Annotated in this window: 115 protein-coding genes, 2 rRNA genes, 1 pseudogene and 1 riboswitch (1 of these 119 running past the window's edge); of the genes and pseudogenes, 76 read left to right on the plus strand and 42 right to left on the minus strand. The window is 40.8% G+C overall.

Going from position 1 to position 115,343, the window contains the following annotated elements; genetic code table 11:
- Nucleotides 1-121 (plus strand): 23S ribosomal RNA (locus LCM09_RS18340); the annotation flags it as partial.
- 56 nt (nt 122-177) lie between these two features.
- Nucleotides 178-294, plus strand: a 5S ribosomal RNA gene (gene rrf, locus LCM09_RS18345).
- Between the two features lie 388 nt (nt 295-682).
- Here rrf and LCM09_RS18350 read toward each other — a convergent pair.
- Nucleotides 683-1,126, minus strand: a complete 444-nt coding sequence (locus LCM09_RS18350; RefSeq protein ID WP_224884861.1) for an Hsp20/alpha crystallin family protein — start codon at nt 1,124-1,126, stop codon at nt 683-685.
- Between the two features lie 235 nt (nt 1,127-1,361).
- Between LCM09_RS18350 and LCM09_RS18355 the strand changes: the two genes are divergently transcribed.
- The 14 genes from LCM09_RS18355 to purD all read left to right on the plus strand — a co-directional run bounded on the left by LCM09_RS18355 (nt 1,362) and on the right by purD (nt 15,055).
- Complete coding sequence (locus tag LCM09_RS18355) at nt 1,362-1,889, plus strand: DUF2179 domain-containing protein (RefSeq protein WP_224884863.1); 528 nt, start codon at nt 1,362-1,364, stop codon at nt 1,887-1,889.
- Between the two features lie 3 nt (nt 1,890-1,892).
- Nucleotides 1,893-2,087 (plus strand): NETI motif-containing protein, encoded by a 195-nt coding sequence (locus LCM09_RS18360; protein ID WP_224884865.1) that lies wholly within the window; start codon nt 1,893-1,895, stop codon nt 2,085-2,087.
- Nucleotides 2,088-2,168: 81 nt separating this feature from the next.
- A riboswitch (purine riboswitch) is annotated at nt 2,169-2,270 on the plus strand.
- Nucleotides 2,271-2,414: 144 nt separating this feature from the next.
- The gene (gene purE, locus LCM09_RS18365; RefSeq protein ID WP_224884867.1) at nt 2,415-2,900 is read left to right on the plus strand and encodes a 5-(carboxyamino)imidazole ribonucleotide mutase; all 486 of its coding nucleotides are present in this window, start codon (nt 2,415-2,417) and stop codon (nt 2,898-2,900) included.
- Entirely contained in the window at nt 2,897-4,009 is a 1,113-nt protein-coding gene (gene purK / locus LCM09_RS18370) for a 5-(carboxyamino)imidazole ribonucleotide synthase (protein WP_224884869.1), read from the plus strand. Before purE ends, purK begins: the two co-directional genes overlap by 4 nt.
- Before the next feature lie 24 nt (nt 4,010-4,033).
- Nucleotides 4,034-5,326, plus strand: coding sequence for an adenylosuccinate lyase (gene purB / locus LCM09_RS18375; protein WP_224884871.1), 1,293 nt, complete (start codon nt 4,034-4,036; stop codon nt 5,324-5,326).
- 25 nt (nt 5,327-5,351) lie between these two features.
- Nucleotides 5,352-6,077 (plus strand): phosphoribosylaminoimidazolesuccinocarboxamide synthase, encoded by a 726-nt coding sequence (gene purC / locus LCM09_RS18380; RefSeq protein ID WP_224884873.1) that lies wholly within the window; start codon nt 5,352-5,354, stop codon nt 6,075-6,077.
- Entirely contained in the window at nt 6,065-6,316 is a 252-nt protein-coding gene (gene purS / locus LCM09_RS18385) for a phosphoribosylformylglycinamidine synthase subunit PurS (RefSeq protein ID WP_224884875.1), read from the plus strand. Before purC ends, purS begins: the two co-directional genes overlap by 13 nt.
- Nucleotides 6,313-6,996: a phosphoribosylformylglycinamidine synthase subunit PurQ gene (purQ, locus tag LCM09_RS18390; protein WP_224884877.1), complete on the plus strand. Its 684-nt coding sequence runs from the start codon at nt 6,313-6,315 to the stop codon at nt 6,994-6,996. Before purS ends, purQ begins: the two co-directional genes overlap by 4 nt.
- Complete coding sequence (purL, locus tag LCM09_RS18395) at nt 6,980-9,205, plus strand: phosphoribosylformylglycinamidine synthase subunit PurL (RefSeq protein ID WP_224884878.1); 2,226 nt, start codon at nt 6,980-6,982, stop codon at nt 9,203-9,205. Before purQ ends, purL begins: the two co-directional genes overlap by 17 nt.
- Nucleotides 9,181-10,593: an amidophosphoribosyltransferase gene (gene purF / locus LCM09_RS18400; RefSeq protein WP_224884879.1), complete on the plus strand. Its 1,413-nt coding sequence runs from the start codon at nt 9,181-9,183 to the stop codon at nt 10,591-10,593. Before purL ends, purF begins: the two co-directional genes overlap by 25 nt.
- A gap of 13 nt (nt 10,594-10,606) precedes the next feature.
- Nucleotides 10,607-11,644: a phosphoribosylformylglycinamidine cyclo-ligase gene (gene purM / locus LCM09_RS18405; protein ID WP_224884880.1), complete on the plus strand. Its 1,038-nt coding sequence runs from the start codon at nt 10,607-10,609 to the stop codon at nt 11,642-11,644.
- Nucleotides 11,641-12,228 carry a phosphoribosylglycinamide formyltransferase gene (purN, locus tag LCM09_RS18410; protein ID WP_224884882.1) on the plus strand — a complete coding sequence of 196 codons (588 nt, stop codon included), beginning with the start codon at nt 11,641-11,643 and terminating at the stop codon, nt 12,226-12,228. Before purM ends, purN begins: the two co-directional genes overlap by 4 nt.
- A 4-nt stretch (nt 12,229-12,232) precedes the next feature.
- Nucleotides 12,233-13,771: a bifunctional phosphoribosylaminoimidazolecarboxamide formyltransferase/IMP cyclohydrolase gene (gene purH / locus LCM09_RS18415; protein ID WP_224884884.1), complete on the plus strand. Its 1,539-nt coding sequence runs from the start codon at nt 12,233-12,235 to the stop codon at nt 13,769-13,771.
- Between the two features lie 15 nt (nt 13,772-13,786).
- Entirely contained in the window at nt 13,787-15,055 is a 1,269-nt protein-coding gene (gene purD / locus LCM09_RS18420; RefSeq protein ID WP_224884885.1) for a phosphoribosylamine--glycine ligase, read from the plus strand.
- Here purD and LCM09_RS21000 read toward each other — a convergent pair.
- Together LCM09_RS21000 and LCM09_RS18425 are read right to left on the minus strand one after the other, a co-directional pair.
- Nucleotides 15,033-15,134, minus strand: a complete 102-nt coding sequence (locus LCM09_RS21000) for an EYxxD motif small membrane protein (protein WP_333489753.1) — start codon at nt 15,132-15,134, stop codon at nt 15,033-15,035. The two genes, purD and LCM09_RS21000, sit on opposite strands and share 23 nt — an antisense overlap.
- 77 nt (nt 15,135-15,211) lie before the next feature.
- Nucleotides 15,212-15,460 carry a YgaP-like transmembrane domain gene (locus LCM09_RS18425; RefSeq protein WP_224884887.1) on the minus strand — a complete coding sequence of 83 codons (249 nt, stop codon included), beginning with the start codon at nt 15,458-15,460 and terminating at the stop codon, nt 15,212-15,214.
- Nucleotides 15,461-15,553: 93 nt separating this feature from the next.
- On the opposite strand from LCM09_RS18425, the gene LCM09_RS18430 reads away from it, so the two are divergent.
- The 7 genes from LCM09_RS18430 (at nt 15,554) to LCM09_RS18460 (ending at nt 25,257) form a co-directional block, all read left to right on the plus strand.
- Nucleotides 15,554-17,293 carry an adenine deaminase C-terminal domain-containing protein gene (locus LCM09_RS18430; RefSeq protein WP_224884889.1) on the plus strand — a complete coding sequence of 580 codons (1,740 nt, stop codon included), beginning with the start codon at nt 15,554-15,556 and terminating at the stop codon, nt 17,291-17,293.
- A gap of 43 nt (nt 17,294-17,336) precedes the next feature.
- On the plus strand, nt 17,337-18,350 hold the full coding sequence (locus tag LCM09_RS18435; protein ID WP_224884891.1) for a DUF3048 domain-containing protein: 1,014 nt from the start codon (nt 17,337-17,339) through the stop codon (nt 18,348-18,350).
- 15 nt (nt 18,351-18,365) lie between these two features.
- Nucleotides 18,366-18,662 carry a YerC/YecD family TrpR-related protein gene (locus LCM09_RS18440; RefSeq protein ID WP_224884893.1) on the plus strand — a complete coding sequence of 99 codons (297 nt, stop codon included), beginning with the start codon at nt 18,366-18,368 and terminating at the stop codon, nt 18,660-18,662.
- Nucleotides 18,663-19,030: 368 nt separating this feature from the next.
- A complete protein-coding gene (gene pcrB, locus LCM09_RS18445; protein ID WP_224884895.1) occupies nt 19,031-19,720 on the plus strand; it encodes a heptaprenylglyceryl phosphate synthase in 690 nt (229 codons plus the stop codon).
- A gap of 62 nt (nt 19,721-19,782) precedes the next feature.
- A complete protein-coding gene (gene pcrA / locus LCM09_RS18450; protein ID WP_224884897.1) occupies nt 19,783-22,002 on the plus strand; it encodes a DNA helicase PcrA in 2,220 nt (739 codons plus the stop codon).
- 26 nt (nt 22,003-22,028) lie between these two features.
- Nucleotides 22,029-24,035, plus strand: coding sequence for an NAD-dependent DNA ligase LigA (gene ligA / locus LCM09_RS18455; protein ID WP_224884899.1), 2,007 nt, complete (start codon nt 22,029-22,031; stop codon nt 24,033-24,035).
- A gap of 13 nt (nt 24,036-24,048) precedes the next feature.
- Complete coding sequence (locus tag LCM09_RS18460) at nt 24,049-25,257, plus strand: CamS family sex pheromone protein (protein WP_224884900.1); 1,209 nt, start codon at nt 24,049-24,051, stop codon at nt 25,255-25,257.
- Between the two features lie 40 nt (nt 25,258-25,297).
- Here the strand turns inward: LCM09_RS18460 and LCM09_RS18465 are convergent, their stop codons facing one another.
- A complete protein-coding gene (locus LCM09_RS18465; RefSeq protein WP_224884902.1) occupies nt 25,298-26,257 on the minus strand; it encodes a metal ABC transporter solute-binding protein, Zn/Mn family in 960 nt (319 codons plus the stop codon).
- A gap of 279 nt (nt 26,258-26,536) precedes the next feature.
- Between LCM09_RS18465 and pruA the strand changes: the two genes are divergently transcribed.
- The 8 genes from pruA to LCM09_RS18505 all read left to right on the plus strand — a co-directional run bounded on the left by pruA (nt 26,537) and on the right by LCM09_RS18505 (nt 36,789).
- Nucleotides 26,537-28,084, plus strand: a complete 1,548-nt coding sequence (gene pruA / locus LCM09_RS18470) for an L-glutamate gamma-semialdehyde dehydrogenase (protein ID WP_224884904.1) — start codon at nt 26,537-26,539, stop codon at nt 28,082-28,084.
- 552 nt (nt 28,085-28,636) lie between these two features.
- The gene (gene putP / locus LCM09_RS18475) at nt 28,637-30,100 is read left to right on the plus strand and encodes a sodium/proline symporter PutP (protein ID WP_263623078.1); all 1,464 of its coding nucleotides are present in this window, start codon (nt 28,637-28,639) and stop codon (nt 30,098-30,100) included.
- Nucleotides 30,101-30,307: 207 nt separating this feature from the next.
- Nucleotides 30,308-30,598 carry an Asp-tRNA(Asn)/Glu-tRNA(Gln) amidotransferase subunit GatC gene (gene gatC / locus LCM09_RS18480; RefSeq protein ID WP_224884906.1) on the plus strand — a complete coding sequence of 97 codons (291 nt, stop codon included), beginning with the start codon at nt 30,308-30,310 and terminating at the stop codon, nt 30,596-30,598.
- Between the two features lie 12 nt (nt 30,599-30,610).
- Nucleotides 30,611-32,065, plus strand: coding sequence for an Asp-tRNA(Asn)/Glu-tRNA(Gln) amidotransferase subunit GatA (gene gatA / locus LCM09_RS18485; protein ID WP_224885137.1), 1,455 nt, complete (start codon nt 30,611-30,613; stop codon nt 32,063-32,065).
- 16 nt (nt 32,066-32,081) lie between these two features.
- Nucleotides 32,082-33,515, plus strand: coding sequence for an Asp-tRNA(Asn)/Glu-tRNA(Gln) amidotransferase subunit GatB (gene gatB / locus LCM09_RS18490; protein WP_224884908.1), 1,434 nt, complete (start codon nt 32,082-32,084; stop codon nt 33,513-33,515).
- Between the two features lie 296 nt (nt 33,516-33,811).
- Complete coding sequence (locus tag LCM09_RS18495; protein WP_224884910.1) at nt 33,812-34,771, plus strand: diacylglycerol kinase; 960 nt, start codon at nt 33,812-33,814, stop codon at nt 34,769-34,771.
- Nucleotides 34,772-34,883: 112 nt separating this feature from the next.
- A complete protein-coding gene (gene rlmD, locus LCM09_RS18500) occupies nt 34,884-36,254 on the plus strand; it encodes a 23S rRNA (uracil(1939)-C(5))-methyltransferase RlmD (protein ID WP_224884912.1) in 1,371 nt (456 codons plus the stop codon).
- A 298-nt stretch (nt 36,255-36,552) separates the two neighbouring features.
- Nucleotides 36,553-36,789, plus strand: a complete 237-nt coding sequence (locus tag LCM09_RS18505; RefSeq protein WP_224884914.1) for a hypothetical protein — start codon at nt 36,553-36,555, stop codon at nt 36,787-36,789.
- Nucleotides 36,790-36,842: 53 nt separating this feature from the next.
- Here LCM09_RS18505 and LCM09_RS18510 read toward each other — a convergent pair whose 3' ends face one another.
- The 7 genes from LCM09_RS18510 to LCM09_RS18540 all read right to left on the minus strand — a co-directional run bounded on the left by LCM09_RS18510 (nt 36,843) and on the right by LCM09_RS18540 (nt 40,843).
- Complete coding sequence (locus LCM09_RS18510; RefSeq protein WP_224884916.1) at nt 36,843-37,904, minus strand: DUF3231 family protein; 1,062 nt, start codon at nt 37,902-37,904, stop codon at nt 36,843-36,845.
- Nucleotides 37,905-38,025: 121 nt separating this feature from the next.
- Nucleotides 38,026-38,457: a CHRD domain-containing protein gene (locus tag LCM09_RS18515; RefSeq protein ID WP_224884918.1), complete on the minus strand. Its 432-nt coding sequence runs from the start codon at nt 38,455-38,457 to the stop codon at nt 38,026-38,028.
- A gap of 193 nt (nt 38,458-38,650) precedes the next feature.
- Nucleotides 38,651-38,794, minus strand: a complete 144-nt coding sequence (locus LCM09_RS21005) for a phosphatase PAP2 family protein (RefSeq protein WP_224884920.1) — start codon at nt 38,792-38,794, stop codon at nt 38,651-38,653.
- A gap of 2 nt (nt 38,795-38,796) precedes the next feature.
- A complete protein-coding gene (locus LCM09_RS18525) occupies nt 38,797-39,282 on the minus strand; it encodes a phosphatase PAP2 family protein (protein ID WP_224884922.1) in 486 nt (161 codons plus the stop codon).
- Between the two features lie 142 nt (nt 39,283-39,424).
- A complete protein-coding gene (locus LCM09_RS18530; RefSeq protein ID WP_224884924.1) occupies nt 39,425-39,706 on the minus strand; it encodes a hypothetical protein in 282 nt (93 codons plus the stop codon).
- Nucleotides 39,707-39,709: 3 nt separating this feature from the next.
- Nucleotides 39,710-40,525, minus strand: a complete 816-nt coding sequence (locus LCM09_RS18535) for an alpha/beta hydrolase family protein (RefSeq protein WP_224884926.1) — start codon at nt 40,523-40,525, stop codon at nt 39,710-39,712.
- Nucleotides 40,526-40,663: 138 nt separating this feature from the next.
- On the minus strand, nt 40,664-40,843 hold the full coding sequence (locus tag LCM09_RS18540; protein ID WP_224884928.1) for a spore germination protein: 180 nt from the start codon (nt 40,841-40,843) through the stop codon (nt 40,664-40,666).
- Between the two features lie 130 nt (nt 40,844-40,973).
- On the opposite strand from LCM09_RS18540, the gene LCM09_RS18545 reads away from it, so the two are divergent.
- Complete coding sequence (locus LCM09_RS18545) at nt 40,974-41,519, plus strand: GNAT family N-acetyltransferase (RefSeq protein WP_224884930.1); 546 nt, start codon at nt 40,974-40,976, stop codon at nt 41,517-41,519.
- Nucleotides 41,520-41,579: 60 nt separating this feature from the next.
- Here LCM09_RS18545 and LCM09_RS18550 read toward each other — a convergent pair whose 3' ends face one another.
- The 5 genes from LCM09_RS18550 to LCM09_RS18570 form a co-directional block, all read right to left on the minus strand.
- The gene (locus LCM09_RS18550) at nt 41,580-41,876 is read right to left on the minus strand and encodes a hypothetical protein (protein WP_224884932.1); all 297 of its coding nucleotides are present in this window, start codon (nt 41,874-41,876) and stop codon (nt 41,580-41,582) included.
- A 91-nt stretch (nt 41,877-41,967) separates the two neighbouring features.
- Entirely contained in the window at nt 41,968-42,117 is a 150-nt protein-coding gene (locus LCM09_RS18555; protein WP_224884934.1) for a hypothetical protein, read from the minus strand.
- The gene (locus LCM09_RS18560; protein ID WP_224884935.1) at nt 42,117-43,568 is read right to left on the minus strand and encodes a carbon starvation CstA family protein; all 1,452 of its coding nucleotides are present in this window, start codon (nt 43,566-43,568) and stop codon (nt 42,117-42,119) included. Before LCM09_RS18560 ends, LCM09_RS18555 begins: the two co-directional genes overlap by 1 nt.
- 134 nt (nt 43,569-43,702) lie before the next feature.
- On the minus strand, nt 43,703-44,434 hold the full coding sequence (locus LCM09_RS18565) for a LytR/AlgR family response regulator transcription factor (RefSeq protein WP_224884937.1): 732 nt from the start codon (nt 44,432-44,434) through the stop codon (nt 43,703-43,705).
- A gap of 3 nt (nt 44,435-44,437) precedes the next feature.
- Nucleotides 44,438-46,171, minus strand: a complete 1,734-nt coding sequence (locus LCM09_RS18570; protein WP_224884939.1) for a sensor histidine kinase — start codon at nt 46,169-46,171, stop codon at nt 44,438-44,440.
- A gap of 187 nt (nt 46,172-46,358) precedes the next feature.
- Between LCM09_RS18570 and LCM09_RS18575 the strand changes: the two genes are divergently transcribed.
- A complete protein-coding gene (locus tag LCM09_RS18575; RefSeq protein WP_224884941.1) occupies nt 46,359-46,934 on the plus strand; it encodes a hypothetical protein in 576 nt (191 codons plus the stop codon).
- 55 nt (nt 46,935-46,989) lie between these two features.
- Here the strand turns inward: LCM09_RS18575 and LCM09_RS18580 are convergent, their stop codons facing one another.
- Nucleotides 46,990-47,367: a PH domain-containing protein gene (locus tag LCM09_RS18580; RefSeq protein ID WP_224884943.1), complete on the minus strand. Its 378-nt coding sequence runs from the start codon at nt 47,365-47,367 to the stop codon at nt 46,990-46,992.
- Between the two features lie 195 nt (nt 47,368-47,562).
- On the opposite strand from LCM09_RS18580, the gene LCM09_RS18585 reads away from it, so the two are divergent.
- From LCM09_RS18585 to LCM09_RS18620, 8 genes are all read left to right on the plus strand, one after another.
- Nucleotides 47,563-48,372, plus strand: a complete 810-nt coding sequence (locus LCM09_RS18585; RefSeq protein ID WP_224884945.1) for an alpha/beta fold hydrolase — start codon at nt 47,563-47,565, stop codon at nt 48,370-48,372.
- A gap of 151 nt (nt 48,373-48,523) precedes the next feature.
- Entirely contained in the window at nt 48,524-49,543 is a 1,020-nt protein-coding gene (locus LCM09_RS18590) for a LacI family DNA-binding transcriptional regulator (RefSeq protein ID WP_224884946.1), read from the plus strand.
- Between the two features lie 149 nt (nt 49,544-49,692).
- Nucleotides 49,693-51,009: an ABC transporter substrate-binding protein gene (locus LCM09_RS18595; protein WP_224884948.1), complete on the plus strand. Its 1,317-nt coding sequence runs from the start codon at nt 49,693-49,695 to the stop codon at nt 51,007-51,009.
- 65 nt (nt 51,010-51,074) lie between these two features.
- Complete coding sequence (locus tag LCM09_RS18600) at nt 51,075-51,974, plus strand: carbohydrate ABC transporter permease (protein WP_224884949.1); 900 nt, start codon at nt 51,075-51,077, stop codon at nt 51,972-51,974.
- A gap of 77 nt (nt 51,975-52,051) precedes the next feature.
- The gene (locus tag LCM09_RS18605) at nt 52,052-52,888 is read left to right on the plus strand and encodes a carbohydrate ABC transporter permease (RefSeq protein WP_224885139.1); all 837 of its coding nucleotides are present in this window, start codon (nt 52,052-52,054) and stop codon (nt 52,886-52,888) included.
- Nucleotides 52,889-52,902: 14 nt separating this feature from the next.
- Nucleotides 52,903-54,249, plus strand: a complete 1,347-nt coding sequence (locus tag LCM09_RS18610) for a GH1 family beta-glucosidase (protein WP_224884951.1) — start codon at nt 52,903-52,905, stop codon at nt 54,247-54,249.
- A 21-nt stretch (nt 54,250-54,270) separates the two neighbouring features.
- Nucleotides 54,271-55,608: a glycoside hydrolase family 30 protein gene (locus tag LCM09_RS18615; protein WP_224885141.1), complete on the plus strand. Its 1,338-nt coding sequence runs from the start codon at nt 54,271-54,273 to the stop codon at nt 55,606-55,608.
- Between the two features lie 28 nt (nt 55,609-55,636).
- Complete coding sequence (locus LCM09_RS18620) at nt 55,637-58,693, plus strand: carbohydrate binding domain-containing protein (protein WP_224884953.1); 3,057 nt, start codon at nt 55,637-55,639, stop codon at nt 58,691-58,693.
- Nucleotides 58,694-58,787: 94 nt separating this feature from the next.
- Here the strand turns inward: LCM09_RS18620 and LCM09_RS18625 are convergent, their stop codons facing one another.
- Together LCM09_RS18625 and LCM09_RS18630 are read right to left on the minus strand one after the other, a co-directional pair.
- A complete protein-coding gene (locus LCM09_RS18625; RefSeq protein ID WP_224884955.1) occupies nt 58,788-58,964 on the minus strand; it encodes a CsbD family protein in 177 nt (58 codons plus the stop codon).
- 97 nt (nt 58,965-59,061) lie between these two features.
- Nucleotides 59,062-60,480, minus strand: coding sequence for an alanine/glycine:cation symporter family protein (locus tag LCM09_RS18630; protein ID WP_224884957.1), 1,419 nt, complete (start codon nt 60,478-60,480; stop codon nt 59,062-59,064).
- Nucleotides 60,481-60,807: 327 nt separating this feature from the next.
- Here LCM09_RS18630 and LCM09_RS18635 point away from each other — a divergent pair, with 327 nt between their 5' ends.
- From LCM09_RS18635 to LCM09_RS18670, 8 genes are all read left to right on the plus strand, one after another.
- On the plus strand, nt 60,808-62,190 hold the full coding sequence (locus tag LCM09_RS18635; protein WP_224884958.1) for a tetratricopeptide repeat protein: 1,383 nt from the start codon (nt 60,808-60,810) through the stop codon (nt 62,188-62,190).
- Between the two features lie 138 nt (nt 62,191-62,328).
- Nucleotides 62,329-63,090 (plus strand): threonine/serine exporter family protein, encoded by a 762-nt coding sequence (locus LCM09_RS18640; protein ID WP_224884960.1) that lies wholly within the window; start codon nt 62,329-62,331, stop codon nt 63,088-63,090.
- 15 nt (nt 63,091-63,105) lie between these two features.
- Nucleotides 63,106-63,555 carry a threonine/serine exporter family protein gene (locus LCM09_RS18645; RefSeq protein ID WP_224884962.1) on the plus strand — a complete coding sequence of 150 codons (450 nt, stop codon included), beginning with the start codon at nt 63,106-63,108 and terminating at the stop codon, nt 63,553-63,555.
- A gap of 99 nt (nt 63,556-63,654) precedes the next feature.
- The gene (locus LCM09_RS18650; RefSeq protein WP_224884964.1) at nt 63,655-64,083 is read left to right on the plus strand and encodes a DoxX family protein; all 429 of its coding nucleotides are present in this window, start codon (nt 63,655-63,657) and stop codon (nt 64,081-64,083) included.
- Between the two features lie 15 nt (nt 64,084-64,098).
- Complete coding sequence (locus tag LCM09_RS18655) at nt 64,099-64,749, plus strand: DsbA family protein (protein ID WP_224884966.1); 651 nt, start codon at nt 64,099-64,101, stop codon at nt 64,747-64,749.
- 141 nt (nt 64,750-64,890) lie between these two features.
- Nucleotides 64,891-65,337, plus strand: a complete 447-nt coding sequence (locus LCM09_RS18660) for a DUF4385 domain-containing protein (protein ID WP_224884968.1) — start codon at nt 64,891-64,893, stop codon at nt 65,335-65,337.
- A gap of 149 nt (nt 65,338-65,486) precedes the next feature.
- Nucleotides 65,487-66,818: an FAD-dependent oxidoreductase gene (locus LCM09_RS18665; protein ID WP_224884969.1), complete on the plus strand. Its 1,332-nt coding sequence runs from the start codon at nt 65,487-65,489 to the stop codon at nt 66,816-66,818.
- A gap of 278 nt (nt 66,819-67,096) precedes the next feature.
- The gene (locus LCM09_RS18670; protein WP_224884971.1) at nt 67,097-67,705 is read left to right on the plus strand and encodes a histidine phosphatase family protein; all 609 of its coding nucleotides are present in this window, start codon (nt 67,097-67,099) and stop codon (nt 67,703-67,705) included.
- A 46-nt stretch (nt 67,706-67,751) separates the two neighbouring features.
- On the opposite strand, the gene LCM09_RS18675 is transcribed toward LCM09_RS18670, so the two are convergent.
- From LCM09_RS18675 to LCM09_RS18695, 5 genes are all read right to left on the minus strand, one after another.
- Complete coding sequence (locus LCM09_RS18675) at nt 67,752-69,077, minus strand: alanine/glycine:cation symporter family protein (protein ID WP_224884973.1); 1,326 nt, start codon at nt 69,075-69,077, stop codon at nt 67,752-67,754.
- 86 nt (nt 69,078-69,163) lie between these two features.
- Entirely contained in the window at nt 69,164-70,357 is a 1,194-nt protein-coding gene (locus LCM09_RS18680; protein WP_224884975.1) for an MFS transporter, read from the minus strand.
- Nucleotides 70,347-70,781 (minus strand): MarR family winged helix-turn-helix transcriptional regulator, encoded by a 435-nt coding sequence (locus LCM09_RS18685; protein WP_224884977.1) that lies wholly within the window; start codon nt 70,779-70,781, stop codon nt 70,347-70,349. Before LCM09_RS18685 ends, LCM09_RS18680 begins: the two co-directional genes overlap by 11 nt.
- A gap of 250 nt (nt 70,782-71,031) precedes the next feature.
- Entirely contained in the window at nt 71,032-72,567 is a 1,536-nt protein-coding gene (locus LCM09_RS18690; RefSeq protein WP_224884980.1) for an FAD-dependent oxidoreductase, read from the minus strand.
- 103 nt (nt 72,568-72,670) lie between these two features.
- The gene (locus LCM09_RS18695; RefSeq protein ID WP_224884982.1) at nt 72,671-74,227 is read right to left on the minus strand and encodes an ABC-F family ATP-binding cassette domain-containing protein; all 1,557 of its coding nucleotides are present in this window, start codon (nt 74,225-74,227) and stop codon (nt 72,671-72,673) included.
- A gap of 266 nt (nt 74,228-74,493) precedes the next feature.
- On the opposite strand from LCM09_RS18695, the gene LCM09_RS18700 reads away from it, so the two are divergent.
- Nucleotides 74,494-75,660, plus strand: coding sequence for an endonuclease (locus LCM09_RS18700; protein ID WP_404800865.1), 1,167 nt, complete (start codon nt 74,494-74,496; stop codon nt 75,658-75,660).
- A gap of 45 nt (nt 75,661-75,705) precedes the next feature.
- Here LCM09_RS18700 and LCM09_RS18705 read toward each other — a convergent pair whose 3' ends face one another.
- Together LCM09_RS18705 and LCM09_RS18710 are read right to left on the minus strand one after the other, a co-directional pair.
- Complete coding sequence (locus LCM09_RS18705; RefSeq protein WP_224884984.1) at nt 75,706-76,596, minus strand: manganese catalase family protein; 891 nt, start codon at nt 76,594-76,596, stop codon at nt 75,706-75,708.
- A 20-nt stretch (nt 76,597-76,616) separates the two neighbouring features.
- Nucleotides 76,617-76,832 (minus strand): YuzF family protein, encoded by a 216-nt coding sequence (locus LCM09_RS18710; RefSeq protein ID WP_224884986.1) that lies wholly within the window; start codon nt 76,830-76,832, stop codon nt 76,617-76,619.
- A gap of 268 nt (nt 76,833-77,100) precedes the next feature.
- On the opposite strand from LCM09_RS18710, the gene LCM09_RS18715 reads away from it, so the two are divergent.
- The 4 genes from LCM09_RS18715 to LCM09_RS18730 all read left to right on the plus strand — a co-directional run bounded on the left by LCM09_RS18715 (nt 77,101) and on the right by LCM09_RS18730 (nt 83,579).
- Entirely contained in the window at nt 77,101-78,468 is a 1,368-nt protein-coding gene (locus tag LCM09_RS18715; protein WP_224884988.1) for a sigma-54 interaction domain-containing protein, read from the plus strand.
- A 111-nt stretch (nt 78,469-78,579) separates the two neighbouring features.
- Nucleotides 78,580-79,977, plus strand: coding sequence for a YjiH family protein (locus tag LCM09_RS18720; RefSeq protein WP_224884990.1), 1,398 nt, complete (start codon nt 78,580-78,582; stop codon nt 79,975-79,977).
- A gap of 22 nt (nt 79,978-79,999) precedes the next feature.
- Nucleotides 80,000-81,322: an aspartate aminotransferase family protein gene (locus LCM09_RS18725; RefSeq protein WP_224884992.1), complete on the plus strand. Its 1,323-nt coding sequence runs from the start codon at nt 80,000-80,002 to the stop codon at nt 81,320-81,322.
- A gap of 172 nt (nt 81,323-81,494) precedes the next feature.
- A complete protein-coding gene (locus tag LCM09_RS18730) occupies nt 81,495-83,579 on the plus strand; it encodes a HelD family protein (RefSeq protein ID WP_224885144.1) in 2,085 nt (694 codons plus the stop codon).
- Nucleotides 83,580-83,614: 35 nt separating this feature from the next.
- On the opposite strand, the gene LCM09_RS18735 is transcribed toward LCM09_RS18730, so the two are convergent.
- Together LCM09_RS18735 and ytzI are read right to left on the minus strand one after the other, a co-directional pair.
- Nucleotides 83,615-83,806, minus strand: a complete 192-nt coding sequence (locus LCM09_RS18735) for a YwbE family protein (protein ID WP_224884994.1) — start codon at nt 83,804-83,806, stop codon at nt 83,615-83,617.
- Nucleotides 83,784-83,963 carry a YtzI protein gene (ytzI, locus tag LCM09_RS18740; RefSeq protein ID WP_224884996.1) on the minus strand — a complete coding sequence of 60 codons (180 nt, stop codon included), beginning with the start codon at nt 83,961-83,963 and terminating at the stop codon, nt 83,784-83,786. The genes LCM09_RS18735 and ytzI overlap by 23 nt, the downstream gene beginning before the upstream one ends.
- A gap of 334 nt (nt 83,964-84,297) precedes the next feature.
- Between ytzI and LCM09_RS18745 the strand changes: the two genes are divergently transcribed.
- Nucleotides 84,298-85,149, plus strand: coding sequence for a YitT family protein (locus tag LCM09_RS18745; protein WP_318246535.1), 852 nt, complete (start codon nt 84,298-84,300; stop codon nt 85,147-85,149).
- Between the two features lie 40 nt (nt 85,150-85,189).
- Here LCM09_RS18745 and LCM09_RS18750 read toward each other — a convergent pair whose 3' ends face one another.
- Nucleotides 85,190-85,921, minus strand: a complete 732-nt coding sequence (locus LCM09_RS18750) for a TspO-related membrane protein (RefSeq protein WP_224884998.1) — start codon at nt 85,919-85,921, stop codon at nt 85,190-85,192.
- A 122-nt stretch (nt 85,922-86,043) separates the two neighbouring features.
- Nucleotides 86,044-87,075, minus strand: a complete 1,032-nt coding sequence (locus tag LCM09_RS18755) for an NADP-dependent oxidoreductase (RefSeq protein ID WP_224885000.1) — start codon at nt 87,073-87,075, stop codon at nt 86,044-86,046.
- 170 nt (nt 87,076-87,245) lie between these two features.
- On the opposite strand from LCM09_RS18755, the gene LCM09_RS18760 reads away from it, so the two are divergent.
- A complete protein-coding gene (locus tag LCM09_RS18760; RefSeq protein WP_224885002.1) occupies nt 87,246-87,950 on the plus strand; it encodes a YqjF family protein in 705 nt (234 codons plus the stop codon).
- Between the two features lie 39 nt (nt 87,951-87,989).
- Here the strand turns inward: LCM09_RS18760 and rarD are convergent, their stop codons facing one another.
- On the minus strand, nt 87,990-88,931 hold the full coding sequence (gene rarD / locus LCM09_RS18765; protein WP_224885003.1) for an EamA family transporter RarD: 942 nt from the start codon (nt 88,929-88,931) through the stop codon (nt 87,990-87,992).
- 116 nt (nt 88,932-89,047) lie between these two features.
- Here rarD and LCM09_RS18770 point away from each other — a divergent pair, with 116 nt between their 5' ends.
- Nucleotides 89,048-89,740, plus strand: a complete 693-nt coding sequence (locus LCM09_RS18770) for a YybI family spore inner coat protein (RefSeq protein ID WP_224885005.1) — start codon at nt 89,048-89,050, stop codon at nt 89,738-89,740.
- Between the two features lie 34 nt (nt 89,741-89,774).
- Here the strand turns inward: LCM09_RS18770 and LCM09_RS18775 are convergent, their stop codons facing one another.
- On the minus strand, nt 89,775-89,900 hold the full coding sequence (locus tag LCM09_RS18775; protein ID WP_224885007.1) for a DUF2639 domain-containing protein: 126 nt from the start codon (nt 89,898-89,900) through the stop codon (nt 89,775-89,777).
- 189 nt (nt 89,901-90,089) lie between these two features.
- On the opposite strand from LCM09_RS18775, the gene LCM09_RS18780 reads away from it, so the two are divergent.
- The 3 genes from LCM09_RS18780 to LCM09_RS18790 are packed head-to-tail and all read left to right on the plus strand — an operon-like array spanning nt 90,090 to nt 92,252.
- Nucleotides 90,090-90,455: a DnaJ family domain-containing protein gene (locus LCM09_RS18780; protein WP_224885009.1), complete on the plus strand. Its 366-nt coding sequence runs from the start codon at nt 90,090-90,092 to the stop codon at nt 90,453-90,455.
- Between the two features lie 59 nt (nt 90,456-90,514).
- A complete protein-coding gene (locus tag LCM09_RS18785) occupies nt 90,515-91,459 on the plus strand; it encodes an ATP-binding cassette domain-containing protein (protein WP_224885011.1) in 945 nt (314 codons plus the stop codon).
- A 4-nt stretch (nt 91,460-91,463) separates the two neighbouring features.
- A complete protein-coding gene (locus LCM09_RS18790) occupies nt 91,464-92,252 on the plus strand; it encodes an ABC transporter permease (RefSeq protein ID WP_224885014.1) in 789 nt (262 codons plus the stop codon).
- A gap of 46 nt (nt 92,253-92,298) precedes the next feature.
- On the opposite strand, the pseudogene LCM09_RS18795 reads toward LCM09_RS18790, so the two are convergent.
- Nucleotides 92,299-93,052, minus strand: a pseudogene (locus tag LCM09_RS18795) (class I SAM-dependent methyltransferase).
- Nucleotides 93,053-93,189: 137 nt separating this feature from the next.
- Between LCM09_RS18795 and LCM09_RS18800 the strand changes: the two are divergent.
- Complete coding sequence (locus tag LCM09_RS18800; RefSeq protein WP_318246536.1) at nt 93,190-94,503, plus strand: lysine N(6)-hydroxylase/L-ornithine N(5)-oxygenase family protein; 1,314 nt, start codon at nt 93,190-93,192, stop codon at nt 94,501-94,503.
- A 44-nt stretch (nt 94,504-94,547) separates the two neighbouring features.
- Here the strand turns inward: LCM09_RS18800 and LCM09_RS18805 are convergent, their stop codons facing one another.
- From LCM09_RS18805 to LCM09_RS18815, 3 genes are all read right to left on the minus strand, one after another.
- The gene (locus tag LCM09_RS18805; protein ID WP_224885016.1) at nt 94,548-95,339 is read right to left on the minus strand and encodes an STAS domain-containing protein; all 792 of its coding nucleotides are present in this window, start codon (nt 95,337-95,339) and stop codon (nt 94,548-94,550) included.
- Nucleotides 95,340-95,407: 68 nt separating this feature from the next.
- Nucleotides 95,408-95,680: an acylphosphatase gene (locus LCM09_RS18810; protein ID WP_224885149.1), complete on the minus strand. Its 273-nt coding sequence runs from the start codon at nt 95,678-95,680 to the stop codon at nt 95,408-95,410.
- A 55-nt stretch (nt 95,681-95,735) separates the two neighbouring features.
- Nucleotides 95,736-96,458, minus strand: a complete 723-nt coding sequence (locus tag LCM09_RS18815) for a YwaF family protein (protein WP_224885018.1) — start codon at nt 96,456-96,458, stop codon at nt 95,736-95,738.
- 90 nt (nt 96,459-96,548) lie between these two features.
- Between LCM09_RS18815 and LCM09_RS18820 the strand changes: the two genes are divergently transcribed.
- On the plus strand, nt 96,549-97,100 hold the full coding sequence (locus LCM09_RS18820) for a flavodoxin family protein (RefSeq protein WP_224885020.1): 552 nt from the start codon (nt 96,549-96,551) through the stop codon (nt 97,098-97,100).
- Nucleotides 97,101-97,149: 49 nt separating this feature from the next.
- Here the strand turns inward: LCM09_RS18820 and ytvA are convergent, their stop codons facing one another.
- Entirely contained in the window at nt 97,150-97,938 is a 789-nt protein-coding gene (ytvA, locus tag LCM09_RS18825) for a YtvA family blue-light photoreceptor (RefSeq protein ID WP_224885022.1), read from the minus strand.
- Between the two features lie 237 nt (nt 97,939-98,175).
- On the opposite strand from ytvA, the gene LCM09_RS18830 reads away from it, so the two are divergent.
- The 6 genes from LCM09_RS18830 to LCM09_RS18855 all read left to right on the plus strand — a co-directional run bounded on the left by LCM09_RS18830 (nt 98,176) and on the right by LCM09_RS18855 (nt 102,477).
- Complete coding sequence (locus tag LCM09_RS18830; protein ID WP_224885024.1) at nt 98,176-99,390, plus strand: EAL domain-containing protein; 1,215 nt, start codon at nt 98,176-98,178, stop codon at nt 99,388-99,390.
- A gap of 19 nt (nt 99,391-99,409) precedes the next feature.
- Complete coding sequence (locus LCM09_RS18835; protein ID WP_224885026.1) at nt 99,410-99,811, plus strand: secondary thiamine-phosphate synthase enzyme YjbQ; 402 nt, start codon at nt 99,410-99,412, stop codon at nt 99,809-99,811.
- Between the two features lie 2 nt (nt 99,812-99,813).
- A complete protein-coding gene (locus LCM09_RS18840) occupies nt 99,814-100,284 on the plus strand; it encodes a low molecular weight protein-tyrosine-phosphatase (protein WP_224885028.1) in 471 nt (156 codons plus the stop codon).
- Complete coding sequence (locus tag LCM09_RS18845) at nt 100,281-101,153, plus strand: fructosamine kinase family protein (RefSeq protein WP_224885030.1); 873 nt, start codon at nt 100,281-100,283, stop codon at nt 101,151-101,153. Before LCM09_RS18840 ends, LCM09_RS18845 begins: the two co-directional genes overlap by 4 nt.
- Nucleotides 101,154-101,226: 73 nt before the next feature.
- On the plus strand, nt 101,227-101,628 hold the full coding sequence (locus tag LCM09_RS18850; RefSeq protein ID WP_224885032.1) for a YtxH domain-containing protein: 402 nt from the start codon (nt 101,227-101,229) through the stop codon (nt 101,626-101,628).
- Between the two features lie 18 nt (nt 101,629-101,646).
- Nucleotides 101,647-102,477: a YihY/virulence factor BrkB family protein gene (locus LCM09_RS18855; protein ID WP_224885034.1), complete on the plus strand. Its 831-nt coding sequence runs from the start codon at nt 101,647-101,649 to the stop codon at nt 102,475-102,477.
- Between the two features lie 31 nt (nt 102,478-102,508).
- On the opposite strand, the gene LCM09_RS18860 is transcribed toward LCM09_RS18855, so the two are convergent.
- A complete protein-coding gene (locus LCM09_RS18860) occupies nt 102,509-104,422 on the minus strand; it encodes a heavy metal translocating P-type ATPase (protein ID WP_404800866.1) in 1,914 nt (637 codons plus the stop codon).
- Between the two features lie 298 nt (nt 104,423-104,720).
- Here LCM09_RS18860 and LCM09_RS18865 point away from each other — a divergent pair, with 298 nt between their 5' ends.
- Entirely contained in the window at nt 104,721-105,518 is a 798-nt protein-coding gene (locus tag LCM09_RS18865; RefSeq protein ID WP_224885037.1) for a VLRF1 family aeRF1-type release factor, read from the plus strand.
- Nucleotides 105,519-105,560: 42 nt separating this feature from the next.
- Here the strand turns inward: LCM09_RS18865 and LCM09_RS18870 are convergent, their stop codons facing one another.
- Nucleotides 105,561-106,736 (minus strand): class I SAM-dependent methyltransferase, encoded by a 1,176-nt coding sequence (locus LCM09_RS18870; protein WP_224885039.1) that lies wholly within the window; start codon nt 106,734-106,736, stop codon nt 105,561-105,563.
- Nucleotides 106,737-106,837: 101 nt separating this feature from the next.
- On the opposite strand from LCM09_RS18870, the gene LCM09_RS18875 reads away from it, so the two are divergent.
- Nucleotides 106,838-107,299, plus strand: coding sequence for a VanZ family protein (locus tag LCM09_RS18875; RefSeq protein WP_224885041.1), 462 nt, complete (start codon nt 106,838-106,840; stop codon nt 107,297-107,299).
- Between the two features lie 32 nt (nt 107,300-107,331).
- On the opposite strand, the gene LCM09_RS18880 is transcribed toward LCM09_RS18875, so the two are convergent.
- Nucleotides 107,332-107,790, minus strand: a complete 459-nt coding sequence (locus tag LCM09_RS18880; protein ID WP_224885043.1) for a TlpA disulfide reductase family protein — start codon at nt 107,788-107,790, stop codon at nt 107,332-107,334.
- A 140-nt stretch (nt 107,791-107,930) separates the two neighbouring features.
- Nucleotides 107,931-109,115 (minus strand): MFS transporter, encoded by a 1,185-nt coding sequence (locus LCM09_RS18885; protein ID WP_318246537.1) that lies wholly within the window; start codon nt 109,113-109,115, stop codon nt 107,931-107,933.
- Nucleotides 109,116-109,240: 125 nt separating this feature from the next.
- On the opposite strand from LCM09_RS18885, the gene LCM09_RS18890 reads away from it, so the two are divergent.
- A complete protein-coding gene (locus LCM09_RS18890) occupies nt 109,241-109,627 on the plus strand; it encodes an OsmC family protein (RefSeq protein WP_224885045.1) in 387 nt (128 codons plus the stop codon).
- Between the two features lie 27 nt (nt 109,628-109,654).
- Here the strand turns inward: LCM09_RS18890 and LCM09_RS18895 are convergent, their stop codons facing one another.
- Entirely contained in the window at nt 109,655-110,077 is a 423-nt protein-coding gene (locus LCM09_RS18895) for a pyridoxamine 5'-phosphate oxidase family protein (RefSeq protein ID WP_224885153.1), read from the minus strand.
- Between the two features lie 172 nt (nt 110,078-110,249).
- Here LCM09_RS18895 and LCM09_RS18900 point away from each other — a divergent pair, with 172 nt between their 5' ends.
- The 5 genes from LCM09_RS18900 to rlmD (LCM09_RS18920) form a co-directional block, all read left to right on the plus strand.
- Nucleotides 110,250-111,605 carry an MATE family efflux transporter gene (locus tag LCM09_RS18900; RefSeq protein ID WP_224885047.1) on the plus strand — a complete coding sequence of 452 codons (1,356 nt, stop codon included), beginning with the start codon at nt 110,250-110,252 and terminating at the stop codon, nt 111,603-111,605.
- Nucleotides 111,606-111,781: 176 nt separating this feature from the next.
- Complete coding sequence (locus tag LCM09_RS18905) at nt 111,782-112,576, plus strand: YfkD famly protein (RefSeq protein WP_224885049.1); 795 nt, start codon at nt 111,782-111,784, stop codon at nt 112,574-112,576.
- 94 nt (nt 112,577-112,670) lie between these two features.
- Complete coding sequence (gene pdaA / locus LCM09_RS18910) at nt 112,671-113,459, plus strand: delta-lactam-biosynthetic de-N-acetylase (protein WP_224885052.1); 789 nt, start codon at nt 112,671-112,673, stop codon at nt 113,457-113,459.
- Nucleotides 113,460-113,558: 99 nt separating this feature from the next.
- Nucleotides 113,559-114,428, plus strand: a complete 870-nt coding sequence (locus tag LCM09_RS18915; RefSeq protein ID WP_224885054.1) for a DNA-3-methyladenine glycosylase family protein — start codon at nt 113,559-113,561, stop codon at nt 114,426-114,428.
- Between the two features lie 18 nt (nt 114,429-114,446).
- Nucleotides 114,447-115,343, plus strand: the 5' portion of a protein-coding gene (gene rlmD, locus LCM09_RS18920; RefSeq protein ID WP_224885056.1) for a 23S rRNA (uracil(1939)-C(5))-methyltransferase RlmD. Its footprint extends 489 nt past the window's final position; the window shows 897 of its 1,386 coding nt (coding positions 1-897); it begins with the start codon at nt 114,447-114,449; the stop codon falls past the right edge of the window.

The raw sequence follows: 115,343 nt of genomic DNA on the forward strand, positions 1-115,343 counted from the left end.
GAGATTTCCCACAGCGTCAAGCTGGTAAGATCCCTCAGAGATGATGAGGTTGATAGGTTCGGGGTGGAAGCGTGGCGACACGTGGAGCTGACGAATACTAATCGATCGAGGGCTTAACCTAAAAATATTGGAATACGTTGTTGCGTGCTATCTAGTTTTCAGGGAATACCTGAATAGTCTAGTGATGAAGGCGAAGAGGTCACACCCGTGCCCATGCCGAACACGGAAGTTAAGCTCTTCAGCGCCGATGGTAGTTGGGGGCTCTCCCCCTGCAAGAGTAGGACGTCGCTAGGCAAGTGAGAAGTCAGAGGTTAAGCCTCTGGCTTTTTTGTGTTGTCTGAATGTGGTTTTGTGTAATCAATGGTTGGAAATACGGTTTCGCGGATAACCCCCAGAATTAGTGTACTTTCTGAATGTTCTTTTGAATAATCAAGAGTTACAAATAATGCTTCGCTGATAAAAACGACATATACCCGATAAAAGTGCCCTTTTCGCCGATATTATCTTGTTTCCGCTGATATATGCTCAGAAATCGCTGATAAATAAGCAATTTCGCCGATATCCGACCCAGAAGCATCTCCCCAGGCACCCAACAGCATCCGAACAATACCGAAACCCACCCTAACCCTCAAAAACGCACTAAAAAACAGCTATCGCCCCAACAAACGATAGCCGCTCCCCCCTAATCCTCACTCGCTTCATCATCTTTAATCTTAAGCCGTTTCTTATCTTCCTTCGAATCGATCAAACGATGGAGGTGCACCATGAGAATACCTCTCTTATAGGTAGCATCGATCGGTTTTTCTCTCACTGGGAATGGTAGCTCGACAATTCGTTCAAATGGACCATGTTTATACTCTTCCTGAATATTGCGGTAGCCTTTTAGTGCCATTTTCGTTTGCCCTTTTACTTTAAGAGTTCGGTAATGGATATAGACATCTACATCATTAATGTTTGTGATTCCTGGGAGATAAACTGTACAGATCAATTCGTTCCCTGCTTCATACAGGTTCACAAGTGGACCATTCGATACGAACATATCCTGAAAATCCGTCCAGAAATCGTCTCCCATGAATTTGTTCATCTTATTTTTCCAGTCATACATCTGACTCCAGTAATCTCCCATGACGTCCCCTCCTGGGCTTTTTGACAGTATATGCTCAGTGTGTGAGTTTGTTAAAAATCCAATGAGGCAGTTTAGGATTTATAGAGAGGTGAATGGTATAGAAAGGCACACTGATATCCCGCATGGAAATTTTTTATTGTGATTCGAAAAAGAACGCATGCGGTTTTATTATTCGTCGTGTTATGCTAGGGAAAGTTGAAGATTTTATGATAATGAATGTTAGAGGGGGATCAGTATGTTAGAAAATGGGTTAGTGATGGTAGCCATAATTTTTCTCATTAATATTGTGTATGTATCATTTCTTACGATGCGAACAATACTCACGTTAAAGGGACAGCGTTATTTAGCTGCAGCCGCAGGAACAATAGAGATCGCGATCTACGTTATCGGTCTTGGACTTGTACTAGATAACCTTGGTGAAATACAGAATATTATTGCTTACGCACTTGGTTTTGGTGTAGGTATTATAGTAGGAATGAAAATAGAGGAATATCTTGCGCTTGGGTATATTACTGTTAATGCGATTACGACGAAGCTCGAAGAAGATATCCCCAATAAGTTAAGAGATGTTGGGTACGGTGTTACGCATTATCTTGCTCACGGAAGACAAGGGGAGCGTCTCGTGATGCAGATTCTTACATCTCGAAAATCGGAACGAAAGCTTTATCAAGCCATTGAAGAACTTGATCCGAAAGCATTCGTTATCTCGTATGAGCCACGTACCTTCCATGGAGGGTTCTGGGTTAGAAAAATTCGGAGGTAGTGTATGGAGAAAAAGCCAAAGAAAAAGAAATTTGAAGTTATGGACGACGAATCCTTATCGGATTGCTTACAACGGATGGATAGTGAAGGCTATATGCCGGTAAGACGTACGGAAGAACCTGTTTTTATTGAACGTAAAGGTGCAAAAGAACCAGAATTATATGGAAGAAAAACAGTGTTTGAAGGGAAATTGAAGTAAAAGACGAACGTTATAATTGAATATAAACTCATCGTTCGATTTTTCGTTGACATCTGAACAATCCTCTTGTTACTATGAAAGAGGAGTAACAAATCGATACCTCATATAATCTTGGGAATATGGCCCATAAGTTTCTACCTGACGACCTTAAATCGTTGGACTATGAGGGTGAAGTCGTATTCTGTTCATTTCTGTGTCTACAGAATGGAATGATGATATTTCGCCCGGGTAGAAGCTTCTTCTAAGTTGATAGGAGAACTCTATACCGGGCTTTTTTTGTTTGAATAAATGGAGTACAAAATAGACCTTCCACTAAGGAGGAAAAGTATGCAGACTCAAATTGGTGTTATTATGGGAAGCACGTCAGATTGGGAAACAATGAAGCATACCTGTGATGCTTTGGATGAACTTCAAATTCCGTACGAAAAGAAGGTAGTATCAGCTCATCGCACACCAGAGTTAATGTTCGAGTATGCAGAAGGAGCGAGGAGTAGAGGACTAAGAGTGATAATCGCTGGAGCAGGAGGCGCAGCTCATCTTCCTGGAATGGTAGCAGCAAAAACAACGCTTCCGGTCATTGGGGTTCCGGTTCAGTCTAGAACGTTAAATGGATTAGATTCGCTTCTCTCAATCGTACAGATGCCAGGCGGTGTACCAGTCGCAACAGTAGCAATCGGAAAAGCAGGTGCGAAGAATGCAGGGCTGCTAGCTGCTCAAATACTGAGTACTTTTGATGATGACATCACTTCACGCTTGGAAGATTATCGAATGAACATGAAAGAATCGGTACTCGAAAGTAGTGAGACACTATGAGTAAAACAATTTTACCTGGGAGTACGATTGGAATTCTTGGTGGAGGTCAGCTCGGTAGAATGATGGCACTGAAAGCGAGAGAGATGGGTTATCGTATTGCGGTTCTTGAACCGAAGAGTGGTTCACCATGTGGTCAGGTGTCTGATGTGGAAGTCGTCTCAGGATATGATGATCGTGATGGTGCGAAGAAGCTAGCTGAAGTGAGTGATGTCATTACGTATGAGTTTGAAAACATTGCCCATGAAACGGCTAGCTGGCTTGAAGAGAACGCATATATGCCACAAGGTGGCGAGCTGCTTCGAACGACGCAAGATCGTTTTGTAGAGAAGGCGTCGATTCAACAGGCGGGGCTCAAGGTTGCTCCTTTTCAAAAGGTGAATTCGAAGGAAGAGCTTATACATGCATGTGAAGAGATTGGTTTTCCTGCCGTCCTAAAAACTCGTACTGGCGGCTATGATGGTAAAGGTCAGTGGGTTATGAAAGAAAGCAGTGATATCGAAGGGATTGAGTTTCCTGACGTAGCCTGTATAGTAGAAAGCTGGGTTCCTTTTCAAAAGGAGCTTTCCGTTATCGTAACGCGCAGTGTAACAGGTGAAATGACCACGTTCCCGGTTGGAGAGAATATTCATGTGAACAATATTCTTCATCAGACGATTGTTCCAGCTCGTATAGACGAATCAATACAAGAGAAAGCGTGTGATCTTGGAAAGAAGTTAGCTCACGATATTAACCTCGTTGGAACACTTGCGGTCGAACTTTTTCTAGAAGGAAACGAATTGTATGTGAATGAGCTTGCGCCGAGACCTCACAACTCTGGTCATTATACAATGGAAGCCTGTGAAACATCACAGTTCGAACAACATATCCGAGCGATCTGCGGTCTACCACTAGGGTCGACAGAGTTATTGAAGCCTGTCGTAATGGGGAACATCCTCGGCCAACATGTGGAGCCCCTTATCGAGAGCATAAGTGAGCTCGGAAGTGCTAAACTTCATTTGTACGGCAAAGATGAAGCAAAACATAATCGAAAGATGGGTCATATTAATTTTCTAGCTTCTTCGACTGAGGAAGCGGAAGAACGAATGACTCGATGGAAACTTTGGCAGTAGGACAATTGACTAGGAGGATATTACATGATTGAACGTTATACTCGCCCTGAGATGGGTGCGATTTGGACAGAGGAAAACAGATATAAAGCTTGGTTAGAAGTTGAAATTTTAGCTTGTGAAGCATGGGCAGAGCTTGGAATCATTCCAAAAGAAGATGTACAGAAAATAAGAGAGAAAGCGGATTTTGACGTTGAGCGCATTCATGCGATCGAAGCAGAAACGCGTCATGACGTTGTCGCGTTCACAAGAGCGGTATCGGAAACGCTAGGAGAAGAGCGCAAATGGGTTCATTACGGGTTAACGTCTACTGACGTGGTGGATACTGCACTATCGTATCAATTAAACCAGGCGAATGAGTTATTAATAAAAGATATCGAGAAGTTTATCGAGGTATTAAAAGAGAAAGCGCAAGAACATAAATACACCGTTATGATGGGTAGAACGCATGGTGTTCACGCCGAACCAACAACATTCGGTTTGAAGATGGCACTATGGTATGAAGAGATGAAGCGTAACCTTGAGAGATTCCAACATGCTGCTGATGGCGTTCGTTTCGGTAAGCTTTCTGGAGCTGTTGGAACGTATGCAAATATCGATCCGTTCATTGAACAATATGTTTGTGAAAAGTTGGGTCTACAACCTGCACCAATCTCAACTCAAACGCTTCAGCGTGATCGCCACGCACATTACATGTCGGCACTTGCATTAATCGCGACTTCCATCGAGAAGTTTGCAGTCGAAATTAGAGGCCTTCAAAAGAGTGAAACACGTGAGGTAGAAGAGTTCTTTGCAAAAGGTCAAAAAGGCTCATCCGCTATGCCTCATAAGCGGAATCCGATTGGCTCTGAGAACATGACTGGGATGGCGAGAGTGATCCGCGGTTACATGACAACTGCATACGAAAACGTACCCCTTTGGCATGAACGTGATATTTCACACTCCTCAGCAGAGCGTGTCATTCTTCCTGATGCAACGATTGCCTTGAACTATATGCTTAACCGCTTCTCAGGAATCGTTTCGAAGTTGACCGTGTTCCCTGAGAACATGAAGCGTAATATGACGAGAACATATGGATTGATCTATAGTCAGCGCGTCTTACTATCTCTTATCGATAAGGGCATGACTCGTGAAGAAGCCTATGATCTTGTTCAACCGAAAGCGATGGATGCGTGGGAACGTGGAATTCAGTTTAGAGAGCTGGTTGAAGCTGATTCAAGCATTACGAACCAACTGTCTGCTTCAGAGATCGAGGATTGTTTTGATTACAATTACCATCTGAAGCCAGTCGATATGATTTTCGAACGTCTAGGGTTATAAATCACACGTATCGGAGGAGATCACCATGGGGAAACAAGAGTTGCTGTACGAAGGAAAAGCGAAGAAGATTTATGCGACAGAAGATCCGGAGGTCGTTCATGTAGAATACAAAGATTCCGCTACTGCCTTTAACGGTGAGAAAAAAGCGACCATCACAGGTAAAGGGCGACTGAACAATGAAATCACGAGCCTCTTGTTTGATCATTTAAGGGAAGCTGGTATCGAAAGTCATTTTATCGAAAAGGTTTCTGAAACAGAACAGCTTGTAAAACGTGTGACCATCGTTCCTCTTGAAGTGGTCGTCCGTAATGTCGCAGCAGGGAGCTTTTCTAGAAGAACTGGAGTTGACGAAGGAAAGCTGTTAAAGCAGCCACTCGTTGAATTCTATTATAAAAACGACGACCTTGGTGACCCTCTCCTTACGATTGATCACGTGTTAGAACTTGAATTAGCAGATGAAGACACCGTTCAAGATTTGAAAGAACGTGCACTTGAAGTGAATGACCGTCTACAAAGCTACTTCCTTGAGCGGGACGTTACGCTTGTGGATTTCAAGCTAGAGTTTGGCGTTACTCCGTCTGGTGAGTTAATGCTAGCTGATGAAATATCTCCAGATACTTGCAGACTATGGGACCGGAAAACGAATGAAAAGTTAGATAAAGATGTGTTTCGAAGAGATATTGGGAATTTGACCGAAGCTTATGAAAAAATCTTAACTCGTTTAGGGGGATCCGCATCATGTACAAAGTAAAAGTATTTGTAACGTTAAAAGAGAGTGTGCTAGACCCGCAAGGTAGTGCTGTTAAAAATTCGCTTCATAGTCTTTCTTACGATGAAGTAGAAGATGTTCGTATCGGTAAATATATGGAGCTTATGTTAAAAGATACGGTTAATGTCGATCAGCGTATTAAGGAAATGTGTGAAAAGTTATTAGCGAATACTGTTATCGAGGACTACACATATGAAGTTGAGGAGGTCGTCGGGCAGTGAAATTTGCGGTAATTGTGTTTCCAGGTTCGAATTGTGATGTGGACATGTACCATGCGATTCAAGATGAACTTGGCGAAGAAGCTACCTATGTCCGATACGACGAAAAGAGTCTAGCAAACTATGATGCGATCCTATTACCAGGCGGTTTTTCATATGGTGATTATTTAAGAGGCGGTTCGATCGCCCGTTTTGCACCTATTATGACTGAGGTTGTAAAAGCTGCTCGAGAAGGTAAGCCAGTGCTTGGTGTATGCAATGGGTTCCAGATTTTATTAGAAGCAGGTCTTCTTCCTGGGGCAATGAAACGGAATAAGAATTTGAAGTTCATGTGCCGACCGTTAACACTTGTCGTAGAAAACAATACGACGATGTTTACTTCTTCCTATGAAAGTGGTGAGCACATTACAATTCCAATCGCACACGGTGAAGGAAACTACTATTGCGATGAAACTACTTTAGAAGAACTGAAATCATCCGGAAGAATTGTTTTTAAATATAGTGAGAATCCGAACGGCTCGATCGACGATATTGCAGGAATCGTGAACGAGAAAGGGAACGTTCTCGGCATGATGCCTCACCCAGAACGAGCGGTCGATCACTTACTAGGTAGTGCAGATGGCTTGAAGATGTTCAAATCACTTTTACGTAACTGGAGGGAATCCCATGTCACACATGCATGAACCAACACCTGAGATGATTAAAGACCAGAAGCTTTACAGCGGGATGGGTTTAACAGATGAAGAGTTCGGCATGGTAGAAGCGATTCTCGGTCGTACGCCTAACTACACTGAAACTGGGTTATTCTCCGTTATGTGGTCTGAGCATTGCAGCTATAAGAATTCAAAGCCAGTCCTTAAGAAATTCCCCGTCACTGGTGAGCGTGTTCTTCAAGGTCCTGGAGAGGGAGCAGGCATCGTTGATATCGGAGACGAACAGGCGGTTGTGTTTAAAATTGAAAGTCATAACCATCCATCAGCGATCGAGCCTTATCAAGGAGCAGCAACAGGAGTGGGCGGAATCATTAGAGACGTCTTCTCGATGGGCGCGCGTCCAATTGCATTATTAAACTCCCTTCGCTTCGGTGAGTTAAGCAATCCGAAAGTGAAATATCTTTTTGAAGAAGTTGTTGCAGGAATCGCTGGATATGGAAACTGTATCGGTATTCCTACAGTAGGTGGAGAAGTTCAGTTCGACTCTTCTTACGATGGCAACCCTCTTGTTAACGCGATGTGTGTTGGGTTGATCGATCATAAAGACATCCAGAAAGGTGTCGCATCTGGCGCTGGAAACACGGTGATGTACGTTGGTGCGAGCACAGGACGTGATGGCATTCACGGTGCGACGTTCGCATCTGAAGAATTGACAGATGCTTCTGACGAAAAGCGACCTGCTGTACAGGTAGGGGATCCTTTCATGGAAAAACTTCTTCTTGAAGCGTGTCTCGAACTCGTCAAAAGTGATGCGCTCGTCGGGATACAAGATATGGGAGCAGCTGGCCTAACATCTTCCGCTTCAGAAATGGCAAGTAAAGCGGGTATGGGTATCGAGATGAACCTTGATGAAGTGCCACAGCGAGAAAAAGGCATGACGCCATATGAAATGATGCTATCTGAATCACAAGAACGCATGTTAGTTGTTGTGAAGAAAGGTAGAGAAGCAGAAATCAAAGAAATCTTTGATCGCTGGGGTCTTTTATCGAAAGAAGTCGGTGTCGTAACGGATGATAAGAAGTTTCGCCTTTTACATAAGGGTGAAATGGTTGCTGAAGTACCTGTCGATGCGCTTGCTGAAGAAGCACCAGTCTACCATAAACCATCGCGCATTCCTGAATATTTCATTCAAAACCAACAGCTTCATAAGCCGATTCCAAAAGTGGAAGACCCAAAGGATATGCTTTATACACTGCTAGGTCAGCCTACGATCTCAAGCAAGGAGTGGGTGTTTGATCAGTACGATTATATGGTTCGAACAAATACAGTCGTTGCTCCAGGATCAGATGCGGCGGTTGTTCGAGTGCGTGGGACACGTAAAGCGTTGGCAATGACGACAGACTGTAATTCCCGTTACATCTACCTTGATCCTGAAATTGGAGGGAAGATCGCTGTCGCAGAAGCTGCACGTAACATCGTATGTTCAGGTGGAGAGCCGCTTGCAATCACGGATTGCTTAAACTTCGGTAATCCTGAAAAGCCAGAGATCTTCTGGCAGATCGAGAAAGCAACGGATGGCATGAGTGAAGCATGTCGCATGTTACATGCCCCGGTTATCGGTGGTAACGTGTCACTTTACAATGAAACGAATGGCGTTGCTGTCTATCCTACTCCAGTCGTTGGAATGGTCGGACTTGTTCACGATCTTAATCATGTAACGACTCAGCAGTTTAAGGAAGAAGGCAACTTGATTTACTTACTTGGTGATACAGGTGAAGACTTCGGAGGAAGCGAGCTACAGAAATATCTTGATGGCAAAATCTCCGGTCAAGCTCCACCACTGAATCTTGAAGTCGAAAGAGAGCTTCAACAACAGGTACTCTCAGCGATTCAAGACGGACTAGTCGAGTCCGCTCATGATGTTTCTGAAGGTGGCTTGAGTGTTGCGCTAAGTGAATCTCTAATCGGCACGGACCTCGGAGCGATCGTTCGGATCGAAGGAGATATCACGACTGCATTGTTTAGTGAATCTCAGTCTCGCTTTCTAATCACGATTAAGGGGGAACACCAGCAGGTATTCGAGCAGAGAACCGGAGCAAAGCTTATCGGTGAAGTAACTGGTACTGGCATCTTGACGATGATGCACGAAGAACACAATCATCTATTCGATGCACCAGTGAGTGAGCTCGAAGCAGCCTGGAAAGGAGCTATTCCATGTTTGGTGAAATCAAAGGCTTAAACGAAGAATGTGGAGTGTTTGGTATCTGGGGTCACCCAGATGCCGCTACACTCACGTATTACGGGCTTCATAGTCTTCAACATCGCGGACAGGAAGGCACCGGAATCGTGACCACAGATGGTGAACGTCTCAATCTTCATAAAGGACTTGGACTCGTGAACGATGTTTATGGACCGGAAGATTTGCAGGCACTTGATGGAAACGCGGCCATTGGCCATGTTCGATACTCAACAGCAGGAGGAGGAGGCTATGAAAATGTTCAGCCTCTTTTATTTCGCTCACAGAATGGTGGATTAGCTCTTGCTCATAATGGAAATCTCGTAAACGCGAATGCGTTGAAACATCAGCTTGAAGGTCAAGGCAGCATCTTTCAAACGACTTCTGACACGGAAGTTGTCGCTCACTTGATCAAAAGAAGCGGGTATTTAAGCCTTAAAGAAAAGGTGAAAAATGCTCTAACGATGGTAAAAGGCGCTTACGCTTTCCTTATGATGACCGAAAACGAGATGATGGTAGCCCTTGATCCTCATGGACTACGCCCCCTTTCTTTAGGACGTCTTGGTGAAGGGTATGTTGTCGCATCTGAAACGTGTGCGTTTGACCTTATTGGGGCTGAGTATATTCGTGATGTACAACCTGGTGAACTTCTTACTATTAGTGATGAGGGAATTGAATCCGATCGTTTCTCATCTCAGATGTCTCGTGCAATTTGTAGTATGGAGTATATTTACTTCTCAAGACCAGATAGCAATATCGAGAACATCAACGTGCATACATCTAGAAAGAATCTCGGTAAAAAGCTAGCAAATGAAGCGCAGGTTGAAGCAGATATCGTGACGGGTGTTCCGGATTCTAGTATTTCTGCAGCGATTGGATACGCAGAAGAATCAGGCATCCCTTATGAAATGGGCTTGATAAAAAATCGATATGTAGGTAGAACGTTTATCCAGCCTTCACAGGAGTTAAGAGAACAAGGTGTGAAGATGAAGCTTGCCCCTGTTCGAGGAGTCGTTGAAGGGAAGCGAGTCGTCATTGTAGATGATTCGATCGTTCGCGGTACAACAAGTAGAAGAATTGTGAAGATGCTAAGAGAAGCGGGTGCGAAAGAGGTTCATGTTCGAATTAGTGCACCTCCAATCATAAGCCCTTGTTACTATGGAATCGATACGTCTAATTCGGGTGAACTAATTGCAGCGAAAATGAGCGTAGATGAGATGTGCGATGAGATCGGCGCAGACACGTTAAGCTTTCTATCGATAGATGGAATGACAGATGCAATCGGTAGAGACGATGAAAGCAGCGCGTGCGGTCAGTGCCTTGGCTGTTTTACTGGCTCGTATCCTACAGAGATCTATCCTGACACCGTTCATCCATACGAAAAAGTCTAACTGGGGGTTTATTATGGCGGATGCTTATAGAAATGCCGGAGTCGATATTGAAGCGGGTTATGAAGCAGTAAATCGAATGAAAACACATGTGAATAAAACGAGTCGTCCTGGCGTAATGGGAGGGCTAGGTGGATTCGGTGGGATGTTTGATCTATCTGAACTTCCTTACGAGAAGCCTGTCCTTATCTCAGGAACAGACGGTGTGGGAACGAAGCTCATGCTCGCGATCGAGATGGATAAGCACGATACGATTGGAATCGATTGTGTCGCAATGTGTGTAAACGACGTCGTAGCACAGGGAGCTGAACCTCTCTACTTTCTAGATTATATTGCTACAGGGAAGCTTAGACCGGAGCGTGTTGAAGAAATCGTGAAGGGTGTAGCGGACGGGTGTTCACTTGCTGGGTGTGCGTTAATCGGTGGTGAAACGGCAGAAATGCCTGATATGTACCAAGAGAACGATTATGATCTAGCTGGCTTTACCGTTGGTGCCGTTGAAAAGTCTAAGCTCATTCAACCAACCGATGTAAAAGAAGGCGACGTGTTAGTAGGCCTTGCTTCAAACGGTATCCACAGCAATGGGTTCTCTCTTGTCAGAAAGGTCATCAAAGAGAGTGGAATGGACCTCAAACAAACGTTTGATCAACTTGGAACGACGCTAGGCGAAGCGTTGCTAGCACCCACTCGCGTTTATGTGAAACCGATCTTGAACGTATTAGCATCTTATCCTGTTCATGGAATCGCGCATATTACTGGCGGAGGGTTCGAAGAGAATATTCCTCGCATGCTTCCTGAAGGTCTAACAGCTCAGATCGATTATGGCTCATGGCCTGTTCCACCAATCTTTGATCTAATTGAAAAGAGCGGGAACCTTTCTCGTAGAGAGATGTTCACTACGTTCAATATGGGCGTCGGAATGGTTCTTAGTGTACCTGGCTCAGAAGCTGTAGAAGTGATTAAACAGCTTGAAAAAGACGGCGAGCAGGCATTTGTAATCGGTCGCGTTACACAAGGCGATCAACTCATATTCGGCGGTGGTGATTTAACGTGAGCAATCTAGCTGTATTCGCATCAGGAAGTGGATCGAATTTCGAAGCGATTGCATCTGCAATTGAGAAAGGCTCACTCGATGCGGAAATTGCGTTAGTGGTCTGTGATCGACCTGGTGCAAAAGTAGAAAAAAGGGCAGAGCGCTTCGGCATTCCTGTCCTTTCCTTTTATCCTAAATCGTATGACTCAAAAGAAGAGTTTGAAACGTTCATCCTTCAACAGCTTAAGGACGCAGGTGTAGAGCTGATTGCTCTAGCTGGATATATGAGGCTGATCGGACCAACGCTCCTTCGTGCGTTTGAAGGTAGAATCATCAACATTCACCCATCGCTTCTTCCATCTTTTCCTGGAAAGGATGCAATTGGTCAGGCGGTAGAAGCTAAAGTGAGAGTTAGCGGTGTGACAGTACATTATGTTGATGAAGGAATGGACACTGGACCGATTATCAATCAAGAACCGATTAGAATCTCTACAGAAGATACAAGAGAAGAGGTAGAGAGCAAGATACAGGCTGTCGAACACAGGTTATATCCAGCCGTGATTCAATCTCTACTTCAAGATAAATCAATGGGTAGCAGGAGGTAATACGATGACGATCAAACGTGCATTAATCAGCGTATCAGATAAAACAAACATTACGGAGTTTGCGAAAGGACTAGCAGACAAGGGGGTTGAGATTATTTCAACCGGAGGAACAAAACGCGCTCTTGAGGAAGCTGGCATTAACGTTGTTGGGATCTCTGATGTGACAGGCTTTCCGGAAATTTTAGATGGCCGTGTTAAAACACTCCACCCTAATGTACATAGCGGCCTTCTTGCGGTTCGAGACAATGAGGATCACCAAAAGCAGTTGGACGAGCATGGTATCACTCCGATCGACCTCGTCGTTGTGAACCTTTATCCATTCCAAGAAACGATTGCAAGTCCAGACGTGACGTACAGTGAAGCAATTGAGAATATCGATATTGGCGGTCCTACAATGCTACGATCTGCTGCAAAGAACCACAAAGATGTCACTGTTGTTGTTCATCCTTCTGACTATGAGCGTGTGCTTCTGCAAGTACAGGAGAATGGAGATACAACAGGAATCCTACGCCAGGAACTTGCTGCGAAAGTATTTCGTCATACCGCTTCATACGATGCGATTATTTCAGAATACTTAACAGGAAAATCTGGCGAAGAAGAGCCAGAGTCTCTTACTGTCACGTTTGAGCGTAAACAAACGCTTAGGTATGGAGAAAATCCACACCAAAAGGCTGTGTTTTATAAAAAGCCACTTTCTAAAAACTCATCTATTGCATCTGCAAAACAATTGAACGGAAAAGAGCTTTCTTATAACAATATTAACGACGCTAATGCGGCTCTTAATATCGTAAAAGAATTCGAAAAGCCTGCGGTAGTTGCGGTTAAGCATATGAACCCTTGTGGAGTAGGTACAGGCGAAACGATTGTAGAAGCCTATCAGAAAGCATATGAAGCAGACTCTACATCGATCTTTGGTGGCATCGTCGCATTGAATAGAGATGTTGACGAAGAAACAGCATTGAAATTAAAAGAAATCTTCTTAGAAATCATCATGGCACCGTCCTTTTCTGAAGAAGCACTTGCTGTTCTGACTAAGAAAAAGAATCTTAGACTATTGACGCTCGACGTTCAAGCATCAGCAGGTATCGAGCATCAGCTTACTTCAGTTAACGGTGGTTTGTTGCTACAGGAACAGGATCAATATGGATTCGATGAAGCAGAATTAACTGTACCGACGGATCGTAAGCCAACTGATGAAGAATGGGAAGCGTTGAAGCTTGCATGGAAAGTTGTAAAACACGTGAAGTCTAATGCCATTGTCCTAACTAACAAAGACCAGACAGTTGGGGTAGGGGCCGGACAGATGAATCGAGTTGGTGCTGCTAAGATTGCGATCGAACAAGCGGGTGAGAAGGTTAACGGTTCTGTCCTGGGATCAGATGCATTCTTCCCTATGGACGATACGGTCGAAGCTGCTGGAAAAGCTGGTGTCACAGCGATTATTCAGCCTGGAGGGTCAATTCGGGATGAAGATTCCATCAAAAAGGCGAATGAGTATGGCATCACGATGGTCTTTACCGGCATCAGACATTTCAAACATTAAGAAGGAGGTAATTCGATGAAGGTATTGATTATTGGTCGCGGCGGGCGAGAGCATGCGATGGCATGGAAAGCTGCCGAGAGCGCTCTTGTTGATCAGGTATACGTAGCACCAGGAAATGCTGGCATGGAGAGTGTTAGCAAACTTGTTCCAATCGAGGAAGGTGATCACGAAGGTCTTATCGATTTTGCAACGAAAGAGGGAATTTCCCTTACGTTAGTTGGTCCAGAGCAGCCTTTGTTAGAAGGGATCGTCAACCGTTTTGAAGAAGCGGGTCTTCGCGTATTTGGTCCTACGAAAGAAGCTGCCTTAATAGAAGGAAGCAAAACGTTCGCAAAAGAACTAATGGCCGCGAGTGGTATACCTACCGCTGATTCGCAATCCTTCACGGATTACCAGGAAGCAAGAAACTATGTTGAAAAGGTCGGCGCACCGATTGTTCTGAAAGCAGATGGTCTCGCCGCAGGAAAAGGTGTCGTTGTTGCGATGACGATGGATGAGGCACTAGAAAGCCTTCATAATATGATGGTCAACAATCAGTTTGGAGAAGCGAGCGATCAGGTTGTAGTCGAGGAATTTCTAGAGGGTGAAGAATTTTCTTTGATGGCATTAGTAAATGGTGAGAATGTTCATCCTCTCGTTATTTCACAGGATTATAAGAGGGCTTTTGAGGGTGATGAAGGACCGAACACAGGTGGAATGGGTGCATATTCACCAGTTCCGCAAATCTCAGAGCGTGTAGTTGAAGAGGCTATACAATCGGTCTTGTTACCAGCAGCAAAAGGTATGAAGGAAGCAGGAAGGTCATTTACAGGCATTCTGTATGCTGGCTTAATTTTGACGAAAAAGGGACCTGAAGTAATCGAATTTAACGCAAGATTCGGGGATCCTGAAACGCAGGTCGTGTTACCACGGCTCACTTCGGACTTTATTGAAGTCATTCAAAACGTATTAGATGGTAAAGAAGTAAAGCTCACTTGGAATGAGAAAGCTGTTATGGGAGTTGTAGTGGCATCAGGGGGGTACCCTGGCCATTATGATAAAGGAAAGTCGATTACGGGTTTAAACGATGTCACTTCTGAAGCAATCGTCTTCCATGCGGGTACTAAGAAGAAAGGCGATCAATTCGTGACGAATGGCGGCCGGGTTTTACTCATCTCAGCTTCAGGAGAAAATCTTAAGGAAGCAAGCGATTCTGTTTATAAGGAACTTGAGCGCATTCATGTAGAGGATGGCTTTTACAGAACCGATATTGGGCATCGCGCTATTTCACGCGTTTCTTCTTGATATAAGCAAATGATATAGCAATAATACTACCGATCAATAATGTGTAGATCACCCACGTGTCTGTAATATATTCAAGCACAATAAAACCTCCTTTTGTTATGTTACGAAAACTTCCCTGTAGCCAGGGAAGTTTTTTCTTTTGTATTTATTAGATAATCAAGAAGGGTTGATTACTTTTTCAAGAGCTGTTTCATCAGGGTCGCGGTTTTCTTCCTGATTCATGAGATCGACGATTGGACAGTATCGCGTATGTCCTTCAGCAATCTTCAAAGCTCCTGCAGCGGCTAGTAAAAGTGACGAAGAAACGTTTTCGTTTTTGCATAATTTGGCGGTTGACCAAGACAGGAGTGTAAACCCTGCAGTTAATCGAATGAATGCGTTCATCATACTGATATTTGGCTTCATAGTGAAAAACTCCCTTCAACGATTTAAATCAGCACTAACAACTTTTCTAAATTATGTTAAAATAGAGAAAACTTATTGAAACGAGGGAAGGACATGCCTAAGCGAAAGTATTTATGGACGAAGCAGAAATTGAGACAACATGTAAAGGTTGTGTCCGGCGAATTGCCTCCATCAATCGTCTTATATCATGCAACGTATTTAAACAACGCCTTAAAAAAATGGATCACCTCAAATATATGGATTTATGAGGATCGAATCGTATACGTTGGAGATGAATTGCCTGAAGAAAATCCTGAGACGGAATGGATCGATTGTGAAGGGAACTATATCGTACCTGGTTACATTGAACCTCATGCCCATCCGTTTCAACTTTATAATCCCCTATCACTTGCTCGCTATGCATCAAACAGGGGAACGACGACAATGATCAATGATAACTTGTTTTTCTTGTTAGGTTTACCACAAAAGAAAGCGCTTACAATATTGGATGAGCTCGACAAATTCCCTGTCTCTATGTTTTGGTGGGCACGGTATGATTCACAAACTCAGTTGTTGGATGAAGAAACAATTACGAATAAGAAGATGAAAGAATGGCTTTCACATCCGCTTGTTATACAGGGGGGAGAACTAACTGCGTGGCCCGATGTTATAGCAGGCGACGATGAAATTCTAGAATGGATGCAAGAGACACACAGGTTAGGGAAGCCAGTTGAAGGACACTTGCCAGGAGCATCGTTAAAGACATTAACGAAGATGGGACTCTATGGCGTTTCTTGTGATCATGAGGCAATGACAGGGGAAGAAGCTCTTCGCAGAGTTGAAATGGGAATGATGACGTCTTTACGTTATTCTTCCATACGCCCTGATTTACCCGTTATCCTTGAATCGTTAATCGAAAAAGGGGTCGACTGTTTTGATCGAATGATGATGAACACCGATGGATCTACGCCTACTTTTCTCGAACAGGGTATGACGGATAAGCTTGTATCGATTGCTTTAGATAAAGGTGTACCAGTGGAAGATGCTTATGCGATGGTGTCATATAATGTCGCAAACCACTACGGTATAACGGATACACATGGTATGATAGCACCTGGAAGACTTGCTCATATCAACTTTTTGGAATCAAAGCATAATCCAACACCAGTATCCGTTATAGCACGCGGAAAATGGATTAAGCGTGATGGTGTTGAAGTATATAGTGATTGGTCGTTTGATTGGGAAGATCAAGGTCTCGTTCTAGATCAAGAAAGTTGGAAGTTAGAAAAGGATGATCTGAGCTTTTCTGGACCAGCTGGAATCGAAATGATTAACGCAGTGATTACAAAACCATATAACCTTTCATATGAGACGGCAGTGGACGAACTTCCTTCAGATCATGATGAGAGTTTCATGATGCTTCTTAGTAAGGAAGGCAAGTGGCGAGTGAATACGATTGTGAAAGGTTTTGCGAATAAGGTCAATGGCTTCGCGAGTAGCTTCTCAAATTCAGGGGATTTCATCTTGATCGGTAAGAAAAAAACGGATATGATCGCAGCTTTAGAAAGAGTGAGGTCGATCGGTGGTGGTATTGTCCTAGTAGAAAATGGTGAGGTCGTTGTGGAAATCCCACTCCCTTTGATGGGCAAGATGTCGCCATTACCGCTCGAGGAAGTCATCGAACAAGAGAAAAAAATGGTAACAGAATTAAAAGAACGAGGGTATCCATTTGATGATCCCGTTTATAGTTTACTGTTCTTTTCATCTACTCATTTACCATTTGTACGGTTGACTCAACAGGGAATTTATGATGTAAAGAGAAAGACGGTACTTTTTCCTGCGATAATGCGGTAAAATATAAAAGGATAGACTTTATAAGCAAAGGGGGCGTGACGACGTGGGGAAATTGCGCGTCTCACTGGCAATTATTTTGTCTGTAGGGTTGCTTGCCGGCTGTTCTCAAAAAGAACCTTCTCAGAAAACAGGAGCAGAATCAGCAAGCGTTCAAGAGTCATCAATGAATAAAAAAGTTGATCAAATTCAATCAGAAAAAGCTCCACTTACTGGAGTTGCTACTGAGAATAGCGATCAACGTGTAATCGCTGTAGTCGTGAATAATCATCCGAAAGCGAGGCCACAGTCTGGACTTCATAAAGCAGATATCGTATACGAAATGCTTGTTGAAGGAAAAATCACGAGGTTGTTAGCGATTTATCAAAGCGATTATCCAGAAGTTATTGGGCCAGTTCGAAGTGCTCGGGATTATTTTATTGAGTTAAATGCAGGATTTAACGGAATTTTTGTCGCGCATGGGTATTCACCTTCTGCTCAAGCGATCTTAAATTCTGGTGCAGTCGATCACTTAAATGGCATGCAATATGATGGAACGTTATTTGAGCGCGATTCATCCAGAAAGGCGCCACACAATTCATATATCACCACTGACAGTATTAAAAAAGGCGCAACTAATAATGGATATGAACTGAAACAAAGTCCTGAATCTTTTATTTTTGATAAAGAAAAAAGAGATTCAAAAGAAGATACATCTGTAAAACTTTCTTATAGCGACATGTATCAACTTTCGTACCGATACAATGATGGGGTTTACAAGAGATTTGTGAATGATGAATTGATGAAAGATCGTGAAACAATTGATCCGATCGCATTGGAGAATGTCCTGATCGTTGAAGCGAATCATCGGATTATTGATGATTATGGCAGAAGGGCGATCGATTTAGAATCTGGCGGAAATGCAGTTTTACTACAAGAAGGTGTAAAAACAGAAATAAAGTGGAAAAATGAAAATGGACGCATTACCGCGGTGAAAGACGGGAGTTCCGTTCCGCTTATTCCAGGACAGACCTGGGTGAATATCGTACCTGATATAAATATGGTTACAAGTAATCAGTAAGGAGAGTGCTAATACATGCAAATTGATAAACTACGAGGTAAAACACTCGATCAACTTTTTGAATCTATTCTTTCATTGAAAGATCTAGAAGAATGCTATTTGTTCTTTGATGATCTTGCAACCGTTAACGAAATTCAATCGTTGGCACAGCGACTAGAGGTTGCTAGAATGCTTCGAGAAGGCTATACGTATCATAAGATCGAAACGGAAACAGGCGCAAGCACAGCTACTATTTCACGTGTGAAACGTTGCCTGAACTATGGTAACGATGGATATCAAATGACACTCGATCGTGTCCATAATAATGATTAATTTTGAAAAATGAGCCGGTTTTCGGCTCTTTTTTTTGGTTTTGAGTAAAAAAAGCGAGCCCACTTCCGCATTTCGTATGTCCACCTTCTGGTCGCAGGAACTCCAATATTTCACTCTTTCATAGGAATACAAAAAGCGTGTTTCCATTCAAGAGTTCCAATATTTCCGTTCCAAAACGCGCCCCTCCGCTTTTCTTGTCTAGCTGCAGTGGGCCAAATCCTTCGGTCGTTTCACCCTTGCGATTGAGACACAAATCGTCTCATTCGCAAGGGCTCCAACGCCCTACGGATTTAAACGGGCCCACTTCCGCTTTTCGTTGTTTCTCTGATATAATCCAATTTATGAGGAAAAGTAGGAGGAGCGGTTTGATGTTTGATTATAGTAGTTGGAAGCATGTGTTTAAGCTTGATCCTAATAAAGTGATTGAAGATCATGATCTGGAGTTGATTTGTGAGTCTGGGACGGATGCGGTGATTGTTGGTGGGTCTGATGGTGTTACGTTAGATCGTACGTTGGATTTGCTTGCTAGGATTCGTCGTTATGCGGTGCCGTGTGCGCTTGAGGTGTCTTCAGTAGAGGCTGTTACGCCGGGGTTTGATTTTTATTTCATTCCGACCGTGATGAATACAAGTGATAGCCGCTGGGTGACTGGTTTACATCATGAAGCGGTGAAAGAATTTGGTGAAATCATGAATTGGGATGAGATCGTGATGGAAGGGTATTGTATTCTGAATAGCGATTCAAAGGTTGCGACATTAACGTCTGCTGAGACAAACCTTGAAGAAGGTGATGTTCTGGCTTACGCTCGTATGGCGGAGAAAATGTTTAAACTGCCGATTTTCTATGTGGAATACAGTGGAACTTACGGTGACGTCGGTCTCATAGAGAAGGTTAAGAATGTGCTTGAAGAGACGCAGCTATTCTACGGAGGCGGGATCGATTCTCCTGAGAAAGCGATAGAAATGGCTGCTTATGCTGATACGGTTGTTGTCGGGAATATTATTTATGATGATGTGAAGAAGGCACTGAAAACAGTAGCTGCTGTTAAAGGAAATTGATTCTCTCCTATTGGTCGGGTAAAATAGGAATTAAGAACATATGTTTGTAAGGGGTGCGAAACATGCAACGATTAGTTGATAAATTATTAAACGGATTGAATCCTGAACAGCAGGAGGCGGTCAAGCATACAGATGGCCCGCTATTGATTATGGCGGGAGCGGGAAGTGGTAAGACACGTGTTCTTACGCATCGTATTGCGTATTTACTTGTAGAAAAACAAGTGGCACCGTGGAATATTCTCGCGATCACGTTCACGAACAAAGCGGCAAGAGAAATGAAGGATCGTGTGTACACGATCGCTGGACCAGTCGCAGAAGATATCTGGATTTCAACATTCCACTCGATGTGTGTGCGAATTTTGAGAAGAGACGGCGATCGTATTGGGATCAATCGTAACTTCACGATTTTAGATTCTGGTGACCAGCTCACAGTAATAAAGAAGATCCTTAAAGACAAGAATATAGATCCAAAGAAGTTTGATCCTAGAAGCATTCTAGGAAGTATCAGTTCAGCAAAGAACGAACTTCAAACACCAGAAGACTTTAAGACGAGCGCGAAAGGTCCATTCGAAGAGATTGCTTCAGATGTATATGAGCAATATCAGAAACAGCTTCGCAAAAACCAGGCGCTAGACTTTGACGATTTGATCATGCGTACGATCACACTGTTTAAGAAGGTTCCTGAAGTGCTTGAATACTACCAACGTAAGTTTCAATATATTCATGTTGATGAGTATCAAGATACAAACAAAGCACAGTATGTACTTGTTAAATTGATGGCTGAGAAGTATCAGAACCTTTGCGTTGTAGGTGACTCCGATCAGTCGATTTATCGCTGGCGTGGAGCGGATATTCAAAACATCCTTTCATTTGAAAAAGACTACCCTAGTGCAAGAGTTATTCTATTGGAACAAAATTATCGGTCAACGAAGAAGATTCTTCAGGCTGCGAACGTTGTTATTGATAACAATATGAATCGTAAACCTAAAAAGCTATGGACTGATAATCAAGATGGTCCATCGATCACATACTACCAGGGGAACGATGAACATGACGAAAGCCGATTTGTGACAGGTAAGATTCTCGATATGGTGAACAGCGGTAAACGTACGAATTCTGAGATCGCCATTCTGTATCGTACGAACGCACAGTCACGTGTTATTGAGGAAATCCTCAATAAATCAAACATTACCTATAACATTATCGGCGGAACAAAGTTCTACGATCGTAAAGAAATTAAAGACGTGCTTGCTTATTTGCGTTTGATCGCGAACCCTGATGATGACATCAGCTTGCTTCGAATCGTTAACGTACCTAAGCGAGGTGTAGGTGCTTCCACAATGGACAAGGTAGCACGATACGCAGCAGATCAAGACATTTCTATTTTCACTGCTCTTCAAGAAGTTGAGCAGATGGGTCTAAGCGCTCGTTTCACGAAATCACTTGGTAGCTTCGGAAGTCTGATTGCAAACTGGACGCAAATGCAAGAGTATCTTGCGGTGTCTGAGTTAGTTGAAGAAGTTCTTGATAAGTCTGGCTACCGTGATGCACTGAGAAATGAGAATACAATCGAAGCGCAATCTCGTTTAGAGAACATTAATGAATTTCTTTCAGTTACTCAAGAATTCGAAAAAGCGAGTGAAGATAAAAGCTTAGTTGCATTCTTAACGGATTTAGCTCTAGTAGCTGATATCGATAAACTCGATGAAGATGAGACTGAGCATAAGGAAGCTGTTACGCTTATGACGCTTCACTCAGCAAAAGGGCTTGAGTTCCCAGCAGTGTTCCTAATCGGTATGGAGGAAGGCGTATTCCCTCATAGCCGTTCACTCTTTGAAGAAGAAGAGATGGAAGAGGAGCGCCGCCTAGCATACGTAGGAATAACGAGAGCGGAAGAAGAGCTCTACTTAACGAATGCTCGCATGCGTACGTTATATGGGAAAACAAACACGAACCCCGTTTCTCGTTTTATTGGAGAAATTCCTGAAGAACTAATGGAGAAAGAGGGTCAAGAAAAGCCTTCACCGTTTACATCCAATTCAAACTCTCGTACAACACGACCAGCTGCGCCAAAGAAACCTCGTCGTCCACAGCTTACATCTACAGGTGGAGAAGCACTTGCCTGGAAAGTAGGTGACCAGGCTAGTCATCGTAAATGGGGTGTTGGAACGGTCGTTAGCGTCAAAGGTGAAGGAGATTCAACAGAGCTCGACATTGCATTCCCTGCTCCTGTAGGCATTAAGCGACTTCTCGCTAAGTTCGCTCCGATTGAGAAAGAATAGCGTTCCTGAAAGGTGAGGGTTTGAAAGTGGCAAATGAGAATGCTAGTAAACGCATTGAAGAACTAAGACAACTTTTAGATAAATATAACTATGAATACCATGTCTTGGACAAGCCGAGTGTACCGGATGCTGAATACGACCGTATGATGAATGAGCTACTTCGTCTTGAAGAAGAACATCCTGAACTTCGTACGGATGATTCGCCTACACAACGAGTTGGCGGCCCGCCGCTAGAAGGGTTTCAAAAGGTCGAGCATCGAGTGCCGATGCTTAGCCTTGGAAATGCTTTTGGGGAAGAAGACTTGAAAGATTTCGACCGACGTGTACGAGATCGTATAGGCGAAAACTTTTCTTATGTATGTGAATTGAAAATCGATGGTCTTGCGGTATCTTTAATTTACGAAGACGGTTTGTTTGTCCGTGGGGCAACGCGTGGTGACGGTACGATTGGTGAAGACATCACGCATAACTTGAAGACCATCCCTGCAATACCGCTTCGTCTTAGTGAGAAGGTTAGTATGGAAGTACGTGGCGAGGCATATATGCCTAAGCCTTCTTTCGTCAAACTAAATGAAGACCGTGAGAAGAATGAACAAGATGTGTTCGCAAATCCAAGGAATGCAGCTGCTGGATCACTTCGTCAGTTAGATCCGAAAATTGCAGCTAGTCGTAACCTATCCATATTTGTGTATGGGGTAGGGACGGTAGACGGAAAAGAAATCGATTCGCATTCAGATGGACTCGATTATCTTAGCAAACTAGGTTTTAAAACAAATCCAGAGTGGAAACGCTGTGACACGATCGATGCTGTTATCGAATATATTGGTGGCTGGTCTGAAAGACGGCCTGATCTTTCGTATGAGATCGATGGTATTGTTGTGAAGGTGGATTCGCTTGAACATCAAGACGAGCTCGGTTTCACTGCAAAAAGTCCAAGGTGGGCAATCGCTTATAAGTTTCCTGCTGAAGAGGTTGTCACAAGGCTGCTGGATATTGAGCTTAACGTTGGTAGAACAGGTGTAGTAACGCCTACCGCTGTTCTTGAACCGGTTTTAGTCGCCGGAACAACTGTGCAGCGTGCTTCTCTTCATAACGAAGACTTAATCCAAGAAAAAGATATTAAAATTGGGGATTACGTTGTTGTAAAAAAAGCTGGAGACATTATTCCTGAGGTTGTTTCAGTACTTGAAGAGCGCCGAACAGGAGAAGAAAAGGGTTTCGCAATGCCTGAAACGTGCCCGGAGTGTGGCAGTGACCTTGTTCGTCTCGAAGAAGAAGTGGCTCTAAGGTGTATTAATCCAAAGTGTCCTGCTCAACTTCGTGAAGGGCTCATTCACTTTGTTTCTAGAAACGCGATGAACATCGATGGACTTGGTGAACGTGTGATCACCCAACTGTTTAGAGAAGAGCTTATCCATGATGTTGCTGATATTTATCAACTTAAGCATGAGCAATTGATCGAGCTTGAAAGAATGGGCGAGAAGTCGGTATCAAACTTATTAGAAGCCATTGCGGTTTCAAAGGATAATTCACTTGAGAAGTTGCTTTTTGGCCTAGGAATTCGTCATGTTGGATCAAAGGCAGCAAAGACGCTAGCTCAGCAGTTTGGTACGATGGACAGCTTGATGGAGGCAACGATCGAGGATCTTGAGGCGATAAATGAAGTAGGACAGAAGATGGCGCAAGCTGTTGTGACATATTTTCAGAACGAAGAAGTCCATGAGCTTGTTAACGAGCTTAAAGAAGCCGGTGTGAACATGACTTACAAAGGTCCTAAGCCTGTATCAGTTGAGGACATCGATTCATTGTTTGCGGGGAAAACCGTTGTCTTAACAGGGAAGCTCGAGCAAATGAGTCGTGGAGAAGCAAAGAAGAAGCTTGAAGAGCAAGGTGCAAAAGTAACAGGAAGTGTAAGCAAAAGCACTGACTTACTCATCGCAGGGGAAGATGCTGGTTCAAAGCTTGAGAAAGCTGAATCATTAGGTATAGAGGTGTGGGACGAAAACAAATTCGTCGAAGAGTTAACCAAATGAGGAGAGAGAATTAATGCGGAAGATGCGAGCGATCATCGGTAGTGTGATGGCTCTTTCGCTGGTTTTATCAGGCTGTGTCCCTAGTTTTATGAAGGACAAGCAGGAAGATTCAGTGGAAGTGCCTGATTCTAAGGGTGAAGAAAGTGAAGAAATGATCGTCAGTGAAGACATTAAGACATCTGAGAAGTATTACCGTTCCGTCCTAGAGAAAAAGGGAGACAAGAACTCCTTAGATGCTTCAGAAGTAAGAGGACTTATCACAGCTGGGGTTGATAACCGACTTGATGTTGATTCCCTTGAGATGGGCTTGATTCGACTGTCTCAGGAGCAGTTTGATCCAGAGAAGTATTTCTTTAAGGAAGGTCAGCTCTTTGATTCGGAGCAAATTCACAGCTGGTTATACAGAAAAAAGGGAGATAGCGAGGGGTTAAACCCTGCTCTTGGAGTCGAGGATGATCCTGCTCAGCACGAGAAAGTAATCGAAGCAGAAAAAAGCAATCCGAAATTCTTATCCTTTATTCATGAACAGGATTACTATGTACAAAACAAAGAGGATGAGCTTCAGCTAGGTGGTATTTCGATAGCCCTTTCTTTATATTCTGAGTATCCGTATTCAGTGTTAGATGAACAAGGGTTGAAATACACCGGAAATGTTGAGTTAGATCGTGAAAAAGTTATCCAACAAGGCAAAGAGGCAATCAAGCCAATTCTCAAAAAGATTCGAGAAGAACATGATGTCCCTGTGATGTTTACACTTTTCATTGAAGAGCCGAGACAATCGGTAGTACCAGGTAACTTTGTTGCTAGTACATTTGTTGAAGAAGGCAAGAAAAGTGCTGGTTTTTGGAAAGATCTAAATGAAGAATATGTGGCTTTTCCATCTGATGAAGCCGATAACGAGTTTCCTGCTGATGCTGAGAAATTCGCAGACTTTACTCGTGAGATTCAAGACTTCTTTCCTAACTTTGTAGGTGTGATTGGTTCAGGTTTTTACAAACAGGATGAATTGCGCCAGTTGAAAGTGGAAATCCCTATACAGTTTTATAGTAAAGCTGAGGTCATTTCCTTTACTCAGTTTGTTACTGGTCTAGTGAAAAAGCGTAACGATACGTTCCAACAAAACCTACCAGTATCCATTTACATCACGAGCAATGGAAACCCTGAAAGTATCATTGTGAAAGATCCAAATAAGGATGAACCGTTTGTTCATATCTATAACTAATGAAGAAGGCTTCTACGAATTCGTAGAAGCCTTCTTAACATTATTCGTTTAATGCTTTCTCTAATGTCTCGATATTTTGCTTCATTAGGGAAATGTAATCTACATCGTTTTCAATATCTTCTTCTGAGAGTACGGATAAGTTATGAATTCGTAGAGTTTCAAGTCCTAGCTCTTTTTGAACCGTTTTTGCTGGCTTAGGTGTGACATTTTGCTCGAAAATCATATACGACAAATCATAATTCTTCGCAGTTTCAATAATTTCTTCTAGCTGTTGTTGGGTTGGTTCCTGGGAGGGTGAAAGCCCAGTAACGCTTAACTGCTCAAGTCCGTAGCGCTTCTCCCAGTATCCATAAGCATCGTGAGAGATTAGAAACTCATTCTTTTCTGCATTGGAGACCATTGTCTTAAACGACTGGTCGATCTCTAATAAATCATCTTCGAGTTTCTCGAAATTGGATTCAAACTCATTCTCCTGATCAGGTCTTAGTTCGATAAGGCTGTCTTTGATATTTCTAGCTTGCTCAATCGCAAAAACAGGGTCGATCCAGACGTGAGGGTCTACATTCCCATGTTCATGTTCATGCTCATGATCCCCTTCACCCTCATCATGTTCTTCATGACCTTCTTCGGTTCCGGCAAGGTCAATACCATCTGAAGCTTCTAGAGTCGTAACACCTTCTTTTTGAAGGATATCCTTTGCGGTATCAGCAAAGCCTTCAAGACCAGCACCATTAAAAATAAACAAATCAGATTCTGCTAGCTCTGTCATCGTTCTGGTCGTTGGATCGAAACTATGTGCATCGCTCCCAGGAGGAATAATAGATTTTGCTTCAACAGCATCCCCTCCAATTCGTTCAGCGAAGTATTCAGTTGGGTATAACGTTGTATAGATCACAAGCTTGTCTTCAGATGTTTCATTGCTATCTGAATCTGAAGCACAGCCAACCAACAGAAACGTAAATAAAGATAGCACGAACGCTACCACCACGTATCTTTTCATAATAAACTCCCTTTACCTTTTACTGTGATTCACTGTAGTTCATTATATAGGAATTTATCCACCTTGCAAATAGTAATCTTTCCGATTTACGAATTAGGAAAATTATATAGAAATAGGGGTTTAGTAGAAAGTGATTTAGGAAACAGCCATATATAGGAAAAAAATCATATTATTCTATCTAAAATTGTGGCAATATTTTCTTTGTTTGAAGAATTGTGTTATCGCATGATAGAATAATAGATGTGAAAACGTTTTAATCGACAAGGAGGCTGGATTTACATGGTAGTACCTTACAAACATGAGCCATTTACAGACTTTACGGTGGATGAGAACCGTAAGGCGTTCGAAGCAGCGCTTAAGAAAGTTGAGGGTGAACTCGGAAAAGATTACGATCTTCTCGTAGACGGTGAAAGAATTAGTACCGATGATAAGATCGTTTCTATTAACCCTGCGAACAAAGAAGAAGTCGTAGGTAGAGTTTCCAAAGCAAATCAAGATATTGCGGAAAAAGCGATTCAAGCAGCTGATAAAGCGCTTGAAGGTTGGAGAAAATGGTCCGCTCGTGCCCGTGCGGATTTACTATTCCGTGCTGCAGCGATCGTACGCCGTCGAAAGCATGAATTTTCGGCGTATCTAGTAAAAGAAGCAGGTAAGCCATGGAAGGAAGCGGATGCTGATACAGCTGAAGCAATCGACTTCATGGAATACTATGCTCGCCAGATGATTGATCTTGGCGAAGGGAAACCAATAAACAGTCGCCCTAATGAGCATAACCGCTATGTTTATACTCCAGCTGGCGTATCTGTTGTTATCCCACCTTGGAACTTCGCATTTGCGATTATGGCTGGTACAGCAGTAGCTCCACTTGTAACAGGTAATACTGTTCTATTGAAGCCTGCAAGTGCTACACCGGTTATCGCGGCTAAATTCGTAGAAGTTCTTGAAGAAGCCGGTTTACCAAAAGGTGTGCTTAACTATGTACCAGGTAGCGGAAAAGAAGTAGGTGACTATCTTGTAGATCATCCTAAGACTGCATTGATTTCATTTACTGGTTCGCTTGAAGTAGGCACGCGTATTTATGAGCGTGCTGCAAAAGTTCAACCTGGCCAAAAGCACCTTAAGAAGGTAATCGCTGAGATGGGTGGTAAAGATACGGTAGTTGTTGATGATACTGCTGATCTTGAACTTGCTGCTGAAGCAATCGTCGTATCAGCGTTTGGATTCTCAGGACAGAAGTGTTCTGCCGGTTCACGTGCAGTAATCCATCAGGATGTTTATGATGAAGTATTAGATCGTGTAGTTAAACTTACAAAAGAGCTTTCTATGGGTGAAACGAAGAAACCTGATGTATATATGGGACCAGTTATTGATCAAGGCGCTTATGATAAGATCATGAGCTATATTGAAATTGGTAAAGAAGAGGGTCGTCTAGTTGCTGGTGGTAAAGGAGATGACTCCAAAGGATTCTTCATCGAGCCAACAGTATTCGCTGACCTTCATCCTGAATCTCGTATGCAACAAGAAGAGATCTTCGGTCCAGTTGTGTGCTTAACGAAAGCAACTGACTTTGACAACGCTCTTGAAATTGCAAATAACACTGAATATGGGCTTACTGGCGCTGTTATAACTAACAATCGTGAGCACATTGAGCGCGCGAAGGAAGATTTCCACGTAGGTAACCTTTACTTCAACCGAAATTGTACGGGAGCAATCGTTGGATATCACCCATTCGGTGGGTTCAAAATGTCAGGAACTGACTCCAAAGCGGGTGGACCTGATTACTTGATCCTTCATATGCAGGCGAAGACAATTTCTGAAATGTACTAAGCCATATCAGATCAAATAAGCACTCTCGTTATGTTCGAGAGTGCTTTTCTTTTTGTTTTTTTTACCTTTTGGAATGTAATTTAGTAAAACAGGTTATTATAAAAAAAACAAATTTCGAAAGAAAGTTTCAAAATGATGATTAACATGTCGATTTGGTGGGTAGATGTTACTAGAGTATGTCTTTTGTTTACATATTCGCCAATTAATTTTAATTAATTTAATTGAATACTTATTCTACATACTACAATATGGAACTCTATGGAAGGGTTATATTGAATAAATATACATAAAAAGGTTTATTATATAATATTTTCATTGTTCAGAAAAATATTTTATGATATAGTAATCATTGGTTTGTAAAAGGACTTATGGTCTATAAAGAAAATTTAAATTCTCAGGAAAATGCATACCTGTGAATAATGACTTAAAGGAGGTGAAAGTGTGGAATACACCTTAACAACAGCAACTTGGTTCTGGCTGCTTATACCAATGCCTTTATTAGTCATACTATCAATAATTACATTTTTTACTGAAAGGAGAGAATAGTACTAGATGAGTATTGAAACGCCTACGTTAGTCACGTTTATAGTATACCTTGTCGGAATGCTTGCAATCGGTCTAATTTCTTACCGACTAACAAGCAACTTATCAGATTATGTTCTAGGAGGAAGAAGATTAGGTGGATCTGTTGCTGCACTTAGTGCGGGTGCATCAGATATGAGTAGTTGGCTCTTACTCGGACTGCCTGGTGCAATGTACGCAGGTGGTATGAGCCAGATTTGGATCGGGATTGGGCTCGCGGTCGGAGCTTACCTGAACTGGCAATTCGTTGCAACACGTCTTCGTCGTTACACTGAGGTAGCAAATGATTCTATTACGGTTCCAGATTATCTTGAAAATCGTTTCCGTGATAAATCAAAAGCTCTTCGTGTTATCTCAGCAATTGTCATTCTTGTATTCTTTACATTCTATACGTCTTCAGGTCTAGTTGGGGGCGCAATCCTGTTTGAAAGCTCGTTCGGCATGAGCTACGAAAGTGCTTTGTGGATCGGTGCAATCGTAATTATCTCTTATACGTTCCTCGGCGGTTTCTTAGCAGTAAGCTGGACAGACTTCTTCCAAGGAATCTTAATGTTCCTAGCTCTAGTAGTTGTACCAATCGTTGCGATCTTTGAAATGGGCGGTTGGGGTGAAACAGTAAATCAAGTTGGTGAAATCGACACAACTTACCTTGATATTTTCACTGGTATGAGCTTCATGGGTATCATTTCCCTTCTTGCTTGGGGACTTGGTTACTTTGGACAGCCTCATATCATCACACGATTTATGGCAGTTAAATCATCAAAAGAAATTCCAAAAGCACGTCTTGTTGGTATGACTTGGATGGTTGTTTCACTATTCGGTGCAATCTTCACTGGTTTCATCGGTATCGCATTCTTCTCAGGCGGTCTTGATAATCCTGAGACAGTATTTATCGAATTTACTCAAGTTCTATTTAACCCTTGGGTTTCAGGCTTCTTACTTGCAGCAATCCTTTCTGCAATCATGAGTACAATCGACTCTCAGCTACTAGTATCTTCTAGTGCTGTTGCAGAAGACTTCTACAAAGCGATCCTTCGTAAGAACGCAAGCCAAACTGAGCTTGTATGGGTAGGTCGTATTGCTGTACTTGCAATCGCATTACTAGCTATCCTTCTTGCTTACAACCCTGAAAGCAGTGTACTTGGTCTTGTAAGTTACGCTTGGGCAGGATTTGGTGCCGCATTCGGACCAGTTATCATCCTAAGCTTGTTCTGGAAACGTATGACTCGTAACGGTGCGCTTGCAGGTATCCTAGTAGGTGCTTTCACAGTTATCATCTGGAAGCAACTATCTGGTGGTCTATTCGACCTTTACGAAATTGTACCAGGATTCATCCTTTGCTGGATCGCAGTATTGGCATTCAGCTATGTTGGTAAAGAACCTGGCCCAGAAATTGAAGCAGAATTTGATGAAGCTAAAACTTCTGAAGTGTAATAGAACGATAAGGGCTCACTCCATTCGGAGTGGGTCTTTTTTTGTTCTTAATACAAGTAGTTCGAGTAGATGGGGAAATATAAGGACATAATCGTTAAACAAACGTTTGTTTAATATTGACAAAACGGCATTCTGTTGCTTAATGAAGTCCGTTTTTGGTATCATCTATATATTGCAGGTTGTTCGAATTTTACGGAGGTGAAAGAGATGTCCAGAATTACAAATGAACAGGTTAAGCATGTTGCAAACCTGGCAAGACTTGAAATGGATGAATCAGAAGTCGAAAAGTTTACAACTCAGCTAGACGACATTATTTCGATGGCAGAGCAGCTGAATGAACTAGATACAGATCATGTTGAACCAACTACTCACGTTCTTGATTTGAAGAATGTTCTTCGTGAAGACAAAGTACAGCCATGGCTCTCACGTGAGGAAGCGCTGAAAAATGCACCAGATGAAGAAAATGGACAAGTGAAGGTTCCATCAATATTCGAGTAAGGGAGGTATGAGATACCGATGTTTGATAAAAGCATAAGCGAGCTACATAGCTTGCTACACAAGAAAGAACTATCAGTCAGTGAACTTGTTCAAAGTTCGTTTGACCGTATTAACTCGGTTGAAAACAAAGTAAAGGCATTCATGACTTTAAATGAAGAAGGGGCAATGCAAGCTGCAAAATCCCTTGATGATAAGTTAGGTACGGAGGATGCAAGAGGGTTACTCTTCGGATTACCGATTGGTGTGAAAGATAACATCGTTACAAAGGGTCTTCGTACAACTGCTGCAAGTCAGCTATTAGGAAATTTTGAACCATTACATAACGCAACAGTGGTTGAGCGTTTGCAAACTGCTGAAACTGTTACGGTAGGAAAACTGAATATGGATGAGTTCGCAATGGGTTCTTCAAACGAGAATTCAGGTTTCTATGCAACACGTAACCCATGGAATACAGACTATGTTCCAGGTGGATCAAGCGGTGGATCTGCTGCAGCTGTCGCAGCTGGAGAAGTTTTCTTCTCACTTGGTTCTGATACTGGTGGCTCGATTCGTCAGCCGGCAGCATTTTGTGGTGTTGTTGGGTTAAAACCAACGTACGGCCGTGTTTCTCGTTTTGGATTGATTGCCTTCGCATCTTCACTCGACCAAATTGGTCCAATTACAAATACAGTAGAAGATAACGCATATCTTCTTCAAACACTTGCAGGACATGACAAGATGGATTCAACATCAGCGAATGTTGATGTACCTGATTATCTTTCTAATTTAACTGGAGATGTGAAGGGTCTACGTATTGCTGTGCCTAAGGAATATCTAGCTGAAGGTGTAGATGAAGATGTGAAGAACAAAGTTCTTGCCGCACTGAAGAAGCTTGAAGAACTTGGTGCAACGTGGGAAGAAGTTTCTCTTCCGCATTCAAAATATGCTGTAGCAACGTACTACCTACTATCCTCTTCTGAAGCATCAGCAAACCTTGCTCGTTTTGATGGAGTTAGGTATGGTGTTCGTGCTGAAGCTGATAACCTTCTTGATGTATATAAGAAAACAAGAAGTGAAGGCTTTGGTGAAGAAGTGAAGCGTCGTATTATGCTTGGAACGTTTGCATTAAGCTCAGGTTATTATGATGCTTACTACAAAAAAGCCCAAAAGGTCCGTACGCTAATCAAGAACGATTTTGAAAAAGTGTTCGAAGACTACGATGTAATTATTGGGCCTACGACACCGACACCTGCATTTAAAGTGGGCGAAAAAATCGATAACCCATTAACGATGTACGCTAACGACATTTTGACAATTCCGGTTAACCTTGCTGGTGTACCTGCCATCTCTGTTCCATGTGGATTGTCTGATGGACTTCCTGTCGGATTACAAATAATTGGAAAGCATTTTGATGAGAAGACAGTCTATCGCGTAGCTCATGCATACGAGCAAGCAACTGATCATCATAAAGCTAAGCCAGAGCTGTAAGGGGGGACGACTGAAAATGAATTTTGAAACAATTATTGGACTTGAAGTTCACTCGGAACTAAAGACAAACACGAAGATATTCTGTAACTGTTCAACGAATTTCGGTGCGCCTCCTAACACGAATGTGTGCCCGATTTGTCTAGGACACCCTGGTGTACTACCAGTTATGAATGAACAGGCTGTTGATTTTGCAATGCGAGCTGCTATGGCACTTAACTGTGAGATTGCAGAAGACACGAAGTTTGATCGTAAAAACTATTTCTACCCAGATAACCCTAAGGCATACCAGATTTCTCAGTATGATAAGCCGATTGGTGAAAACGGGTGGATCGATATTGAAGTGAACGGCAAAACAAAGAGAATTGGTATTACTCGTCTTCACCTTGAGGAAGATGCAGGTAAACTGACTCATGTGGATGGCGAAAATCATTCACTCGTTGACTTTAACCGTCAAGGTACACCTCTTGTTGAGATTGTATCTGAGCCGGATATTCGTACGCCTGAAGAAGCATACGCTTATCTTGAGAAGTTAAAAGCGATTCTTCAATATACAGAAGTATCTGATTGTAAAATGGAAGAAGGCTCTCTTCGTTGTGATGCGAACTTGTCACTTCGTCCATATGGACAAGAAGAGTTCGGAACGAAGACAGAGCTTAAGAACTTGAACTCGTTCGCGAACGTTCACAAAGGTCTTCAGTACGAAGAAATACGCCAAGAAAAAGAGCTTCTTGCTGGGAATGTAATCGGCCAAGAAACTCGTCGTTACGATGAAGCTGGGAAGAAAACGATTCTTATGCGTGTGAAGGAAGGGTCTGACGATTACCGTTACTTCCCTGAACCAGACCTTGTTCGTCTTTCGATCGACCAAGCCTGGATGGACCGCGTCCGTAATGACATCCCAGAACTTCCAGATGCACGACGTGAACGCTATGTGAACAAGTATGATCTTCCTGAATACGATGCGAATGTTCTTACGCAATCTAAGAAGATGTCCGATTTCTTTGAAGTAGCAATCGAACAAGGAGCAGATCCTAAGCAGGCTTCGAACTGGCTGATGGGTGAAGTTTCTGCATACTTGAATGCGAACTATAAAGAAATTGATGAAGTAGCTCTAACACCTGAAGGTCTTGGCAAGCTTATTGCATTAATCGATGAAGGCACCATATCATCTAAAATTGCTAAAAAAGTATTTAAAGACCTTATCGAAAAAGGTGGCGACCCTGAACAAATCGTTAAGGATAAAGGACTTGTACAAATTTCTGACGAAGGTGAGCTTCGTAAAATTGTTACAGGTATTCTTGATGAAAACGAGCAGTCTATTGAAGATTATAAGAATGGTAAAGACCGCGCCCTTGGATTCCTTGTAGGTCAGGTTATGAAAGCGACTAAAGGTAAAGCCAATCCTCCAATGGTTAACAAGCTAATTGTTGAGGAAATGGATAAGCGATAGTAAGGTATGAAAGCCCTCCGAAAATGGAGGGCTTTTTTAATGGCTGAATTAGGAGCAGTATGCGTGTGCTACTTGAATTGCTTTTTTAGGATGAAACGAATATAATCATATCTGAGGTTATTCGGCTTGAAACGGTCACGGTGATGTGGGCGTTTTTTGTTTGTTAAACATATATTATTAGGAGTAACGTTTGAATTTGTCGAGCGTTTAAGTCTTTTCAAACATAAGAAAACAGACTACTATTGGTTTATAATGGTAAGTATAGAATAGAGATACAGAAGATAGGATGATGAAGGATGAAACGTGCTAGACTGATCTACAATCCCACGTCCGGAAGAGAACAGGTGAAACGTTCGTTACCATATATACTGGAACGTCTTGAAATAAACGGATATGAAACATCTGCACATGCGACTACTTGTGAAGGAGACGCGATTGAAGCGGCTCGTATCGCAGTTGAGAGAAGGTTTGACCTTGTGATCGCGGCTGGCGGAGATGGAACGATATATGAAGTGATTAATGGAATAGCTGAGCAGCCGTACAGACCGAAGCTTGGTATTATTCCTGTTGGAACGACAAATGACTTTGCTCGTGCCATCGGTGTGCCGAGAACGGTAGAGGGCGCTATGGATGTTCTTTGTGAAGGACTTGAGATGCCGATCGATGTAGGTCGCGTTAACGAACACTATTTCATAAATATCGCTGGTGGCGGACGTTTGACGGAATTAACATATGAAGTCCCTAGTAAGCTGAAAACGATGCTTGGTCAGCTTGCTTATTATATGAAGGGAATCGAGATGCTTCCTTCTATCCGTCCAACAAAGACACGAATTGAATATGACGGGAAATTATTCGAAGATGAAATCATGCTTTTCCTCGTGTCTAACTCAAACTCGATTGGTGGATTTGAGAAGCTTGCACCCCATGCGTCTCTGAATGACGGTCTTTTCGACCTTATGATTTTGAAGAAAACCAATATTGCTGAGTTTATTCGAATTGCGAGCAGTGCCCTAAGAGGGGATCATATCAATGACCCTAACGTGGTTTATAAAAAAGCGAGTAAAATTAAAGTGGAAGCCGTCGATAAAATGCAGCTTAATCTTGATGGCGAATATGGAGGTCCTCTCCCTGCAGAGTTTACAAACCTCTATCGTCACATCACGATGATCGTCCCATCAAAAACGAATAAAAAGCATTCAACAGATGAAGAAGCGATGAAAAACTCCTTACCTGAGGAGGAAAAGTCAGAGAATTAATCTCTGGCTTTTTTACTTGGTATAAATTGTTCAGGGACGCACTAATTTCTATATCGATTCACACTGTGGTACAATTTTTGTACATGACATTGAACGGAAAAGGACTGAAAATATGAGTATCCAAGAAACGCCCGTAACAAAGAACGACATAGTTGAAGTTGAATTTAAAGATCTCTCTCATGATGGTGCCGGTGTCGCTAAAGTTGAGGGGTATACGCTCTTTGTTCCTTATGGAATTCCGGGCGAAACAGCGAGAGTGAAAGTAGTCAAAACGAAGAAGGGCTACGGATTTGGTAAAATCATCGACGTATTGGAAGAAAGTGAAGAACGAAACACGCCGCCATGTCCGATTTTCTATAAGTGTGGTGGTTGTCAGACGCAACACATCACGTATGATAGTCAGCTAAAGTTTAAACAAAAACAAGTGAAAGACGTCATGGAGCGAATTGGGAAAATCGATGTTCCGATTCATGAGGTTCTTGGTATGGAAGACCCATGGCGTTATCGAAATAAAGCACAAGTTCCTGTTGGTGAAGAGGGTGGAAAGATCGTTGCCGGTTTTTACCAGCAGCGTAGTCACAAAATCATCGATATGGATCAATGTCTCATACAAGAGCAAGAAAATGATCGTGTGCTAGAAGTTGTTAAGGGTATTGCTGAAAAGTACGGAATCCGTGCCTATGATGAGCGTTCTCACCGTGGTACGTTACGACATGTTGTTGCTAAGTATGGTAAACAAACGAAGGACGTTATGGTCGTTCTTGTCACAAAGCAGAAAGATTTACCGAACAGAAAGAACATCATCCGTGATATAACGAAACAAGTACCAGGAGTGAAGTCGATCGTACAAAACATTAACCCGAAGCGTACGAACGTCATTTTTGGTGACGAAACGCGCGTGCTCTGGGGGAATGACTATATTTACGATACGATCGGTGATATCAAATTCGCTATATCTGCACGCTCATTTTATCAGGTGAACCCGGATCAGACTAAAGTGTTATATGATCAAGCGTTGCATTATGCGGGATTAACTGGAGAAGAAACGGTTATCGATGCGTATTGTGGAATTGGAACGATCTCTTTATTCCTAGCACAAAAAGCGAAAAAGGTTTACGGAGTGGAAATCGTACCTGAAGCCATTGAAGATGCGAAGCGAAACGCCGAACTGAACGGTATTTCGAACGCAGAATTTGAAGTAGGAGAAGCGGAAACTATCATTCCAATGTGGAAAAAGCAAGGCATCGAGCCTGATGTCTTCGTCGTTGATCCTCCTCGTAAAGGCTGTGATGAGTCTCTATTAGAGACGATTCTTGAAATGAAGCCAAAGAAAGTCGTTTACGTATCGTGTAACCCAGCAACGCTAGCAAGGGATCTTAGAATACTTGAAGATGGCGGGTATGAGACGAAGGAAGTTCAGCCTGTTGATATGTTTCCGCATACGACTCACGTGGAGTGTGTGACCTGGTTAGTTCGAAAATAATAGGATGAAAATGGAATTAGATAGAAAAAAACAGGTGAATTGAAATAGAAAGAGAATGACTACTTAATTGAGAATTTGTAAGATCTCATAGTAAGAGTCATTCTCTTTTTTTATATTCTATAACTATTTAACTCTAAATGATGCATAATCACTAGAACTTACATAAGGAGAGGTGGGGCGTGTGTGATAATGAGGTTATTAAAGAAACAAGATGGGGGAGTCTTTGTCCTTGTAGCGGCTACATATAACGCAATCCATAATTGCGGATGGTGATATCTACATTGACGCGCAAAACATTGTGCTTGATAGCCCTATTATCTATTCAAAGAATGGAAAAATCGAGGTGAAAAAAGGGAACGTCGTCATCAATGGAACGTTGTATTCACCGAAGAGTGAAATTATTGTTAATAACAGTGGAGCACCTGTGACTGTGAATGGAAGTATCATTGCAGACTTTATCAGATTAAATGGACCAGGAATTAGTGTGAATAGTAAAGCTACTTCTACAAATGGAGTAGTACGTTTAGTACAGTAAGAAATAAAAAAAAGAAGAGCACCTACATACAAATAGGTGCTCATCATTTATTATTACTTTGCTAATGCATCACGATCTGCAGCCATTGGAGGTTGCTCAAGCCATCCTTTTTCAATGAGAAGCTTAACTCCATCATCTGAGAAGTTTGCAATTTCCGTCACAAGCCTTCCAATGTCGAGACCAATATCATGTCTGAATGAAGACCCTAAGCCTAGTGCGTAATTTAATAAACTCCCAGCGTTCGCGAAAGCTACATGAAATAGCATTAATTTTTCTGAGAAAGGTGCAACTTTGGATTCTAATACTTCAGGGTCCCAGAGCTGTGGAGCTGGTAAGTGATCCTTGTTCAGAAGATCCTGTAGAATCTTAATGTTTTTGTGTGAGAGATCTCTGCCCCGGAGCATATATTTCTTGATGTCTTCACAGGTCACAGTCTGACTGAATGCCATCATTAGCGATTTCCCCAGTTGATTTGAATCTAAATTTACATACATTGCGGTAATTTCTGTTGCTGTCATAGGTCGTTGTTTACCAAATAACTTATGTAAGAAATCCTTAGACTCTACAAATTTCACTTCATCGGGAATTGGAATAAATGGTGCCCGAATAATAAACCCTTTTGCTAACAAGCAATTCATAGCATCTTGATAGAGTTCGCTAATGTCATCTATACATTCGTCGAAGTATGCCCTTATGTCCTCTCTAAATGATACGGTCAATGCATTTGCAAACTGTATTAAGTTAATTCGCATTGTTTCCTTTAGATAAAAAAGGTAGAACTTATCAGTAAAAATCGCCGGTGCATCGTTTTTGATGTCATTTTTACCAAAACCAGTCGGGATCGCAAAATTCTCTTTGTTAAAGATATCAGTCAATTTTGTTATGTGTTTTTGAGAAATGTTTTGCGCTTTCTGCAGTAATTCTTTTATACGCTGGTCGTCTACATTTGTTAAATAGTGTGTATAAACGCAGTCTAAAAGTGTTTCACCGATATAGTTCTTCCATAGCTCGCCTAGTTCAGTAGAAGTTAAGGTAATATATCTACCGTCTTGAGTATCCAAAATATCACGCTCCTTGCCACCTAGTTTCTCCACTAACATTACGGTTATGCTCATTTAATTCACAGTGTGATGCTCATAGATTATTAATGATTCTTGGGAGTTAGCTACCGTATTATTCATGTATGGTAAAAGTATTAAAAGACCGGAATCCAATAGGATACCGGTCTCAGATCTATTAACAAATTGGTCTTATTTGTCCACGGATTTCACCAGCTAAATTTTGTTCAGTGTGAACGTTGACGTACGTTTTGCCCTTTTTCATCTTCTTAATAAGATCTTTTACATTTTTTACACCAACATTATTTCTTTCAATATCTTCGTCGGTAATAACTCCTGTTACAGTTCCTTTACGTGTGGTGATACCATTTTGATCAGCGAGTGTCGCTAGGTCTGCACCGAAAAGAAATGCAAGAACTGGACCATTTTCGCCTTTTTCTCCAAAATGAATGTGAGCTTGTACAAAATTTTCGATGTTTTCTACTTCTAAAAAGAACTTAAGCTGAGTTTGTCGTCTATTTGAAATAAACTTTGCAACTCCACGTGCGTTTGATCTTACTGGTGGAACTTCATTACGTCCCTTTAGAATTGCGAAAAATCGACTTCTCATCTACTCACCTCCTTTGCAGGATTACAACATTATATTCACTTGAAGGTAATGTGTATAGGTGAGGGACTAGCACTGGATTAAAAGACGATTTAAGAGAAGAATTAATGTTAAACTAATAGTGGAAAAAAGTTACAGAATAGAGCACCCCAGGGAGTGCTCTATTCTGTATAGAGGGATATCCTATTTGTAATGACTATCCAGCGCGACTGCTCAATTTATTTCTGAAAAGCGCATAAGCATACATAGCAGCAATTAAAATTGCTCCACCCAAGCAATACCCACCAAGAACGTCAGTGAAATAATGCTCTTGTGTAACCAAACGACTAAAACCGATCACTACTACAAAATAAGTGCAGTAAACAGACTCATTTTCTTCACAGTTGAACTCTTTACATACTGAAATAGGAAGTAGATGATCAATCCGTATAGAATGACGCCCATGGTTACATGTCCGCTAGGAAAGCTAAATCCTTCCGCAACGACACCTTCAACAGTGGGCCGTTCTCTTTCGATGAGCCCCTTAAAATACTTATAAGAATAGTTACCGATGACGACAGCGAAGGTTACTGTGATCAAGCCGAGTATATTCTTTTTGAACGCTAACACAATAACAAATAGTACTAATAATGAGATGACGATAGGTTTAGAAGCAAGGTGGGATATTGTTTCTAGTATTTCCACAGTGGCATTCGGTGATTTCGCAAAAAAGTGAGCTAGAGTTTCATCGAGTGTTGGAGTGTTATTCTTTGATACGATAATTGCTAGAATCATTCCGATACTAATTAAGCTAATGAAAAGGATCGGATGTAGAAGTTTTCTTTCCATGTGCTCCTCCTAGATGATGAAGATCATTTAAAAGTTAATCAAACGTTTGTTTGAAAAGGAAGTAGGAAGTAGAACGGATTTTCTACTTCCTTTATTTTATACGTTTATCGGTTTGAAATTAGGAAATGGGTGATTCGCTTCTTCAAGTGAAGAAAGGCTGGTCATTTCTGCAACAGTCATAAATTTCTCCCAAAAATCCATGACTACAGGTGATTTGATGAGCTTCATCTTTTGCAGCAACAGATTTCCATTCGAAGATTTCTAAAATGGTCCCATCGATTGCTTGTAGGTGAAGTGGCATTCGGTCTTTAATCAAGTTTTCTCTTTGTAGTGTTGGTAAGTGATCTTTCACTATTTCTAGTAATTCATCTTCTTTACCAGGATGGGGACGATAGAGTGCGATTGCAACAGTTGGTTCAGACATTCGTTAGCCTCCCTTAATTGATAAGTATAATAGCTCTACTTCTTCCATGACCATTTCCCAAGCTAAGGTAGTTGTATTTGTCAGCATGAAATGTTCTGCTTGTGGTAACTCTACTAACTTTACAAAGTCTCCTGCTTCTTGGGCTTCTCTATGATACTGATTACTGATGCCGATCGGTACATGGATATCTAGCGCCCCATGGATGAGGACTTGATGCACGTCTAAAGGTAGAAGTTCGATAGGGGATGCGTCTTTGTACCGTTCAGGAAATTCCTTTGGAGAACCACCAATCAAATCAGCTGTTGGATTGTTAGGCTCGAGTGATAAGGTCTCATCTCGGTATTCATGTACATCATGCATCATCTCAAGGTCTGTTACACCTGCAAGACTGATAACACCTCCGATTGGAAGAGGATGTACTGAGGTATGCAGTGGACTCTCTTTAGTAAATTTATGTCTAGCTGCTAACCATGTCGCAAGATGACCTCCTGCAGAGTGCCCAATGGTAATTACATTGCTCAAATCAAGTGCATGTCCTTCCCTTAACGTATAAAGATGGTCACACGCTCTAGCAACGTCCGTTAATGTGTCTGGCCAGGCTTTACCTCGTTCTGACACCCTCCGATATTCAATGTTCCATGTTGCGATACCATTTGCAGTCAATGCTTCAGCAACGCCGGTCATTAGATCAAGCTTGAAAGGCTCTCTCCAAAACCCACCGTGAATCACAATCGCAACCGGGTGGGGGCCATCACCTTTGGGGATGCGCAGTTCTCCAAACTGATCTTCATCGTTTCCATAAAAAAATTTTTCCATCATGTCACCTCGTTATGAAAGTCGTACTCCTTTCATTATCTCATATCGACACGTAGGAACAATCTATTCCAATATAAAAACTCCCCAACCGTATGAGACGACCGAAGGAGTTTTGATAAAAGTTTATAAAGTATAATGAGGCTATTTACATTTAATTGTGATACTAATAAAGTTGTTCACAATCATAAATGCACCCGTGTTACCGCCACCTGATCCTGATACTGTTTTACTAGCTGAGATAGGAGAAATCGTATGGGCGCATTGGACAACGGTACCACTGTTGTTCTTGATAATAACTGGTCCTTTAATTATACATGGCATAGTCTCACACTCCCGGTTTATCTATGATAGTATATGGACAAACCGTTAAAGTGCTTGGACATGAGGCCTATCATGATAGCCTAAATTCCAATATTCATAACATAAATACACGAAAGAAAGGATGAGCATCGTGACCCAACATAACTTCCACCCTTTTCCAGTTCTGCATACTGAACGATTATCCCTAAGGAAACTATCGAGCAGTGATGTAGCTTCTATTTATAATTATCATTGTAATAAAGAGCATTTTCCGTACGTTGATATGGTTGAACACCACACACTAGAGGACAGTCGAAAATTCATAAAAAAGATGAATGAGGGTGTAGAGGAAAATAAATGGGTGATCTGGGCGATCGCAGATGCTTCAACAGATACCATTCTTGGCACCATCTCATTATGGAACCTTTCTAGTGACGGGAGAAAAGGCGAACTAGGATATGGTCTTCATCCAGGCAATACCGGAAAAGGACTAATGACAGAAGCGCTCGCAAAAGTTCTTCACTTCGGTTTCTATACAATGGGCCTTGAAACAATTGAAGCGTATACGAATGAAGACCATCAACGGTCCATTTCATTACTAGACAAACATGGATTCACAAAAATCAAAACGGTAACTGAAAAAGGACCGAGCGGGAAGCTTATGAACCTTGCTGTGTTCGAGAAAAAAAGCGAGTGAAAGCCACGTTTAAAACGCTCAGACGCTGAGCGTTTTTTTATATTAAATTAGTATTCTACATTACCAATAATGGAAGGGATTGAACGAAATATCATCGATTGCTGTAAAGGGTACCGAAATTAAGGCAGCTCCTAGAAAAAAGTAGCTAGCATCGTCTGATTCTTTTTGCTTACTACCGAGAGGGCGTAGATAAACATGAGTTTCATCTACTTGATCAATATAACCGTGATAAACATGACCGTCGTGACAGAGAATCTTCACACACTTATCGATGTTATTCGTGAATTCTTCGTAAAAGGACATGCTTCTCCTCTTTTCTAGTAGTAATTGAACGGTAGGAAGAGCATAGCTTCCCACTGTACTACTAGAATATGAGCGAACTAGGTGAAGCGTTCAACTAGTAATTTCTCATAAGAAGAAAGCCCGCTTTCGTGCGAGCGGGCTTTCGTTATAATAGTCCGATTAGTGTTAATCCAAACAGGAAGAAGCTAGCGAGAACAACTTTCCCTGCAAGAGGGAGGGTTTGCTTGCCATTCGAGTTGATTCTTTGTTCCTCTTCATTGACTGTTTCTCTGTATTTAGGATTGCAGCATCCCATTACGCAACACTGTCCCATCCGGTTATGTCTTCTTCTAAGGGAATATTTGCTGCGCGTTGTTTACGAGCTGCATAGAAGAAAGTAATAATGACACTTATTGTGATGATCGTTGCGCCGATATAGGCAACGTTAAGTGGCAAGCTGAATCCAATTGGTGCATTCAAGATGTACGTTGTTGTTGCCATCGTAATGAATACTGCTGGGATCATCGCGATCCAATAGTTTTTCTTTGCGATGAATAGATACATAGAGCCTACCCATAGGGCAATCATTGCTGTTGATTGGTTTGCCCATGAGAAGTAGCGCCAGAGCAAAGTGAAATCAATCTTTGTAAGAGCAAAAGCGACTGCGAATAATGGTAGTGCGATCCAAAGGCGGTTTGAAATCTTCTTCTGAGAGTACTTAAAGTAGTCTGCAATAATCATACGTGCGCTTCGGAAGGCTGTATCGCCAGACGTAATCGGTAGTACGATAACACCTAGCACTGCAAGTGTTCCACCGATAGCACCTAGCATGAGTGTGGAAGCTTCACTTACAATAGCAGCAGGACCACCGTTTGCAAGTAGTTCGTTCAAGCCAACTGGTCCGTTAAATAGACTCATAGCAGCTGCCGCCCAGATCATAGCGATAATACCTTCAGCAATCATCATACCGTAGAAGATACGACGTCCTTGTTTTTCGCTTTGTGTTGTTCGCGAAATAATCGGTGTCTGTGTCGCATGGAAACCTGAAAGTGCACCACAGGAAATCGTTAAGAATAACAGCGGAAAGATAGGTGCGCTGTCAGGATGTAAGTTCGTAAGGCTGATTTCAGGGATAGGTGCGCCTGTAAATACAAGCCCAGCCCCTACTCCTAGTGCACTGATAAGTAGAAGTGCGCCAAAGATAGGGTAAAATCGTCCGATGATTTTATCGATCGGTAATAGTGTCGCGATAATATAGTAAATAAAAATAGCTCCAAGAATGAGCCCCATCGTTGCCCAACCGTTCATCATGTTGTTTAGAAGTCCTGCTGGTGCGGTAACGAATACTGTACCCGTCAATAATAGAAGGAGTACTGCGAATGCGTTTACCACATGTTTCATAACTTTTCCTAGAAACTTCCCAGCGAGCTCTGGTAAGTGTGCGCCGCGGTTCCTAATCGAAATCATACCTGTTAAATAGTCGTGTACTGCCCCGGCAAAGATACACCCAAAAACAATCCATAAGAAAGCAACTGGGCCATAAAGTGCACCAAGGATTGGACCAAAGATTGGACCTACTCCAGCAATATTTAGTAGTTGAATCAATGAGTTTTTCGGTGTGTTCATTGGAAGATAATCGACACCATCTTGATGTGTATATGCGGGAGTGTGTCTTTCACCGTTCACTCCGAACGTTTTTTCTACAAACTTTCCATACGTGAAATATCCAATTACTAGAAGTGCAATTCCCACTAAAAATGTAATCATGTTAACTCCTACCTTTCCGTACTTTGTATGCGTTTACATAAATTATAGGAAAGATAGGGGAAGAGTGGGGGAGATTTGGACAAGATGTTGAAATGCATGGTTGAAATGTATGTGTAAGCGTTTATCATGCACGTCTATAACTCAAGCTTTGAGCGAAGAGACTTTACATAATTTCGACTAACAGCGAGCTTGTCGTCGACTCCATCAAGCTCGAGCTGGTAAGCTCCATTAAACCAGGGGGTAAGCCTAGAAACGTACATAAGGTTTACGATATAGCTTTTATGAATTCTGAAGAACGGATAAGTAGACAATCGGTTTTCTAGTTCTTTCAGAGTCATTTTGACTTCGAACTCATTCTTTTTAAGAATGATTCGTGAAACTCGGTCGTCGCGGCAAATATAGAGAATATCGGCAGGATCAATATAATGAATCTCACCATCTGTTTCAATAGAGAGCTTTCCATTTTTTATTTGAGGCGACGAATCTTTCGTAGTTGATGAAATTAATTTCTCCAGACGTTGGACTGTTTGGGCGAGCTGTTCCTCTTCATATGGCTTCAACAAATAATCGACGGCTTCATAGCGAAATGCCTCAGCTGCAAACTCAGGATAAGCTGTTGCAAATACGATAAAGGGAGGTTTCTTCAGTTCTAGAAGTGCTTTAGCAGCCTCCATTCCATTCATCGCAGGCATTTCTACATCTAAGAAAACAACATCAGGTTGAAGCTGAATAGCTTTTACGACAGCTTCTTGGCCTGAGTCTGCTTCACCTGTAACGTTTATCGAGCTAAATTCACCAAGAAGGTGAACGAGCTCTTCACGACTATATCGTTCATCATCGACAACTAATGTTTTAATTACGTTCATTCGTTACTCCTCCATAGATGGAATCAAAAAGCGGATAGTGGTTCCGTTGTCTTGTTCACTAGAGATCTGAAGACCTGCCTGCTCACCATATAGCATTGTAAGACGGCGGTTAACATTATAAAGGCCGAGCCCTGTGCCACTTTCAGAATCTAGTGGGGCTTTGCCGATTTCCTTCAGTCTCTCTGGTGGAATTCCTGCACCGTTATCTTTCACACTAACAAGAGTTTCTTGTTGTTGGCAGGTGATGCTAATCTCGACGATGCAGTTCGAATTCTTATTCTTTATCCCGTGCTTAATCGCGTTCTCAACGATTGGTTGCAGAGTTAGTGGTGGAAGCTTTCGATAGAGCGTGTGCTCTTCTATATCGTATACGACACGAAGCCTGTCCACAAAACGTGCTTCTTCTACCTCGAGGTATGCTTTTACATGTTTCAATTCCTGATTGAGGGTTGTCATATTTGCTGTTGTGCCAGACAAGTTCTGTCTAAGAAAATGAGAGAGCGAAAGCAATAGCTTCCGTGCTTTTGCTGGTTCCGTTCTCACTAAGGATACGATCGTGTTCAGAGAGTTGAATAAAAAGTGTGGACTAATCTGAGCTTGCAACGCCTTAATCTCAGCTTCTTTTGCAAGCTGATAAGCGTTATCGGCTTCAGCTATTTCTAGTTGGTTACTTAAGAGAACGCTTAAACCTGTAACTAGTTCTGTAATGACATTCGTAATTTCTTTTTCAGATTGAAAATAAAACTTCAATGTCCCGATCGTCTCACCCCGCTGCTTTAATGGAGCTACAATCGCAGCCCCTAGAGGACAGTCTTTGTCGGCACAATGAATCGTTCGATCGTTTGCAATCATCATTTGACCATCTTGAATCACGTCTCTCGTGATACTTGTTTGAATCGTGTTTCCAGCTTGATGATGATCGCCCCCAATTCCAACATGGCTAAGGATATGGGTATTGTCCGTAATGGCTACTGCGCTTCCTTCAACCTCTCGATGGAGAATACGGCATACCTCTGTAGCTGAGTTTGTTGTAAGCCCCTTTCGTAAATAACCGAGTGTTTCATCTGCGATTCGGAGGGTTTTCTGAGCTTGAAGAGCACCAGCTTTTTCTTCTTCATTCACCACGTTCTTGATGATCAGTAAGAATAACGCGCACCCTATGCCGTTCGCTAGTATCATCGGAAAACCAATTACTTCTACGAGTGCTAAAGCATTTTCGAATGGTTTTGATAGCCCGAGTATGATCATCATTTGGACAGCTTCCGCACCAGCTCCAATTAGGAAGGCTGATTGGAGTTTTACATGGCGGTTTCGTTTATGTAGAGCACCTGAGATTAATCCGGCGATAATTGCTGCTAGTCCGCAAGCGAGAGCAGTGAACCCACCGAGAAAATAGCGATGCGCACCTGCGATAAGGCCAGCGCCGATACCAACCCGATAGCCTCCAAGTAGTCCCGCGAGGACAACACCGATTACTCTAGAGTTCGCGATTGCTTCATCTGAAGAAACGCCGATCGGCCATGCATTGAACTGGAATGACTCGGTGTTGAATGTTAATCCTGTATATGTACCGATAATGCCAAAGAATCCAAAGAAGCCGATCGCAACGTACTGCTGGTTCCGCGCAAGACGCTCATTGTAAATCATTTCTCTAAAAAAGCGAAAGCGAGTTAATACAAACGCAATCGTGACGATAATTCCAAGACGCTCTAGCATCGTTAGTAGCAGTTCGAACATCGTAAAGCCTCCTGATTTCGTGCCTGTCACCACCCGTAGCGTATCGAAGATTGTCGAGCGGTTTCCTTTCATTATACTGGTTTTTGTGTTTGGGGGAAAACAGCCAGTTGAAGAAGCGTATTCCTAAATTTAACAATTGTGATAAAGTAAGAGTAATAGTCTATTAAGAATGACAAGGAGTGCTTAGATGGCGATTAAATACAACGTTTGTCTTGATTGTGGCTCAAACAAATCAGCAAAAATCATATATGGCATGCCGACACATGAGGTGAAACCCAAGGTGGAGAGGGGAGATATCATACTAGGAGGATGTTCTCTTCCTGAAACGCATAAGGATTACCAATGTAAGAGCTGTGGGTTTGAGTGGTCAAAAGAGGAAGCAGTGGATGATGCTTATCGGAAGATTACTAGCATTAAAGCAAACATTGGTGGCTTTTTTGGAAATAGCTATGAAATTGAGTGGCGAATAAGTACAGGCGAAGTGACACATCTCTATTGGGAGATTTCAAGGGAAGAGGACCCGGTCACATTTAACACGACCTATCACAACGCTCATTATTTAGACTCTATTAAATCCATAAATCTACTAAGATGGAAGAGAGATTACCAACCAGAGGAAATGGTGTTAGACGGCACTTCCTGGAGCGTGGAGATAGAAAAAGGTGATAAGGTTATTAGTAAGCATGGCTGCAATGCTTATCCAAAAACGTGGGAACAGTTTTGTGAGTTGATGGAAGAAGTGTCAGGGAAAACGTTTAATTAAGGAAGGACCTATCCATATAGAAAAAGCAGACCAAGGCCTGCTTCACAGTTAGGTATTATCCACATAATTCTGCGAGAATTTTTTGTACATCATAGATGCTATCATCTTTTTTGAATTGCTTAGAGACAGCTGGTGCCTGAGATCCTGATATCCAGATTTTTAGTTCTGCATCTAGATCGAAGTGTCCGGCGGTTTCGATAGAAAAGTGTGAGATGCTCTTGTAAAGGACGGAGTGGTACTCAATTTTCTTACCCGTCATCCCTTGTTTGTCTACAAACAGTAAGCGCTTGTCTGTGAATACGATCAAGTCACGCACAAGCTTGAATGCAGCATTGACTTCTTCTGATTCTGCAAGGATGTTTGAGAGTTCTTTTTTTACTTCTGCTTTATCGATTGTTGAAGCGTTGCCCATGAAACCGCTAAGAAATCCCATTGTAATTCCTCCTTTAGACTAGTCTGCTACTTATACTAATATCTTACCAAACTGAGCAGCACCAAGCACTAAATGTACATTGTCGAAAAATAAGTAGAATGATTTTAATTTGATAGCGTAAATTGTTAAGTGAATCCAATCAGTCTAAAAGAAATGATTAGAAAGGACTGTTAAGCTAGTAGGGAGGCGGATCATATGGCAGTGATGAAGTTAGATGAAGGTGTTGAGCTATACTATGAAGATGTTGGGATGGGCGACCCTATAATCTTTATTCATGGTGTTTGGATGAGTAGTCGTTTCTTTAAAAAACAGCTTTCACACTTTCGTAAGAAGTATCGTGCTATTTCTCTAGACCTTAGAGGACACGGACAATCGTCACAGGTGGAAACTGGTCATACTGTAGCTACTTACGCCAAAGATTTAAAACAATTTATTGAGAAACTCGATTTAAGAGAAGTTACCCTAGTTGGTTGGTCGATGGGAGCATTTGTAATATGGGAGTATATTCATCAATTTGGAGAAGAAGGGTTAAAAGGGACTATTATAGTAGATGAACTTGCGTCCGATTTCAAATGGCCTGATTTTGAAATCGGAGCATTTGATTTGCCCGCTTTAACTGGTATGATGAGACAAATACAAACTGACCAAGAAGGCTTACTTAAAGGGTTTCTACCGTTAATGTTTAAGGAAGATCTACCAGAAGAAGAGTTAGAATGGATGCTTGAGGAGACAACTAAACTTCCAGCTTCCATTGCTAGTGCCATTCTTTTTGATCAATCGATCGTAGATTGTCGTCCCTATTTTAAACACATCTCAAAACCCACATTGTTATGCTTTGGAAGAGAGGAGAAATTAATTCCAGTTGCTGCAGGTGAGCATTTGCAAAAGAGTATCGCTCATTCAAAGCTAGAAATATTTGAGGAAAGCTGTCATTGTCCTTTTCTAGAAGAACCAGAGAAATTTAATGATGTTGTAGACCATTTTGTGCAATCATTAAAAAAATAATGGGAAACAAAAGAGGCATATTATGTGTGAATATGCCTCTTTGGTATGCAGAAAAAAGATTCTGAAAACTATCGAAAAAAGTGTTGCTATGTAAAATCTCGTGATATATAATCACATTAACGAAAGCGCTTTCGATACAGAGGAGATAACGATGATTACAATCTACGACCTTGCAAAGAAAACTGGTTTTTCTAGTACAACAGTCTCTAAAGCACTTAACAATTATCCTGATGTAAGTCAGAAGACAAGACAAGCTATACTTCAAACTGCGACTGAAATGGGATACTTACCAAATGCTCATGCTCAATCGCTTTCCACGAAAAAATCATGGACGATAGGAGTCATGTTTTCGGAAGCAAATGAAGTTGGATTGAAACACCCGTTCTTTAGTGCAATTATCGAGAGTTTTCGTAAGCACGCTGAGAAAGAAGGCTATGATTTAATTCTTGCTTCAAGAAATTTAAGAAGCAGGGACACAAGTTACCTTGAACATTTTCTATATCGCGGTGTGGATGGAATCGTAGTGATAAGTTCTGATCCGAAAGACGAACAAGTTCAAGAAATGATTAACAGTAATCTACCGATAGTAGTAATCGATATGACGAATAGTAATTGTAGTGTTGTTCTGTCTGATGATCTATCTGGTGGGGAGTTAGCGATCAATTACTTACACTCTTTAGGTCATACGAAGATTGCTCATATTGCTGGTGATGCCACAATACATGCTGGTAAAGAAAGAATTCAAGGGTACAAAAAAGCAATGAATAAGCTAAGACTACCTACTCCTAACGAATACCTGATAAATGGTGGACTGTTCTCAATTGAAGAAGGTAGGCAAGCAATGGCCAAGTTACTGGACCTACCGGATTTACCAACTGCTGTTTTCATAGCAGGTGACCACATGGCAATTGGTGCTATGGAAATTGCAAAGTCTAGAGGAGTAAAGATTCCTGAAGATCTATCAATAATTGGATATGATGATATAGAAATGGCGAGCTACGTGACTCCTAAGCTCACAACAGTAAGACAAGATACTGATTACCTTGGGGTACGAGCAGCACAGCTGTTGATCAAACAAATGGTTCAGAAGAAGAAAATCATCACAGAAGATATCATCCCAGTGCAACTTATTGAAAGAGAGTCCTGTGGCCCTCTAAAAAAACAAAAATAATTTTTTTTACCATTACACGAAACCGCTTTCGTAAATAGCGGGATTTTATTTAGAGTTCTTCGAAACCGCTTTCGAAACTTATTTTTATAACTTTTTCGAAACCGCTTTCGTAACTAATATATACCTAATCCTTAAGGGGGAAAATAAGCATGAAGAAAATTGTTGGACTGTTGATGTCACTAGTTCTGTTGCTTGGGGTTTTTGCAGGTTGTTCGAATACAGAGTCGTCTGGCGAAGCGAAAGACGGTAAGAAGAAAGCTGACTTGAAAGTATGGTCATTTACTGATGAATTGAAAAAACCAATTACTAAATTCGAAGAAAAGAACGGCGTTACAGTAGAACTAACGATCGTTCCAATCGCTGATTATCCTACTAAGTTAAAGCCAGTACTTGAAAGTGGTGTAGGGGCACCTGACGTATTCACAGGTGAAATTGCTTTCCTTAAACAATGGGTTAATGCTGGTTACTGGGAAAACCTTTCAGAGAAGCCTTACAACGTAGATGAGATTGCTGATAATTACGTACCATATGTATTCGATCTAGGTAAAGATCAAAACGGAGACGTACGTGCTCTTTCTTGGCAAACTACTCCTGGTGGACTTTTCTACAAGCGTAGTATCGCGAAAGAAGTTCTTGGAACTGACGATCCAACAGAAATAGGCGAAATGCTTTCTTCAATGGATAAAGTATTTGAAGTTTCTGAGAAGATGAAAGAAAAAGGTTATCGTATGTTCCCTGATGAAGGCTCAATCCGCTGGTTTGCACAAGGTGACAATCCACAGCCATGGGTAAATGAGAAAGACGAATTGAAGCTTACAGATGAGAAGATTGAGTTCCTTGATTATGCAAAGGAATTACGTGAAAACAGCTACACTGCTCTTGCTCCAGAATGGTCTCCATCATGGTTCGAAGCAATGGATAAGCCTATCAAAGTAAAAGAAGATGGCAAAGAAACTGAAACTGAAGTATTCTCTTATGTTCTTCCAACGTGGGGTCTTCACAGCGTACTTAAGACAAATGTAAAAGAGTCTAATGGTGACTGGGCAGTTACAAGTGGTCCGAGCCCTTACTTCTGGGGTGGTACATGGTTAGGTGTGTACAACAAATCTGAGAACAAAGAGCTTGCATATGATTTCGTGAAAATGATGACACAAGACGACGAGTTCTTAACTGACTGGGCGACAGAAACTGGTGATGTTCTTTCTTACCTTCCTGTAACAAATAAAATCAAAGATGACTTTAGTGATGAGTTCCTTGGTGGACAAAACAACTATAAATTCTTCCTTGAGCAAGCGAAAAACATTGAACCAGGTATCGTAACAAAGTACGACCAACAGCTTGATACGTTCTACGGAAATGCCGTTTCGGAATATGTAGATGGAAAGAAAACGAAAGAAGCAGCAATCAAAGAATTCTATCGTAAAGCACAAAACGCTTATCCTGAGTTAAAAGTACCAAAGAACTAGTAACAAATTATAAGCGGTATAAAATTTTATACCGCTTATCTTAATTTTGAAAGGAGTGCGATGAAATGAAGAACCTAAATCGGTATGGCTATTTCTTCATTGCCCCGTTTTGGATCATCTTTCTCGTTTTTAATATATATCCCGTCGCTCTAACGTTCTATTATAGCTTTACAAATTATAGCGGTAGCGGAGTAGCAGAAGTAGTTGGCCTTGCGAATTACCAACGTCTTTTAACAGATACATTCTTTGTTGAAGCGTTTTTCAACACATGGAAGATTTGGGGCATTAACTTCGCACTTCAAATTGGAATTGCTCTTATTCTTGCAGCAATATTCTCAGATATGCGTGTGAAAATGAAAGGTTTAGCGTTCTTTCGCTCGATCTTCTACCTTCCAAACTTAATCACAGTAAGTTCAGTAGCGTTGTTGTTTGGGATTTTACTAGATTGGCAGCACGGCTCTTTAAATATAGTTTTGATGAACCTTGGTCTAATTTCTCAGCCGATCAACTGGTTGAACGAACCAGCAACCGCTCAGTTATCCGTTTCCCTGATTTTAACGTGGATGTGGTTTGGTCATTCCTTCATTGTAGTCATGGCTGGAGTGTCAGGTATCTCTAAAGACTACTACGAAGCAGCTCTAATTGACGGTGCAACGAGAATGCAAACATTCTTTCACATTACATTGCCATTATTAAAGCCTATTCTTTTGTACATTATGATTACTTCTCTAATCGGTGGTCTTCAGTTGTTTGACCTACCAATGCTATTAACGGATGGAATCGGATCTCCTGATGGCTCACTTAATACGATGGTGTTGTACTTGTACAACCAAGCATTCAAATATAACAACTATGGATATGCAGCTGCAGTAGCTTATGGTCTATTCATCATTACGATCATCTTCTCAGCAATCGTATTCAAGTCGATGTACCGTAACGAACGTAAACAAGCGAGGCAGGTGTAATCATGATAGACAGAACTGAACTTGAAAAAGGTGTCCCTCAAAATCATGAGTCAGAGAAAGTCCTATTGCCGCATGAGATGAAAATCAAGAAACGTCGGTCGATGGTTAAGGGTATTATATACGCTCTTCTCATTTTGATGGCTATCGTATGTTTTATCCCATTCTTAATGATGCTTGTAAACGCGACTCGTTCAAATGATGCAATTCTAACAGGTTTTACATTAATTCCAGGTAGTTCACTACTAGAAAACTACAGAACGATGATGGAGTATGTGAATATTTGGAACGGTTTTAAGAACAGCCTCATTATCTCAGTTCTGGTAACAGTACTTACAGGCTACTTCTCAGCACTTACTGCATATGGTTTTGCTTTCTATGAATTCAAAGGTAAGAATGGTCTCTTTGTCTTCATGCTTGTCATGATGATGGTTCCGGGTCAGCTAGGGTTAATCGGTTTCTACGAGCTTAGTAAAACACTAGGTATTCTAGATACGTTTATCCCACTTATCGTGCCTGCAATTGCCAGTCCATTCGTGGTGTTCTTCTTACGTCAGTATATTAAAACAACGCTTCACCCAAGTTTAATAGAAGCGGCAAGAATCGACGGAGCAAGTGAGTTGAGAATATTCCATACTGTAGCGATTCCAATCATGATGCCGGCAGTTGCAACGATGTCGATCTTTACATTCATCGGTTCATGGAACAATTACATTATGCCGCTTGTTATTCTTTTCTCACCAGAGAAATACACGTTGCCTGTATTGATGGGCTTCTTGAAAGGGTCTCAGGTTGCACAAAATCTAGGATCTATGTACCTTGGTATCGCTATTTCAGTAGTACCGATCATGATCGCATTCTTATTCTTGTCTAAATACATTATCAACAGTATCTCAGCAGGAGCTGTTAAGGAATAGAGGAGTGAAGGTTAATGAAGTTTGATAAGCAATTTACGTTCGGAACGGCAACATCTTCTTATCAAATAGAAGGAGCATACCAGGAAGGTGGTAGAACGCCTTCGATCTGGGATATGTTCTGTGATATTCCTGGAAAAGTTCACGAGGGTCATAATGGCGATGTAGCTTGTGACCACTACAATCGCTACGAAGAAGATATTCAAATTATTAAAGATCTTGGTGTAGATTCTTATCGATTTTCAATTGCATGGCCTCGTATCTTCCCTGCAAAAGGGGTATACAACGCAGAAGGAATGGCGTTTTATAAAACCCTTGCTAAACGTTTACGAGAAGAAGGTATTAAACCCGCTGTAACGCTGTATCACTGGGATCTTCCAATGTGGGCGCACGATGAAGGCGGCTGGGTAAATCGAGATTCTGTAAAGTGGTTCCTTGAGTACGCAGAAGTTTGTTTCCGAGAGCTTGATGATTTAGTAGATTCATGGATTACACATAACGAGCCGTGGTGTGCAGGTTTCCTAGGGTATCATCTTGGCGTACATGCACCGGGTCACAGAAACCTTGATGAAGCAGTTCGCGCTGTCCACCATATGCTTCTTTCACATGGGGAAGCAGTTAACATGCTGAAGCAAGACTTTAAGTCGAAAACATCGATCGGTATCACGTTAAACCTTTCACCCGTATATCCAAAAACAGATTCTGTGAATGATCGTCTTGCTGCTAATAATTCAGATGGCTACTCTAATCGCTGGTTCTTAGATCCTGTTTTTAAAGGCAGCTATCCTGTAGATATGATGAATCTCTTCTCTAAATACGTCCATTCTTATGACTTTATTAAAGAGGGCGATTTAGAGACGATTTCTACACCGTGTGATTTCTTTGGCATTAACTACTACAGCCGTGGTCTTGTAGAATTCAATGCCGCAAATGATTTCTTAACAGCTGGTGCTCATTCTGATTACGAGAAGACAGGGATGGGCTGGGATATTGCGCCAGAAGAATTTAAAGATCTTATTCGAAGGCTTAGAAATGAGTATACGAATCTACCGATCTATATCACTGAAAACGGTGCAGCATATGATGACAAGCTTGAGAATGGCCGCGTAAATGACCAAAAGAGAATTGACTATGTTAACAAACATCTTCAAGCAGTGTCTGACCTGAACGAAGAAGGCATGAACATTCAAGGGTATTTCTTATGGTCATTGCTTGATAACTTTGAGTGGAGCTTCGGATATGACAAGCGATTCGGCATCATTTATGTAGATTATCAAACACAAGAAAGAGTCTGGAAAGATAGTGCACGATGGTATTCAGAAGTCGTGAAAAACAGAGGAGCAGTAGCACCTCTTAACGCATAATCCGAAAGGAGCATTAAGTTGATTACTAAAACGATTACACATATTCAGACAGCTAGAGATACGGGGGATCGCCTGCAAGTGAAGGAACCAGTTTCCTTCACTTCAGCACCCGCTGATGATGCAGTACAACTTTCAATTAATACAGAAAAAACATTTCAAACAATAATGGGATTTGGCGGTGCTTTTACTGAAGCATCTGCTTACTCCCTTTCTTTAATTAGTAAAGAAAAACGTGATGAAATCCTTCATCGATATTTTGATCCTGTCGACGGTCTTGGCTATCGTCTTGGAAGAACGCACATTCATAGCTGTGATTTTGCACTTGGCAACTATACGTATGTAGACGAGGGAGACACTACGCTCGAAAGTTTTTCGATCGAAAGAGAAAGAGAGCTTGTTATTCCATTAATTAAGGATGCAGCAAAAATTGTAGGGGATAACTTAACAATTGTTTCCTCACCGTGGAGTCCACCTGCTTGGATGAAAGATACGAATGAAATGAATCATGGAGGCAAGCTGCTACCAGAATATATGCCGATTTGGGCGGAGTATTATGTGAAGTACATAGAGGCGATGGAAGATGAAGGGATCCCAATCTGGGGTATTACGATTCAAAATGAGCCAGAGGCAAAACAAGTTTGGGATTCTTGCCTTTATACAGCTGAAGAAGAACGCGATTTCATTAAAGATCATCTTGGGCCAACGTTACAGAAGCGTGGAAAAAATGACCTTAAGGTAATCATCTGGGATCACAACCGCGACGTTGTTTATGAAAGAGCGAAGACCGTCCTTTCTGACCCAGAAGCAGCACAGTATGTGTGGGGCACAGGTCTACACTGGTATGTATCAGAGGAATTCGAAAACCTTTCAAAAGTTCATGACGAGTTTCCTGATAAGCATCTTATCTTCACAGAGGGATGCATTGAAGGTGGCGTACAGCTCGGTGCATGGCATACTGGCGAGCGCTATGCTCGTAACATTATGGGGGATATCAACAATCATTTAGAGGCATGGATCGATTGGAACATCGTACTGAATGAAGAGGGCGGTCCAAATCATGTTGGTAACTACTGTGATGCCCCAGTCATTGTCGATACGAAAAAGGATGAAGTTCACTACAATAGCTCATTTTATTACATCGGCCATTTTAGTAAATATGTGAAGCCTGGTGCAGTCAGAATCGAGCATACAAACTCAAGTGAAAAGATTCAAACGACAACTTTCCGTAATCCATCAGGAGAAATCGTCATTGTAATGATGAATCAAGGTGATGAATCGGTTAAAGTGTCTGCAGATTTAAACGGAGAAACGTTCCAGGTAGAACTGACAGGTCATTCAATCTCAACGCTTCTTATCTAAAAAGATTATGAGGGGGACAACATCCAATATGCGAAACGCACTATCTGTTATGCTTGCTGGCGTCCTAGTTCTTAGTCCAATGGTACCAACCGCTGCATCGAGCACCGATAAAGGAAAAGGTGAGAAAAGTGAAGTGGCTGTTAACGCGCAGTTTAATCCTGTCGCAACAAAAGGAAAGCTTCATGGAACAACAAGAGTGAAAGCTTCCGTACAGGACGGTCACCATCTCGCTGTTAAAATATCTCACAAGCCAATTACCGTGGAAAAAGGGCAAGCTGTGCCAAACGATCGTACTGTTACGAATCCTTATCAATCTGGGGCGGACATTTCTGGTGTGGATGCAGCAATCAACAAGTATGTAATGGTCTATGTGGTAAATGTAAATCAAGAAGTAGTCGACTTCAAACAGCTAACACTTAAGAAAAATGATGTTCGGGACGAAGACTGGAACATTGTTTGGGAAGATGACTTTGATGGAACCGCCATTGATGAAGATAAGTGGAACTTCATCGAAGGTGGCGGTGGTTATGGAAATAATGAGTGGCAGAACTATACGAGCCGTGAGAAAAATGCGCGTGTTGAAGATGGTTCACTCGTCATTGAAGCACACAAAGAGCAGTATGGCGGTAATGACTACACTTCAGCGAAGCTGACTACTGAGAACAAAGGCGATTGGACGTACGGTCGTTATGAAATTCGCGCGAAGCTTCCAAAAGGGCAGGGCATGTGGCCAGCAATTTGGATGATGCCAACAGATTATGACCTTTATTCTGGATGGCCTGCTACTGGAGAAATCGATATTATGGAACTTCTAGGTCATGAACCGGACACAGTACATGGAACGCTTCATTACGGAAAACCATGGAAGAATACGGGCGAAAAGTATAAGCTTCCTGTAGGTGATTTCTCAGATGACTATCATACATTTACTGTAGATTGGGAACCTGGCGAGTTTCGCTGGTATGTAGATGGTATTCTTTATTCAAAGCAAAACGATTGGTTTACGAAGAGCGAAGATGAAGCAGCACCGTATACGTATCCTGCTCCATTTGATCGCGACTTTTTCTTGCAGCTTAATTTAGCTGTCGGTGGAAACTGGCCTGGTTACCCTGATGAAACCACCACCTTCCCTAATAAGATGCTTGTCGATTATGTGAAGGTCTATGAGCTTGATGGCGAATATCGTGAGGCTGGTGAACGTCCAGGTTCTGGGGAGACTGTTGAAAATTTAAGAGAGCCAATTGATGGTGACTATGTCTACAATGGAAGTTTCGATTCTGATTTAGAGTATTGGGCTTTCCAGCCGTTTGAACCTGGTTCTGGTTTTGCAGGAGAAGGATCAGCAATAGTGGACAATGGTGAAGTGAAGGTCGAAATCTCAAAACCTGGTTCTGAAACATATGGTATTCAGCTTGTGCAATCACATCTTCCAATTGAAAATGGGGAACGGTACAAGCTAACGTTCAATGCACGATCCACTGACAACCGTAATATGGTTGTTAACGTTTCTAGTCCAGAAAGAAGCTTTACAAGATATCTAGCAGATAAAACAATCGCGCTTACTTCAGAATCGAAGGAATATGCTTTTGAATTTGACATGGAAGATACAACAGATGCAAATGCACGCATCGAATTTAATATGGGACAAAGCTCAGACTTACCTGTTTGGATTGATAACGTCAGCTTAACGAAGCTACCGAAAGATCCTAATGCATCCAAAAAAATTCTTCCAGACGGTAACTACATTTATAACGGTACATTCGATCAAGGCGATGACCGTAAGGTGTTCTGGAATTTGAATTTAGATAAGAAAGTAAAAGCACGTACATCAGTAGATCCAGCTGTTTATCAAAGAGAAATGAAGGTTAATGTCAAAAAATCCTCTAGTCTAGATGATGTACGCCTTACTCAGGATAAGCTGAATCTAGAACAAGGGACTTGTGTTCTGACTTTTGATGCAAAAGCGGATGAAGTGAGATCAATCGGTGTCCGAGTAAGAAATGAAGATTTAAATGCCGAATTAGCTCGTAAAGATGATATAAAGCTAACCGACGAGATGAAATCATATCAACTAACACTTCAGTTGAACGACTCGGATCCAAAGAGTGTGTTTGAGTTCTTACTTGGTGGTCAACGTTCAGCAGTAGCAATCGATAATGTTCAAATGAAACGTGTTTCACCACCTGTAACGATCGATGGCGCAACAAAATTAGAAGCAGAAGCTTTCCAAACGATGTCAGGCGTGCAAGTTGGCGAGGACGGCGGCAGCGTTGGCTGGATTGATGAAGGCGATTGGATGCAATATGCCGTAGACGTTAAGGAAGCAGGCGACTATACAGTACGTTATCACGTTGCAACTGATCGAGATAATGGAAGTGTGACATTATTAAGTAAAGCAGGCAACGTTTACAACGGTACACGTGGAATGAGTGAAATCACTCCTGAAGATGCTGATGGAAAAACATCGATTAATGTTGCTAGAACAGGCGGATGGGGTGCATTCAAGACTGTAACTGATACGATTTATTTAAATGAAGGTATCCAAACGCTACAATTAAATGCACCTAATGTGAATGTGGATTGGTTCTCTTTTGTACCTGAAAACTCCACTGAAGGTATTGTATCAAATGGTGATTTTGCACAAAATTTGGCTCACTGGGGAACTTGGTGGGGAGACCAATGGAGTGGAGTTGCTGAAGGAGACGCTTCAGTTGTTAACGGACAACTTGAAGTGGCAATCTCTAAAACAGGCGCACAATCTTATAGCCCACAGGTATTCCAGGAAAATCTAGTGCTGGAAAACGGGAAGACGTATCAAGTATCCTTTGATGCTAAGTCTTCAATAGCCAGAGATATTAAGCTTGTAATCGGTGAGCCTTTAAGTAATGATCCTTGGTTTAACACGTTCACAGAACCTAAAGTAATCTCGATTACAGAAGAAATGAAAACCCAAACAATGGAGTTTGTCATGAATCAAGACACAAATGTGAACGGAAAACTCGTGTTTGAACTTGGTAAGGTTAATGGTGAATCAGTGCCTGCTACAATTACTCTGGATAATGTGAAGATCGAAGAAGTGAAGTAGTAGTGCCTGGCACCACCCGGTTTAGCTAGAATAATGTCGAAACAAAACGCCCTCTCGAAGAAATTCGAGAGGGCGTTTTTATCCTAAAGTAAACTTACTTGTCTTTCACATCACCTTTGCGTTCCTGGTATTCACCTTTTGATTTATCTCGTTTGCCTTCTTCTTGCATCTTAGGATCGTCTTTTGCATTTCCTACTTGATCTTTAAGCTCACCTTTTGTTTTAGAAACGGCACCTTTTACTTTGTCACTTAAGCCTTTGTTATTACTCATCTTATAGCACGCTCCTTTCAAAGTTAACTTAAAAACAAAATACCCCCTGAAGAGATTAGCCAAACTTGCTAATTCGTCAGAGGGTAAAAAAAGTGTATTAGTTAGATTTATCTTGTACTGGTTTATCTGTCCAGATGTCTGATTCTAGACCTTTGATCGTATCTTTGTAGAACTGAGGATCTTGTCCAGCTTTTCGTTGGTCGCGATAATCTTTAAGAGCAACGAAAGCAATCTTACCAATGATCGCAATGACTATTAAGTTGAGTAATGCCATGAGTCCCATTGAAAGATCGGCCATGCTCCAAACGATTCCAAATCCGGCATTCGCTCCAAACATAACCATGCCTAGAACGGCTAGACGATAAATAAATTTAGCTGTTGGGCTAGATTTGATGAATTCAATATTCGTCTCACCATAGTAGTAGTTCCCTATAATCGAACTAAAGGCAAAGAGTAGAACGGCGATGGCTACGAATATTCCTGCTCCCCCACCAAGATGTTGGTTCATCGCTTCTTGGGTTAACTGTACACCATCAAGTTTAGAATCAACATATCCATCAGACATCAAAATCATAAATGCAGTAGCAGTAGCGATTAATAGCGTATCTACGAATACGCCAAGTGCTTGAATAAGACCTTGTTTTACTGGGTGTGATACATCTGCAGTCGCAGCGGCGTTTGGTGCACTACCCATACCAGCTTCGTTAGAGAACAATCCACGTTTAATACCAAGCATCATGGCTGCACCAACACCACCACCTGTTACTTCTTTAAATCCAAATGCATGTTGGAAGATGAGTGCGAACATGTCTGGTACCTGTGCAAAGTTAACGATTAGTACGTATAGCGCAACAATAACATAAATACCTGCCATGATCGGAACAATAATTTGTGAAACAACAGCGATTCGGCGAACACCACCGAAGATGATGATTGCGGTTGCTACAGTAAGAATCGCGCCTAGAACCCAACGATTGACATCAAAAGAATTCTCGAATGCGAGTGCGATCGTGTTTGATTGTACAGAGTTAAAGACGAGACCGAAACTAAATGTGATGAGGACAGCGAAGATTATACCCAACCATCTTGCTTTAAGTGCACGCTGCATGTAGTATGCAGGACCACCGCGGAAGTCGTCTCCGTCACGTACTTTATAAATTTGGGCAAGTGTACTTTCGACAAAACCACTTGCAGCCCCTAGTAATGCGATCAGCCACATCCAGAATACTGCACCAGGGCCACCGATACTAACGGCAGACGCAACACCTGCAAGGTTACCAGTACCTACACGAGATGCTGTACTGATGAAGAATGCTTGCAAGCTGGAAACTGATTTCTTTCTACCTTTCATCGTGTCTTTTTCTGCAAGGACATGGAACATTTCACCGAAAAGACGGAATTGCACAAAACGCGAGCGTATTGTGAAATACAGTCCTACGCCAATCAGGACAAAGATTAAGACGTTCGACCAGACGAGCGTGTTTCCGGCGGATACAATCGATTCTAAAAGATCCATATGTATTTCCCCCTATTTATTAGATTTTGAGAAGAATATGTTATATAACACATCTTCCCATTATGAAGTCAAAAATAACTCAGATACTGGAATTTTTTATAAAAATTTAACTTTTCAGATAGTTCAAATTGACTTTTCTGAAATACAAAAACCTATTATACACGCTGAAAAGCAAATATTCTAGAAAACATGTTAGAAAAGCTAACATCAAAACGTTATCCAAATAAAGGAATGGGTAATCGGGCTTCCTTAGTTTGCTTTTCTCTCAGGCAATTGAATGGTAGAATAAGGGTAGCAATAAAATCAGCACTGCCCGGAGGGATTTGAATGATCGAGCAAAAACAAAGCGTCACACTCATCTCGAATCACAAGCCTGTCCAACTACGAATAGAACGTATGGCGATTCATCATAGGATGAAGATTGTGGAGGCGGTGAAGGCGAACGGTAGTAAGTTCTATCTTTTCTTTTATCAAAATGATTTTATTACTGGTAAAAGTTTAGAAGTACAGCCCGGATCCCTCATAGAAAAAGCCTTTCAGGAAGGTATTGTTCTAAATGCCCCACACCCATTGATCACAAAATTCCTTGATCCTCACACCATTGTATTAAAGTCCACGAAACACGTCTTACAAGACATTCAAAAAAAGTATTCTCCTCAAGAAGTAGTCTTTATCTTTTCCTATTTCGATTCATTCCTTCCAAAAGAAAAAATCATACAATTACAGAGAAAGTACTTTTATGACTATAGAAGAAACGGCCAGCTTCGTCTTGCATTCCAAATTCTTATGGTAGCTTTATATGCAGACTTTTCAACAAAATGGGCCCAAGAACTGTCCAATCAGTTAGAATTTCAAAAAGTAAAATCGATCTATGAATGGGGAGGGCAAGACCTTCATGCAGCAGACCCTCTGTACGCAGAAGTTCATGCATATAAAGATTTACCAAACAACATAACGTATCTTAAGTCCCTATATAAACGTAATGGTCGAAAGATCGACCACTCTGCTCTTACTCTAAAGACATACCTCCAATCCTCTCAAAATAAGAAAGAAGAACCACTACCTGCTATCGATTTTCCTCTTTCAAATCAAGAACGGGCGCTCCTATTATGGAACATGTATGATGAAGCGCCACATTTAAATGTTCTCCGTAAACAGGTTTTTCACTCCTTAATCGAATTAAAGAAAACCACTGAAGCTGTAAACTTACTTTCATCACGACAAGGCGAAATCACAGACGAAGAATGTCAACATTTAATAGATGTGTTTAATGATCCAGCAACTGATATGGACGGTATCGAACTCACACTTTTACAAAAATGTTTATGCGTACAAGGAAATCGCCGACACCTCCCTCAGCTCCTCCAGACATTAGTCCCGAAACTTCTTGAGAAGGACGATATCGACTTTGTCTTCAACTGGCTCAAACCTTTGTACGAAGATAATAAAGATCTCCCTATCTTGACGTCGATCCAGACGATGGCAGAGATACAAGATGACCCAGATAAGCAGTTTCAACTAGGAAAGCTCTACCACAAACTAAGTCAGTACGACGAAGCGATCAAATGTTTCGATTGGGAAATGGAAATGCATCCAACGGATCCTACTCCTGTACAATGGTTAACGAAAGTGTACAGAGAGATGGGGAAAATCGAAGAATCGAATGCCTATATGTCCATTTATACTCAAATGCAACGAGTATCGAACTAAAGCGCAGGTGACAACCTGCGCTTGTTTTTTATCATCAAATGGTCATAGTTCTGTATACAGAAGGATTGGATAAAGAATATACTGTTCATATAAACTAATGATTATATAGAATTAGAATTAACTTGTCAGGAGAAATTCATGGAAAAACAACTTACACATACATACGAGGTCATTCAAGTGTGTCTACTTGCTGGCAAGGTTATGCTCCAGAATGGTGGAGAAACGTATCGCGTTGAAGATACGATGAGAAGAATAGCTGAAGCTTTTGGTGCTGCAAATTCCGATAGTTACGTTACGCCAACAGGGATATTCTTCACAGTAGAAGGACCAGAACCATCAAAAACACAGTTGATTCGTATCCTAGAGCGCACGACTGATCTCCATAAAGTCGCAAAGGTGAACAGTATTTCAAGAAGGATCAGTGGTGGGAAACTATCTATACAAGAAGCCTACTCTGAGCTAGAGAAACTAGATAAACAATCAGAACGATATACATTTCGTGCACAATTAATTGCTGCTGCTATAGCAAGTGGATGCTTTCTTATCATGTTTCAAGGAAGTTGGGATGACTTTTTCCCTGCGGTGCTAGCAGGTGGAGGAGGCTTTTTTAGCGTGACGTGGTTTAACCGGCTAGTGCCTATCAAGTTTTTCTCTGAGTTTCTAGCATCATTTGTTATTGGACTAATGGCTGTTTTCTTTGTGTATACAGGATTAGGAACTGAGCTTGATAAAATAATAATTGGCTCAGTTATGCCGCTTGTTCCGGGGTTATTGATAACGAATGCTGTACGAGATCTAATGGCAGGACATCTTATATCTGGGCTCTCCAAAGGGGCAGAAGCATTTCTGACGGCTTTTGCAATCGGAGCTGGGATAGCGGTTGTCGTGTCGTTCTTATAGAAGGGAAGAAAGTTGATGACGCTCGTTGCGCAGCTTATTACAAGCTTTATTGCAAGCACCGGTTTTGGTGTGATGTTTAACGCCCCTAAACCCTCCTTATTAAAAGGTGGATTTGTTGGGATGACTGGTTGGGTTATTTATTATCTAATGGAGCAGTCTGGTATCGATGCTGTAATCGCTACAGTGACAGCATCTTTCTTCATAGCTGTAATCAGTCAAATTTTCGCTAAAGTATATAGAACACCTGTCATCATTTTTAGTGTTGCAGGAATTATCCCTCTTGTTCCTGGTGGTCTTGCTTATGATGCGATGAGGAACTTTGTTCAGAATGATTATAATACTGCAATCAATCTAGCAGCGAAAGCATTCATGATCTCAGGATCGATTGCAGTTGGGCTTGTCTTTTCAGAAGTAATCAATCAAATTATTCGAAATGCCACAATGATTCGCCAAGAAAAGCAGTGAATACCGAAATAGCTTTGCAATTAGCAATCTGGCTATGATACCTTTGATATAAATAGATATGTCGAACGATGTCAAAATATATCTTGGGGAGGAACGATAATGAAGACCTACCCCCATATAGGGTTAGTAATAATTCGACTTGCTCTTGGACTCCTATTTTTCTCTCATGGGTTCTTTAAGTTTTCGGACGGAATTGAAAATACAGTCGCTTTCTTTGAAACAATTGGGTTATCTGGGTTCCTTGCTTATGTAGTAGGAACTATTGAGTTGACCGGTGGTGTGTTAATGATTCTTGGTCTCGGAACTCGCGTCGTAAGCGTGCTGTTCTCTATCATTCTTATTGGTGCGCTGCTTACGGTTAAGCGCTCAACAGGAATGTTAGGTGGATACGAATTGGACATAGCTCTTTTGGCGATGTCTTTTGCGTTGACGATAGGAGGCGGTGGTCCATATAGCCTTTGGGAATTCTTAAAGAAGAAGGGCTGGACGTTTGAAATAACAAATCAGAAAGTAGAAACAAGAGACTAACAGGAGAGTGGCAAGATGACGAGGTCGAACCGAAGACCAATCTTGTGGGCAGTAGGAATTGCTTTGATTGGTCTCATCATTTTTATCGTTTCAAACGGATCATCAGAGGCTGACAGCTTTGATTTAGATCAGCAGCCTAGTCTTGGAGAAGCAACAGCACCTGTTGAAATCGTTGGATTCGGAGACTACAAATGTCCTGCTTGTAAGGAGTTTAATGGAAGTTTCTTCTCTCAAATACAAGAAGAGCTCATAGCTACGGGTAAAGTGAAGTTCTATTATGTTCATCATCCTGTTATCCATGAGGACTCAAAGCGAGCTGCAAGGTTTTCTGAAGTCGTCTATCAAGTTCTTGGGAACGATATATTCTGGCAATTTCATCATGTAATGTTTGATGAACAGCCTAAGAACCCAAAAGCTGAGAAACAAGCTTTTACAGATGAATTTCTGAAGAAGACGCTTAATGGGTTAGTTAGTGAAGAAAAAACGGAAGAAGTTATGAAGGCATATAACGATGGAGCTGGAAGAAGTGCCGTTAACGAAGATGAACAATATGCAAAAGAATTAAATGTGACCGAGACCCCAGCCATTTTTGTAGATGGAAAACAGTTCAAAGGTGAAAATTTTGCTGATTTAAAAGAAATGGTTGAAGAGGAAACACATCACTAAATATCAAGGCGCCCGTAGGTTTATGGGCGCCTTTTTTGAATTCAATCAAACGTTTGTTTGAAACTTATTTTGCTTGATAGGCCAAAACTGGTTATCTTCTTCTTTTTAGTGGGAAAAGTTACGCAAGAGGAGGTAGTTAAAATGAGTTTTGATTATGATATTGATTTTAAAAAAGTGGATTTTCGCAAAAGTCCTGAGAAGTATCGGGTAGGTCGGGGAGAGCAGGGAGTCTTGTTAGTAGAGCCCTACAAAAGTGAAATCCTGCCGTACTGGAGATTTAAGACACCTGAAATTGCAATGGAATCTTCAGAAAAAATCTATCGCATGTTTCAAGAATATAAAAAGAATGATGATTTTGTAGGCATGGATATGGCTAGAAAATTTATTCAGATGGGATACACAAGGTCTCGTCGCTATGCGAATTATAAGGGCGGAAAAAAATATGACGACCACGGCGAGGTAAATGAAAGACAAATTGATGATGAGAAAGCTGAATCAGCAAGGATCTTTGAAGAAAAGTGGAAAATTGTCAGAACGGATGAAGAATACTTAGAGAAAAAGAAAGCACACCAAAAGAAGTATGGATAAAATAAAAGTGAAGGAATTGTGAAATAGTGAGCATAATGATTGTGAAATCTCCAAACCTGGATTATACTAAGGTTACAGTTGAATGTGAAACACTTCACATAACTGATAACTAACATGTGAATATCTTCACATAAACAGGAGGAATATCAATGAAAGTAGCAGTAGTTGGCTGTACACATGCTGGAACAGCAGCTGTTTCTAATATAGCAAGTCTCTATCCTGAAGCAGAGGTTACGGTTTATGAACGTAACGATAACGTATCGTTCTTATCTTGTGGTATTGCACTGTATGTTGGTGGCGTTGTGAAAGACCCTAAAGGATTATTCTACTCTTCTCCTGAGCAGTTAGAAAATATGGGTGTCACCATGAAGATGAAGCATGAAGTGCTTTCTATAGATTCCGATCAAAAGACTATTAAAGTGAAAAATCTAGAAACAGGTGAACAACTAGAGGATGAGTTCGATAAACTCGTTATGGCAACAGGCTCTTGGCCTGTAGTTCCTCCGATTCAAGGAATCGATCTCGATAATATCCTGCTATCAAAGAACTATAACCAAGCTAATAAAATCATTGAAAGAGCAGAGAATGCTGAACGTGTCACAGTTATTGGAGCTGGTTATATAGGTGTTGAACTTGTTGAATCTTTTCAGAAATACGGAAAAGAAGTAACACTCATCGATGGTGAGGATCGCATTCTGAGCAAGTACTTGGATCCTGAGTTCACAGACGTTATAGAGGATGATTTCAAAACAAAGGGAATCGACCTTGCGCTAAATGAAACGGTAACGCGTTTCGAAGGAACTGAGGGCAAAGTAACGAAGGTTTATACAAATAAAGGCGAATACAGTGCTGATCTTGTTATTCTTTGTGTAGGCTTCCGTCCGAACACTGAGCTTGTAAAAGGACAGGTAGACATGTTGGATAATGGGGCAATCATCGTAGATGAGTATATGAGAACAAGTAATAAAGATATATTCGCAGCAGGAGACAGCTGTGCGATCAAATATAACCCGACTGGTGAGCATGCATATATCCCCCTCGCAACAAATGCTGTACGAATGGGAACGTTAGTAGGTAGAAATATCATGAAACCGACAATTAAGTATATGGGAACTCAGGGTACTTCAGGCTTGCACCTCTTTGACCACAGTATGGCGTCAACTGGTTTAACTGAAAAAGCAGCGGTTCTTGCGGGTATGAATGTGAAAACAATTACAATAAAAGAAAACAATCGCCCTGAATTTATGCCAGACTATGAAGTGATTACATTAAAAGTTGTATATGAAGAGGAGAGCCGTCGCATAGTTGGAGCTCAAGTTATTTCAAAAGCTGATGTTACACAATCTATGAATACCCTGTCTGTATGCATTCAGAACAACATGACAGTAGATGATTTAGGGTTCGTAGATTTCTTCTTCCAACCACACTTTAATAAACCATGGAACTTCTTGAACCAAGCAGGTCTTCAAGCAGTTCAGTAAATCAAATCCGCCAGTAAATACTGGCGGATTTCTTTATGACTTGCATGATGGACACTAGCAAGACATAATAATAAAAGCGGAAGTGGCCCGTTTAAATTTGGAGGACGTTGGAGGCCGTGAGAATGAGACGATTTTTGTCTCAATCGAAAGGGCGAGAAGACCGAAAGATTTGGCACACTGAAGCTTTAGATAATATGAGCGCAAGTAAACCTGAATAGATCTGTAGGAGCTTAATAAAACACTATTGAAAGCATTTGTTAACTAGGAGGATTCGAAGAATGACGCGTATTTATCTCGTCAGACATGGAGAAAGTGAATGGAACGCAGCTGGTGATCTATATTGCGGTAGAACGGACATAGGATTATCTAATCTTGGCAGAAAGCAGGCAACCGATGCAGGAAACTTCTTAAGGAATGTGCGCTTTGATGCTGCCTATGCTTCTCCACTAATTAGAGCACGTGATACAGCAGAACTCATGCTCGGCGATCAAGATCTACCTGTTCAGTGTGATGAACGTATTTTTGAAGGTGATTTTGGAGAGTGGGAAGGGAGAGCGAAGAAAGACTTTATTGCTGAAGATCCAGATTCTTGGCATAGCTGGATGGCTAACCCTTGGGAAACGAGAGCTGGGAAAACAGGGGAAACGGCAAAGGAAATGTATGAGAGAGCATCGTCTTTCTTTAAAGAAATGGCTAAAAATCATCCTGACGATACGTTGCTTGTAGTCGCACATAATAATACGATCCGCTTCTTCCTAGCCGGTGTTCTTGGAATGCCATTCTCAAATTATCGTAAGATCTTTCAGGACAATACGGGAATAAATATATTAGATGTTACTGAAGAAGAGATTGTATTAAAAAGCTTAAATATGAATACACACCTATAAAACAAAGAAAGCTAACCTCCAATTAAGAGGTTAGCTTTCTTTTAAATTAAGCCTTAATTTCTTTATATGCTTTCTTCACGATTCCACTAAGTGCGACCAGAGCAATTAAGTTAGGAAGAACCATAAAAGCATTGAATGTATCGGCAAGCTGCCATACGAACGGTACGTTAAGGACAGTACCTGCGATAATGAAAAGAAGGACTAGTCCACGATAGATAGGTACCCCTCTATCACCGAATAAGAAGTTTACATTGGTCTCACCAAAGTATGCCCAGCCAAGGATGGTGGTAAAACTGAAGAACAGTAAACTGAATGCGATGAAGTATATACCAAAGTCTCCGAGTCCACTTGAAAAGCTAGCTTGGGTGAGTTCAATACCAGTTAGATTGGATCCTCCACCTTCAGTAACAAGAATGACGAGTGCAGTGACGGTACAGATAATGACCGTATCGATTAGGACACCAACCATCGCAACAAAACCCTGCTCGGCTGGGTGTTTAACTTCAGCGACAGCATGAGCATGTGGTGTAGAACCCATACCGGCCTCATTGGAGAACAATCCTCTCGCTACGCCATATCTTATTGCTTCTTTAATAGAAGCCCCAAGCACACCGCCCCCAGCTGATTCTGGTGTGAAAGCTGATTCAACGATTAGGGTTAATGCTGGAATGACCTGTTCGATGTTCATAATTAGAATGGTTATGGCTCCGATAATATAAAGGAGAGCCATTACAGGAACAACATTACCTGCAAATGTGGCAATTCGCTTAATTCCACCAAGAAGAATTAAACCAATAAGAACGGCTACGACAATTCCTATTACAATTGGTGGTATATGAAAAGCTGTATGAAAGGCATCAGCGATTGAGTTTGATTGCACCATGTTTCCAACAAAACCAAGGGCAGCAATGATAGCAACCGCGAAGAAAACAGCCAATTTCTTACTACCAAGTCCATCACGTATATAGTACGCAGGACCACCTTTTACAGTTCCGTTTTCTTTTTTGCGATATTTTTGCGCCAGAACGGCTTCTGCAAATATCGTTGCCATCCCTAAAAATGAGGAAATCCACATCCAAAAGATCGCACCCGGACCACCTGCAGCAATAGCTGTTGCGACACCGGCTAGATTTCCTGTACCAACTTGTGCTGCAATTGCTGTTGAAAGTGCCTGGAAGGAGGAGATGCCTTCTTTTTTCTGTTTTCTAGAAAATAGTGGGCCGAACGTCTGACGAAACCCTTCTTTAAGACCAGTGAATTGGATAAAACCAAGACGAATCGTGAAAAACAGGCCGGTACCTAAAAGAAGAGTGATCATGATCGGTCCCCATAAAATGGAATTAATCTCTTCAATTACTTGCATGGTTGTCATCTCTCTCTCAGAAAAAAATTCATTCCCCTATAATAGCTATTTTCCCCGAGTACTTCAACCCATTAAATCGTTATGGTAACTATTTCTTAATAATCTGGTTGAGATTGTAATTGTTTTGCTTTTGGTTGACGGTTCATCATCCACTGATAGAAGAATAGGATGCCAGCTACAAATATCGCTAGTGCTAAATATAGGTTTGAATATCCAAGAGAGGTTACGATCAGACCAAGGACATACGAACCGGTAGCTATTCCGATATCAAAAAGTGTGAAAAAGGTTGCTGTTGCATGAGCACTTCTTGATTCTGGAGCAGCTTGGATGGCAAGTGTTTGGAAGCTTGGAACGATCGAACCATATCCGAGACCGATAAGAGCACCTGCAACTAGAAGCATCCACGATGAACCTGTAAAGCTAAGTGTTAATAAACCAAGTGCATAGAACATGAAAGCAGGCTTTATGACTGTATTTGGTCCTAGCGTATCAAACATTCTTCCCGTAAAGGGTCTAGAAACGAGCATAGCGACAGCAAACACTGCGAAGAAGAAACCAGCAGCATCAAGTAATCCAATGGATTTAGCATAGAGTGAAATATAAGATATGACACTTGCATAAGAAAATGCTAGGAATAGACCTACGAGTGCGATTGGGAAAGCCCGTCGTTCGAATAAGTCATCAAGCGTGATACTTTTCTTTTTAATAGGTTCTTGAGGTTCAATCGTTTTGACCCAGACCGTACAAAGCATTCCAATAACCATGATTGCACTCAGAACGATGAAAATAGAAAGATAGGAAACGTATTGAAGCAGCGTAAGTGCAAGAAATGGACCTGCGACTACTGCTACATTCATACTCATCGCAAAATAGCCAAGCCCTTCACCACGTCGCTCTCGTGGAATAGAATCTGCAGCTATCGCACCCGCGGCTGTTGTTACTATGCTAAACCACATCCCGTGAAAAAAGCGCAGTAACAAGAGTGGGATATAGTGATCCGTTATTGGATAGAGAAATGTAGCGACGCCGAACATGGCTGCACTAATCACAAGCATTTTCTTCTTACCAAATCGGTCTATTAATCTACCAGAAAAAGGTCGAACAAAGATGGCAGACAATAGGAAAATTGTAAGGATCAAACCAGCTTGAGATTCTGTTCCGCCCATCGCATCCGTAACATAAATAGGAAGTAGAGTTAGCAGAGCGTAGAACACAACAAAAATGAATAGGTTGCTGACAAAGATATTGATAAAGCTTTTTGACCAAATGGGACGTTTATTAGTCGCCATATGATATCACTTCTTTCTGAAATTCAATTTTGTTTAACAAGTTCATGAACTGAACCTGTTCATCTTCAGTGAGGTGAGAAAGTAACGACTTTTCCAACTGAAAGATAGCGTTTTTAATAGCTGGAAGTTTACTTTCTGCATAATCAGTCAGATATACAATACGTTCTCGTTTGTCTTTTCCTTCAGAACGGCAAATCCAATGATTACTTTCCATACGTGCAAGTGTACGAGTAGTCGTAGGTGCTTCGACATTCAAGTATTGCCAAATGTCTGTTTGCTTCATTGGGCCGTATTGATCAAGACAATAAAGAATTGCCCATTGTGAGCTGTATAAGTTATATTCCTTTAGTTTTTCGTTAGCTTCTTTCGTTATTAAGCGAACCTTTTGATTTAGAGAATGAAAGATGTCGTTTGTTGAAATCATATAAGCCTCCGTTACACAATTACTTACCATGGTAAATAAAATCATAAGGTACAGTGTAACGTGTGAAGATGGGGAAGTAAAGGAAGCTGAACTTCACAGAAAATTCAATTGAAAAGAGAGGCAGAGAACGTGTCAATAACAATGGCTTTCCGCGAAATTTGCATTATTTCCGTGGAAATAGGCAGATATACTCGAAACGACTTTATGTGGATGAAAAAAGCCAGAGATAAGGTTATCTCTGGCGGTATTCCTATTCAAGTTCATCTGATAAATTTGTAAGCGGCCTGTCCGCTGGTCCTTCGACAACTTTACCGTCATAACCGAAACGAGATCCATGACACGGACAATCCCAAGTTCGGTCACCATCATTCCACTCGACTTCACAATAGAGATGAGTGCACGTGGTATCAACGAGGTGAACGGCCCCATCTGAATCTTTATACGCGCCAGCTCTTCTCCCGTTGATTCGAACCACAGCACCCTCATCATCTTGTAACTCTGAAATTTTCTTCTTAGGTATAGATAGCTTCCCTTTTACAAAATGGCCTGCAACATCGGCATTTTGTACCATGAATGTCTTGATGCTTGGATCTGCATAAAACCTGGATGGTGAAAATAACTCCTTATAAGGATTATCGTTTCCTAATACGTAATCTTTGAAAAGTAGGGCAGCAGCAGTACCATTTGTCATACCCCATTTGTGAAACCCAGTTGCGATCAAAACATTACTCTGTTTGTTCGTTACAGGCCCTATGTACGGAAGCTTATCAAGAGTATAAAAGTCCTCAGCAGACCATCTGTATGCAACTTCTTTGACCCCAAGCGTTTCTTCCGCAAAGAATTTAAGTGCTTTATAATGATCGCTCAATCTATTTCCTTGCCCTGTTTTATGACTTTCACCTCCAAAAAGCACTAACTTTTCACCGTTAAAGGTGTGGCTTCTTAGAGATCGTTTAGGGTCTTCAGCACTTAAGTACATTCCACCGGGAAAAGGTTCTTTTGTTGTAGCTGCTACTACATAAGATGCTTCTGCATACATCCGTGAGAAATAAAGAGCGTTGCCGTCATAGAAAGGGAAATGTGAGCACGCTAACACATGATTGCACGTAACAGTAGGACCGTTTTTTGTTACAACGACTGGCTTCGTACCTTGCTGAACATCGATCGCAACAGTTTGTTCATAAACGTGACCACCCATTTCAACGAATTTCTCGACAAGGGGTGTTAAATAAGCAACAGGATCAAACTGAGCCTGATTTCTCATTAAAATACCCGCATTAATTTTGAGATCAAGAGGCAAGCTGTTCACGAATTCACCATGTATACCAAGCTGCTGGTAAGCCCGCATTTCATTCGTTAATTTTCTAGCGTACTCTGGCGTCGTTGCATAAAGGTACGCTTCTTCTTCAGAGAACGAACATGATAGAGATGCCTTTTCAATCGTCTGTTTAATGAACTGTAGAGCTTCTGTATTTGCTTGATAGTATTGCTGTGCTTTTTCTTTTCCAAAATGATTAAGAAACTCATCGTAAATTAAGTCATGCTGAGCTGTGATCTTTGCTGTTGTATGACCGGTCGTTCCGTGTAATAACTGATTTGCCTCAAGAAGAACAACACGAATCCCTTCGTTTGCAAGAAGATAAGCAGACGTAATGCCCGCTATTCCTCCACCTACAACCACAACGTCTGCTTCAATATTTTCTTCAAGCGCTTGATAACGTGTGAGTGTTTTGTTTACCTGCCAGACAGGTTCTGGGGCATCTGGCAAATGCTTATTTGATTTCAATAGGATAACCTCCTTATAAGGATGAACCCTCCTATTTTTACCAAAAAAGAAAAATTGATTCTAAAAAAGACTTATCCCTTAACTAGGATAAGTCTCATTATATTTAGACTAATTTAGTTGTCCAATCTTCACAGTTCCATACATCCGTTGCGACATCTTGGTAGAATTCAGGTTCGTGGGAAATTAGAATGATGCTCCCTTTATATTCCTGTAATGCGCGTTTTAACTCTGCTTTCGCTTCAACGTCTAGGTGGTTAGTAGGCTCATCGAGTACGAGTAGATTCGTTTCATTATTTAACAATTTACAGAGGCGGACTTTGGCTTTTTCCCCTCCACTTAATACGTCTACCTTACTCTCGATGTGTTTTGTTGTTAATCCACATTTAGCTAAAGCTGCACGAATTTGTGCCTGACTGTAGTGAGGGAATTCCCTCCATACTTCTTCAATACATGTGTTGTTGGTTCTGGTTTTGATTTCTTGTTCGAAATAACCAATATAAAGGTAATCGCCTTTTTCTACTGAACCACTTATGGGCTTGATCTCACCAAGAATACTCCGTAATAGTGTTGTCTTACCAATACCATTTGCACCCATCAAAGCAATTTTCTGACCTCGTTCCATAGTCAGATTAAGAGGGCGAGAAAGAGGCTCATCATACCCAATGACAAGGTCGTTCGTTTCAAAAACTAACTTTCCTGATGCTCGAGCAGATTTGAATCTAAACTCAGGTTTAGGTTTCTCTTTAGATAGCTCGATCACATCCATCTTATCCAGTTTCTTTTGTCTAGACATCGCCATATTACGAGTTGCGACACGCGCTTTGTTTCGTGCAACGAAATCTTTCAGCTGAGAAATTTCCTGCTGTTGTTTTTTGTAGGCAGATTCCAACTGCTGTTTTCTCACTTCATAAACTTCACGGAAGTTATCGTAATCACCCACATACCTTGTAAGCTCTTGATTTTCCATGTGATAGATCAAGTTAATAACGCTGTTTACGAAAGGAATATCATGTGAAATCAGAATAAATGCATTCTCATATTCCTGTAAATATCTCCTTAACCAAACAATATGCTGTTCATCAAGATAGTTTGTCGGCTCATCGAGTAGAAGGATTTCGGGTTTCTCAAGGAGAAGCTTAGCAAGGAGTACTTTCGTTCTCTGTCCACCACTTAAATCTTGCACGTCTTTTTCGAGGCCGATTTCATCAAGACCAAGTCCACGAGCAATTTCTTCTACTTTGGCATCAATTACGTAAAAGTCATTGTTTGTAAGCATGTCCTGGAGTGTGCCGGTTTCTTCCATTAACTTTTCGAGTTCTTCAGGAGATGCTTCGCCCATTTTTGCGAAAAGCTCATTCATTTCTGTTTCGTAGTCAAAGAGATACTGAAACGCTCCCCTTAGCGCATCACGAATCGACATCCCTTTCTCTAAAACTGTATGTTGGTCAAGATAACCAACTCTTACGTTTTTTGACCACTCTATAGATCCCTCATCAGGCTCCAATTTACCAGTAATGATGTTCATGAAGGTAGACTTACCTTCGCCATTCGCGCCAACTAACCCAATATGTTCACCTTTTAGTAGTCGAAAAGAAACATCATCAAAAATTGCTCGGTCACCAAAGCCGTGAGTAAGGTTCTTCACGGTTAATATACTCATAGGAAAAACACCCTTTATTTTTGTTTAACAATCTTCATTGATTATATATGACAAAACTACTTGATGAAAGGCGAAGAGAGTCTAAAATCCTGGTAATTTATATAAATTGCCTTTTTCTAGTTCAAAAGTCATCCTTGTGACGTGTTTAGGTCTAAAGTATTGAAGAAATTAAGGAACATTTACATCGTGTTTCAGTCCTCTTAATAGTGTACGTTTATGCTAGAGTCAGCCGTCAAGAGGCTACTATATCGGGGGAGGAATTACGAATGAGCACTACGCGGAATCGTGTACTGGGGATTGTTGGATTGATGATCGCCTTATCACTAGTATTTTTGTACATGTCCATTACACCTTCAAATGCTAACGGATCGGGAACATCTTCATCACCTTATTCTGTAGCACAAGGCATTGTGAACCAAGGAGAAACAGGCGTAACGGTAGAAGGCTATATCGTTGGGAAACCTGAATCCACGTCTTCTGTTTCAACAAGCAACTTTCAGGATGATTATTCAATGGCTATCGCTGATCAAGCAGGGGAGTCTAATATGGATGACATGTTGTTTGTCCAAATCCCATCTCAGTTCAGAAGTCAATATGGGTTAAAGAGCAATCCTGGTTTAATGGGTGAAAAAATCAAAGTTTCTGGATCGTTGACTGATTATTTCGCTCACCCAGGTGAGAAGAGTGTCACTGCAATGGAATTGACAGGTAACGATGGGAGTGGTGGCTCCGGTGGATCTGGAGGAGAGTATGAAACATATTATAGCTCTGCTGAAGGAAAAACAGGTAGTGCTCTAAAATCAGAACTTCATATGATTATCGATGACCATACCGAACTTTCCTACAGTCAGGTTTGGGATGCTCTACGAGTAACTGATGAAGATCCAAACAATACGAATAATGTGATCTTGCTTTACAGTGGCTGGTCTAAGAGTAAATATGAGAACGGTGGAAATGTTGATGATTGGAACCGTGAACACGTATGGGCCAAGTCACATGGTGATTTTGGAACAGCAATGGGTCCTGGTACAGATATTCATCATTTGCGACCAACTGATGTAACGGTCAATGGTTCAAGAGGAAACCTTGACTTTGATAATGGTGGCTCTCCAAATTCAGAGGCACCAGGTAATTATTACGATAGTGATTCTTTTGAACCTCGCGACAGCGTAAAAGGTGATGTTGCGAGAATGATTTTCTACATGGCTGTTCGGTACGAAGGAGATAGTGGGGAAGTAGACCTTGAGGTAAACAACCAGGTAAGCAACGGATCTACTCCTTATATCGGTAAAGTATCAGTACTCAAAGCATGGCACGAAATGGATCCTGTAGACAATTTTGAAAGAAATCGAAATGACGTTATTTATAATCAATACCAGCACAATCGTAACCCCTTCATTGATCACCCTGAATGGGTTGAATCGATCTGGTAAGAACTAAAGCACCTGCCGTCTTCAAGGATGGCAGGTGCTTTAGTTTTATAGATTACGCATTAATCGTTTAGCGATTTCTTCATAGTGGTCCTTTGTAATGCCAGGTGCAAACTCTTCAGGTAAATCATCTAAATTAGGTATTTTAGCTCCTTGTGGTGCTCCTTCAAACACTTCTAAAGGCCTTCCGTTTTCAGGGTTTGTTCCTTTCCAAATTTGACGAATTCCTTGATATTCACCATCACTCCATGTGTAAAGAACATTGTTCAATCCGCGTTCTTCAAACTTCCTTGCATAGTCGAATTTTGAATTACTTAGGTTAGGAACCGGTAACATTTTAGTCAAATCAGTACCAGTTGCAATCTCGATCGCTTTTGCATAGGCGAGTACATGAGTGCCGCCTCGAACAAGTAAATAGCCAATCATTTCTCTTGCGGTAGGATGGTCGGTCATTTCATATACGCGCATCTTATGGGCTCTTGCCCCAATTTCAAGGAAGAAATTATGCATTAAATCGAGTACAAGGTTTCCGCTACTGAATACATAATCTCCCCGCCATGAGTTTCCCATGGAATCTGCACCTAGTGCTGTTTGAGCAGTTGCAACGAACTGTGCTGTATTTCTGGCATCCTTTCCGTTTTGGAGGGGGGTGATGTCAGGAGGTCCAGGGAAGGTGCTCCCCTTAGTCAATAAGTTGATCGATGTTGTGACGAGCTCCACGTGTCCAAATTCTTCTGCAGTAATACTTGCTACTAGGTCATAAAAGGGCTTTAATTTCTTCTTTTGTCGAAAACTAAACGATTGAAACATGTAATTGTTTAAGGTGGACATTTCTCCAAATCGTCCCCCAAGTAAATCTTGTACAGCTGCCGCCGCGTTAGCGTCGCCATGCTCAGGGATAGGAAGATCAATCAATTGTTTGTTAATACGCTTAAACATAATTGGCCTCCCGTCTTTTACTAGTTAGGAAACACCCAGACTATTTGTTGGATACGAATAAAGAAAGGAACTTGATTTACCTGTACTACAATATGATCAGGCATGACTGTACTCAGTACTCCGCGTAATGATCCTCTCGTCGTTTCCACAGTAACCATGCTGCCATTAATCGATTGAAGAGTTTCATACACATACGGATCAACAAGACTTGTGAGTGTTGGGTATTGTTCATTCACCTATTCCATCTCCCTCCTAACAAGGTCTACACTTTTCTAACTTACGCAAATGGGAGGTTGTCATAGTCGTTTTTAACAAAGAATTTATTAGGGAAACTACATGAAGATACAAGTCAAAATAAAAAGAGGATCGAACTTGAATGAATCATTCTGTGTTAAACTATATAATGTCAGACTATTCAAAAATGAATAGTTGTAGGTAGTGATATAGAATGGTATCAGAGCAATGGGGATGAAACTATTCAGATATGAATAACAGGAGGACACCATGGATAGTTGGAACGAATACAAAGCAATTTTTCATTCACTGCAAGATGATATTTTAGTAACAGATCCTGATGGTTTCATAGTTAAGGCGAGTGAGGGGACAGGAACTGTATACGGCGTAAAGACAAAGGATTTAATGGGAAGGTCCGTGTATGATCTTGAAAAAGAAGGTTTGTTCACCCCTCTAGCTACTCCTAAGGTAGTTCAGTCAAATAAACGTGTAACGTTTGTCCAGACAGGACCAAACGACCAAAAACTGCTCGTTACGGGCTTGCCTGTACATGATGAGAACGGAAAGCTCATTCGCATCGTTAGCTATTCTCACGATGTTACCGAACTGATGGAAATCAAAGCAGGGATGGAAGAAATGTCGGCAGAGATGGAGAGAGTTCGTAATGAGCTCAATTGGCTGAAGTCACAGCAGGATACAGTTGATGGCATTATCGGTCGAAGTGAAGACATAAGAAAATTAGTAGCGACAGCAAAGCAAATTTCCGGAGTAGATGTGAATGTACTTCTATTAGGAGAGTCAGGCGTAGGAAAGTCGGAGATGGCTCGTTTTATTCATAAACAGAGTGAGCGCAGGGACCATCCATTTATAGAGGTGAACTGCGGTGCTATTCCTGAATCGCTTTTTGAAGCAGAGCTTTTTGGTTATGAAGATGGTGCCTTTACTGGAGCGAGAAAAGGTGGACGAATGGGCCTAGCGGAGCTTGCCGAAGGAGGAACGCTGTTTCTGGATGAAGTCGGAGAGTTGTCTTTATCGAACCAGGTAAAAGTGTTAAAGCTTATTCAAGAAAAGAGATTCTATCGAGTAGGGGGAAGAAAGGAGATTCACTCAGATTTTCGACTTGTAAGTGCAACGAATCGAGATTTGGAGAAAGCAGTATCTGAGAAGTTATTTCGTGAAGATTTATACTTTCGACTTAATGTTGTGCCGATTACTCTTACGCCATTAAGGGATAGGAGAGAGGATATCATTCCACTGGTTCACAACTTCCTAAACAAATTTTGTCAGCAATACAATCGCAAGAGGGTTATGGATAAGAAGGTACTGCATGAATTAAGTCAACTCGATTGGAGAGGAAATGTGAGAGAATTAATGAATTTGATCGAGCGGGTTGTGGTCACGTCCAATACACCTATTATTCATCTAGATGACTTACCAGAACCGTATCGGTTGAAAGAGGATACCTATTCAGAAATGAATAATTTTAGTGAGAGCTTACAAGAATCATTAGAAAAAGTGGAAAAAAGGAAAATAGAAGAAGCAAAACGAAAATTTAGGACGACTACCAAAATGGCAGAAGCACTAGGGATCAGCCAGCCTAGTGTGGTGAGAAAGATGAAAAAATACAGAATAAACTGACAATTGGCACATATCTTGCATTAAAAAGAAGCAAAGGAGTAAATCTCTTCTTGCTTCTTTTTAATTATTATGCAAGAATTTGTATTAATATTAAATCGAGGAGCGTGACCAATGGAGGCGAAACAACAAAGCAAATATACGTTAGAAGGAGCAGGGAAAGGTGAGCTATCAAATCACCCTTTAAGTCATTACTTATGGTTTTTGATTCCATCTTTAATCGGCGTACTACTATTTCTTGTTCCAATACCTTTTAAAGGGAAGATTACGATCGGTGTTGGGATTATGGCTGAATCCATTCAAGCAAGCCTTGAGTCTGTGCTTCCTGGGCTAATGACAGCCGTATTAATTATTTCTGCTATTATTCCTATATTTACAAAATTATTTGAACCGAAATCTATTATGCTTCGCCCATTTCTTAAACAACTATTCTATGTGAATTGGTTCTGGGTAGCTACAAGAATGCTCGGTGCCCTTTTTGCAGTCATGACGCTATACAAATTTGGTCCTGAATTCGTCATTTCAGATGTTTCAGGCGGAACAATGCTTTATGCGCTTGTCCCAGTGCTTGCTGCCTGGTTCTTGTTTGCAGGTCTGTTGATGCCACTTCTTCTTGAATTTGGCTTGATGGACTTTATTGGTACATCACTTCAACGTGTGATGCGCCCATTATTTAAACTACCAGGACGTTCTTCAATCGATGCTCTTGCCTCTTGGATGGGAGCAGGTACGGTAGGTGTACTCATTACAACAAAACAATATGAAGAAGGATATTATACAAAGCGAGAAGCTGCTGTTATCGCCACAAACTTCTCGATCAACTCAATCGCGTTTAGTTTAGTAGTTATTAGTTTCATAGGACTTGAGGACATGTTCATTCCGTTTTACTCTACAGTCGTTGTGGCAGGACTGATTGCAGCAGTTGTCTGCCCAAGAATACCTCCATTATCAAGAAAAGAAGATACGTATTATGAAGTAACAGGTAAGCAAATTTCTGAAGATGTACCAGAAGGTGTATCTAATTACAGATGGGGCTTAGAAAAGGCATTAGAGAAGGCTTCTCATGTAAAAAGCGTAAAACAGGTTGCTCAACAGGGCGTGCATACCGTTCTAGATATTTACTTTGCACTTATTCCACTTGTAATGGCACTTGGAACAATTGCTTTGATCATTGCAGAATTCACGCCTTTCTTTACGTATTTAGCAATGCCAATCGTCCCAGTTCTTCAATGGATGCAAATTCCCGAAGCGGCAGCCGCGGCACCAGCGATGTTAGTTGGGTTTGCAGATATGTTCTTACCAGCTGTTATTGGGACTGGAATCGAGAGCGAACTTACTCGCTTTGTTATTGCAGCGGTATCGTTAACACAGCTTATCTACATGTCTGAAATCGGTATATTGCTAGTGAAATCAAAGATTCCTATCTCTGTTCTTGAACTAGCAATTATCTTTATACAAAGAACGATTATTACATTGCCAATCATCGTGGTAATGGCTCACTTTTTCTTTTAACTGACACCTTAAGGAGGACACTATGAATTCATCATTTGAAGAAAGATATAACCGAATGTCAGAACTATTAGCACCAAGCATGGCGAAAGATCATCCAAACCTTCCAGTAGTAAAGGAAGAAGGTTGCTACTATTATGGTGCTGATGGAACGAAATATTTAGATTTCACGTCAGGAATTGCTGTAGCAAATACAGGGCACCGTCATCCAAAGGTTGTCGAGGCGATTAAAAAAGGCGCAGATTCCCTCATGCACGGCCCATCAGGCGTCATTATGTATGACTCGATTTTGGATCTAGCTGAGCGTCTTGGTGGCATCATGCCGCCAAACCTTGATTGCTTTTTCTTCGCCAACAGCGGTACAGAGGCAATTGAAGGCGCGCTAAAGTTAGCAAAATATGTGACGAAGCGCCAATACGTCGTCTCATTTACAGGATGCTTTCACGGACGTTCTCTTGGTGCGTTAGGTGTAAGTACATCTAAAAGTAAATACCGTAAGTTTCTACAACCAAATGGATTAACGTATCAACTTCCATTCGCAGATGCTAAGGCTTGCCCACAAGACCAAAACCCTGCAGAATATTGCGTGGCTGAACTTGAAAAGGACGTAGAGCGTCTATTTGATCATCAAGTTACACCAGAAGAGGTAGCATGTATGATCGTTGAACCGATCCTAGGGGAAGGTGGATATATTATTCCACCGAAAGAATGGCTACAAAAAGTTCGAGAAATCTGTGACCGTCATGGCATCCTCCTTATCTTTGATGAAGTTCAGACTGGATTTGGAAGAACAGGTGACTGGTTCGCGGCCCAAACATTTGATGTAACACCCGATATTATGGCGATCGCAAAAGGAATAGCTTCCGGTATGCCACTTAGTGCGACCGTTGCGTCGAAAGAATTGATGAGCCAGTGGCCGATGGGAACCCATGGAACAACGTTCGGTGGAAATCCGATCGCATGTGAAGCGGCATTAGCGACGCTTGATGTGATAGAAGAAGAGAACCTTCTAGAAAATTCAAGAGATATGGGAGCATATGCTCTTGAAGGGTTGGCTAAGATTAAATCTAGACATTCTGTCATCGGCGAAGTTCGAGGCGTAGGTCTTATGATTGGAATTGAAATCATCGATCCCAAAACAAGTGCTCCAGATGGAGATGGGATGATGCGGATCCTAGATTTATCGTTAGAAAAAGGTGTGCTGTTCTATCTTTGCGGAAAACATCAAGAAGTGATTCGAATGATACCACCGCTCATCGTTTCAAAAGAACAGATCGATGAAGGGTTACGAGTGTTTGAAGAAGCAGTTCATGAATTCGAAAAAGAAAGCCATCTTGTGAGCGTTTAAAAGAAGAGGCTCTTGTCGGTGTTTGCGGCAAGAGCTTTTTTATGAGGATGAGACGAATTTAAAATTTTCCGAAAACATACTGTTGTTTGGACGTATTTGTGATAATATAAGATTTCTGTCTCTACTATCGAGATAAATATCTCTAAAGGAGGTAACTGAATTGGATGAACGAATTCAAAGTGCCTATCGTGAAGAGAAGCAGCAACTCAGCCAAATCGCTGCGGAGATTAATAAACAAAGAGAGAAACTTAAACAGTATCCGAAATATTCTGGTGATGATGTTACTGAACAAGTCCTTGAAAGTATTCGTGAACAGAACCGCTCGTCACTACAGATTGCAGCAAAAGAACCTTATTTTGCTCGGATGGATTTTCAAGAAGACAGCAAAGATTCCAAAGCTTACTACATAGGTAAGGTAGGCGTTGCTGATAATGAAACGCAGGAAACGCTAGTAGTAGATTGGAGAGCACCTGTAGCAAGCATGTTTTATTCATTTACTGGTGGGGAGGAAGAAGCGTACTACCAATCCCCAGATGGCGTCGTAGAAGGTAATATCGAGTTGAAGAGAAATATCGTAATACGCGATCAAACGCTTCAACGAGTTGTCGACTCTTATGTCGAAGGTAGCGAGGATCTCTCGGGTTCAGACGAGTATTTGCTGTACCGATTAAGTGAGACGAAAGATAACAAGCTACGAGATATCGTTTCAACGATACAAGCTAAACAAAATGATATTATACGAGCTGAACGAACGACCCCTCTCATTATTCAGGGGGTGGCCGGTAGTGGGAAAACAACGGTTGCTCTTCATAGACTCGCTTATCTCCTCTACGAATATCGTGAAACGATCACTGCGGACCGCATGATCATCTTTGCACCGAACCGCATGTTTCTTGACTATATTTCTGGTGTGCTTCCTGAGCTTGGAGTAGGAGGAATACAGCAAGCTACCTTTGCAGACTGGGTCATTCAAAAACTAGATGACAAGGTATCGCTAGACGATTCAAACTTACAGATCACGAAATGGTTCAGTGATGAAGGAGAACGGCCATCTTTCGATGAGAGTGAAGGCAGATTAAAAGGATCGATTCACTTTAAGGAGTGGATTGACGATTCACTTCGATTATTCTCAGAATCTATTGGTAATCCTGGCGAGTTCGTCGCATGGGAGGGAGCGTTCATTTCTTCTGATAAGATTACGACTTGGATGAATGATCTCTCTGTGTATCCCGTCGGAAAAAAACGTGAGATGTTGATGAACCGCATCAAACTTTGGATAAAAGACGAAGTGAAGAAAATAGAGGGAAGTCACCTTCAAAAAGAATATCGTAAAGTTGCAAATAAAGAACTGACAGAATACTTTAAGCAATGGCCAAAGCACACCGCATTTTCATTCTACAAAATGTTGTTTCAAAACAAGTCAGTAGGTACGGAAGATGCGAGTGTATTACCGAATGAAATAGTTAAGCACACACAGAAGAGGTTAAGAAAAAAGATGGTCTCATCTGAAGACCTTGCACCTCTGTTATATTTACAGTTCATGATGTTTGGAATAAATGATGACGATAAGATTCAGCATGCAGTTATAGATGAAGCGCAGGATTTCTCGCCATTTCAAATCGCATTGCTACAGAAAGTGAATCGCAGCCAGTCCTTTACAATACTCGGTGATTTAGCACAAGGTATTCATGGATATCAGGGGATTCATAATTGGAGTGAATTTAGGGATCTGTTTCAGGGAAGAGAACTTTATATGGAACTTGAACAAAGCTATCGATCAACTGTTGAAATCATAGAGTATGCAAACAACATCATTTCTCATGCGAACGTACCTGTAGAGTCTGCAACCCCAGTGTTTCGAAGTGGTAAAAGCGTGAAGGAGCATCACATCAGCGATGAGCGGATACCACAGTTACTTGAAACGGCTAAAGAGATGGAAGAACGCGGGATGAAGACAATTGCGATTGTCGGTAGGACAGCGCATGAATGTCAGCTTCTTTTCAACGAAATTGAAAAGGAAAACATTGAAGCAAATTTGATCACAGTAGATGATCGCTCATACTCAGGTGGGATTTCGATTACACCGATCTACCTCACAAAGGGATTAGAATTCGATGCGGTTATATTAGCTGATGTCTCAGAAACGTTCTACAAAGATAACGCGCAGGATGCGAAATTGTTGTACGTAGGGTGCACGCGAGCACTTCATGAACTTACCGTCTTTTATAGCGGAAAAAAATCACCATTAATAAAGTAAAAGAAAGAGAGCAGGTAAAAACTGCTCTCTTACTTCTATAGTATGCTTTTAACCCTGCCGACCTGTCCATCTTCAAGACGAACCTTTATCCCGTGCGGATGTGTAGGAGATTTCGTTAGGATATCTTTTACGATGCCTTTCGTTACCTTCCCTGTGCGTTGGTCTTTCTTTAATACGATTTCAACTTGTTTACCTGGTTCAATGTTACTTCTGTTCTGTCCGTTCATTTATTGATTCCTCCTCTTCATGAGAATACTTTTTATCTTCAGGGAGCGGATCCACTGTATGTTTGACGCTATATCCTTTGGAAACAGCCAGACCGAAGGCAGCCGCAATAATGATCGTCATGATGACTACCAGAATAATGATCGATGTGATGACCAAGGGAAAGCTCCTTTCGTGTCTTTTGCCTCTACTTTACCACGATTAAATCGTGAAAGGTAGAATTAGTAAAAGAACGCAAGTGAAATTACAGGTGTTAAACAAACGTTTGATTGAAAAAATAGAGAAGGTAAAATTTGTAGATTTAGTTAGATAATTTTGAATATATATGCTAATTTTTGTCGAAACACATAAATATTATAGTAATAAGTACCTATTTTAAAACTGGAAACGCTTGCTTATTAAATCTTAGGTTTAAGCTGTTTACAAACCTATGAATCCCTATTATAATCCCGATTGTGCTTATGAAACGAAAACAAAACAACGGGAGGGATACATGATGCTTCATCACATCAAAACATATCTGCTTATCACTCTGGGGGCGCTCGGTGTAGCTACCCACGTACATTTTTTCCTTTCTCCAAACAGTCTTGCAACAGGGGGAGTCAGCGGTTTGTCGATCTTGATGAATCATATGGTCCCAAACTTGTCTGTCGGTATGTTCATGATCATCTTAAACGCAGTGCTTTTGTTAGTTGGAATTCTGTTTCTCGGTCCTAAATTTGGAGTTAAAACGATCTATTCAAGCTTTGCTTTATCGTTAGCTGTTTGGTTGTTCGAACGATTTATCCCAGTTACTCAGCCATTTAGTCAGGATATTCTCATTCAATTAATTATTGGACAGTGTATTGCAGCTGCAGGGATGGGACTTGTTTTTCATCAAAAAGCATCTACAGGTGGTACTGATATCATCGCAATGATTTTAAACAAATATTTTTCGTTCGAAGTTGGTAAAGGTGTATTGATCTCAGACATTTCGATCGCAATGCTTTCCATTTTCTTGTTTGGTCCTGAAATTGGTATGTATGCCATCTTTGGTGTTATTCTGAATGGATTTGTGATCGATTATACAATTCAAACCTTTGAGGCAAAGAAAGAAATTGTTATTATCAGCAAAGAGAGCGAAGAAATCCGTACGTTCATCGTTAATGAAATAGGTAAAGGCGCAACTATTCATACAGCTCGTGGTGCATTTACTTCGGATGAAAAAGAAGTAATCACAACGATTCTTGGAAGAAAAGATCTGCTTAAGCTGAAGAAGTATGTAGGTAATGTTGATCGTAAGGCATTCATTACGGTGCATAGTATGAAAGAAATACTTGGACAAGACTTTAAATCACTCGCATAAGATAGAACAATCCCCTTTCCGATATGGAAAGGGGATTGTTTTATTTCTTGATTTTCTTCACCAAGTAAATCAAAGTCATGAGTGCAATGATGATTGAAAGACAATAAGCGGTAAAAACGACTACCTGTACGTCACCGTCCTTGTTTTGAACCCCGATTCCAATCAGTGCCCATACGATCACTAGTGGATACACCCAGTCGTTTTCGTTGAACAAGAAATAAAGAGCGAGTACAGTTGCTACGATCATTAGTAGGATGGTCCAAAAAGAGGCTGAGAGACCAAAACCATTCCAATCGATATATGTTAAAAAGTAACTTATATTCGCAATGGTAGCAACGCTGATCCATCCTAAATATACAGAAAAAGGTAAGAGATCGAAAAACGAAGCATCTGCCTCTTTGGCTTTCATATAAAGACGCATGAGCGTTAAGAGTAATAAAATCATGACGATTACAGAAGCACCAAAATACTCGTAATGCCACATGAAGATCCAAAGGCTATTCAAAAGGGAGCTTAAAACAAACAGACTACTTGTTTCTTGATAAACAGGGAGGTTTCTTCGATTTTTAGGAAATTGACGAAGGATCCATAATCCTAGTAGTAGATAGATAAGACTCCAGATGCTGAATACATAACCTGCAGGTGTGAACAAGACGTTGAGTTTATTTGATATTTCTCCTGTTGTTTGTCCGTTGAGCGGTATGATGTTTGCAAGTGCATTCACCGTAATGACGAGTATGTAAGCAATAACGTTAAGGAGTAATTTTCCCATTGTTGGCCCCCTAAGAAAAATAGATTATTGGTAAATACTATTCCTCTTTGTATGGACAGATAACCATCGTGTTAGGTTAAGAAGCAAAAAAAGCCCGCTCTTTAGGTGAGCGGGCACTTTCTTTAGTTATGAGGAAGTACTGCAATGTCTGGATCTGCGACTTTCACAATTTGTTTCCCAAGGTTTTTACCTTCGAATAGTCCAAGGAACGCATCAGGGATGCGATTGAATCCTTCAACGATTGTTTCTTCGTATGTGAGCTGTCCTTCTTTTAACCATTTACCGAGGGATTCTGCACCTTCTTGATAGCGGTCTGCATAATCAGCCACAACGAATCCTTTCATGAGCGCACTTGATTTGATTAGCTTTGTTTGTACGCGAGGTCCGAGATCTTGTTCTTTCTTATTATAAGAAGAAATGGCTCCACATACAGGAATACGTGCAAATTTGTTTAATAAGCTGATCGCTGCATCACCAATCTCACCACCGACGTTTTCGTAATAAACATCGATGCCGTCAGGACAAGCTTCCTTGAGTGATTTATAGACGTTTGAAGTTTTGTAATTGATGCCTTCATCAAAGCCTAACGTATTGGTAATATAATCTACTTTCTCGTCTGAACCGGCGATCCCTACAACTCGGCAGCCTTTAATCTTAGCAATTTGCCCTACGACAGAACCTACTGCTCCAGCTGCACCAGAAACAACGACTGTTTCCCCTTCTTTTGGCTGACCAATGTCTAGTAAGCCGAAGTAAGCAGTAAGACCAGGCATACCTAGCACACCTAGGTGTGTACTTACAGGAGCAGCTTCTGGGTCGACTTTACGGATATCTTTGTCTGCTGCAACTGAATATTCCTGCCAGCCCAAATGTCCGATAACAACATCGCCCTCTTTAAAGCTATCTGATTTGGATTCGATTACTTCTGCAATCACGCCGCCATTAATCGCTTCATCAATCTGAAACGGTGCAATGTATGACTTTGCACTCGTCATTCTTCCTCTCATATATGGATCTACTGATAGGTAAAGCGTTTTAAGAAGTACTTCTCCTTTCTCGGGTGATGGTATAGCTGTTTCTACAAAGTTAAAATTCTCATCTGTAGGCATTCCTTCAGGTCGTTTAGCCAGTTGAATTTGTTGTTGTTTTGCCATTAATAATCCCTCCATGTATTGATGAATGGTCATTCATTATTTCTAATTGAACGTTATCACATTGACGGATCGTTATACAAAGTTTTTGCTCTTTATTTATTCTGACCTACTATCAATGGAAAGGGTAATGAAACATGGGGTAAGCTAGTGAGTAGTAGGAGGGAAACCTTATGAATCATAGTAAAAGTTGGATAATGAAGCAAACGTGGCGCGATTTACTCTTTTTACATTGGCCTGTCGAACCATCATTGGTAAAGTCACTACTGCCTAAAGAGTTGGGTGTAGATACATTTGATGGTGAAGCATGGATTGGGATCGTACCGTTTGAAATGAGTGGGATACGGTTCAGAGGTTTGCCATCTGTTCCATTTGCTTCTAATCTACGAGAACTAAACGTCAGAACGTATGTGAAATACGGAAATCAAAGGGGCGTGTTCTTTTTTAGCCTGGATGCTAGTCATGATTTAGGAGTTTTAATTGCGAGATCATTCTTTCACCTTCCTTACTATCGAGCTAAACAAACTATGTTTCAGCAGAATGGTGAGTTTCACTTTAGTAGTGTTCGTACCCATCGTGGTGCAAAGCAAAGTCACTTTCAAATCAGATATGAACCGGTAAGTGAACCTTATGAATCCAAAAGAGGACATCTTGATTTCTGGTTATCGGAACGGGAATGCTTATTTATCGTTCATAAAGGAAAGGTGTTTCAAGGCGATATAAAGCATGAGAGATGGCCACTTCAAAAAGCAGCCTTCACCATCCTAGAAGATACTCTTTCTGATGACTATTTCTTTAAAAAAGAGAAAACAATCGCTCATTACTCAAAGTCAGTTACGACCCGTCTCTGGCCATTTAGGCAGGTATCTAAACAGTAAAAAGCCCCCGGAAGCTACCTAAGCTTATTGGGGGTTTCTTTATGACGATCCATAAGAATGTTTTTGATGAAATGGCTCCAATCGACGAAATAGTTTCGTTTTTGAAAGTGTAAAGATTAGAAGCGCGACCCATATGAGTGAGAAGCTGATTGCGTGAACAGTTGTAAAGGATTCTCCATATAGAAAAACTCCTTGAATCAGCATAAGAGTAGGCGCGATGTATTGAAGGAAGCCAATCAGTGAAAGGGAGATGCGGTTGGCCCCTGTAGCAAATAACAATAGGGGTATGGCAGTAACGATACCAGCACCAAACAGTAAGAGCATTACTGTAGCATCACTCGCATAAATTGCTTCAGACATACTATTTGTTGTGGAAGCGAGGTAGATGATTGCAAAAGGTGTAATCAACATCGTTTCGATTGCGAGTCCTATCATTGCTCCTAATTTCGCCGTTTTCTTAAGTAGTCCATAAAGACCGAAGCTCATTGCAAGGATTAAAGATACCCATGGGATTTCTCCGAATTGAAACACGAGATTCAAGACGCCAATAGTAGCAAGGAGGACGGAAATGAACTGCCAGAATGTTAGTCGTTCTTTTAGAAAAAGGATACCAAGAAGAACACTAATAAGAGGATTTATGTAGTATCCAAGGCTCGTTTGAATCACATGATCATTGTTAACAGCCCAAATAAATGCGAACCAATTTATTGTTATGAAAAGAGAAGCAAACGTGATCGATACGGCTTTTTTTGGTTGTTTGGATAGGTGGATGAGTTCTCTCCAAAAGGAAGAGCCCTTTCTTAAAATAAGCAAAATCCCTATCATAAACACAAACGACCAGATAATCCGATGTGCCAGCACGGCTTCAGAGGGCACTTCTGAAACAAGTTTCCAATACAAAGGGAGTATTCCCCATAGAAGGTATGCTCCAGCTCCACTTGCAATCCCTATAGCATGTTCTTTATGAAAATCAGACTTCATAGTTCCCCTCATTTCTCCTTATTTATCTGATTTAGTTTATATCTATTTACACCGTATTACAACGAAAAGAAACTGGCTTTTCAACATATATATTAAGTTGATAAGGGGGGAGAAGTTTGAATAGAGAACGGAAATTGATTGATCAACAGGTTGGAGATGTAACAGGAGATGGAATTCCAGATGTGGTGAGTTTGACGGGCACGAATCCTTTTCCAGATACACCGCTAGTCGATCAGGTTGTGCTTACGATTAAAGATGGAAGGGATCATAATGAGGTTTCATTCGCATTACCTGGGAGTAGTGGGTATAACCCAACACTGTACCTCGGGCGATTTACGTCACAGAATGTGAAAGAAATCCTTGTTAGGACTGATTCTGGCGGAAGTGGGGGCATTACGTATGATTTTCTATATTCCTATGATCAGCAAAATCTGAGGTTGCTTTTTGATAATGAGAGTTTCACAAATGCTTTTACCTATACAGTAAAATATTTAGACTACTATCAGGCAGAAATACGAAATGAGACGCTTAATAAAACGTATATTGTGAGTTTATTGTATAAAGGAGAGGAGTATTTATCAGAGATTTACAATTCAGATGGAAAGTTAAAGGAACCGATTAGCGGATACGTGAATGCGCCAGGCGGCGTATATCCAATCGATTATCAACGTGATGGAATAGATGAGCTGCTCGTTTATCAACGAGTTGTTGGAAGGTATAATGCGGACGGACTAGGGGTTCTGTCCACCCCGCTCCAATGGCGGAGTGATGGTTTTGTGCCTATGTATCAAACCCTTTGTATTTATTGATTATGTAAAACGGGGGAAAGCCCCCGTTTTTGTCTTATTGTTGCTCTAGAAGACTTCTAAGAACGTGTTTTTTGTACTTCTCGATCTTACGTCCTTCGATGTAACGTACATCTTGCTTTTTAAGTTCTTCTACGTACCAACCTTTGCTATCGATATGCATGTGAAACATCCTTTCTCTATATCGTATTCGTATAAGGAGTTTTCTTGAAATCCCAACCGTTGACTATGGTAACATCATCACTTTTATCTGAAAAGGGATATTTACAAATTAATAAGAGAAATTTTTTTGCCCATATGTCATGACAAATCAACGTAAAAACTGGATAATAATTTAAAGGAGGAATGGATCTTGGATATAGCCTGGCTTATAGCGGAGGATAAAATAAAAACTGCTATAAAGAACGGAGATTTCAATGATCTCCCCGGAAAAGGAAAACCACAGAAACTAGAAGATTTGTCTAGCATTCCTGAAGAATTGCGAATCGCTTATAAAGTATTAAAGAACAGTGGTTATCTTCCTCTAGAAACTGAGTTGAGGAAAGAGCTTTTCACTCTAAAAGAACTTCTAGAGTCTTGCAACGACGAAGAAGACAACGTTCAGATTAAAAGAAAGATATCTGCAAAACAACTAAAGTACGATCAACTTATGAAAGAAAGATTATCTACGCAAGCGCCTAATTATCACGAAAAAGTAAAAACAAAACTAACACGATGAACACTTATCAAAACTGGTTGATAAGTGTATTTTTTTACCTGTAGAAGGGGGATTGAAAGATGGATGGTTCGATCAAAGTGAAAAATCTCACAAAAACATATAAAGGCGATGTCAAAGCAGTACAAGGAGTTAGCTTTGAAGTAGAAGAGGGTGAGTTTTTTGCATTTCTTGGTCCAAATGGTGCTGGAAAATCCACGACTGTCCAAATCCTTACAACGTTGGTCAAACCAACAGAGGGAGAAATTTTTGTTGGTGGGATCAACGTTAAAGATAACCCTGAGGGTGTGAGGCGAAACATCGGAGTGGCGCTTCAAGAAACAGGAATCGATTCAGTTCTGACTGGTCGTGAACTGATCGAAATGCAAGCAAGGTTATTTGGTTTTTCAAAAAAAGAAGCGAAGACGCGAGCAGTTGAATTATTAGAACTAGTGGATTTAACAGGCGATGCTGACCGACCTTCTGGAAAGTATTCAGGAGGTATGAGGAGAAGGTTAGATCTTGCTATGACATTAGTGCATAACCCGAAAGTCCTATTCTTGGATGAACCTACGACCGGATTAGATCCTATGAATCGTAAAGCGATTTGGAAAGAGATTAAGCGGTTGAATAGAGAAGAAGGAACAACGATTTTCCTCACAACGCAATACCTCGAAGAAGCAGATCAATTAGCAGATCGCATCAGTATCATCAACCAGGGAAGAATCGTTGCTGAAGGTAGTGCTGAGGAATTGAAAAGAACGCTTGGTTTTGATGCCATACAGTTAACCTTTGAAACAACAGAAGAAGCTGAACAGGCAAGTAAGGTTCTATATGGGATAGGTGAGAATATGGAGCATTCAAAAGAAGAAGTGACGATTTATACAGAGAATGGAACGCAGTTTCTCCCTGAACTTGTAAGAAACTTAGATGAGCAACACCTTTCACCGAAAACGATCAATGTAAAGCCCCCTTCTCTTGATGACGTATTTATTAATGTCACGAATGAGGAAAAGGAAAGGGTGTGAGAATATGAGTGATAAAAAGAACTATTTCTTTGTTGATACGTTGATTCACTCGAAAAGAAGTATCATTACGATACTTAGGAATCCTTTTATCTTTATTCCTAACTTGATCATTAGTCTTTTCTTCTTATTGGTTTATGAAGGCGGGTTAAGTGGCATCTCACAGCTTCCAGCATTTGAAGGGGCGAACTACTTAGCGTTTATACTACCTGTGTCGATCGTTTCAGCAGCGATTGGAGGTGCAGGAGGTGCTGGTCAGGCGTTAGTAAATGATCTTGAAACAGGATATTTCTCTAGGCTGTTGTTAACACCTTCTTCCCGTCTAGCCATCGTTCTTGGTCCTATTATTGCGGGGATGCTTCAATTATTGATTCAAACGATTCTTATTCTAATCATCGCATATCTTCTAGGACTTGAAGTGGCAGCAGGATTTGGTGGGATCCTCGTCGTCTTATTATTAACGCTAGGATGGGGGCTTGCTTTTGCGGGGTACTCTGTAGGAATAGCTTTACGAACAAAAAATGCGCAGTCGGCACAGGCAGGTACGTTTATATTCTTTCCACTTATCTTCTTGAGCACGACGTTTGTGCCATATGAGTTAATTGAAGCTGGGTGGTTAAAAGTAGCGACGGTCATCAATCCTACAACATACTTATTTGAAGCGATGCGTTCTGTATTTATAGACGGTTGGGAATTTTGGCCACTTGCAAAAGGTTTTCTTGTCATTGCCTTACTATGCGCTGTGACAATTACGTTTTCGGCAGTCAGTGCCTCAAAAGCAGTTAGTGCAGATTAACTATGAACCCGCAACTAGCGGAACCCGCAACTAGCGGGTTCTTTTTTTAGACTTTCGCTTTGATGATGAATCGATGAGAAGGAATATCGAGATACCCCTCGACACTTATCTTACGATGAAGGGTATGAAGAGCGTCATGATAGCGTTCTATTGAGAAATCTGGGATTTGCCACGGAATCGCTTTGAGGTAATAGACGAGTGCACCAATATCATAGAAGCGCGTAGTTGGATGTGCTTCCTTCTTAAAGGTCACATGGAACCCGGCTTCTTCTAATTCTTTTACCGCATAATCGAGATTCCAATGTTTAAATTCAGTTTCAAGGGATGCGCCAAGAAGTCGGTTGAGCTCAAGCATGTCAGTTCCTCCAACCTGTTGAGTTATGAACTGTCCATCTTCAGTTAGGATTCTTTTTAGTTCGGGCGGTGAGTAAGACTCATGTTTATTCATGATAAAGTCAAACTGATCATCTGAGAAGGGAAGGCTATGGTCATCCTCAAAGGAATGGACAGTCACGCCGAGTGGTTCTAATCGTTCCTTAGATTGGAACGTTAGGCGGATATCCTTCTGTAGCAGCAAGTTGTTCTGGAAAGGGTTGAAGCTTCTCTAAGAATTCGCCGCCACCTGTCCCCATGTCGAGTAAACTTCTCGCACTCTTAAATAAGGGGAGGATTTCTGAAGTGTAGCACCATGGCAGAAGCTCAGTATGAATACGTCCGGTATCTGTAATATAAGAGAAATCCCAACCTGAGAAGGGTTTTTCACTTTCAGATAAATAAAAGTCCAATAAATCTATCGTCATCTTATACCTCCTATATTTTTCCTCTGTTTCATTGTAGCAGAGTATACCTTAGTAAGAGGAAACAAAGTTCATAGATTTAAAATGATCATGATTAGGGTAAAACAAGATATGGAAGTGTTTAAGTGGAGAAAAAGGACGTGACGATATTGGATAATGCACGAACGTATGACTTAGTTGGAATAGGGATTGGACCATTTAATTTAGGTATGGCCGCTCTTGCAGAAGAGTTGGATATGGAGGCTATCTATTTTGATCAAAAAGAAGAATTTAATTGGCATCCAGGTATGTTGATCGAAGGGGCAGATTTGCAAGTGCCATTTCTTGCTGACCTTGTTACAATTGCGAATCCCAAAAGTCCTTATACATTTATTAATTTTTTGCACGAGAACGATAGACTTTATCAATTTTACTTCTTTAATAAACTTGATATCCCGAGAAAAGAATATAATGAATATACACGATGGGTTGCATCGAACCTTTCGAATTGCCAATTCGGAACTAGAGTCATCGATGTAACTTACCATAAAGAAAAGCAATACTATGAAGTGGTTGTTGAAGATACGAAAACATCTGATCGTCAGACTGTCAAAACGAAACATGTTGTATTAGGGACCGGAAGTATTCCGAATATACCTGATGGGTTTGATCAGTATCCGATAGAAGATGTGCTGCATACAAACCATTACCTTTACCATGAGAAGCAGCTAAAGCAAGCTGGTTCTGTATCTGTTATTGGCTCAGGTCAAAGCGCAGCTGAACTTTTCTATGATTTACTTATGGATCAGAAACACTATCACTACAAACTGAACTGGTTTACAAGATCAGCAGGTTTCTTTCAGCTGGAATCGGCAAAGCTAGGTCAGGAAGTCTTTTCCCCAGACTATGTTTCTTACTTCCATCGTCTTTCTTTCGAGGAGCGCAAAGATGCTCTATCGACTCTAGGTCCATTAAGGAAAGGCATCGATCCAGAAACGTTGAAAGCTATCTATGATTTGCTTTACCATCGATCATCTGAGGCAAGCTATCCTGATGTTGCAATCCAACCTATGACAGAGGTGAACGGAATTGAGAACGATGGAAAGACCTATCAGTTAGCATGTAGGCAGTGGCAAGAAGATCATGAATTCACAGTGGAAACGGATAAAGTATTGTTGGCTACTGGTTACAAGCCCTATTTTCCTGAATGGTTTACGAAAATGTATGATGAAATCGAGTGGGAAGATGAGAAGAGGTACAAAGTTACTTTAGATCAGCGACTGATTTTTAAAGATCAGAGAGAGAATCACTTCTTCACACTTACAAATATCGAACATTCCCACGGTGCAGGTGCGACGAACCTTGCACTATCCGTTGAAAGAAATAAACGAATTTTGAACACGGTAGCGGGTGAAGAGATTTTTCCGATCAAAACAAATACAGTATTCCAACAGTTCTCAAGTAATAAGATGTAAAAGTTGGAATAGAAAGAAGCTGAAGAGCGTGCTCTTCAGCTTCTTTATTTATCGTCGATTTTCTTAAGGATGAACCCTTCACTTTTCATCACATCGTGGATACCTTGTCTAAACGTTGCGAAAGTAGGTACAGAGGAATCTAAGTCAAGATCAATAATCCATTTTACGATTCGTGATGTAATTCCAACATATACAACATGAATCCCCATCAATTTAAGAGATTTTGTCATCGTTTCAAAAACTGTATTAGCAGATCGATCTGAGAGGTTCGTTAATCCTGAAAAGTCGATCAATACGTAGTCCGTATTTGTTTTTGCACAGTAGTCAAGAACGTTACCGATCAGTTTTTCTGAGCGCCTAACCGTTAGTGTTCCAATCAAAGGGATTAAGATAGCATTATCAAGAACAGTTGGAAGGATCGCATTCGAATACTCATCGATCAGTTTTCTATTCTCATCCATTTCTTTTTGCTTTTCAGTTACATCTCTCCAAACAAGTATGTAACCTTGTTTTTCTTCATGCTCATCTTTGTATTCAGAAATAACGATGTTTGCAGCAAACTTATCAAACAAGGTGATGGTACTCTGGTAGGGTAATTGATGTAACAAAATAGTTGTCTGATGTATAGGATTCTTATGAAAATCATGAATGCTTTTTCCTATTAAATCGGAAGGTGAATCGACAGGTAAATAATCGATGATCGATTCTAATAGAGCACGAGCCTGTTCATTAAACCATGCTATATTAAAACTCGTGTCACAAATAAAGATACTATCACCAATACTATTCAAAACTCTTACCGTTTCATTCTTTTCAAAAAACGAGGTTTTAGCCAATTCGTTTCCACCGCCATATTAATTTTCCACTCTTTTAATAGTATAGATTAATAGAGGTAGAATGAACATCAATAACGAATGGAAAAAGATCCTTCTTCCTGTTTTACTTCCTCTTCATTAGCATCTACATCATCAACAGAAGAAAATGGGCTTCCTTTCTTAACCGATGAAATGAATTGGTTGATTTGTTCTTCTTCACCCTGTGCCTCAATTTCTACCGAACCATCCGTTGTATTTCTTACGTAACCGTTAATATTATACTCAAGCGCTTTTTGCTGAGTAAAAGCTCGGAACCCAACACCTTGCACGCGACCGCTAACGATAAGGTGGTATCGTTTCATCATGATCATCCTTTCGTATATCTGATATATAACCAATTTCCTGTTTTCCTTCGAATTAAACCGGCCGTTTATTCCGATTGATGTAGACAAACGGAAGGTATAGAAGGTGGAATAAAGTGATAGCAATCCCCTCTAAAGATAATAAATACCATGGCCAATTCCCGAGATATGTATAGATCGTATCACTCATAGGCTTTTCCATTAGAAACATATAATTCGAATCGAGAAGACCATTTATTAGAAAGACTAACGTTGTATAAAGGTTTAGAACAACGAACGCTTTCCAAATGGACGTGTACGTAGGGTAATAACCTTCAACTACGATCATAAACCAGGCTGTGACTACGATCGCACCGTGAGCGATAAAGAAATGGAAGAAGCGATAATGCGGAAATGGATAGGACAGCTCAGGAGTAATCATTGCGAGAAGTGCACTACTGCAACCTACGAAAAAGGTAATTTCAAATAGAAACTTATTTTTAGAAATTAACAAGATTACGGCAAGAAAAAGTGAGATGCTACTTAATTGCAATGGCAACGTGTTCGCTATTCTCCATTCACTGTGAAAAATAAACCAAACGTGAAAGCTTACTTCAGAAAGGGCTAATAAGAGTATGACTACAATGCGAAAGGTTATATTATACGGTCGCTTTCTTAGATATTCTCTAAATAGGTAGACCAACACGAATAGAATGAATAGTGTGATCAAAACAAGCAGATGGGGTTTAGAGAAAAGAGAGAATGTCTCATTTATTGTCCAGGTAAGATAAGGGTCCACATTGACACCTCCTTGTTCAAGTAAGCAAAACAGTGTAAAAGAGAGAGTAAAATCGTTAAAATAAAGGTGTGCAACAGAAAGGAGAATGGTATGAAAAGAATACTTGTACTAGACGGTAGTCAAAGGCCCAATGGGAATACGGAGATGTTAACTAGTCATGTGTTAGATGACATCGAACACGCAAAGGTTTATTTAAGGGAATTAGGCATTCGTCCTATTAATGATCAACGGCATGCAGAAGGTGGCTTCACCCCTGTAAATGATGAACATGATAACTTGATAGAAGAAATCATAAATAGTGATATCATCGTTTTCTCCACACCAATTTACTGGTACGGGATGTCAGGGGTAATGAAAAATACGGTCGATCGCTTTTCTCAAGCATTGCGTAATGAACGCTTTGATTTGAAGAATAAATTAGCTGGCAAAGAAGTTTATGTAGTAGCTTGCGGTGGTGATAATCCGAGGTTAAAAGGCTTACCCCTTATTCAGCAATTCCAATACATATGTGATTTTCTAGGAATGAACATGTTGGACTACCTCATCGGACAAGCGGTTAAACCAGGAGAAATTCTGGACGATGTTCGAGCGATTCAGGATGCGCAATCATTAAATACTAAGATTAAAGAAAGTATGAAGTGATTCTGCTAAAAAGCTTTCGAGACGACAATCTCGAAAGCTTTTTTTCCATTTACTTAATTGTGGTCAACGCTTGCTTTACGGATGGAAAACTTTGAATAGATGACAGAGTCAAATCCGAACGAACACTTTCTAGAACAAATTCTGGGCGAACGCCAGAAATTATGAGTGTAGCTCCCATTAATTTGATAAGCTGATCAAGCTGGTAAATGCCATTGTGGAGTTGACTAGTAAAGTGACTCACACCAGATAGATCTAAGATTAAAAACTGGTCTCCACTTTTCTGGATGTGTCTACTTACATTATGATGTAATAATTCCAGGCGCTCATCGTCAATTTCACCTACAAGAGGAACGATTGAAACGTCTCTGTCTATAGGTACGATAGGAGTAGACAGATCTTTTACTTGCTGTAAGTAATGATTAGAACGATCTTCTGCATTTCGGCGCTTCGTTACGTCCTGTTGCACTCCAACGAAATACGATTGGCTTTCACTCTCCATATAAACAGGGAAAATTTGAAGCTCATTCCAGAATGGTTCCCCGTTTTTTCGATAATTCTTCACTTCTACTTTAAGCTTCTCTTTCTTCTTGATCGCATCTCTAACTTGTTTTAACACTTCTTTGTCGGTATCTTCTCCCTGGAGAAAACGGCAATTATAGCCGACAACCTCATCTGCAGTATATCCGCTCAATTGTTCAAAGCCTTTATTTGTGTAGATGATTGGGTTGTCAGGTAGCTCTGGGTCTGTAATAACGACTCCGGTCTCTACAAATTCTATAGCAGTCCTAATAAATTCGTTTTTCTTCATACGTTTGATTTGTTCTTTATTTGCTCTCATTTTGTATGCCCCGCGTTTGTTTTGTCTTCATTCAAATCATCACCTTTTAAACTGATTGTTAGTACTAGTATAAATCTCATCTTTATAAAAACCAATAATTAACCATTTATTCATTTGATTTTTCAGTGAAGTGAATGATCTCATGGGATGAACCAGGTGATGGATAGTATCTAAAAAATCTAAACATTCATGATATAATAACAGTATTTATATCTATAAGTGAGAGGGGGATCAGCGTTGGATGCACTAGATGTCATGGGTAATAAAGAGAAAGCTTTTCCGCATTTTCAACCGATTATTAGCGCAGATAAAAAACAAATTATTGGATATGAAGTACTGGGAAGAATTCAAACAGAAGAAGGAATTGAAGATCTTAGTTTTTTCTTTGAAGATACAACTATTCCAGAGGAGTACATATTAGAAATAGACACTCATATACGGAATTTAGCTATTGAACATTACAAGAGTCATGGAACGGGGGAATGTTTGTTTTTTAACTGTAATGCTAGTCATTTGCTCTATGATCATGGAGAAACAATTACACAGTCATTAGAGGAATATGCTAATTTAGGAATTCCTTATAATCGAATTGTGTTGGAAGTATCAGGATATGATGTGGATGAGGATAATTTAGGTAAGCTTCAGCACCTCTTAACGTACTATAGCAGTCTTGGTGTACAAATTGCGGTTAGTCACTATGGAAATAAGATGAGCAATATTGAAAAGATCGCGATATTGAATCCCAATTTAATCAAAGTGAATCTATATAGCCTTAAAGATAAAGGAATGCCCCAAGAGTACAGAGATGTGCTTTACGCATTATCAATGTTAGGGCGTAAAATTGGAGCTACCTTATTGTTTGAAGGAATCGATGGTCACGGGCAAATGAAATATGCTTGGGAAAATGGTGGTCGGTACTATCAAGGCAATTACATTAAAGAGCCAGGTCCGGTATTTTTGGACAGAGCTCAATTTAAGCCACTACTCTCTAAAGAAATTCATCAATTTATCAACCATGAGCGAAATCGGCTGCTAGCGCTGTACCACTTATCTAGAAGGTTTAATGACCACCTGCAAAAACAAATTAAAATGATTAAGCAGAACGATTGGGATGATATCGTTTCACAAGCTTCAAGATCCTTGAAGGACGCTTGCTTTAGAGGCTATATTTGCAACGAAGATGGTGATCAGGTTTCGTCAAATTATTATCGTAATGATGATGGGAGCTGGGAACTACAACCAGAGTACGTTGGTAATAACTGGAGTTGGCGGCCGTATTTTCTGGAAAATATTATCCGAATGAAACATGAAGGAATCGGGAATCTCTCTGATATGTACAGTGATATCGAGACCAATGAATTGATAAGGACTTATTCTTACCCTATCAACGAAACACATTATTTGTTTCTTGATATACCTTACTTGTATTTGTACGATCGGGATCACCATTAGTATCCAGGAGGGATAAAAAATGCTCAAAAAAACGAATGTAAAAACGACAAAGCGAGATGAAATGATCGATATTACGTCAATTGTTAGAAAAACAATTGAAGAAGAAGGTATTAGAGATGGACTTGTCGTGGTGTATTCAGCACATACGACTGCAGGCATAACGATCAATGAAAACGCAGATCCTGACGTGAAGCATGATATGTTGATGAGACTGGATGAAGTGTACCCGTGGGAACATCCTAAGTATAGGCATGCAGAAGGGAACTCTGCTTCTCATTTAAAAACAAGCACGGTCGGTCCTTCTCAAACGATACTTATTGCAGATGGAAAAATGATTCTAGGTACGTGGCAGGGAATATACTTTTGTGAATTTGACGGACCTCGAAACCGTACTGTTTATATTAAAACGATGGAGGGATAAACATGATTCGAGTATTGTTTGTATGTCTCGGTAATATTTGTAGATCCCCAATGGCTGAAGCGATCTTTCGAGATAAGGTCGCAGAGGCAGGTCTTTCTGATGTGATAAAAGTTGATTCTGCAGGCACTGGTGATTGGCATATCGGTGAACCACCGCATGAGGGAACTGTCGACCTACTTTCTAAGAATAAGATTAGTGTTGAGGGGATGCAGGCACGCCAAGTGAAAAAGGAAGACCTAGACACTTTTCAATATGTTGTGGCGATGGATGCGGGGAATTTAGGAGAACTGCACAAGTTGGCAGGCCTCACGAATACGAGTTCGATCTCAAGGCTGATGGATTACGTAGAAGAGTTTGAAATCGAAGATGTTCCTGATCCATACTTCACGGGTAATTTTGATGAGGTTTATGAGATGGTCGAAAAGGGTTGCGATAATTTATTTCAACACATTAGAGAAGAAAGCGGTCTATGATACAACCTGTTCAAGCTGCTCTAAAAGCATATGGTGATGAAGGTGAAATCAAACGATGGGACTCCGTGTCAGGAGGCTCCATCAATGACACGTATTATGTGAGAACAAAGAACAGAGAGTATTTTGCGAAGTTCAACCCAACCGCTGAGAGCGATTTTTTCCAGGCGGAAGTGGATGGTCTTACAATTTTAGAACAGAACGGTGTCCCTGTACCTAAACCTCTTTTCAATTATAAAGGTGGAGTAGGTAAGAACGTCCTGCTATTGGATTGGCTTGCTCCAACTACCAGTGTGAAGTCTGACAATAAGCTTGGAAGTGTCGTTGCAAACATGCACGCGTGCCATAGTGAAAAAGCTGGATTGTCACATTCTAACTTTATAGGCGAACTACGACAATGTAACGACCAAAAAGATGATTGGGTGGAATTTTATCGCGACCTCCGACTAGGTTACTTACAGAGTGTAGCAAAGGAGAAAGGCTTGTTAACGAAAGAAAGGCAGTCTCGTTTGACAAGGCTAAGAGAAAATCTCCATACCCTCATTAACCATAATCCACAAAAGTCGTTATTGCACGGTGATCTCTGGGGTGGAAACTGGTTGAATGGTAAAGGTGGGAAGCCATACTTAATCGACCCTGCAGTTTATTATGGCGATAGGGAAGTAGACATCGCTTTTACATATTTATTTGGAGGGTATTCAGAGGCTTTTTATCAACAATATGAAGAAGAGTATCCATTGGATAAAGGGTTCGAAGATCGCTTCCCGATCTATCAGCTGTATTATCTTCTTGTTCATCTTGTGATATTTGGGGAAAGCTATGGAAGTGCGGTTGACCGCATCCTTAAGCGCTACACCACTATTCATGTTTAGTATGTGAGGTTTGATGGTACGTATTTTAGGGAAAATAATCGCAACTTTGTGAAATTAAAGGAGGTAATATTAAATGAATCAGACATATCAGACGAAGAACGAAAATAAACTTTTTAAAGCTGTCCTAATCGGTGGTCTAGCAGGAGCCCTTATTTCTCTTTTGGATCGAGGAACAAGACAATCGATTAAAGAAGGATCAAAGCGCACAGGTGAGGTGCTCCGAGAAGTAAAGAATAACCCTTCATATTATTCGAATAAGGTTAAGCAAACGGTTGAAGACGCTGGGGATCTCATGAAAGAGGTACAGGATGATATCAATACACTTTCAAAGAAATTCAGCGGATTAAAAGATAGTTCAGTCGAAGCTCTAAACATCGTTAAAGAAACCCAGAAAGACATTAAGGAAATAGGTTCTAGGGTAGTTGAAGCGGGAGAAGAATTGACGAAAGACCATAACGACCAAATTACGCACTAGATAACTTCAGGAGGGTATATGGTGAATTTATCAGTACTCAGTTTTAGTAAGCAGCTTTTCTTGAGGATAAAGGAACATCAGGTTACAGATTTGGCTGCGCAGCTTGCGTACTATTTCTTGTTGTCTCTTTTTCCTTTCCTCATTTTCGCCATAACCCTTCTGGCTCATTTCGATTTCTCGAAGGATCAAATCCTTGAATTAATTGCTCAGTACGCACCCTCGGAATCTTTCGTCACGATTCAAGAGAACCTTATTCTCGAAGATGGTGCACGGAAAGGATTGCTTTCGTTCGGAATAATCGCGACGATCTGGTCGGCGTCGAATGCAATCAATGCCATTATCAAGTCCCTGAATCGAGCATATAACGTAGATGAAAGCAGGAATTTTCTTCTCGCAAGAGGGCTTTCTGTCTTATTGTCGCTCGCTATGATCTTCGTTATAGTCGTGGCATTATTATTGCCGGTATTTGGAGAAATGCTTTGGCGATTCTTCGTTGGGTTCTTTGCAATACCAGAGTCTTTTAGTTTTATGTTTACGCTGATTCGGTGGTTTTTAAGTCTTTCCATCATGATTATCGTGTTTATGTTCATTTATTATTACGCTCCTAATAAACGGCTGCATTATAAAGACGTTATGATAGGATCGGTTACTGCTTCAGTCTTATGGCAGCTCGTTTCTTTTGTCTTCTCTTACTACATAAATAACTTTGGGAATTACTCTGCAACGTATGGCAGTTTAGGTGGGGTCATCGCTTTAATGTTGTGGTTTTATTTAACTGGCCTTGTCATTGTTGTTGGAGGAGAAATAAATGCTACATCCAATTACTTCAGAAGGAATAAACCAACATAAAACAGCAGCCTTTCTAGGGCTGCTGTTCTCTTTATTTCAATAAGCGTAAACCATTGAGTATAACAAGTATGGTACTACCTTCATGGCCGAGAACTCCGAGAGGGAGGGTCAAAAATTGAAAGAAATTAGATGCGATCAACACGAGTATGACGAGAATGGAGAAAGCAACGTTTTGTTTTACGATTGTGTTTAATCGATTCGATAAGCTCACGGCACGAATCAATTTGGCTAGGTCGTTCTTCATAAGGACAACATCTGCTGTATCAAGTGCGACATCCGTTCCTTGGCCCATAGCGATTCCTACATCAGAGGAAGCGAGTGCTGGAGCATCATTAATGCCATCTCCTATCATGCCAACAGAACCATATTCTTCTTTGAGCTGTTTGATGCGTGTGACTTTATCTTCGGGTAAACAGTTTGCATAGTATTTCTCAATCCCCACCTCTTCAGCGATCGCTTTTGCGGTTTCTTCACTGTCTCCGGTAATCATGATCGGTTCAATACCTTGTTTCTGCAAATCTTTTACCATTTTGATTGAGGCTGCACGTACCTGATCCTTAAGGGCTATGATACCAGCTATCCCTTTTTCATCAGCTGCAACAACAAGGGTCTTACCTTCTTGTTGCAGTTTTTTGTATTGGTGGTCAAACAAAGAGAAGCCGGCTGATTCTGAGAAGAATTCACGTTTACCGACTTTCCACTGTGTTCCTGAAACACTCGCTTGAACACCCCAACCTGAATGGTCTTCCATATCTTCAGGTTCAATCCAAGCAAAGTTACCTGCAGATTGAACGATGGCTTTTGCGAGCGGATGTGTTGATTGTCTTTCAATGGAAGCAACAGTTCTCATGAAAGTATCTTCATCAATATCTTCTCTCGTGATCACATCAGTGACTACGGGATTTCCTTCCGTAAGTGTGCCTGTTTTATCAAGTGCAATGGCTTTAATGGAACTAAGTTGTTCGAGGTGGACGCCCCCTTTAAACAATATGCCATTCCTTGCTCCTAATGAGATCGCTGAGAGAGTAGCGGGCATGATTGCTGCAACAAGAGCACATGGTGAGGCTACTACAAGGAATACCATAGCTCGGTAAATTGTTTCCTCCCATGACCAACCAACTAAATAATGGGGGAGAATCATAAGAAGAGCGCCGATAAGAAGTACGATCTTTACGTACCAACCTTCTATTTTTTCAATGAACAATTGCGAAGGGGCTTTTTGGTCTTGTGCTTCTTGTACGAGAGCAATTATTTTTTGGAAAACAGTATCTTCGTTTCTTTTCGTCATCTTAATTGTTAAATGACCAGATATATTTAGTGTTCCAGCGAACACTTCATCGTCAATTCGTTTAATGACGGGGATAGACTCACCTGTAATAGCTGATTGATCAAGTGACGTTTGTCCTTTGATGATCATACCATCAGCTGGCACACGCTCCCCTGGTTTAATCAAGATGGTGCTATCGATTGTTAGTTCTGATGCTTGAATGACTTTCTCCACACCATTTTCGATGATGGTAGCTGTTTCTGGTTGTATGTCCATAAGAGATTGTAGTTCACGTTCACTTTTGTTTAGCGTATATGTTTCGAGCGCACCACTTATTGCGAATATGAAAATTAGAATGGCACCTTCTGTCCAGTACCCAATCGAAGCAGCTCCAATGGCGGCAATAATCATAAGCAATTCAACATTAACATCTTTATCGGCAATTGAATCTTCAATGCCTTCTTTCGCTTTAGCGAACCCGCCAATGACAAAAGCTGTGATGTAGAGACCTGCTTCTGCGAAAGAAGAGATGTCGCTTTCAAGTAACCAGGTTAAGGCGATAATACAACCACTAAATAAAGCTGCTATAAGTTCACTATGTTGTTTGATGGTATCCCACCAAAGAGAAGTATGAGACGGATAAGTATCGGTTTGGACATTCACTTGTTGCATTTTCATGCCTCCTTATTACTTTCTAATTGAGAAAGATAGTCATAATCAATCTATCTAAATGCTCCTATTTGCAAATAACCATGAAGATATTAGCCTATTAAGTTCGTTTTTGTAACTGTCAATTGAGAATGCTTTTCACTAGATTAGAATAATTATTATCTTTTAGTAATTTTATTCTATCACATGATATTCATAGTTACTATACAAAAGGAATGTATTCAGTTACATATTTTCATGTTTAAAACTGCCAAATAACAGGGAATCCATTTTATAAGTAAGCAAAAAGTTAAGGAGGATCATCGACATGTTATTAACAGAGAAATTGAATCAAATCAAACGAGCACAAGTACAAAAGCCAGATAAAGTGTTTACTCTATACTTAAATACAGACCGTCGCGATCCAGATCGTCAGCATGGCGAATGGAAAATTCAATTGAAGAATGGTTTCCGAAACTTTGAAGACTACTTAAAAGAAAGTGGCAATAAAGAAGAGCAGGAAAACTTCAATAAAGTAAAAGAAAAAGTACAGGAAGAGATCGACGCTCTCGAACATGATTTAAATCGAGGTCTAGTGATTATTGCATCTTCAGATGATCAAATCTGGTTCGTTGAACGCACTCAGGTGCCTGTTACAACAAACCTATACTGGGAAGAAGAACCACAGCTCGACCAGCTTGAAGAATTAAGTAAGGATTATCCAAACACAGGAATCATTCTTGTGCATTATGATTATGTACGTATTCTTGAAACGGAACTTGGTTTCCTTACGAAGAGTGAAGAATATGCATGGGACCCAGATGAGGACAATTGGAGAATTTACGAAGGTACGACAGGAAGCGAGAATACACCTGGTAACGGAAGTACCGCTCAACGTGAACTATTCGAGGATCGAGTTAAGGCGAATCGAGAAAGATGGTATAAGTCGATGGCTTCGAAGCTTGATAAAAAGTCCAAAAATCGCGATTGGGAGAAGATTTACGTAGCTGGTGAAAAAGAAGAAGCGGAAGAGCTTTCGAAGCTCATGAACAAAGAAACAGAAATAGTTGGGAAAAACTATGCTGACAAACGAGATGATGAAGTACTAGAATTACTCGTTTCGTAACAAGAGCAAGGTAAAGAAAAAGCACCTTTAAAGGTGCTTTTTCTAGTTTGAACGCTCAGCTCTTACAGTGAAAAGCTTAGGGATACCCCGATCGTTCATCTTAATATTAGGTTCTTCTACAACTTGTTTTATGATGAGCTCTTCATCTGCTAGACTAGTCAATACCTCTCCAAGTGTCCACTTTCGTTGGAGCACCGCGTTTGCATTCTCCTTTTCATTCGTAAGGTGTTTTGAATATGCAACATTCGTTCTTTGAATCGTTGGATCAAAATAATTCCCATCTACTTTATGCTTTTTACCTTTTGAGGTGATGAGCTTTGTAGAGATAGGGTGAAATTCTTGAAGGATAAAGTGGCCGCCAGGTTTGAGTATTTTATTTACGATATGGAACAGTGGATGCAAATCTAGGAAGTAGTGGAGAATACCTAATTCCATTACAACGATGTCATATTGATTATGATGTTCAGGCCCTAGATTTAAAATATCTGAAATATAATAGGTTAGATCAACAGATGCAGCCTGAGATAGCTCTTTTGCATAACGTTCGTTCTCATAAGAAAAGTCGATCACAGTTACATCGGCACCAAGTAGTCCCATAGCAGTTGCTTTCATTCCGTGGGACCCCATCAGGTTAGCGATGCGTTTCTCTTTCAACTCTGGTAGATAAGGCAGGAGAGACTTTAGTTTTCCTGAAGGATTGCTAAGAAGTTTGTCTGCAACGTCTTTAGGTGCGCCATGTCTGTTTAATAATGCTTCGTAATTCTGCTGGTTCCAAGCTTGTTCATTCTGTTGTGTTATTTTATCTTGCAAATTTCTTAAAAAGTTATTAACCAGGGGTGTCCATACAGAGTTACGTTGATAGTGGTAAAGAGACACACTAGGAATGGTGCGGTTTTCTATTGGAACGTGAATTAAGTATGGGTTCGTGCGAATCACTGTATTGTATTCACATTGAATACTGACTGGATAATCATCTATATTGTATGTTGCAATGGATTTATCATCAGTATGTTTGAGATTAGCTTGACCATAATGGTTATTGAAAGTTGAAATAACGGACTCAAAGCCGTCCCACTGGATCGAAACAGTTATAGAATTACAATCCTCCATAACACCTTGCAACCATAGAGCTGTTTGGTCTATGTAGAAATAGGGAATTGATTGGTCATCTAGTGCCGAAGAAAGCTTTAGCACCGTGCTGGTTAGTTTATCGGGCATCTTACCACCTCAATTTAGTTACATGAACTTAGTTTGTATAGAATACTATAGCATAACGATCGCTCATAAGCATATGGAGGATAGGGAGAGATAAAGGAATCATGCAGACTCAAAATGAAGACATTCAAACAGATAATAAATGGATGCGGAGAGGGAGTAGTATTGCGCTCTTTATTTACCTGCTCGCTCTCGTGTACAGTACTTTATTTATTTATAATTACTACCCATACGGAAAATCCGTCAATCTTGTCCTATTTGATAGCATTAAGTTAATGTGGGAGAGTGGTAGCTACTGGTTGATCCTCAAGAACATAATAGGCAATATTCTTCTATTTATGCCACTTGGGTTTTTGGTGCCACTTGTTCATAGGAGATGCAGATCTCTTTTTGTTATTGCAATGATCGGCTTCACGATTAGTACGATGATCGAATTGCTTCAATATTTTGCTGCACAGCGTATTTTTGATATTGATGATATTTTGTTAAACGGTCTTGGAGCTGTTGTTGGATATGGGGTGTATGGGGTTTGTTTATGGGTATATAGAAAAGTAAAGAGAAAATGAAAAGGCAGCTTATAGAAGCTGCCTTTCTTCATTTATTCTGCTTTTTTCGCTTTGTCTAGAAGCTTAGTGATTCGCTTCGTTAGCATTTTACGTCCTTCGCCCCCAGCTTGGAAATGGCGAAGTTTACCTTCAGAATCAAATACGTAGTACGCAGGTACGTATTGATTATCGAACGCATCTGTTAATTTATGATCACTATCAACAAAGATTGGCTGAGTGATATCGTGCTGATCAGCTACTTGTTTGATTTCATCTAAATCTAAGTCTTTCTCTGAGCGAGGCATATGAACGGCGATGACGTTTAGGTCTTCGCTATATTCATCTCGGAACTCGTTTACCATCGGCATTGCTTCTTTACAAAGACCGCAGCTGATTGACCAGAAATGAACAAGTGTAAGAGGCTTGTCTCCTACTAAATCACTTTTAGAAACTTCTCCATTAAACCAAGTCTTTGCACCTTCGAGTTCAGGCATTTCTTCGCGTAGTTTCATAAGGTATCGACTCCTTTTATTGTAATTTATTTATAATAATTATTAGTTAATCACAATTATTATTATAGTATATTCATATCATAAGTCAATAAGGATGCTTTCTATATAGTATTAAAGTGGCTTGAAAAGTTTCAGCTTACTCATAAATTAGTCGAATAACGCGGTTCAGGTTGTTCAGACGTGTTATGGAAAGCAATTCCTAAGAACAAGATGATTAGCATGCCACTAATAACGTAAAAGATACTACCTTGTTCAAAAAGATCAATAAATACACCACCAAGAAATGGACCGAGAATACTACCTAGCCCAAAGAAGATTCCTGCTAGGATATTTCCTGTTGGCAATAGGTCAGTAGGAAGAAGGTCAGCTAGGTACGTAATACTTAAAGAAAACAGTGATCCTACTGTCATCCCTGAAATAAACAACAATACAAAGAGAACCGGTAGTGAAGTTGTGAATATTGCTCCTGATAAGCAAATCCATCCACATAAAATACTTACTAGGAGTACGCTTTTACGACCAAGCTTATCGCTTAGTATTCCAAGCGGCATTTGAAAGATTAGGCTACCGACAACGAAAGAAGGGAGTAGGATTGAAACAGCATTCACATCCATTCCTATACGAAGTGCATACACTGGGAAATTCCCATGCAACGATGCTTCTAGGAAACCATACCCGAATGAAGGTAACAAAGCTGCCCAACCAATTTTCAGCACACTCCAGTACTTCATAATTACTCTTTCTGACCCAGTATTAATGGAATCAGGATATTCGTTACGTATTTTGACTAGTAGTACCCAGGTTAGGAGTGCAAGTCCAGACGCTATAAGAAATGGAAGGTAGATCGATATATCTACTATCCTTGTTGAAAGAGGACCAGCTGCAAACCCTAGCCCGAAAGAAGAGCCGTAAATCGCGATGTTTCTACCACGTTTTTCTTTAGGAGTACTTGTTGTGATCCATAGCTGTGTCGCAAAGTGAAGTAGATTATCTCCTATCCCCACGATTACGCGTAGGATAAACCAGAACCAGAAAGCTTGCCAGATTGGAATGAGTGCAATCGAAATGGCTACTAACAATAAACCACAAGAGATTGCTGGCTTGTATCCATACTTTCTTACAGGTTTCTCAATAAAAGGTGAGGCGAATAATATTCCTATATAAAGAGCAGATGCATTAAGACCGTTCATGCTTGATGAAACGCCAGCTTCTTCTAGTAAAATTGATAAGAGCGGCAAGAGCATCCCTTGGGAATATCCAGAAATAAAAACAATGGTAATCAGTGTTATAAAACGGTAACGATATTGTTCCATCAACTTCTTCACGCTCCATAAAAAACGACAATCATATGAGTGCCATTATAATGGAAAAGGTTGAAAAGAACCACCATTCGCATTTCAGCGTTCTCTGATTTAAAATAGAGATATTGAATGCAAAAGGGAGTGGAATTATGGAATTCAATATGAAGAAGGAAGAGATAGGTTTTACAGCAAATTTCGAATACGGCACGCTACATATTTCAGGTGATGAGCAATCCGGTTTCAGACCATATCAACTTTTAGTCTCTTCAATTGCAGTATGTAGTGGCGGTGTTCTTCGTCAAATCTTAGATAAAAAGCGGATGAAGTACGAAGACATCCACATTAGTGCTGATGTTACCCGTAATGAAAAAGAAGCAAATCGAGTAGAAGCGATTCATCTTCATTTCACATTAGAAGGTGACTTGGATGAACATAAAATAGAAAAAGCACTTGAATTAACAAAGAAACATTGTTCGATGGCTCAATCCGTAATTGGGAGTATCGAGCTTGAAGAGACGTTTGAAATTAAGAAGTGACACCAGACTCTGGTGTCACTTTTCTTTCTATAGCTCTAGCGTTTCGGGAGTATTTTCCCCTTCGTTCATTAATCGAATCGTTTCAGGAGTAATTTTCAGCACGATGTAGTTAGGGTCTTCAGGAGATTCGAACCACTTACTTAACATGTCTCCCCAAAGTTTCTCCTTCGTTTCTTTTGAATCATCGATTTCAACCGTGCCTTGCACTTCAATATAGCGATCGTTCCAACCTTTTCCATCATATCCGAGTAGAACATGGACGTTGTGGTTTTCTTTAATATCTTCAACTTTATGAGTTTCTCTGCTTGTAGGCGTCATCAAAGTGAGATCTTCATGGAAAAAAGTCATGAAGCGTGAGTGGGGTTTATTATCCTTTATCGTACTGAGAGTACCTACATAATCAGACTCTAAAATCTCCAATACTTTATTCTTTACTTCAGTTTGAGACATTGACATAATAATTCTCCTTTCAATATCGACGCTAATCTTAATCTTCCTTTATTGAGCAATTCTAAAACAAGATAATGTGCCATTATTTGCAAAGTGTGCCTTTCTGTTTTTCAAACACGCTGCATGGGTATACCATATAGAGACTTACTACAAATCAAAGAAGGTAATAAAAATGAATAACACCTATGATTTTACTAAGGGAAGCATTACCAAGCAGATGATTTTTTTCTCACTTCCCATATTTTTAACCAATATGCTTCAAACATCCTATCAATTTATTGACAGTCTCTGGGTTGGGAACTTACTTGGTTCCGGTGCACTCGGAGCGATTTCTCTCGCAGCACCAGTTATTTTTACCGTCCTGTCATTTATTATAGGTGTGAACAGTGCGACACTTACCGTTTTATCTCAGAGAAAGGGTTCTAATGATGATGAGGGGTTAATCGAATCATTGAATGCCTTTGTTGTAGTACTCACCGTCTTGTCTATAACGTTTGGAATCATTGGCTTCATATTTACAAATCCGATATTGAAATTTCTAGGAACTCCGGATGATATATTTGAGAGCACGAAAGTTTATTTGCGAATTAATTTTCTAGGGATACTTTTTTTATTTGGATACAATTTTATTGGAACGGTTCTTCGTGCACTAGGGGATAGTAAAACGCCGATTCGTTTCGTATTAGCTGCAGTTATTCTTAACGCAGCATTAGATCCTTTGTTTATTGCTTATTTTGACTGGGGAATTGAAGGTGCAGCTTATGCGACGATTATCGCTCAAGGTGCAGCTTTTCTATATGGCATTACCTACTCAGTTTTGAAGTCAAAAGTGCCGTTTACAGTGCCACATTGGCCCGATGCAAAAGAAACGAAACGCATCACGAAGCTAGGGGTGCCGGCCGGTTTGCAAATGATGACGATCTCAGCAGGAGTAACTGCAATTATGGCAATCGTTGCAAGTTTCGGTACCCAGGTCGTAGCTGGTTTTGGAGCCGCACAGCGGTTAGATCGTGTCATCATGTTGCCAGCGTTTACGCTAGGCGCAGCGGTTAACAGTATGGCGGGACAAAACATTGGTTCTGGTAAATGGGGACGAGTTTCTGCCATATCCAAGAATGGCATTATCCTTATACTGAGTGTTTCGTTTACGATTAGTGCTATCATCTTCTTTAGTGCTGAATCACTTGTATCTTTATTTATCAATGATGCTGAAACAATTGCCTTTGGAACCACATACCTGAAGACGATTGCTTTCTTTTACCCGTTTCTAGGAATTAACTTTGTATTGAATGGTGTTGTAAAAGCAGCAGGTGCGATGGTACAAGTGTTGATTCTGAATATCATTTCGTTCTGGATTTTACGAGTACCGTTGACCTACTTATTATCAGAGTGGCTTGGTGCAAATGGGATTGCTTATGGTATAGGAATCAGCTTTGTCTTATCGAGTATCTTTGCGATCACTTATTATAAGTATGGTAAGTGGAGAGAAATTGAAATATTTGAGCAAGAAGAGGCAATAGAGAAATAACTACTTTTTAAGCTGCTGAGCATTGCTCGGTGGCTTTTTTCATTAGGCGATCAGTTGAAAGAGAGAAGATTTAAGGGATGTTGGATAAAAGCTCACCAACTTGAAAAAAATACTTATAAGAGTCTACTGTACTTTTGCTTTTCGAAAAAAGATGCAGACAAAAGGAGAATCTAGAAATGAAGAAAATAGCTCTTATGATTATTCTTCTGACAGTCATCCTTCCAATGAATACGATGGCAAAGGAAGCAACTCAAGTCGCTAAAAAACAGGCTATGCAAATACCGGATTCGGTAGTGAATATCTCTAAAGAAAACACATATCCAAATCCAACCCAAGATCAACCGACGCTTCAACCTAGTGAGTTAACCAGAGAACTAATCGATTCGACAGACGTTAAGATCGAAAACCCACAGCTCATCCAAATCTTGAATGATTCACATATTTCTCCATCAAAAGTTGCGATCGGCTATCGAGCAAGCATTTATCTTGGTAAATGGCCGTTGATGTATGAATCTCAAGAAACGAATGTAAATTGGCAATATAAGCAAGCAAACGTTAACCGCTACGATAATAGAGGTGGAAATGGCACTGCGAAGATGTCATATCGTCAAGAAGAAGAAAAAAGCGTTAGTGGAGGATTAACAGCTTCGATTCCTTCAAGTGATGATGTTAAGAAAATGATGATGATGAAGGCTTCGGAAAAAACAAAGTTATCGCTAGCATTCCAAACGATTATTGGAAAAGGTACTAGAAAAAACAATGTCTACAACATAGCTCCACTGCATTACGGCACCCTTTCAAGCTATGTACCAGCTGTAAATGAAAAAGGAAAAGTGACGTATGGAGAAGTTTACCTCGTGCTAAAAGGAAGTAAAAAAGGCATTGAAATCAGGAATGTGACACAACAAGGCATTGGCGCATGGATTCCGGTACAGGACTACTTGAGCTTCGAATTTAATACACAAAAATAACCAGCAGCGATGCTGGTTATTTTTTTGAAAGAACACGGAATAGAATCGTTCTGACCAAGCAAACTAATGAAAAGCGCACAAAAAGGAGGGTAAAATGAAATATATTGCAATGATTTTAGCACTTGTTACCGTATTTGTATCAACAGATGTACAAGCTATCGATAATCAATCACATGATTGGTACTTTAAACGAAGTAAAGACCATGCTCCTGCAACCACAGAGCCACAATTTGAGCAAATGCTTAAAAAATACGGTGGGTATTTTATAGGAGATACAGATAAGAAAGAACTTTATGTCACATTTGATAATGGCTACGAAAATGGTTATACCGTTAAGGTGTTGGATGTATTAAAGAAAGAAAAAGTACCTGCTGCATTTTTTGTTACAGGGTACTATTTAGAAGATCAGCCAGACCTTATTAAAAGAATGGTTAAGGAAGGACACATCGTAGGAAATCATTCCTGGAATCATCCGGACATGACGGCGATTTCAGATGAGAGGGTAAAGAAAGAATTAAAACGCGTGAAGGAAGAATATACTCGCATCACTGGAGATAAGACGATGCTATATTTGAGACCACCACGTGGTGTGTTTAGTGAGAGGTCTCTTGCCATATCTCAAGATGAAGGCTATATCAATGTTTTCTGGTCACTTGCATATAAAGACTGGGAGACAAACAATCAGAAGGGTAGTCAATACGCTTATGATTCCATTATGAAGCAAGTACACCCTGGTGCGATTCTCCTTTTACATTCTGTTTCAAAAGACAATGCAGAGGCATTAGAACGAGTTATAAAAGACCTCAAAAAAGAAGGGTATACGTTCAAAAGCCTCGATGAAATTACTATTAAACGTACACTTCCAAACTTATTAGCACCGTAGAGCTGCCAGAAATGGCAGCTTTTTTTGATTAGTCATGATATCTGGTATTGACGCCTGTAGTTTGCGATAATAAAGCTAACAAAAGACTGGGGGAATTACATGTGGTCAGAGGTAGTACGTCCAGAAGCGCCTTACTCGATTGATCGTTTGTTCAGTCGACTGAGTATGGATCCGCTGCAAGCGATTAACAGAACGGATAAAGAAATTAAAATTCCTTTAGTAATCGATTATACAAAAGAAGTGATCACCATAAACGCTTATGGAGATGAAAATGATCCTTCTTTTCACATAAGCGGTGAATTAGAGGAACATAAGCCCACATCGATACAAAAAGTGAAAGACATGTTTGATTTGGAAATGGATACTAAAGGGATCATGGAGCATTTTGAAGGCACAGAACTTCAAGACTTTGTTGCTAACTATATTGGCATGCCTATTATTTGTGAACCTGATACGTATAGTGCGTTAATGAAAAATATCGTTCATCAACAGTTAAATATGAAGTTTGCATATACCTTAACTTATAGGTTCGTTACCAAGTATGGAGAAAACAAAAACGGCGTATGGTATTATCCTACCCCAGATGTCGTAAATAAGCTTAGTGTAGAAGAACTTCGTGAGCTCCAATTTAGTAATAGGAAAGCAGAGTATATTATTGATATTGCAAAGAAAATTTATGAGGGGAACCTTGATTTACAGCAATTGAACGAGCTCACAAATCAGGAAGTGTACGATGAACTATTGCCTCTTAGAGGTGTAGGACCATGGACAATCGAATGCGTTCTTTTATTTGGACTAGGAAGAAAAGACATCCTTCCTGCAGGTGATGTTGGGGTGCAAAATGCCATGAAGAAACTGTTCGATCTATCTTCAAAACCTTCAAAAGAAGAGCTTTACGAGTATAATGAAAGGTGGTCCCCGTATTCGAGTTATATTTCCATGTACTTGTGGGAGAGTTTGAGCGGTTAGATATAAGGAGAGATTTGATTGAAGAATAAAACAGAAGGGACGGCACTTGCTATAGGGCAAACCGTTCCTCTCACAATAAAAAGATTAGGCATTAATGGTGAAGGGGTCGGATTCTTTAAACGTACAGTCGTCTTTGTGCCAGGAGCTTTGCCGAATGAAGAAATCACTGCAGAAATTACGCGCGTTTTCCCAAACCGTGCAGAAGCAAGGGTCAAACGCTTAAGGAAAAAGTCCCCTGAACGGGTTACGCCTCCTTGTCCAGTATATGAAGAATGTGGTGGGTGTCAGCTTCAACATTTAAGTTACAAAGGGCAATTGAAAGAGAAAAGGGATGTAGTGGTTCAAGCATTCGAACGCTATACAAAAAATAATAAGAAGCTAACTGTCAATTCTGTAATAGGGATGGAAGACCCATGGGATTACAGGAATAAAAGTCAGCTTCAAGTAAGGAAACAAAAAGGTAAAGTGATTGCTGGACTATACGGAGCAGGCTCTCATGAACTTGTTGAGTTAACGAACTGTCTTGTGCAACACCCTGACACAAACCGTGTGACAAAGCAGGTCGTTAAGGTTTTAGAAGATCTCAACCTTTCAATTTATAATGGAAAGAAAGGCCTCATCCGAACAATAGTTACAAGAGTAGGGTTTGAAACGGGACAAATCCAGCTTGTTCTCGTAACGTCAGAAGAGAAAATACCTAGACAGTCACTATTAGTTAAGGAATTAAAAAAGAGACTCCCAGATGTTATCTCGATTATGCAGAACGTCAATGGTAAGAAGACATCACTTATATTTGGAGATGAAACAAACCTTCTTGATGGAGAAGAGGTTATTCAAGAATCCCTCGGTGATTTAAATTTTGAACTGTCAGCTCGAGCTTTTTTTCAATTAAATCCTATACAGACTGTGAAGTTA

This window comes from Guptibacillus algicola (genome assembly GCF_020171805.1).
GTDB lineage: Bacteria > Bacillota > Bacilli > Bacillales > Guptibacillaceae > Guptibacillus > Guptibacillus algicola.

Bases quoted from the DNA above. Each gene is read 5' to 3' on its own strand.
- LCM09_RS18675 (WP_224884973.1), bottom strand. From the start codon at position 69,077: ATGACAACCATGCAAGTAATTGAAGAGATTAATTCCATTTTATGGGGA.
- purD (WP_224884885.1), top strand. From the start codon at position 13,787: ATGAAGGTATTGATTATTGGTCGCGGCGGGCGAGAGCATGCGATGGCA.
- purB (WP_224884871.1), top strand. From the start codon at position 4,034: ATGATTGAACGTTATACTCGCCCTGAGATGGGTGCGATTTGGACAGAG.
- purC (WP_224884873.1), top strand. From the start codon at position 5,352: ATGGGGAAACAAGAGTTGCTGTACGAAGGAAAAGCGAAGAAGATTTAT.
- LCM09_RS18750 (WP_224884998.1), bottom strand. From the start codon at position 85,921: ATGGGAAAATTACTCCTTAACGTTATTGCTTACATACTCGTCATTACG.
- LCM09_RS18760 (WP_224885002.1), top strand. From the start codon at position 87,246: ATGAATCATAGTAAAAGTTGGATAATGAAGCAAACGTGGCGCGATTTA.
- LCM09_RS18670 (WP_224884971.1), top strand. From the start codon at position 67,097: ATGACGCGTATTTATCTCGTCAGACATGGAGAAAGTGAATGGAACGCA.
- LCM09_RS18855 (WP_224885034.1), top strand. From the start codon at position 101,647: ATGGTGAATTTATCAGTACTCAGTTTTAGTAAGCAGCTTTTCTTGAGG.
- LCM09_RS18655 (WP_224884966.1), top strand. From the start codon at position 64,099: ATGACGAGGTCGAACCGAAGACCAATCTTGTGGGCAGTAGGAATTGCT.
- LCM09_RS18585 (WP_224884945.1), top strand. From the start codon at position 47,563: ATGGCAGTGATGAAGTTAGATGAAGGTGTTGAGCTATACTATGAAGAT.
- LCM09_RS18845 (WP_224885030.1), top strand. From the start codon at position 100,281: ATGATACAACCTGTTCAAGCTGCTCTAAAAGCATATGGTGATGAAGGT.
- LCM09_RS18525 (WP_224884922.1), bottom strand. From the start codon at position 39,282: ATGGAAAGAAAACTTCTACATCCGATCCTTTTCATTAGCTTAATTAGT.
- LCM09_RS18840 (WP_224885028.1), top strand. From the start codon at position 99,814: ATGATTCGAGTATTGTTTGTATGTCTCGGTAATATTTGTAGATCCCCA.
- LCM09_RS18625 (WP_224884955.1), bottom strand. From the start codon at position 58,964: ATGAGTAATAACAAAGGCTTAAGTGACAAAGTAAAAGGTGCCGTTTCT.
- LCM09_RS18510 (WP_224884916.1), bottom strand. From the start codon at position 37,904: ATGAGCATAACCGTAATGTTAGTGGAGAAACTAGGTGGCAAGGAGCGT.
- LCM09_RS18685 (WP_224884977.1), bottom strand. From the start codon at position 70,781: ATGATTTCAACAAACGACATCTTTCATTCTCTAAATCAAAAGGTTCGC.
- LCM09_RS18565 (WP_224884937.1), bottom strand. From the start codon at position 44,434: ATGAACGTAATTAAAACATTAGTTGTCGATGATGAACGATATAGTCGT.
- LCM09_RS18745 (WP_318246535.1), top strand. From the start codon at position 84,298: ATGATGCTTCATCACATCAAAACATATCTGCTTATCACTCTGGGGGCG.
- LCM09_RS18350 (WP_224884861.1), bottom strand. From the start codon at position 1,126: ATGGGAGATTACTGGAGTCAGATGTATGACTGGAAAAATAAGATGAAC.
- LCM09_RS18460 (WP_224884900.1), top strand. From the start codon at position 24,049: ATGCGGAAGATGCGAGCGATCATCGGTAGTGTGATGGCTCTTTCGCTG.
- LCM09_RS18850 (WP_224885032.1), top strand. From the start codon at position 101,227: ATGAATCAGACATATCAGACGAAGAACGAAAATAAACTTTTTAAAGCT.
- pruA (WP_224884904.1), top strand. From the start codon at position 26,537: ATGGTAGTACCTTACAAACATGAGCCATTTACAGACTTTACGGTGGAT.
- gatC (WP_224884906.1), top strand. From the start codon at position 30,308: ATGTCCAGAATTACAAATGAACAGGTTAAGCATGTTGCAAACCTGGCA.
- pdaA (WP_224885052.1), top strand. From the start codon at position 112,671: ATGAAATATATTGCAATGATTTTAGCACTTGTTACCGTATTTGTATCA.
- LCM09_RS18595 (WP_224884948.1), top strand. From the start codon at position 49,693: ATGAAGAAAATTGTTGGACTGTTGATGTCACTAGTTCTGTTGCTTGGG.
- LCM09_RS18700 (WP_404800865.1), top strand. From the start codon at position 74,494: ATGAGCACTACGCGGAATCGTGTACTGGGGATTGTTGGATTGATGATC.
- LCM09_RS18645 (WP_224884962.1), top strand. From the start codon at position 63,106: ATGACGCTCGTTGCGCAGCTTATTACAAGCTTTATTGCAAGCACCGGT.
- LCM09_RS18775 (WP_224885007.1), bottom strand. From the start codon at position 89,900: ATGCATATCGATAGCAAAGGTTGGTACGTAGAAGAACTTAAAAAGCAA.
- LCM09_RS18630 (WP_224884957.1), bottom strand. From the start codon at position 60,480: ATGGATCTTTTAGAATCGATTGTATCCGCCGGAAACACGCTCGTCTGG.
- LCM09_RS18880 (WP_224885043.1), bottom strand. From the start codon at position 107,790: ATGAAACTACGCGAAGAAATGCCTGAACTCGAAGGTGCAAAGACTTGG.
- LCM09_RS18915 (WP_224885054.1), top strand. From the start codon at position 113,559: ATGTGGTCAGAGGTAGTACGTCCAGAAGCGCCTTACTCGATTGATCGT.
- LCM09_RS18360 (WP_224884865.1), top strand. From the start codon at position 1,893: ATGGAGAAAAAGCCAAAGAAAAAGAAATTTGAAGTTATGGACGACGAA.
- LCM09_RS18905 (WP_224885049.1), top strand. From the start codon at position 111,782: ATGAAGAAAATAGCTCTTATGATTATTCTTCTGACAGTCATCCTTCCA.
- pcrA (WP_224884897.1), top strand. From the start codon at position 19,783: ATGCAACGATTAGTTGATAAATTATTAAACGGATTGAATCCTGAACAG.
- LCM09_RS18650 (WP_224884964.1), top strand. From the start codon at position 63,655: ATGAAGACCTACCCCCATATAGGGTTAGTAATAATTCGACTTGCTCTT.
- LCM09_RS18555 (WP_224884934.1), bottom strand. From the start codon at position 42,117: ATGGGATGCTGCAATCCTAAATACAGAGAAACAGTCAATGAAGAGGAA.
- purF (WP_224884879.1), top strand. From the start codon at position 9,181: ATGTTTGGTGAAATCAAAGGCTTAAACGAAGAATGTGGAGTGTTTGGT.
- LCM09_RS18695 (WP_224884982.1), bottom strand. From the start codon at position 74,227: ATGAGTATATTAACCGTGAAGAACCTTACTCACGGCTTTGGTGACCGA.
- LCM09_RS18835 (WP_224885026.1), top strand. From the start codon at position 99,410: ATGCTCAAAAAAACGAATGTAAAAACGACAAAGCGAGATGAAATGATC.
- LCM09_RS18495 (WP_224884910.1), top strand. From the start codon at position 33,812: ATGAAACGTGCTAGACTGATCTACAATCCCACGTCCGGAAGAGAACAG.
- LCM09_RS18875 (WP_224885041.1), top strand. From the start codon at position 106,838: ATGCAGACTCAAAATGAAGACATTCAAACAGATAATAAATGGATGCGG.
- LCM09_RS18540 (WP_224884928.1), bottom strand. From the start codon at position 40,843: ATGCCATGTATAATTAAAGGACCAGTTATTATCAAGAACAACAGTGGT.
- LCM09_RS18755 (WP_224885000.1), bottom strand. From the start codon at position 87,075: ATGGCAAAACAACAACAAATTCAACTGGCTAAACGACCTGAAGGAATG.
- LCM09_RS18640 (WP_224884960.1), top strand. From the start codon at position 62,329: ATGGAAAAACAACTTACACATACATACGAGGTCATTCAAGTGTGTCTA.
- LCM09_RS18680 (WP_224884975.1), bottom strand. From the start codon at position 70,357: ATGGCGACTAATAAACGTCCCATTTGGTCAAAAAGCTTTATCAATATC.
- rlmD (WP_224884912.1), top strand. From the start codon at position 34,884: ATGAGTATCCAAGAAACGCCCGTAACAAAGAACGACATAGTTGAAGTT.
- LCM09_RS18610 (WP_224884951.1), top strand. From the start codon at position 52,903: ATGAAGTTTGATAAGCAATTTACGTTCGGAACGGCAACATCTTCTTAT.
- purL (WP_224884878.1), top strand. From the start codon at position 6,980: ATGTCACACATGCATGAACCAACACCTGAGATGATTAAAGACCAGAAG.
- LCM09_RS18810 (WP_224885149.1), bottom strand. From the start codon at position 95,680: ATGAAACGATACCACCTTATCGTTAGCGGTCGCGTGCAAGGTGTTGGG.
- LCM09_RS18535 (WP_224884926.1), bottom strand. From the start codon at position 40,525: ATGATGGAAAAATTTTTTTATGGAAACGATGAAGATCAGTTTGGAGAA.
- LCM09_RS18735 (WP_224884994.1), bottom strand. From the start codon at position 83,806: ATGAACGGACAGAACAGAAGTAACATTGAACCAGGTAAACAAGTTGAA.
- LCM09_RS18725 (WP_224884992.1), top strand. From the start codon at position 80,000: ATGAATTCATCATTTGAAGAAAGATATAACCGAATGTCAGAACTATTA.
- LCM09_RS18575 (WP_224884941.1), top strand. From the start codon at position 46,359: ATGGCGATTAAATACAACGTTTGTCTTGATTGTGGCTCAAACAAATCA.
- LCM09_RS18865 (WP_224885037.1), top strand. From the start codon at position 104,721: ATGTTATTAACAGAGAAATTGAATCAAATCAAACGAGCACAAGTACAA.
- LCM09_RS18870 (WP_224885039.1), bottom strand. From the start codon at position 106,736: ATGCCCGATAAACTAACCAGCACGGTGCTAAAGCTTTCTTCGGCACTA.
- LCM09_RS18790 (WP_224885014.1), top strand. From the start codon at position 91,464: ATGAGTGATAAAAAGAACTATTTCTTTGTTGATACGTTGATTCACTCG.
- LCM09_RS18600 (WP_224884949.1), top strand. From the start codon at position 51,075: ATGAAGAACCTAAATCGGTATGGCTATTTCTTCATTGCCCCGTTTTGG.
- LCM09_RS18605 (WP_224885139.1), top strand. From the start codon at position 52,052: ATGAAAATCAAGAAACGTCGGTCGATGGTTAAGGGTATTATATACGCT.
- LCM09_RS18895 (WP_224885153.1), bottom strand. From the start codon at position 110,077: ATGTCTCAAACTGAAGTAAAGAATAAAGTATTGGAGATTTTAGAGTCT.
- LCM09_RS18570 (WP_224884939.1), bottom strand. From the start codon at position 46,171: ATGTTCGAACTGCTACTAACGATGCTAGAGCGTCTTGGAATTATCGTC.
- LCM09_RS18515 (WP_224884918.1), bottom strand. From the start codon at position 38,457: ATGAGAAGTCGATTTTTCGCAATTCTAAAGGGACGTAATGAAGTTCCA.
- LCM09_RS18430 (WP_224884889.1), top strand. From the start codon at position 15,554: ATGCCTAAGCGAAAGTATTTATGGACGAAGCAGAAATTGAGACAACAT.
- LCM09_RS18720 (WP_224884990.1), top strand. From the start codon at position 78,580: ATGGAGGCGAAACAACAAAGCAAATATACGTTAGAAGGAGCAGGGAAA.
- purS (WP_224884875.1), top strand. From the start codon at position 6,065: ATGTACAAAGTAAAAGTATTTGTAACGTTAAAAGAGAGTGTGCTAGAC.
- gatB (WP_224884908.1), top strand. From the start codon at position 32,082: ATGAATTTTGAAACAATTATTGGACTTGAAGTTCACTCGGAACTAAAG.
- LCM09_RS18635 (WP_224884958.1), top strand. From the start codon at position 60,808: ATGATCGAGCAAAAACAAAGCGTCACACTCATCTCGAATCACAAGCCT.
- pcrB (WP_224884895.1), top strand. From the start codon at position 19,031: ATGTTTGATTATAGTAGTTGGAAGCATGTGTTTAAGCTTGATCCTAAT.
- purE (WP_224884867.1), top strand. From the start codon at position 2,415: ATGCAGACTCAAATTGGTGTTATTATGGGAAGCACGTCAGATTGGGAA.
- LCM09_RS18820 (WP_224885020.1), top strand. From the start codon at position 96,549: ATGAAAAGAATACTTGTACTAGACGGTAGTCAAAGGCCCAATGGGAAT.
- LCM09_RS18660 (WP_224884968.1), top strand. From the start codon at position 64,891: ATGAGTTTTGATTATGATATTGATTTTAAAAAAGTGGATTTTCGCAAA.
- LCM09_RS18715 (WP_224884988.1), top strand. From the start codon at position 77,101: ATGGATAGTTGGAACGAATACAAAGCAATTTTTCATTCACTGCAAGAT.
- LCM09_RS18620 (WP_224884953.1), top strand. From the start codon at position 55,637: ATGCGAAACGCACTATCTGTTATGCTTGCTGGCGTCCTAGTTCTTAGT.
- purM (WP_224884880.1), top strand. From the start codon at position 10,607: ATGGCGGATGCTTATAGAAATGCCGGAGTCGATATTGAAGCGGGTTAT.
- putP (WP_263623078.1), top strand. From the start codon at position 28,637: ATGAGTATTGAAACGCCTACGTTAGTCACGTTTATAGTATACCTTGTC.
- LCM09_RS18580 (WP_224884943.1), bottom strand. From the start codon at position 47,367: ATGGGATTTCTTAGCGGTTTCATGGGCAACGCTTCAACAATCGATAAA.
- ytvA (WP_224885022.1), bottom strand. From the start codon at position 97,938: ATGAGAGCAAATAAAGAACAAATCAAACGTATGAAGAAAAACGAATTT.
- rarD (WP_224885003.1), bottom strand. From the start codon at position 88,931: ATGAAGTCTGATTTTCATAAAGAACATGCTATAGGGATTGCAAGTGGA.
- purK (WP_224884869.1), top strand. From the start codon at position 2,897: ATGAGTAAAACAATTTTACCTGGGAGTACGATTGGAATTCTTGGTGGA.
- LCM09_RS18705 (WP_224884984.1), bottom strand. From the start codon at position 76,596: ATGTTTAAGCGTATTAACAAACAATTGATTGATCTTCCTATCCCTGAG.
- LCM09_RS18425 (WP_224884887.1), bottom strand. From the start codon at position 15,460: ATGAAGCCAAATATCAGTATGATGAACGCATTCATTCGATTAACTGCA.
- LCM09_RS18665 (WP_224884969.1), top strand. From the start codon at position 65,487: ATGAAAGTAGCAGTAGTTGGCTGTACACATGCTGGAACAGCAGCTGTT.
- LCM09_RS18860 (WP_404800866.1), bottom strand. From the start codon at position 104,422: ATGAAAATGCAACAAGTGAATGTCCAAACCGATACTTATCCGTCTCAT.
- LCM09_RS18530 (WP_224884924.1), bottom strand. From the start codon at position 39,706: ATGTCTGAACCAACTGTTGCAATCGCACTCTATCGTCCCCATCCTGGT.
- LCM09_RS18465 (WP_224884902.1), bottom strand. From the start codon at position 26,257: ATGAAAAGATACGTGGTGGTAGCGTTCGTGCTATCTTTATTTACGTTT.
- LCM09_RS18900 (WP_224885047.1), top strand. From the start codon at position 110,250: ATGAATAACACCTATGATTTTACTAAGGGAAGCATTACCAAGCAGATG.
- LCM09_RS18590 (WP_224884946.1), top strand. From the start codon at position 48,524: ATGATTACAATCTACGACCTTGCAAAGAAAACTGGTTTTTCTAGTACA.
- LCM09_RS18560 (WP_224884935.1), bottom strand. From the start codon at position 43,568: ATGATTACATTTTTAGTGGGAATTGCACTTCTAGTAATTGGATATTTC.
- LCM09_RS18355 (WP_224884863.1), top strand. From the start codon at position 1,362: ATGTTAGAAAATGGGTTAGTGATGGTAGCCATAATTTTTCTCATTAAT.
- LCM09_RS18890 (WP_224885045.1), top strand. From the start codon at position 109,241: ATGGAATTCAATATGAAGAAGGAAGAGATAGGTTTTACAGCAAATTTC.
- LCM09_RS18785 (WP_224885011.1), top strand. From the start codon at position 90,515: ATGGATGGTTCGATCAAAGTGAAAAATCTCACAAAAACATATAAAGGC.
- purH (WP_224884884.1), top strand. From the start codon at position 12,233: ATGACGATCAAACGTGCATTAATCAGCGTATCAGATAAAACAAACATT.
- LCM09_RS18440 (WP_224884893.1), top strand. From the start codon at position 18,366: ATGCAAATTGATAAACTACGAGGTAAAACACTCGATCAACTTTTTGAA.